Origin of the sequence: Actinomycetospora atypica, assembly GCF_042653685.1 — a bacterium.
GTDB lineage: Bacteria > Actinomycetota > Actinomycetes > Mycobacteriales > Pseudonocardiaceae > Actinomycetospora > Actinomycetospora atypica.
The window spans coordinates 1-94,143 of sequence record NZ_JBHSIV010000026.1 but is presented as its reverse complement, the minus strand read 5'-3'; the positions used below and the strand labels follow the sequence as shown (position 1 = coordinate 94,143).

Here is a 94,143-nt window from a genome sequence, read left to right as displayed (position 1 = left end):
CCGGCCGCCTCGCCCGCCGGACGGGCCCCCGCCGCCGCACCCGCCCCCCGGCCGGCTCCCGCGCCGAGCCGGCCCGCGGAGAAGAAGGGCCCCGACCCCCTGGTGAAGGCCTGCGTGAACCTCGTCGGCGGGGTCTGCCTGCAGGTCCCCTAGCCCTGCCGGGAGACGGCTGCGGGCGTCAGGCGCCGGTCAGCGCCGCCACCACCCCGTCGACGGCCACCTCGCGCCGCTCGCCCGACCGGCGGTCGGTCACCTCGACGACCCCGGTCGCGAGCCCGCGGCCCACCGTGATCGAGGTCGGCATGCCGAGGAGCTCGGCGTCGGCGAACTTGACCCCGGGCGAGGCCTTGCGGTCGTCGAGGAGCACCTCGAGGCCCGCCCCGACGAGGTCGGCCGCGATCGTCTCGGCGGCCGCGCGCTGGGCGTCGTCCTTGCCGGCGATGACGATGTGCACGTCGTAGGGCGCCACCTCGCGCGGCCACACCAGGCCCTTGGCGTCGGCGTGCTGCTCGGTGATCGCGGCGACCGCGCGGGAGACGCCCACGCCGTAGGAGCCCATGGTGATCGTCGCCGGCTTGCCGTCGGAGCCGAGCGCGGTCAGCCCCAGCGCCTCGGCGTACTTGCGGCCGAGCTGGAAGATGTGGCCCATCTCGATGCCGCGGGCGGCGACGAGGGGGCCGGCGCCGTCGGGCGAGGGGTCGCCGGCGCGGACCTCGGCGGCCTCGATGGTGCCGTCGGGGGTGAAGTCGCGGCCCACGACCAGGTCGAAGACGTGGCGGCCGGGCTCGTCGGCCCCCGTGACCCAGGCGGTCCCGGTGACCACGCGCGGGTCGACGAGGTAGCGGACGCCGTTCTTCTGCAGCCCGACCGGCCCGATGTAGCCCTTGGTGAGGAACGGGTTGCGGGTGAAGTCGGCGTCGTCGAGCAGCGCGACCTCGGCCGGCGCGACCGACGCCTCGAGGCGCTTCATGTCGACCTCGCGGTCGCCGGGCACACCGACGCCGAGCAGCTCCCACTCGGCGGCACCGGGCAGGCGGGTCTTGAGCATGACGTTCTTGAGCGTGTCGGCCGCCGTGTAGTCGCGGTCGGGCGCGACGTCGCGGGCGACCGCGACGAGCGAGTCGATCGTCGGGGTGTCGGGGGTGTCGTGGACGACGGCCTCGGGCAGGCCGTCGAGCGACCGGGGCTCGGGGGCGGGCGTCGTCACGGCCTCGACGTTCGCGGCGTAGCCCGACTCCAGGCACCGCACGTAGGTGTCCTCGCCGGCCGCGCAGGGCGCAAGGAACTCCTCCGACGCCGAGCCGCCCATGGCGCCCGACACCGCCGACACGATCTGGATCTCCAGCCCGAGCCGCTCGAAGATCTTCTGGTACGCCACCCGGTGCGCCGCGTAGGACTCCGCGAGGCCCTCGTCGGTGAGGTCGAAGGAGTAGGAGTCCTTCATGACGAACTCGCGCCCGCGCAGGATGCCCGCGCGCGGCCGCTCCTCGTCGCGGTACTTCGTCTGGATCTGGTAGAGCGTCGTCGGGAAGTCCCGGTACGACGACGTCTCCCCCTTCACCATGAGCGTGAACAGTTCCTCGTGCGTGGGGCCGAGGAGGTAGTCGGCCTGCTTGCGGTCCTTGAGCCGGAACAGCGTGTCGCCGTACTCGGTCCAGCGGCCGGTGATCTCGTAGGGCTCGCGGGGCAGCAGCGCCGGGAAGTGGACCTCCTGCGCGCCGATCGCGTCCATCTCCTCGCGGACGATCGCCTCGACCCGGCGGAGCACCTTCATCCCCAGCGGCAGCCAGGAGTAGATGCCGGGGGCGACCCGGCGGACGTACCCGGCGCGCACGAGCAGCTTGTGGCTGATCACCTCGGCGTCGGCCGGGTCCTCACGCAGGGTGCGCAGGAACAGCTCGGACATGCGGGTGACGCCTCGTGCCATGTCCCGAGCGTAGCGACGGGGCGCGACCAGGATTCCGAGTAGTCCTCCGCAGCCGCACATCGCCCGACGTCGACCAGACTGCTCGTCATGCTGCGCCGGGTCCTGGTGGTCGTCGGGTTCCTGACGACGGCGGTGGGGGCGTTCCTCGACCGCCGCGGTCTCGGCTCCTGGACCCTCGAACGCCGCCTCGACGCCTGGACGGTCGGCGTGATCGTCCTCGCCGCCCTCGCCGGTCTGCTGGCGCTCGCCGGGAGACGGAGCGGAGCGGAGCTCGACCCGGGTCGTGCCGGCTCGAGGCGGGTCCGGGTCGCCGGGACGGCCCTGGGCACGCTCGCGCTGGTCGGCGTGGTCGCGGTGCTCGTCGTCGCGGTCGGCACCGGGCTGCCGGGCCCGTCGCTCGCGGTGCTGACGGTGGGGTCGGGGCTCCTCGCCCTCGTCGGCGTCGTGGGCGGGTTCGTGGACGGGCCGGCGCGGGCCGCGCGCCCCCTCGTCGTCGGGCTGACCGCGGTCGGCGCCGCGCTGCTCGTCGTGGGGGCGTGCGGGGTGGCGGTCCGGCTCGTCGTCCAGGCCCCCGTGCAGGCGTGGAGCGCGGTCCCCGCCTCCGCCGTCGTCGTGCCGGCCCCCGTACCGACGCGGCCCACCGGGGTCGCCTGGACGTGGACCGCCCTGGACGGGGTGCGCGACGTGCAGGCCGCCGGCCCGGGGGTGGTCGTCGCGGACGACTCCGGGGTGACCGCCCTCGACGGCCCCACCGGCGAGCCGCGCTGGGGCTTCCACCGCGACGGGGCGGCGCTGCAGGCGATGGCGGTGAGCCCCGACGGCCGCTCCGTCGTCCTCGCGCACGGCTCCACCGGCTACGGCGACGACGAGGCCGGCCTGGCCACCGTCCTGGACGCCGCGACCGGGGCCCGCCTCGCCGAGTTCGCGTTCGACGACCCCGGCCGGGCGCTGGTCCTCACCGACCGCATCGTCGTGGACCCGCGGCCGATCCCCGGCCCGGACGACGACCCGCGCACCGAGTACACCGCCCTCGACCTGCGGACCGGCGAGGAGCGGTGGCGCTGGGTCTCCCCCGCGGGCTGCCTGCAGTTCGCGCTGTACGCCACGAGCACCCGCACGACGATCCCCGTCGCGGCCGGGTGCGGGGACCGGGTGATCGTCACGGGGCTCGACGAGGAGTCGGGCCGGGAACGGTGGCGCACCGACGCCGGGCCCGGCGAGGGGTCGACCACGGTCGCGCTGCGGGCCACGGCCGACGGCACCGCGGTCGTGGCCCTCGGCACGCGCCCCTTCCCGCTGATCGACACCACCGACGGCTCCGTGCGCACCCGGATCACGGGCGGCTACCCGCAGCTCGACGAGGGTGAGCCGCGGCTCGGCGAGGACGGCGTGGAGGGATCCGACCGCCGGCTCGACGGGACACCGCTGCCGCCCGCCCCGTGCGCGGAGCCCACCACCGTCGTCGTCGGGTCGGTCATCGCCGTGTGCCGCGGCGAGGGCGGGTCCTCGGCCACCGTGGACGGCGGTCCCCCGATCCTGCTCGCGCGGATCAGTACCGGCGGGCCCGCGCTCGAGGCGCTCGACGCGGGGGTCCGGGTGGTCCCGGCGCCCGGGGCGGTCGTCGTCGCAGGGACCAGCCAGGCGGCCCCGGTGGTCCAGGGCCTGACGTGAGGACGACGGTGCTCGCGGTCGTCGTCGCGATCGCCCTCGTCGGGTGCTGCGGCCCGGCGGTGGTCTCGACGACCGCCGGTCCGGCGGTGCCCGCGCCGGTGCCGGTGCGGCCGGCCGCGGTGGCGTGGCGCTGGACGAGTCCCGCGGCGCTGCACGAGGTCGCGCGAGCCGGCGCCGGCGTGGTGGTCGCGGGCGACGACGGTGTCGTCGCGCTCGACGGGGTGTCCGGCACCGAGCGGTGGCGTTACTCCCGGCCCGGCACGCGACTCACGGCGCTGCAGGTCACGCCCGGCGGCGCCACGGTGGTGCTCGGGTACGACGACGAGGCGCTGACCGTGCTCGACGCGATCACCGGGACGCCCCGCTGGGACGACCCGGCCGACCCCGCGACGCTGCTCGTCACCGACGACGTCCTCGTCCTGGCCCGCGCCGACGGCGTCGGGGTGGAGCAGGAGGCCCGCGACCTCACCTCCGGCGAGGTGCTGTGGACCCGTGGGACCACGCCCGGCTGCGAGCAGCGCACCCTGGCCCCGCAGCGGTCGGTGGGCGCCGTGCCGGTGGCCGAGTGGTGCGCCGGGCGCACCGTGCTGCGGGGGCGCGACAGCCGGACCGGCCGGGACCGCTGGACCGTCGACGCCGGCCCCGCCGAGGCCTCCGCGGGCTCGGCGCTGTCCTCGTCGTCCGACGGGTCGCTCGTCGCGGTGTCGGGTCCCCGGCCGCGGCTGCTCGTCGACCCCCGCGACGGCACGGTGCGGGCCCGGGTGCCCCGGACGGCCGGGTCCCCGCTGCTCGGGGAGGGTCTGCCGCGGGTCGAGCAGCTGCAACGGATCGTGCCCGCCGTCGAGGCGCTCGACCTCGCCACCGGCTCCCCCGTCACCGTCCCGCCCGCGCCCTGCGAGGGGCCGGCCGTGCTCGTGCTGCCGGGGTCGGTCGTGCAGGCCTGCTCCGAGGAGTTTGCCGACGTCGCGACCGTCGACGGCGGTCCCCCGATCGACCTGGGAGTGCTCGCCCCCGACGACGGGGTCCCCCTCGGTCGCCCGGAGCGCGCGCCCGACGACCCGGTGCTCGTCCCCGCCCCGGGCGCGATCGTCGTCGCGAACCGGTCGGGCAGCACCGTCGTCGTCGGGCTGCGCTGAGTCCCTACTGGTAGGTGATGAGGTCCGGCGCCGGCTGGAGGGTGAGCGCCTGCTCCGGGGTCAGCGTGGGCGTGTCCTCGTCGATGAACAGCTTGAACCCCAGGTGCAGCTGCTGGGGGCGCTGGAGCTGCTGGTACTTGCCGATCTTGTTCGCCGGGGCGCCGAAGCCGTCGATGTGCTGGACCACGGCGAGCTGCGGCGGCGTCGCGAGCCGCTCCGGGTTCGAGATCATGTCCGGCGTGAACTGGTGCAGGACGAACAGCTTCTGCGGCAGGTTGTCCCGGGTCACCATGTCGGCGAGCCAGGTCGAGACCTGGTTGACCTCGTCGGCGCTGACGGTGCCGATCACCTTGCCCGGCACCTCCCCCGGACCCATCCGCCACTCGGGGTCGAGCGCGAGGCCGACGTCGGGCTCGCGGAGCAGGTTCTCCCAGGGCTTCACGGCCGTCATGAAGTCGGCCCGACCGGGCTGGATGTCGATGATCATGACCTGCTGCTTGGCGCGGGCCGCCTCGAGGTACTGACGGGCCTCGCCCTCGTCGATGTCGGAGTGGTACGTGCCGTCGGGCCCCGGGGTGCTGTTGGCGATCCCGACGATCAGCTCCATCGCCGGCAGCACCGTCTTGCCCGGCGAGGCGAACGGGGCCGCCGCCTGCTCGAGCTTGTTCGCCGCGTCCGCCGGTGATCCCTCCCCCAGGATGCCGAGCGCGTCGGTGCCCGCGGTGCCGTAGTAGGCGACGACGCGGTGCTGGGGGAAGAAGGTCGTGCCGCCGCGCGGGAGCTGCGGGGGCGGCGGAGGCGAGGGCGGCGCCGCCGCCGGCGCCGGGACCGTGACGGCCGGCTCGGACGACGCCGCACCCTGCGGCTCGGGGCCGTTGTTGGCGTGGTCGGTGATCAGCGCGACGAGCCCGAGGAACGCCGCCAGCACCAGCGCGGCCAGCACGAACGCGAAGAGCACCCGACGACGACGCCTGCGGTCGCGCGCCGACGCCGTCTGCGGCGGGGCCTTCGCCGGCTCCTCGACCGGGGGGATCACGTCGGTGCGCTCGGCCGACGTCCCGGCGGCACCGCTCGCCGGCGCGACCTGGTCGGGGTCGGTCGGCGCCTCCTGCGGTGCGGCCGTCGGCGCGGCGAGCCCGGAGGCGGCACCCGCCCCGGCCCCGGGGCGCTCCGTAGTGGAGGGGCGGTCGGTCGTGGCCGAGCTGTCGGCCGACCGGTAGCGGCCCGGCGCCTCGGACGTCCGTCCGCTCGCCGCCGCGGCACCCGCCACGGCAGCTCCGCCGACCGCACCCGCAGCCGCGGCCTTGCCCCAGCCGCCCGGCTTCTTCCCGGGCGTCGGCTTCTCGGGGCCCTTCGCCGGCCCCTCGGTGGGGGCCGGTGCGGCGGGCTTGCGGTCGCCCTTCGTCGGGGCTGCCGGTGCGGCGGTCGACGAGTGAGCGGTGGCCGCGAGATCCCTCGTGGAGGCCTCAGACGACGGGCGCGCCGACGTGTCGGGGCGTTCCGTCTGCTTCGACGAGCCGGACGCCCCCGCGACCGCCGCCGCGGCGCCTCCGGCCGCCGCCGCTCCGGCGACCTTCCCGCCGGTGCCGCTCGTGCGGTCGCGCTCGGGGGTGGTGTCGGTCCGTCCGGCGGTGCCGGTGCCGGTGCCGGTGACGTCGGTCGGGCCATCCGCCGGGGCGGCAGTGGTGGTGCCGGATCCGTGTCCATCGGACACGGTGGCGGCGGAGCTCTTCGGACCGGTGACGTCGGTCGGCCGGTCCGCCGGGGCGACGCTCCCGGCGGAACCCTTCGCACCGGTGACGTCGGTGGGCCGGTCCGCGGGGGCGACGGCCGCTGCGGCGGCTCCGGCCGCAGCCGCTCCGGCGACCTTCCCGCCGGTGCCGCTCGTCCGGTCGCGCTCGGGGGTGGTGGTGTCGCCGCGTCCGGCGGTGCCGGTGACGTCAGTCGACCGGTCCGCGGGCGCGGCAGCGGTGTCGGAACCGTGTCCATCGGACACGGTTGCGGTGGAGCTCTTCGCACCGGTGACGTCGGTCGGCCGGTCCGCGGGCGCGACGGCTGCGGCGGAGCCCTTCGCACCGGTGACGTCGGTCGGCCGGTCCGCGGGCGCGACGGCTGCGGTGGAGCTCGTCGCGCCGGTGGCGTCGGTGGGCCGGCCGGTCGGGGCGACGGCCGCGTCGGAACCGGGTCGCGACGACTCGGTCGCGTCCGTGGTCCGGTCGCGGTCCGCGGGGGCGGTCGTGGCGGAGGCCTGGGGCGCCGACGGCGCGTCCGGACCGGGTCGCGGTGACGCGGTCCCGGTGGAGCCCTTCGGACCGGACGACGAGGAGGCCCGGCCGTCCTGGATGGGCGCGGGGGCAGCGCTCGGAGCGCGCCGCGGCGACCCGGTCGCGGTGGACCCGGTGGTGGCGGTGGGGTTCTCGGGAGCGGCGGAGGACTTGCGGCGGGAGCGCGCGGTGAGGGCGCCGACCGCACCGGCGGCGGCACCGAGCACCGCGGCGACCGGGCCGCGGCGGGACCGCTCGTCGGGGCGCTCCTCGGAAGAGCGCTCCTCGGAAGGGCGCTCCTCGGAGGGGTGCTCCCCGGCGGTGCTCTCCGGGGCGGCGTGCTCCTGGGCGGGGCGCTCGTCGGGGACCCGCTCGATGACCTCGGTGCCGCCCTGGTCGTCCCGGTCGACCGTGGCCGCGGTGCGGACGGTGTCGGGCTCGGACGGGGTGCTGCGGGCGGCCGGGGTCGACTCGTCCGGTCGGCGGGGCGCCGGGGGCGAGACGGGAGGGGTCGTCGCGGCGGGCACGGTGTCGGGGTCGCGCGGAGGGCGGGGAGCCGTCGGGCCCGTCGTCGCGCCACCCGCGCCGGCGTCGAAGCCGGGGGTGCGCCACGGGGGCGTGCGGGGGGAGGTGTCGGGCGTGGTGCGCTCCGGAGCCGGGGGCCCGGTGGCCGCGTCGGGGGCTGCGGGCCGGGAGCTCGCGTTCGGCGGGACGGGAGGCGAGGACCTCCGCCACGGGGCCGAGGGCGTCCGACCGGGGAGCGGTGAGGCCGGCGGGGTACGGCGCCGTGGGGTGGGCGAGCCCGGGCCCCGACCGCCGGAGGGGCCTCGCGGCGCCTCTTTCTCGACCGGCCCGGTCGTCGCGGCCGGGGCAGCCGTCGTCGGCTCGGTGGTGCGGGAGGACGCGTCGATCGAGTCGGTCCTCCGCGTCGACGGGTCCGCCTGGATCGACTCGGTCGTCCGGGACGACGCGTCCGGCGACAGCGACTCGGTCTTCCGGGATGACGCGTCGGCCCCGATCGACTCCGTGGTCCGGGTCGACGCGTCCGCCTGGAGCGACTCGGTCGTCGCGGCCGTTCCACCAGCCGCGGCGTCCGTGCCGGACCCTCGCCGGTCCTCGTCGGGAAGGCTCGCCTCGTTCTCGGGCGACTCCCGCGGAGCGGGTGGCTCCGGTGGCTTCAGCGTCACCTCGTCGGGACCGCCCCAGCGCATCACGCCCTCCTCGCTGTCCCCGGCGCACGCCGCGCACCCGACGCCACACCGTAGGCAGCTGGGCGCCGATCTTCAGCACATCCGCCCCGCGTGTCACAGACGTATCACCTGTTACCGAGGCTTCCCGGGGTGTCAGGGGTGGGTCCTACGGTGATCGCGTGGACACGCTCGCGGTGTGCGTCGCTGGCGCGACGGGATGGACGGGTCGGGCGGTGGCGCAGGGCGCCCTGCGCTCCCCCGACGTGCGGCTGCGGTCGGCGGTGAGCCGCCGCGCGGCGGGCGGCGACCTCGGGGAGTCCTGGGGTGGCGCGCGGGTCGACGTCCCGGTGTTCGCGCAGGTGGCGGACGCCCTGGACGGCGTCGACGTGCTGATCGACTACACCGCGCCCGACGCGGTGCTCGACAACGTGCTGGCCGCGGTCGAGCGGGGGGTGCACGTCGTCGTCGGCACCTCGGGGCTCTCGGCCGAGCAGTACGCCCGGATCGACGAGCGCGCCCGGGAGCGCGGGGTCGGGGTGATCGCCTCCGGGAACTTCTCGATCACGGCGGCCCTGCTGCAGGCGGCGGCCCTGCTCGCGGCGCGCCACCTGCCGCAGTGGGAGATCGTCGACTACGCGGGCGCCGGGAAGCCCGACGCGCCGAGCGGGACGGCGCGGGAGCTGGCGGAACGCCTCGGGGAGGTCAGGACGCCGACGCCGGCCATCGACACCGTCGGCGTGGCGGGCGCCCGTGGCGCGGAGATCGGCGGCGCGCAAACCCACAGCGTGCGGCTCCCCGGCTACACCCTCGCCGTCGAGGCGATCTTCGGGCTGCCGGGGGAACGGCTGTCGCTGCGTCACGAGGCCGGGGAGAGCGCCGAGCCCTACGTCGCCGGGACCCTGATGGCCGCGCGGCTGGCGCCGGGGCGGGTCGGGGTGACCCGCGGGCTCGACACGCTCCTGCTCGAGCCCTGACCGCGGATCAGGTCAGGCCGAGCACCGAGAGGACGGTCCGGGCGGCCTCCCCGCCCTCGTCCTCGGCGAGCGCGAGGGCGGTCGGGACGTCGAGGTCGTCGAGCAGCGCGGCCATGACGGCCTCGGCGGCGGCCTCCCCGCCCACCTGGCGCCCGGCGGCGGCGTAGAGGCGGGTGATGCGGTCGGCGGCGGCGTCGAGGTCGCCGGGGCGGACGTCCCAGGCGTCGGCCCAGGGCCGGTCGAGCACCAGCAGCCGGACCGCGGCCGCCGGGTGGGTCTCGAGCAGGTCCGAGACCAGCAGGAGGTTGCCCGCGGACTTGGCCATCTTCTCGCCGTCGATGCGCACCGTGCCCACGTGCAGGCGCGCCCGGGCGAACGGGCCCACCCCGGTCACGGCCTCGGCCATCGCGGCCATGCAGGTGTGGTGCGGGTGGCGCAGGTCGGCCCCGCCGACGTGGAGGTCGACCGCCGGGCCGAGCACCGTCAGCGCCATGGCGGCGCACTCCGCGTGCCAGCCGGGCCGGCCGTCGCCCCAGGGGCTCGGCCAGGCGGCCTCGCCGGGGGTGGCGGGGCGCCAGACGGTCGGGTCGAGCGGGTCCTCCGCGCGCACGGACACCGGGACCGTGGAGGCATCGTCGGGAACCTCGTCGCCGGTGAGGCCGACCGCGGAGGCGCGGAGCAGCACCTCCCCCTCGCGCTCGTAGGCGACGCCGCGCTCGAGCAGGCCGGCGGCGAGCCGGACCACGTCCTCGACGTGGTTGTGCGCCCGCGGCTGGTGCGCCGGGGGCCGCACGTTCAGCGCCGCCATGTCGCGGTCGAAGCGGAACTGCCCCACCGCGGCGAAGCTGTCGAACCGGCTGCCCGCGCGCTCGGCCGCGGCGTCGAGGACGTCGTCGACGTCGGTCACGTTGCGGCACACCTCGACCTCGACGCCCGTGCGGCGCAGCACGCGGGTCGCCACGTCGGCCCAGACGAAGGTGGCGGCGTGGCCCAGGTGGGTCGTGTCGTACGGGGTGATCCCGCAGACGTAGGCGCGGGCGCGCCCGAGGAGCGGCAACTTGTGCCCGGCGAGGGCGAGGCTGGGGGTCACCCCCACATCCTGCCCGCCGGGAGACGGAGCGGGGCTCGACCACCCGGCCCGTCTACCGCCTCGTCCCCTTCGAGGCCCGACGCCACTGGATCATGCGCCCGAGCCCCGGGATCGCGAGGAGCAGCACCCCGGCGATCGCGGAGAACAGCATCCAGATGCCGAGGGGAAGCTCGGCCTGCAGACCGAGGAACTGCACCCGGGCCGGGTCGAGGTTCTGCAGGATGAAGATCAGCAGGAAGATCAGGACGACCGCACCGAGGATCAGCCCGATCCAGGCCCCGCCGATGCGGGTGCGCCCGGGCGTCCGCTTCGGGCCGGTCGAGGTGCGGGTGGGCGCCGCGGCCGCGGTGCCGCCGGGCATCCGGTCGGTGTCGCGCTCCGCCGGGCCCACGGTGGGCTGCGCCCTGGTGGGGCCGTCGGCGGGCGAGGGCGCCGAGAGGTCGGGCGTCGTGGCCCGGCTCGACGACGGCGCGGCGTCCTTCTCGGTCATGCCGGACATCCTGCCGTGTGGGCCACGCCCTCGTGAGCACTTCGGGGGCCTATGACCCCTCGAAGTGCTCACGGGGGCTGCGCCCACATGGCATCATGTCAGTCACTGACATGAAGGAGATCCGATGGCGGACACGGTGTGGGTCCTGGGCTCGAGCGGCCGGACCGGTCGGGGGATCGCGAGGGCGCTGCACGCCCGGGGCGTCCCGCTCGTGCTGGCCGGGCGGTCGGCCGCCCGGCTCGCCGGCCTCGCCGCCGAGCTCGACGCGGAGGTCCGCGAGGGCCCGCTCGAGGAGATCCTCGGGGCGCTGGGGCGGGCGGCCCCGGGCGTCGTCGTGAACACCGTGGGTCCCTTCACGACGACGGCTCCTGCCGTGGCCCGGGCGTGCCCGCCCGGGACGCACTACGTCGACGTGGCCAACGAGCTGTCGGCGTTCGAGTCCCTGCTCGCGCTCGACGCCGTGGTCGCGCGGGAGCGGCGGACGGTCGTCACGGGCGCGGGCTTCGGCGTGGTCGCCGGCGAGGGCGTGGTCCTCGACCTCGTGGCCGATCGCCCGGCCCCGGAGCGGGTGCGGGTGGCCGTGCTGCCGTCGGTCGCGGCGGAGGAGGGCACGGTCGGGGCGGCGCTGGCCGGGACGATCGTCGGGCAGCTGCCCGAGGGCGGGCGGACGGTGCGCGACGGGCGGATGGTGCGCAGCGCCCCGGTCGGCGCGACGGAGGTGCTCACCACCCCCGACGGCGACGAGGTCCCGACCACCGCCGCCCCCTTCGGCGAGCTCCTCGCGGCGTGGCGGGCGAGCGGGGCGCGGGAGGTGGTCGCGGCCTCGAGCCTGGCGCCCTCGGGACTCGTGGTGCGGCTGGTGACCCCGGTGGCCGGGGTCCTGCTGCGTGTCCCGGGAGCCACGACGCTCGCGACGTCCGCGCTGGCGAGGGTCCCGATGCGCGCGGCCGAGCGACCCCGGCCGCACTCCTGGGCGCACGCGCGGGCGACGTGGGCCGACGGGTCGACCGACGAGCGGTGGCTGCGCCTCGGCGACGCCATGGACGTCACGGTCGCGGCGGCCGCCGGCACGACGATGCGGCTCCTCGGCAGCACGGGCCGACCGGGGGCGTTCCTCCCGGGCGCGTTGTTCGGCACCGGCCTCGCGCTCGAGGCCGGCGGGGTGTGGGCGTAGCCCTCGTGAGCAGTTCGCGGGCCTAAAGCCCCCCGAAGTGCTCACGAGGCGCAGCCACCGCCACCGTCACCATCCGGCCCCGCTGCTTCTCGACGACGAGGTGCGCCGGCCCGCCGGCCTCCCGTGCGGCCAGGATCGCCGCGGCCTCGGCGACGCTCCCGGTCCCGGTGAGTCGCCGGACGACCGCCGAGGGGTTCGGGACCTCCACCGCGTCGAGCTCGACGACGGTGTAGGTCCGCAGCACCCGCCCGGCGGCCAGCGCCAGCACCGCGGGCTCCCCCGCGCGCCGGTCGATCGTGGCGACGACGTCGAACCCGACGTCGCCGAGCGCGTCGACGGCGTCGCGCAGGTACTCGACCGGGGTGCCGGGCTCCACCCCGACGCCCAGCACGATCACCCCGGGGGCCCGCTCAGTCCCGCGACGAATCGGCGCACCGCCCCGGGCCGGCCGGCGGGGTGGGTGTGCAGGTAGGACGCGTGGACGCGGTGCTCGACGAACCCCTCGGTCACCTCGTCCCAGCGCCAGGCGGGCGTCGACCCCGCCCCGGGGGTGGTGACGGTGCGGTGGAACTCGTGGCCCGTCACGGTCTCCCCCGCCTCGGCGATCGGCGAGTCGGTCAGCGCGGTCGCGGTCCGGTAGCCCAGGGTCAGGCGCGGGCCCATCGCGGCCTCGGCGTCGAGCACCCCGCACATCGGGACGCCGTCGAGGGAGCGGCCGAGGTAGAGCAGCCCCCCGCACTCCGCGTGCACTGCCCCGCCCGCCGCCGCGAACGCGTGCACCGCCGTGCGCAGCGCGACGTTCGCCGAGAGGTCCTCGAGGTGCTCCTCCGGGAAGCCCCCGGGCAGCACCAGGCCCGCCGTCCGCTCCGGGAGCGCCTCGTCGCGCAGCGGGTCCACCACGACGACCTCCCCGCCGGCCGCCGCCAGCAGCTCGGCGTGCTCCGGGTAGCCGAACGTGAACGCCGGTCCCCCGGCGATCGCCACGACACGGCGGGCGCGCCGGTCGGTGGGCCCGATCTCGACGACGGGGTCCCAAGGTTGCACCGGGGTCGCGGGCGCCGAACGAGCCAGGCGCTCGACCGCGTCGAGGTCGACGTGCTGGAGCACCAGCGCGGTCATCGCGTCGACCGCGGACCGGGCGGCGTCCCCGTGCTCGGCGGCGGTGACCAGGCCGAGGTGGCGCGAGGGCACGGCCAGCTCGGCGCGCCGGGGCACGACGCCCAGCACCGGCATCCCGACCTCGGCGCAGGCGGCGCGCAGCGCGTCGGCGTGGCGCTCGGTCCCGACCCGGTTGAGGATCACGCCCGCCGGTGCCACCGACGGGTCGAACGTGCGGAAGCCGTGGAGCAGCGCGGCGATCGAGCGGTGCTGGCCGCGGGCGTCGACGACGAGGACCACGGGCGCCTCGAGCAGCCGGGCGACGTGGGCGGTGGAGCCGTCGTCGTCGCGCCGCCCGTGGGCGCCGGCGAGCCGGCCGTCGAACAGGCCCATGACCCCCTCGACCACCGCGAGCTCCGCGCCGCGGGCCCCGTGCGCGACGAGCCCGGGCAGCCGCTCGGCCCCGCAGAGCACCGGGTCGAGGTTGCGGCCGGGCCGCCCGGAGGCGAGGGCGTGGTAGCCGGGGTCGACGTAGTCGGGCCCGATCTTGAACGGCGCCGGCGTGGTGCCGCGCGTCGCGAGGGCGCCGAGGAGGCCGGTCGTGATCGTGGTCTTCCCGCTGCCCGACGACGGCGCCGCGATCACCAGCCGCGGGGGCAGCAGCTCCGTCATCGGGTCGGGCTCCGCAGGCTCCGTCTCCCGGTCACCACTCGATCCCCTTCTGACCCTTCTGCCCCGCGTCCATCGGGTGCTTGATCTTGGTCATCTCGGTGACGAGGTCGGCCGCCTCGACGAGCGCGGGCGGCGCGTCACGGCCGGTGATCACGACGTGCTGGAACCCGGGCCGGTCGTTGAGCACCCCGACGACCTCGTCGACGTCGATCCACCCCCACTTCAGCGGGTAGGTGAACTCGTCGAGGACGTAGAAGTCGTGCGCGCCGGCCTCGAGCCGGCGCCGGATCTCGGCCCAGCCCTCGCGCGCGGCGTCGGCATGGTCGTCTTCCGAGCCGGGCTTGCGCGACCACGACCAGCCCTCGCCCATCTTGTGCCACTCCACCGGCCCGCCCTGGCCGGTCTCGGCGTGCAGCTCGCCGAGGGCCTTGAGCGCGGTCTCCTCGCCGACCCTCCACTTCGCAGACTTCACGAACTGGAACACCGCCACCGAGTTGCCGGCGGTCCACTGGCGCAGCGCCAGCCCGAACGCGGCCGTCGACTTGCCCTTGTTCACCCCGGTGTGCACGACGAGGAGCGGGCGGCGGCGGCGCTGGCGGGTGGTGAGGCCGTCGTCGGGAACGGTGGCGGGGACGCCCTGCGGCATGTGTGCTCCCTTCTCAGGCCGCGGCGCGGGCCACGGCGGCGACGGACTCGCCGGTCAGCTCGTCGAGGGTGACGATCGCGCCGGCGGCGGCCCCGGCGATGCGCCCGGCCAGGCCGAGGCGCACGGGGCCCGACTCGCAGTCGACGACGACCGTGCTCATCGCCGCCCCGCCGCGCCCCGGCCCGGCCTCGCGGGCGAGCCCGCGGGCGGCGTCGAGGGCCTCGTCGAGGGGCTTGCCGGTCCCGGTCGACACGGTCGCGCGGCCGTCGGTGAGCATGATCAGCAGGCCGCGCCGGCGCGGGTCGCGCACCCGCTCCGCCCGGAGCACCCGGCGCGCGGCGCGCAGGCCCTCGGCGAGCGGGGTGCGCCCGCCGGTGCGCAGGTCGGCGAGGCGGGCGTGGGCGGCGTGCACGCTCGTCGTCGGCGGGAGCGCGAGCACGGCGGTGCTGCCGCGGAAGGTCACGACGCCGACCTTGTCGCGCCGCTGGTAGGCGTCGCGCAGCAGCGCGTCGACCGCCCCGGTGACCGCGTTCATCCGCCGGCGCGCCGCCATCGAGCCCGAGGCGTCGACGCAGAACAGGACGAGGTTGCCCTCCCGTCCCTCGCGGTGGGCGTGGCGCAGGTCCTCCGCGGCGGGGCGACCGCGCCGCCCGCTGCGGACCGACGCGATCACAGTGGCCGGCAGGTGCGGCGCCGGGCCGGACTCGGGGGCCTCCGCGACCGCCCGCACGGTCCGGCCCTGCCGACCGCGGGCGCGCGAGCGCCGTCCCGGCACGCCCTCGCCGACGCCGGAGACCTCGAAGCGCCGGCTCTTCAGCCGCACGGGGCTGGGGGCGCCGGCCGGGCGCCCGGCCTCGTCGTCGTCCCCGCTGCTTCCGGCGTCACTGCTTCCCGACGAGGTGTCGGGGCCGGGGGCGTCGTCGGCTCCGGTCGGCGGCTCGGGGGCGGAGCCGGCCCCCTCGGGGGCGGGGCCGGCGTCGTCGCGCGGGGCCCCGGTGCCGGGACCGGCGGCGTTCTCGGGAGCCCGACCCGCCTCGTCGTCGGGACCCTGATCGCTTCCAGAGGGTGGGTCGTCGTCGGGGCCGGACCCACCGGGGCCGGGCGGGTCGTCGTCGGGGCCGTCGTCGTCGGGCTGGTCGTCGTCGAAGTCCTGGACCGCCTGCTCGGCGGCCTGCATCGCCTTCTCCAGCTCGTCCTCGGCGAGGTGCGGCTCGTCGAAGGGGTCGCGGCGGCGGCGGTGCGGCAGCGCGAGGCGGGCGGCGGCGCGGACGTCGTCGGCGTCGACCGAGTCGGCCTCCCGCCAGGCGGCGTGGGCCACGGCGGTGCGGGCGACGACCACGTCGGCGCGCATCCCGTCGACGTCGACCGCCGCGCACACCGCGGAGATGCGGACGAGCTCGCGGTCGGACAGGGCGACGGCGGGCAGGCGGTCGCGCGCGGTGGTGATCCGGGTCCGCAGGGCGTCCTCGTCGGGGCCGAAGCGCTGCTCGAAGGCGGCGGGGTCGGCGTCGTGGGCGAGACGTCGGCGGACCACCTCGGTGCGCTCGCGGACCTCGCGGGAGGCCGACACCCGCACGGTCAGGCCGAAGCGGTCGAGCAGCTGCGGGCGCAGCTCGCCCTCCTCGGGGTTCATCGTCCCCACCAGCAGGAACCGCGCGGGATGGGTGAACGACACCCCGTCGCGCTCGACGTGGGAGCGCCCCGAGGCAGCGGCGTCGAGCAGCAGGTCGACGAGGTGGTCGTGGAGCAGGTTGACCTCGTCGACGTAGAGGACGCCGCGGTGGGCCAGCGCCAGCAGGCCGGGCTGCACCGAGCCGCGGCCGTGGGCGAGCACCTCCTGCAGGTCGAGCGACCCGATGAGACGGTCCTCGGAGGCGCCGACGGGGAGCTCGACGAGGCGGGCGGGGCGGCGCTCGAGCGGGACGTCGGCGCCGAAGGGCCCGTCCGGGCTCTCCTCCCCCGCCTCGACGTCGACGCCGAACCGGTCGCCGGCCCGCACCTCGACCTCGGGGAGCAGGGCCGCGAGGGCCCGGACGATCGTCGACTTCGCGGTCCCCTTCTCCCCCCGGACCAGCACGCCGCCGATGCCCGGGTCGACCGCGGACAGCAGGAGAGCGAGCCGCAGGTCGGGGTGACCGACGACGGCCGTGAAGGGGAACGCCACGGGACGCGACCCTAACCCTCCGACGGAACCGTCATCTGATCAGGCGCTGAGATGTGCGCCTCCGGCGCTCGTGAGCACTAAGTGGGGCTATAGCCCCCCGCTTACTGCTCACGAGGCGACGCCACCCCCCGCGCGCTTGTCGGCCTGGAAGCCTTCCTCGTCCAGCCCGCGGCGCCAGTAGCCCGAGATCGACAGGAGCTCCCGCGGGACCCCGCGCTCGTCGCGCAGGTGGCCGCGGAGGGCCTTCATCGTCGAGGTCTCGCCGTGGACGAACGCCTGCACGCGCCCCGCCGGCCACGCCGCCGCCCGTACCGCGTCGACGAGCGACTCCGGTCGGTGCACCCAGCGCAGGTGCAGCGCGCCGGGGCAGTCCAGGACGATCTCGTCGTCGGGACCTTCGACCTCGACGAACGCGTGCACCGACACCCCGGGGGCGACCCGCTCGCACGCCGCGGCGATCGCGGGCAGCGCGGCCTCGTCGCCGATCATCACGTGCGCGTCGACGTCGGCCGCTGGGGCGTACGCCCCGCCCGGGCCGAGCAGGATCAGCTCGTCGCCCGGCCGCGCGGCCATCGCCCACGGTCCGGCCACCCCGAGGTCCCCGTGCACGACGAAGTCGATGGCCATCTCGCCGGCGACGTGGTCGAGCGAGCGCACCGTGTAGGTCCGGGAGATCGGCCACTGGTCGCGCGGCAGGGTCTCGCGGGCGGCGCCGACGTCGAGCGGCTCGTCGTAGGTGACACCGGGCCGCCGGAAGGCGAGCTTGACGTAGCGGTCGGTGAAGCCGTTGTCCTCGATCCCGGCCAGGCCCGGCCCGCCGAGCACCACCCGCTGGATGTGCGGGGTCAGCCGCTCGCTGCGCAGCACCTCGAGCCGGTGCCCCGGTCCGCCCTTGGCCATCTCGCCCACTCCTCCTCGTCAGGTAAGGCTCACCTTACTTCCCGACGAGGCGTGGAGCGAAGGGCACTCTCGCGCACATAGAAGCAGCGGAAGTGCCGTTCGCTCCGGCAGGCGCCGCCGACGTCAGCGGCCGCGCTCGGCCTCGAGCGCGCGGGGGTGGACGAGCAGGCGGTCGACCCCGGCGCGGCACGCGGCGAGGAACGCCCCGGAGCGGGCGGCCGAGGTCGGGTCGGCGGGGTCGGGACGTCGGCCGAGCGGCTCGCGCGGCGCCCCGACCACCACCGGGACCCACGGCGGCAGCGTCGCGAGCAGGGAGGTCGCCGCCCCCATGTCGACCCCCAGCTCGTCGGCGGGGACGCGGACGTAGCCGAGGGCGTCCCCGGCCTCCACGAGGAGCTCGGCGACCTCGTCGGCGTCGACGGTCGAGGGGACGACGTCGAGGACGATCCCGGCGCGGCTCCCGGCCACGGCGGCGATCGCGTCCCGCGGGGAGGCGACGGGGGTGCCCGGGGTGGGCACGAGCACCGGGCGCACCCGGAACGGCTCGGCCTGGTGGCACAGCACCGCGACCGCGTCCGCGGTGTCGACCGTCGACGACGCCCGCGCGGTGACGAACTGGGCGCCCAGCCGACCGGCGAGGTCGAGGGCGCGGTGGCGCGGGTCGGCGGCGGCCGTGCCGGGCGGGTCGCCGAGGTCGATCCGACCCACGTCGAGGGCGGTGACGCGCGAGACCAGCAGGACGTCGACGAGGGCCGCGAGCAGCGGGGCGCCGGCCCCGTGCTCCCAGGCGCGCTCCGCGGCGTCCTCGCTCGCCACGTGCAGGCCGACCGCGTCGATCCCGCCCGCCCGGGCGGCCAGGACGCAGGCGACCGGGTCGGTGGGATCGAGGACCGAGTGGTGCACGGCGACGCGGTTCACACCCGTCATGATGTACTGCCCGGTGAGTTCTGCGCGAACCGGCCCGAGGAGACGACCGTGACCACCGAGTCCCGACCGCGACAGCGCGACGCCGACCGGACCCGCGCGGAGATCCTGGACGTCGCCACCGGCGAGTTCGCCGCGCGCGGCCTCGCAGGCGCCCGGGTGGACGAGATCGCGGCCCGCACCCGCACCACCAAGCGGATGCTCTACTACTACTTCGGCAGCAAGGACGGCCTCTACCTCGCCGTCCTGGAACGGGCCTACCTCGGCATCCGCTCCCTCGAGCAGCACCTCGAGGTGGACGAGCTGCCTCCCACCGCGGCCCTGCGGGCGCTCTGCGACCTCACCTTCGACCACCACGAGGCGAATCCCGAGTTCATCCGCCTCGTGAGCATCGAGAACATCCACCACGCCGAGCACCTGCGCGCCTCGCCGATCCGCGAGGGACTGTCCGGGCCGGCGCTCGAGGTGCTCGAGGGCATCCTGGCGCGCGGGCGCGACGCCGGGCTGTTCCGCGACGACGTCGACGCACTCGACATCCACCTGCTCATCAGCTCGTTCTGCGTCTTCCGCACGGCCAACCGCCACACCGTCGCCGCCGTGTTCGACCGGGACATGCTCGCGCCCGACCGACGCGACCACTACCGGCGGATGCTCTCCGACCTGGTCGTCGAGTTCCTCACGGCCCACGTCGGGAGATCCTGACCACCGACCAGGCGGTGACCGCCACCACGCTCCTCCTTGACAGCCCGGGCCGCGCTAACTCACTATCTGGTACGTAACCAGACGGTACATAGAGCCTGCCCCGGGAGTCCGACGATGTCCTCCGCCGAAGCCGCTGCCCCCGCAGCCGGCGCCCAGCCCGGCCGGGCGGCGCTCGCCGCCTGGATCGGGAGCGCCCTCGAGTACTACGACTTCTTCATCTACGGCACGGCCGCCGCGCTGGTGTTCAGCAAGGTGTTCTTCCCGTCGTCGAGCCCGACCGCGGGCACCCTGCTCGCCCTCGCGACCTTCGGCGTCGGCTACGTGGCGCGGCCGCTCGGCGCGGTCGTGCTCGGCCACGTCGGCGACCGGGTCGGCCGCAAGCGGGTGCTGATCTTCACGCTGGTCCTCATGGGCACGGCGACCTTCGCGATCGGCTGCCTGCCCGACTACAACACCGCGGGCTCCCTGGCCCCCGCGCTGCTGGTCACGGCGCGGCTGCTGCAGGGCTTCTCCGCCGGGGGCGAGCAGGCCGGCGCCAGCTCGATGACCCTCGAGCACGCCCCCGACCAGCGCCGCGCCTTCTTCTCGAGCTTCACCCTCTCCGGCACCCAGGCCGGCTCGATCCTCGCGACGCTGGTGTTCCTGCCGATCGCGGCGCTGCCCCAGGACGCCCTGCTGAGCTGGGGCTGGCGCGTACCGTTCTGGCTGTCGGTGATCGTCGTGGCCGCCGGCATCATCATCCGCCGCACGCTCTCCGAGACCCCGGTCTTCGAGTCCGAGGTCGCCGAGGGCCGCACCGAGGGCGTCCCGATCGTCGCCCTGTTCCGCGACCACGGCCCCGCCGTCCTCCGCGTCGTGTTCGCCGCGCTCGTCTCCTCGGTGAGCACGCTGGTCAGCGTCTGGGCGCTGTCCTACGCCACCAGCCAGGAGGGCTTCTCCCGGCCGGGCATGCTCTGGGTGAGCATCGCCGCGAACGCCGTCGCCCTGCTCGCGATCCCGTACTTCGCCCGCCGCGCCGACCGCACGGGCCGCAAGCCGGTCTTCATCGCCGGCTGCCTCGCCAGTGCGGTCCTGCTGACCGCGTACCTCTGGTCGATCTCCAGCGGCAACTACGTGCTCGTGTTCGTCACCGGGGTCCTGCTCTCCGGCGTGGTCTACAGCGCCGCGAACGGCGTGTGGCCCGCGTTCTACGGCGAGATGTTCCCGGCCCGCGTCCGCCTCACCGGCATGGCCGTCGGCACCCAGATCGGCTTCGCCGTCGGCGGGTTCGTCCCGACGATCGCCGAGGCCCTGGTGGGCAAGGGGGACGGCGGCTGGGTGCCGGTCGCGATCCTGGGTGCCGGCCTCTGCGTGCTCGCCGCGATCGCGGCCGCCACGGCCCGCGAGACCGCCCACGTCCCGACCGCCGAGCTCGACCGGGTCGCCGACCGCGGCACCACCGCCACCGCGGCCTCGGTCTGATCCGTGGCCCTCCCGCTCGAGACCCCCGTGGGCCCGGTCATCGGCCGGGCCCACGGGGGCGTGCACGTCTGGCGCGGCCTCCCCTACGCCGCACCCCCGGCCCGCCGGTTCGCCCCGGCGGGCCCGCGGCCGTCGTGGTCCGCGCCGTCCGACGCCTCGACCGCCGCCCCGCCGGCGCCCCAGCTCCGCGACGGCACCGTGCTCGGGGACGAGGCCCTCGGCGGGCGCACGCTCGACGTGTACGCCCCGGCCGGTGTGTCCGGGCTGCCGGTGCTGGTCTTCGTGCACGGCGGCGCCTTCGTCGGCGGCGGCCCGGCCGATTACGACGGCACCCACCTCGCCGCCCGCCTCCCCGCGGTCGTCGTGACGGTCTCCTACCGCCTGGGGGCCCTGGGGTTCCTGACGACGAGGGCGTCGGATCCGACGCCGGCCCTCACCGACCTCGTGGCGGCACTCACGTGGGTGTCGGACACGGTGTCCGCGTTCGGCGGCGACCCCGGGCGCGTCACGCTGGCCGGGCAGTCGGCGGGGGCCGCGATGGTGTCGTCGCTGATGACGACACCGGCGGCCCGCGGGCGGTTCCGGGCGGCCGTGATCCTCTCGGGCGGCGGCTGGGTGCGCTCTCCCGACGAGCACGCAGCGGCCGGGGAGGCGTTCACCGCGGCCCTGGACGCCGATCCGGACACCGCGTCCGTCGCCGACCTGCTGGAGGCCGCGACCCAGGTGCCCGCCGACCCGGGGAACCCGCGCGGGGTGCCGTTCCTGCCCGTGGTCGACGGCGACGTGCTGCCGGTGCCGCCCCTGGACGCCGTCCCCGGGGTGCCGCTCTGGCTCCAGACCTGCCGCGACGAGATGGCGGTGTTCCGGCCCGACCTCCCGGCCGTCGAGCAGGCCCGCCGGACCGCGGCGTGGTGGGAGGGCGGGGTGCGCGACCTCGCCGCCGCCCACCCCGGGCCGATGTGGACCGGCCGGTTCGACCACGCCCCCGCGGTCCCGCTCTTCGACGTCCTCGGCGCCACCCACGGCGCGGACAACGCCTGCCTCTGGGCCCACCCGCCCCGGTTCCTCGAGCGCCCGCTGCTCGGCCGGCCCGCCGCGGCGATGTCCGCGGCCGACCGGGCGGTGACCGACGAGCTGCACGACGCCCTCGCCCGGTTCGTGCACGGCCACGAGCTCCCCTGGGCGGCCGGGCCGACGTTCCCCGGGCACGTGTTCGGCCCCTGAGCCACGTCCGACGGACGGCCCGGTCGTCCTGGTCAGCCGCCCGCGTGCCGGGCGCGGCGCTGCGCGGCCATCCGCACCGGGGCGTCGGCCGCGCCGTACCCGCGGTCGTCGCCGGTCCGCTGCACGGCCTCGAGGAACACCCGCCCCCCGAGGACCTCGGTGACCACGTGCCGGTAGCCGCCGTCGGCGTCGACGAGCACCCGGTGCTCGCGCAGGCGGGCCGCCTCGGCCGCGTCGACGACCCCGCGGGCGACGAGGTCGTCGTAGTAGTTGGGACCGACGTCGAGCAGCGCCAACCCGGCCGCGGCGGCCGCCCGGGCCACCGCCTCGACGTCGTCGACCGCGAGCGCCACCGACTGCGGCGCGGGCACCCCGGGCGCCCACCCGCCGCGGCGCACCAGCGACGAGGAGAGCACCACCCGCACCGGATCGGGAGCGTCGTCGGCGAACAGGCGGCTGCGCACCACGCCGAACGGCGCGACGACCTCGGTCGGCTCCGCCACCGGCGCGAGGCCGAGGACGGTGCGGCAGAACAGCTCCGCCTCGGCGACGAGGTCGTAGGGCGGGGTGAGCGCGACGTGGTCGATCCCGCGGACCGGCCCGTCGGCCGGGATCGTGCCGGTCGGGGCGAAGTCGCCCGGCCAGAAGTCGTCGCCGCCGGGCTCGGGGCGCTCCGGACAGCAGAACAGCAGCGTGCCGTCGGGCGCGCGGACCGCCCGCAGCTCGGCCTCGTCGCCCGCGTGCGGCAGCTCCTCGCGGGGCGCGAGCAGGTCGGTCGCCCGCCGCGCGAGACCCTCGGGGTCGGGACTGCGCACGGCCAGGCCGGCGACGGCGGTCCCCGCGCGGTCGTCGGGAAGGCGTTCCCGGACGACGAGGCGCGCGCCTCCGGCCTCCCAGAGCGAGACCGGCTTCCTCCGGTGCTCGCCGGTGCGGGCGAACCCGAACGCGGCCAGCGCGTCCGTGACCTCGCCCGACGTGCCGGGGTCGGTGGCGAGCTCGACGAACGCGGTGCCGCCCAGGCGCGGGCGGGGCGTGCCGGCGAGGTCCTCGGCCAGGCCCAGCAGCGAGCGCCGCGCGTCGACGGCGGCGGGGCGCGGGTCGGCCTGGCGGAAGACGTCGTTGAACACCTCGAGCGACCAGGGGCCGTCGTAGCCCGCGGCGTCGAGGTGGGCGACGAGCGTCGTGAGGTCGAAGTCGCCCTGACCGGGGAAGAGCCGGTGGTGGCGGCTCCAGGGCAGGACGTCCATCGCCAGGTGGGGGGCGTCCGCGAGCTGGAGGAAGAAGATCTTCTCGCCGGGCACGTCGCGGAGCCCGGCCGGGTCGCCGCCCCGGGAGTAGAGGTGGAAGGAGTCCACGCAGAGCCCGAGGGCCGGGTGGTCGGCGCGCTCGACGATCCGCCAGGAGTGGTCCCACGTGTTCACGTGGCGGCCCCAGGCCAGCGCCTCGTAGGCGATGCGCATCCCGCGGTCGGCCGCCCGGTCGGCGACCTGCGCGAGCTGGGCCGCGGCGAGGTCGTCGTCGTCGACGCCGCGGGGATCGACCGCGGAGCACACGAGCGCCGTCGTCGTGCCGAGGCGGGCCATCACGTCGAGGGCGTGGTCGACGCGACGCAGGGCCGCGGCGAAGGCGTCGGGCGGGAGGCCCTCGAGGTCGCGGACCGGCTGGTAGAGGTCGATCGCCAGCCCGAGGTCGGCGCACCGGCGGGCGATCACCTCGGGGGGCTCGGGCGAGCCGAGCAGGTCGGGCACGAAGAGCTCCACCCCGTCGAACCCGGCCGCCGCGGCGGCGTCGAGCTTGTCCTCGAGCAGCCCGGACAGGCAGGCGGTGGCGATCGAGTGCCGGCGGCGCGACACCGCTCAGGCCCCGGCGGTGACGAGGTCGGCGAAGTGGGCGAGCATCCGCCCGGCGTCGGGCTCGACGCCGGTGAAGTGCCGGAAGGCGTCGACGGCCTGGAAGACGGCCATGCCCCCGCCGTCGAGCACCCGGAGTCGGCGGGCGCGGGCGGCGGTGACGAGGGCCGTGGCCAGCGGCCGGTAGACGACGTCGGCGACCCAGAGGTCCCCGCGCAGGGCCTCGGTCGTGACCGGCGAGCCCGGGTGGGCGGCCATCCCCGTCGGCGTGGCGTGGACGAGGCCGTCGACCCCGGCCAGGACCCGGTCGACGTCCGCGAGCGCGACGACGGACGTGCTCGCGCGGCCCGTGTCGCGCACGGCGCCCGCGAGCGCCTCGGCCCGGGCGCGGTCGGCGTCGGCGACGAGGAGCTCGCCGACCCCGAGATCGGTCATGGCGTGCGCGACCGCCGCCCCCGCGCCACCCGCCCCGAGCAGCAGCACCCGGGCGACGGGCGCGTCGGGCAGGCCGCGGCGGAACGAGCGGGCGAAGCCCGACCGGTCGGTGTTGTGCCCCACCGCGCCGTGCGGGGTGAACACGACCGTGTTCACGGCGCCGAGTGCGGCCGCGTCGTCGTCGACGTGGTCGAGGTGCGCGAGGACGGTCTGCTTGGCCGGGTGGGTGACGTTGAGCCCGGAGAAGCCGGTGAGGCGCGCGGCATCGAGCACGCGGCCGACGTCGGTCGCCGCGAGGCCCAGGACGTCGAGGTCGAGGCGCCGGTAGAGGTAGCGCATCCCGAGCGCCTCGCCCTCGCGCTCGTGCAGTGCGGGGGTGAGCGAGGGGCCGATGCCGGAGCCGACGAGGCCGACGAGGTGGCTCGCCCGCTCCTCGCGGTCGCGCGCGCCGGGCAGGGCGTCGGGCAGCGTCAGGGTCACCGAGGGCCTCCGAGGTCGGTCCCGGCTGATGTACGAACCGGTGAGTTCAGAGTAACAGGGAACGTGCGTGACCGAGGGCGGACCGGCCTGCCCGCCGATCCGCCCCCGGTATGCCCCCCGCCCGGTCTGCCCTCCGGTCGGGACACTCGTGCCGCGCGCCCCCGGCTACGCGATCTGGGCCCGGATCACGTCCTCGTTCGCCCCGACCCGCGTGTAGAAGCCCGGCTTGCCCGCCCGCGCGCAGCCGTCGCCGAAGCTCGTGATCCCGATGAGCTTGCCGCCGGCCACCAGCGGCCCGCCCGAGTCGCCCTGGCAGGTGTCGACCCCGCCGGAGTCGAAGCCCGCGCAGGTGAGCAGCTTCGCGTCGAACGACGAGGCCGACTTCTTGCAGTAGGCGTCGTCGCGGATCGGCACGGTGGCGCTCAGCAGGTAGCGCGACGGGGTGCCGTTCTCCGAGGTCGCGCCCCAGCCGTAGATCGTCGCCGCGGTCCCGGTCCCGTAGAGCGCGGTGTCCGACGGCCCGGCGAGCGGCAGCGGCTTCTCGGGCAGGGGCTCGGCCAGCGTCAGCACCGAGACGTCGAGCCCGTCGCCCACGGCCTTGAACGTCGGGCTGACCCAGGTCTTCTGCACGCCGACCGAGTGCCCCGACTTCGCGTCCTTGTCGTCGCGCCCGGCGACCACGAACGTCTCGCGGTCGGGGGCCGAGGCCGTGCAGTGCGCGGCCGTGACGACCTTCGTCGGGGTGACCAGCGTGCCGCCGCAGAACTGGAAGCCCGACGAGTCGGTGAGGTAGACGACCCACGGCGCCGCGGCGGTGCTCGCCCGGGTCCCCCCGACGATGCGGGCCTGCGGCCGCCCGTCGTCCCCGGTGGCACCGCCGGCGCCGTCCCCCGTCCCGTCGCCGGCCTGCGCCCCCGCCTCCACCGTCACGCTCGAGGTCACCGCCTGGCTGCGCCCCCCGAAGGACACCAGCCCGACCGCGACCACCGCGAACACCACCAGCCCGGTCGGCACCAGGACCGCCATCCGGCGCACCCGCCGGGGCCGCGCTCCCCCGGCCGGGCGGCGCGGCGTCGCCTCCACGACCGCCCGGTGCCGTCCGCCGCCGGTCCGCCGAGGCGTCCCCGCGGACGGCCGCGCCTGCCCCGACCCGTGTTCCCGCATCCCGCCTCCGCTCACGTTCTGCCAACCCGCCCTGCCCCCGTAGGGCTGTCCGGCGCACCGCGGCGCGCCCGACGGAGCAGAACCTGACCAGAGAGCACCCGACGACGACAAGCCGTTCGTCGTGAGTTCGCCCCGCCGAGCGACGACGAACGGTCGATTCAGGGCGATAAACGTCAGTACGGGGTGAGTGCGGCGCGGCGAACGGTCTGAGAGCCCGCCCGACGACCGCTCGCCGGTCTCCGATGGCCGGTCACGGAACGTCGTCGAGGCGACGGCAGCGGGTGAACCCCCGGACGGGGCGGCCGGGATCGCTCGCGCTCAATACAGTGGGGTCCGTGCCGCACCACGACCTCGTCATCATCGGCTCCGGATCCGGGAACTCGATCATCGACTCCCGCTTCGACGGCTGGGACGTCGCGATCGTCGAGCACGGGGTGTTCGGCGGGACGTGCCTGAACGTCGGCTGCATCCCGACGAAGATGTACGTCTACGCCTCCGACGTCGCCGAGGCGGTCCGGGAGGCGAGCACCTACGGGGTCGACGCGAGCATCGACAAGGTGCGCTGGACCGACATCGTCCACCGCGTCTTCGGCCGGATCGACCCGATCTCGGCCGGCGGGCTCCGCTACCGCGACTCGCAGTGCTCCAACGTGACCGTCTACCAGGGGCACGCCACCTTCACCGGCGAGCGCGAGCTCTCGATCACGCCGACCGCGGGCGGCGCCGGGGAGATGGTGACCGCCGACCGCGTCGTCATCGCCGCCGGCTCGCGCCCGACGGTCCCGCCGGTCGTCGCCGACTCCGGCGTCCCCTTCCACACCTCCGACGACGTGATGCGGCTCGACGAGCTCCCCCGCCGCCTCACGATCATCGGCGGCGGCTACATCGCCGCGGAGTTCGCGCACGTGTTCGGGTCCCTCGGCAGCGAGGTCACCGTGCTGACCCGCGGGCCCGCGCTCCTGCGCGACCAGGACGAGCTCGTCACCGAGCGGTTCACCCGGCTCGCCGAGGACCGCTTCACCGTGCACCTCAGCGCCGAGCCCACCGCCGCGGAGCAGCGCGCCGACGGCACGATCGTCCTGACCTGCCCCGACGGGTCGATCATCGAGAGCGACGCCCTGCTCGTCGCCACCGGCCGCAGGCCCAACGGCGACCGGCTCGACGTCGAGAAGACGGGCCTCGCCCTGACCGACGACGGGCGCGTCGAGGTCGACGAGTACCAGCGCACCGCGGTCGAGGGCATCTGGGCGCTCGGCGACGTGAGCTCGCCGTTCCAGCTCAAGCACGTCGCGAACCACGAGGCCAAGGTCGTGCAGCACAACGTGCTGCACCCCGACACCCCGCGGGCCACGTCGCACCGGTTCGTGCCCTCGGCGGTGTTCACCCACCCGCAGGTCGCCTCGGTCGGTGCGCGCGAGCAGGACCTGCGTGCGGCCGGGACGCCCTACGTCTCCAAGGTCCAGGCCTACGGCGACGTCGCGTTCGGCTGGGCGATGGAGGACCACACGGGGTTCGCCAAGGTGCTGGCGGCTCCCGACGGCACCCTGCTCGGCGCCCACTTCATGGGACCGCAGGCGTCGTCGCTGATCCAGGTGCTGGTGCAGGCGATGGTGTTCGGGCAGAAGGCCCAGGAGGTCGCCACCGCCCAGTACTGGATCCACCCGGCGCTGCCCGAGCTCATCGAGAACGCCCTGCTGGGACTGCCGCTGTCGCACGAGTGACTTGCCGATCGACACGCAAGCGCCGCGCTAGGGTGCGGCCGTGGAACGGCGGACCCAGCAGGAACGGCGCGAGACCACCGAGCGGGCGCTGCTCACCGCGACCGCCGAGCTCGTCGTGGAGTCGGGCCTGCGCTCGGTGACCCTCGCGGACGTCGGTCGCCGGGCGGGGTACAGCCGCGGCATCGTCACGCACCACTTCGGGTCGAAGCAGGCCCTCGTCGAGGCGCTGGTGGCCGCGAGCCAGACCGGGTTCGTCCCCGACGTCGCCGGGCGCGAGCCGGGTCTCGACCGGCTGCTCGACCTCGTCGAGGGCTACCTGCGGGCCGTCACCGGCGCCGGGGTCCTCAGCCGGGCGTTCCTCGTGCTGTGGGCGGAGTCGGTGGCCTCGGCCGAGCTCGGCCCGGTGTTCCGCGAGCGCGACGCGCTGTTCCGGGCCGATCTCGCCGCCGACGTCGAGGCCGGGCGGGCCGCCGGGGAGGTCCGCCCGGACGCCCGCCCGGAGGTGGTGGCGGCGATCGTCCTGGCGGAGCTGCGCGGCCTGGCCCTGCAGTACCTCGTGTCCCCGACCTCGATCGACCTGGCCGCCACCGGTCTCGTCCTCCGGGCCCAGTGGGACGCCGGTCTGCGCCGGTCCTAGCCGTCCGCGTGCGAGGACGTCGTGTGCTCGCGCAGGGTGTGCAGCGCCTCGATGCGGGTCGCCTTGAGCACGTCCGGCGGGTCGCCCGGGAACCGCTTCACCCACGCGTCGGTCTTGCCGTGGTCGCTCACCGCGAACCACACCGTGCCGGGGGGCTGGTCGTCCTGCGGGTCGGGGCCACCGGCACCGCTCACGGCGACGACGACGTCGGCGCCGAACATCTCGGCGGCCTTCTCGGCCATCGCGCGCACCGCGGGCTCGGCGACCACGGGGCCGTCGGGCACCCCGAGCACACCGTGCTTCGTCGTGCGGTCGTAGGCCACGACGCCACCGCGGAACCACTCGCTCGAGCCCGACGCGGCCGCGAGGTCGCTCGAGACGAGCCCGCCGGTCAGCGACTCGACCACGGCGATCGAGCGTCCGTCCCGGCTGGCGCCCTCCGAGATCTCCTGCGCGAGCTGTTCGGGCTCCGCGTCCACCGGCTGGTCCACCGACTACCTCCAGGTCCTCGGGCGGCCTCGTCGAACGCCCGTCGCGGCGGATGACCGGAGCGACCGAGGTGCGAAACGCTCGTGAGCACTTCGGGGGATCACAGCCCCTCGACGTGGTCACGAGCGCTCCGCGCACCTACTCCGTCCGGCGGAAGCGGCGCACCGCGAGCGCGAGCAGCAACGCGCTGAAGGCGATCGTCAGGACGATCTCGAGCCAGGTGGGGACCAGGAACGAGCCCCAGTGGATGCCGGGATCGAACCGCGCGAGGTCGGCCGGCGAGGCGTCGAGCCGCGCGAACACGACGTGGCGCAGCGGCTCGACCGCGTAGGTCATCGGGTTGAGGTGCGTGAGCACGGTCAGCCAGGTCGGCAGGTTGCCGAGCGGGAACAGCGCGCCGGACAGGAACATCAGCGGCGTGATGATCAGCTGGACCATCGGCATCGCGGTCTGCACCTGGCGCAGGCGGGCCGCGAGCATCAGCCCGAGCGAGCAGATCATGAACGCCATCAGGAAGATCAGCACGAGCAGCTCGAGGAACATCACCGGGTCGTAGGGCACCCCGACGAGGCCCGCGAGCGCCAGCAGGAGCACGCACTGCAGCGTGGCCACGGTCGACCCGCCGACGGCCTTCCCGACGAGGATCGACGTCGTCGACACCGGCGCCACGAGCATCTCGCGCAGGAACCCGAACTCCCGGTCCCAGACGATCGAGATGCCGGAGAACGCCGCGGTGAAGAGCACCGAGATCGCGAGCACACCCGGGAACAGGAACGTCGGCAGCGCGATCCCGCCCCCGCCGCGCCCGAGCAGCGACCCCAGCCCGCTGCCGAGCACGAACAGGAAGAGCAGCGGCTGGGCGAGGGAGGACAGGATCCGCGTCCGGTCCTTGAGGAACCGGATCATCTCCCGCTGCCACACCACCGCGGCCGCGCGGGCCTCCGTCGCGAGCCCGCTCTCCGGGACCCGGACCGCCTCGACCCGCAGATTGGTCTGCGTCATGTCAACGTCCCCTCATCCGCATGGCCATCGGGTGCATCGACGGCCCGCGCGCCTCGGCGTCGCGCAGGGTCGACCCGGTGTGGGCCAGGAACACGTCGTCGAGCGACGGCCGGGTCACCGCCACGGACCGCACGACGACGCCCTCGGCGGTCAGGGCCGCGAACAGGCGCGGCACGAAGCCCGCCCCGTCGGGGACCGACACCGTGACCGCCCCCTCGTGCACGGCCGCCTCCACGCCGAACCCGCGCCGGATCGCGGCGATCGCGGCCTCGTCGTCGTCGGTGGTGACCACCACCCGGTCGGCCCCGACCTGCGCCTTCAGCGCCTCCGGGGTGTCGAGGGCGACGATCCGGCCCTCGTTCATGATCGCGATCCGGTCGCAGTTCTCGGCCTCGTCCATGTAATGCGTGGTGACGAAGACGGTGATCGGCTGGGTCTCGTGCAGGCGCGCCAGGTAGTTCCAGATCGAGGCCCGGGTCTGCGGGTCGAGCCCGATCGTCGGCTCGTCGAGGAAGAGCACCTGCGGGGAGTGCAACAGCCCGCGCGCGATCTCGAGCCGCCGCCGCATCCCCCCGGAGTAGGTGGTCACCGGGTCGGCCCGCCGCTCCCACAGCCCGACCGTGCGCAGGACCTCCTCGCGCCGGGCGGCCGCGGTGCGCCGGTCGACCCCGTAGAGCTCGCCGTGGAAGCGCAGGTTCTGCTCACCCGACATCGGCCCGTCGAGGGTCGGCTCCTGGAACACGAGCCCGATCCGGCGGCGCACGGCCGCCCGGTCGCGCACGACGTCGAGCCCCGCCACGGCCGCGGTCCCGCCGGTGGGCTCGACGAGCGTGCAGAGGATGTTGATCGTGGTCGACTTCCCGGCCCCGTTGGGCCCCAGGAACCCGAACGTCTCTCCCCGGGCCACCTCGAGGTCGATCCCGCGCACGGCCTCGACCTCGCCGTACCGCTTCGTCAGGTTCCGCACCGCTACCGCCGGTTCGTCCACCTCAGCCCCCTAGCCCACGCTGGTGACACCACGCTAGCGAGGCCGACTTCGTATCTGAACGGAACATCGACCCGACCAGTGGCCAATTCGGTACACCGGAGACGGGCCTCAGCCGTCGTACGGAGGGAGGGTTGAACCGACACTTCGGTCTTACCCAGCTCAGGCCTTCGCGGTACCGCCGTCACGGAGGGTGCGCTCGGCCTCGTACTCGGCTCGGTGGAACTTGGCCGGATGAACGACCCGACCGAACTCAGTGCGGTGCTCGCTCGGCGAGCCACACCACTGGCACTCACCGGCGTCGTCGTAACGCAGCTGGGCCAACAGTTCATCGTGCTGCTCCACACGCGGAGGGCGGCGCATTCCTGACGAACGCTGAGGTGCGCGTGGAAGCGGCGGCGTAGCCGGTGTGACAGGGGGAGACACCGGCCGGACGACTTCCGGCCTCGGCTCGGGCGCTCGCTGAGGCTGCGGAAGCACATTCGGCCGCGGTGCGGATTGCGGATCGACGAGGTGAGGTGCCGAGTTCGCGCCTGGTGATCCGTTCGCGGCCCGCACCGCTTCCTCGACGTCGAGTGCGTGCCAGTCGCGGGGATGCACCGGGTGCCCGGTCGCGCCTCGGTGAGACTCGGGGTAGCCACACCACCCGCACCCCCCGACCGCGTCGATCGAAGCACGAGACTCGATCTCCGAGCGGACCTCGGCGGCCTTGGCCGCCGCTGCAGCCTTCGCGGCCTCGGCCCGCTTCTCCTCCTGCTCCGCGTTGTAGCGGGCCAGGAGGCCCCACGCGACGGCGACCACGATGACCGTGACGATCAGCCCGCCAAGCACCGGCGAGGCCTCGAAAGCCTTTCCGATGATTCCAACAAGGATCAGGAAACCAAATACGGTCAGGCAGCCCGAACGACCGTTGTTGGTGTTGTGCTGACTTCGAGTCTGGCTTTGCGACTGACTGACGTTGACATTGACATTGATCGGACCGTGGTGGTCAGCCATCTCGGCAGTCCCGGGGCTCGCGGTGGGTGTCGCGTCCAGGTTCGAACGCCGCCGCCCCAGTGTTACCGGCTACCAGAAGGAGCAAGCTGCGTCCTCCCTTGCCAGTAGGACGTTCTGTCCGAGGTCGGAGCGGTGCTGTGCACCGCAGCCCTAGAGCCCCACCCAGCCGGCCGCCGTGGTCGCGACGTGGTCGAAGTAGGCCTCGCGGTCGACGACCACGTTCTCGTATTGCCCGAACAGCTCGAACCCGACGGTGCCGAACAGCAGCGTCCACGACGTGACAGCGGCGGGGCCGAGGCGAGGGTCGAGGCCCGGCAGGAGCTCCGACACGACGGCGTCGACCACCGGGCCCGGGTCGACGACGTGGGCGGCCTCGATCGCGATGTCGGTCAGCACCACGGCGACCCGGCCCGCCGCCGGCAGGGTGTCCTGCGGCGCGGCGTAGCCGGGGACCGGCGAGCCGTAGATCAGCGCGTACTGCGCGGGGTGCTCGAGCGCCCACCGGCGCACGGCGCGCCAGACCGACACCCACTGCTCGAGCGGGGTCCCGCCGCGGCGGGCCCGCTCGGCCGCCTCCCCCACCGCGTCGTAGGCCTCGATGATCAGGGCGGTGAGCAGGTCGTCGCGGCTCGGGAAGTAGCGGTACACCGCGGACGACACCATGCCCACCTCGCGGGCCACCGCCCGGAGCGACAGCGCCGCCGCACCGACCTCCGCGAGCTGGGCCCGGGCCGCGGCGAGGATCGCCGCGGTCGTCTCGACGCGGGCGCGGTCACGGGCGGTCGGCATGTCCCACAGCCTGACAGAGAGCAGTGCTCTTGACTTCCTCGACCACCTCAGAGAGCATTGCTCTCAACAGAGAGCAGTGCTCACATCGAGGAGTCACCATGACCGCCACGCACTACCAGCGCCCCGGCTTCATCACCCGCCGCATCATGAACCCGGCCGTCGCGCTCTTCACCCGGCTCGGCCTCCCGCTGGCCGGCTCGGCCGTCCTCGGCCACCGCGGTCGCGTGTCCGGCGAGCTGCGCACCACCCCGGTGAACCCCCTGACCCTCGACGGGACCCGCTACCTCGTCGCCGCCCGCGGCCAGACCCAGTGGGTCCGCAACGTCCGGGCCGCCGGGACCGCGCAGCTGACCGTGGGTCGCCGCACCGAGCAGATCGGGGTGCGCGAGGTCACCGGACCCGAGGTCGTCCCGGTGCTCCGGGCCTACCTGAAGGCCTGGGCCTGGGAGGTCGGTGCGTTCTTCGAGGGTGTCGGGGCCGACTCGACCGACGCCGAGCTCGCCGCGATCGCCCCGCGCCACCCCGTCTTCGTGATCACCCGCGCGGCCGACGGTGACCGGCGATAACGTCGGGCCCATGACCGAGCGCGAACACGACGTCGTCCTGTACGGGGCCACCAGCTTCGTCGGGGCGCTGACCGCCGACTACCTCGCCCGCCACGCCCCCACCGGCACGCGGATCGCGCTGGCCGGGCGCTCCCGGGAGAAGCTCGAGCGGACGCGGGCCACGCTGCCGGCCCCGGGCAGCGACTGGCCCCTGATCGTCGCCGACTCCACCGACCGCGCGGCGCTCGACGCGATGGCGGCCTCGACCACGGCGATCGCCACCACCGTCGGGCCGTACGCGAAGTACGGGCTGCCGCTGGCAGAGGCGTGCGCCGCCGCGGGCACCCACTACGCCGACCTCACCGGCGAGGTCACCTTCACCCGCGAGGCGATCGACGCCACCGACGCGGTCGCGCAGGGCACCGGCGCCCGCATCGTCCACTCCTGCGGGTACGACTCGGTGCCCTCCGACCTCGGCGTCCTGCTGCTGCACTCCCGCGTGCAGGCCGACGCGGAGGGCGAGCTCACCGACGTCACCACGGTGGCGCGCGTCCGCGGCGGGGTCTCCGGCGGCACGATCGACTCGATGCGCGGCCTCGCCGACACCGTCAAGGCCGAGCGCTCGACGATGAAGCTGCTGCGCGACCCGTACAGCCTCTCCCCCGACCGCGGGGGCGAGCCCGACACCCGCCAGCCCAGCGACAGCCCGGCCCCGCACCGGCTCGACGGCGGCTGGCTCGACGGCCGGTGGGCGGCCCCGTTCGTCATGGCCTCCTACAACACCCGCATCGTGCGCCGGTCCAACGCGGTCGCCGGCTACTCCTACGGCAAGGGCCTGCGCTACGGCGAGGTCATGGCCACCGGCAGCGGCCCAGTCGGCGCCCTCACCGCCGGGGCGGTCACCGCCGGGCTCGGCGGCATGCTGGCCGGTTTCGCGACGCCGGGCGTGCGCACGCTGCTCGACCGCGTCCTGCCCAAGCCCGGGGAGGGCCCGTCGGCCGAGACCCGCGCGAAGGGCTGGTTCCGCCACGACGTCGACGCGGTCACCACCACCGGCGCCCGCTACACCGCCCGGGTCTCCGGCTCGGGCGACCCGGGCTACGCCGCCACCGCGGTGATGCTCGGCGAGTCGGTCCTCTGCCTCGCCCTCGACGGCGACCGGCTCCCCGAGCGCGCCGGCTCGCTGACGCCGGCCACCGCCATGGGGCCCGCCCTCGTCGAGCGACTCCGCACCGCGGGGCACGTCTACGAGGTGTCGCGGGCGTCCTGACCCGGGCGCATCCGTCCGATCAGGCAGGTCCGAACGGTCCATCGCGCGCGATTGAGCCGCGCACGATCGGGGCACGCTCCTCCCGAGCGGCCGGACGTCCCCGCGGCGTCCGGCCAGTCCCGACACCGGAAGGACGATCGTGAGCGACCAGCTTCAGGTCACCAAGACCGTGGACGCCAGCCCCGAGCAGATGTTCTCCCTGCTCTCGCAGCCGGCGCGGCACACCGAGTTCGACGGCGCCGGCATGCTCCGCGGCGTCGAGCCCGGCAGCGAGAAGGTCACCGGCACGGGCGACGAGTTCATCATGAACATGAACCAGGACGCCCTCGGCGACTACCAGATGAAGAACACGGTCGTCGCCTACGAGGAGAACCGGAAGATCGGCTGGGCGCCCTCGATCCACCCGATCGACGGCTACACCGACAAGCTCGGCGAGACCCAGGCCACCGGGCACACCTACACCTGGGAGCTCGAGCCCGCCGGGTCCGGCACGAAGGTCACGCAGACCTACGACTGGAGCGGCGTGCAGGACGACAACTTCCGCGGCTTCTTCCCGATGCTCACCGAGGACCAGCTCTCGGACTCGATCGACAAGGTCGCGAACGCGGCCAAGTAGGCCCGCGCTCCCGGAGCGAACGGCACTTCCGCTGCTTCTATGCGAGCGAGAGTGCCGTTCGCTCCAGCGTCGCTACGGCGCCCCGGCCGGGGGCACCACCCGCAGCCCCGCGGGCGCACCCCCGGTGATCAGCCCCTCCAGCGCCCCCGTGTCGAGGTTCTGCTCCACGAGGTCGGCGAGCAGGTCGAGCTGCGCCGTCCGCGCGGCCGCGAACGACGTCGTCGTCGAGACCTCGAAGTCCCGGCCGGACAGCGACGCGACCCGCGCCAGCAGTCGTCGTCGGAACCCGTCGTTCTCCAGCAGGCCGTGCCAGTGCGTGCCGAGCACCGTCCCGGCGTCGAGCCCCTCGGGGGTCCCGTCGGCGGTCGTGACCAGCGGCGCGTCGTCGCCCCGGAGCTCCCGCCCGTGGTGGATCTCGTAGCCGACCACCGTCTCCCCCAGCGCCGTGCCCGTGGGGTTGCCGAGGTGCTTGTCGGGGTCGAAGACGACGTCGAACCCCGCCAGCCCCAGCCCGGGATGGCGCCCGGGGGCCGCCTCGGTGCCGTGCGGGTCGTGGATCTCCCGCGCGAGCATCTGGTAGCCGCCACAGATGCCGAGCAACGGTCGCCCGGCCCGCGCGTGGGCGAGCACCGCGTCGGCGATTCCCGACGACCGCAGCCACGCCAGGTCCGAGACGGTCGCCTTCGACCCGGGGAGCACGACGAGGTCGGCGCCGACCAGTTCCCCGGGGGAGGTCACGTAGCGGACGGCGACCCCGGGCTCGCTCGCGAGCGCGTCGACGTCGGTGCCGTTGGAGACCCGCGGCAGCCGGACCACCGCCACCCGGAGCCACTCGCGCCCGAGCGGCGGGCCGGGCCGGCCCACCGCGCCGTCGTGGCCGAGCGAGTCCTCCGCGTCGATCCACAGCGCGTCCGCGAACGGGACCACCCCGAGGGTCGGCCGCCCGGTGAGGCGCTGCAGCTGCGCGAGGCCGGGCGCGAGCAGCGCCGGGTCGCCGCGGAACTTGTTCACGACGAAGCCCGCGACCAGCGCCTGGTCGGCCGGTTCGAGCACCGCGAGGGTGCCGAAGAGGTGCGCGAGGACCCCGCCGCGGTCGATGTCACCGACGACGATCACCGGCAGGTCGCCCGCGCGGGCCAACCCCATGTTCGCGATGTCCGTGGCGCGCAGGTTGATCTCCGCCGGGGACCCCGCGCCCTCGCAGACGACGACGTCGTGCTGCTCGCGCAGCCGCGCCAGGCCCGTCGTCACGACGTCCAGCAGCGCCGGCTTGCGCTCGCGGTAGGACATCGCCGACACGGTGCCGTCGACGCGGCCGTGCACGACCACCTGGCTGGTGCGGTCGCTGCCGGGCTTGAGCAGCACGGGGTTGAACGCGACGCTCGGCGCGAGCCCGCACGCGGCCGCCTGCAGCGCCTGCGCCCGCCCGATCTCGCCGCCGTCGGTGGTGACGACGGAGTTGTTGCTCATGTTCTGGGCCTTGAACGGGGCCACGTCGACCCCACGGCGGGCGAGCCAGCGACAGAGGCCGGCGACGAGGACGCTCTTGCCGGCGTCGCTGGTGGTCCCCGCGACGAGGAGGGCGCCCTGCACGCGGGTGAGCCTAGGAGGTCGGGCGGCGGTGCTCAGCGCGCGCCGCGGGTGGCGAACAGGTGCCGGGCCCACAGGTAGCTGCCCGCGGCGATCACGACGGACCAGGCGACGGCGGCGACCGCGCTGCCGGTGACGTCGGGCGCGTCGGTCAGGAGCCCGCGCAGGGTGTCGATGATCGGGGTGAACGGCTGGTACTCGGCGAACCAGCGCAGCCCCGCGGGCATCGAGCCGGTGGGGACGAAGCCGCTGCCGAGGAAGGGCAGCAGGACCAGGAACAGCGGGGTGTTGCTGGCGGTCTCCACCGACCGGGCGGCGAGTCCGAGCGCGACGGTGAACCAGGTGAGGGCGAGGGTCACGAGCGCCAGCAGCCCGACGACGCCCAGCCACCCGACCGCGTCGGCGGCGCTGCGGAACCCCAGCAGGAGCGCCACGGCCAGGACGACGACGAGCGCGACCGCCGTCTGGATCAGGGCGCCGACCACGTGCCCGGTGAGCACGCTGACCCGCGCGATGGCCATCGTCCGGAAGCGGTCGACGATGCCCTCGGTCATGTCCGTGGCCACGGCGAGCGCCGTGGACAGGGCGACGCTCGCGATCGTCATGAGCAGGATCGCCGGGGTGATGAAGGTGAGGTACTCGGCGCGGCCGCCGCCGGGGCCGGCGAGCCCCGCACCCATGGTGGCGCCGAAGACGTAGACGAACAGCAGCAGGAAGACGATCGGCTGACCGATGAGCATGAGCGTCAGCGAGGGGTAGCGGCGCATGTGCGTGAGCCGGCGCCGCACCATCGTCCGGCAGTCCGTGAGGGCGCGGCGGCGCTGGTGCGGGGACGTGGTCGGGGCGGGTGCGGTCATGGGGTGGACACCTCGTTCGGGCGGTCGGTCGTGGGCGTCGGGCCGGTGAGGGCGAGGAACACGTCGTCGAGGTCGGGGGTGTGCACGGTCAGTTCGTCGGGAGTCGCACCGGCCGCGTCGAGGCGTTCCAGCAGCGCCCGCAGCGCGGGCACGCCGTCGTCGGGGACCTGCAGGGTCAGCGCGTCGTGGTCGGGGACGCCGGCCGGGACGGCGGCGGCCGCCGCGACGAGGTCGGCGTGGTCGGCGAAGCGGACCCGGACGTGGCCACCGGGCACGAGGGTCCGCAGGTGGGCGGGGCTGCCGCGCGCGACGAGGCGGCCGTGGTCGAGGACGGCGACGTCGTCGGCGAGCTCGTCGGCCTCCTCGAGGTACTGCGTGGTGAGGAGGACGGTGACACCGCCGTCGACCAGGTCGCGGACGTCCTGCCACAGGTCCCGGCGGCTGCGGGGGTCCAGGCCGGCCGACGGTTCGTCGAGGAAGATCACCTCGGGCGTGCCGACCAGGGTCATGGCGAGGTCGAGGCGACGGCGCATGCCGCCGGAGTAGGAGCCGGCCGGCTTCCCGGCGGCGTCGACCAGGCCGAACCGGTCGAGCAGCTCCGAGACACGGGCCCGTCCACGGGAGCGCGGCAGGTGGTGCAGGTCGGCCATGAGCCGGAGGTTCTCGGTGCCGGTGAGCAGCCCGTCGACGGCCGAGAACTGGCCGGTGACGCCGATCGCGGCCCGCACGGCGTCGGGGTCGGTGACCGGGTCGTGTCCGGCCACCCGGATGCGGCCGCGGTCGGCGCGGAGCAGCGTGGACAGGATCCGGACCATCGTGGTCTTGCCGGCGCCGTTGGGGCCGAGCAGCGCGAACACGGTGCCGGCCGGGACGTCGAGGTCGACACCGCGCAGCACGGCCTGGTCGCCGTAGGACTTGTGGAGGTCGGAGACGGAGATCGCGGGTGCGGTCGGCATGGCGGGGTTCCTTCCCGGGGGCGGGCAGGCTCGGGTGACGGATCGCCGTGAGCGGCGATCCGTCGGCGGTGGCCGGGTGGGTGGTTCGAGGGCCGCGTGGCTCAGGAGCGGCGGACGACGATGTCGCCGTCGCGGGAGTGGGCGGTGATCGCGACGGTCTCGGCGAAGCCGCCGGGGTCGTCGCGCGGGGTGAGGGCGTTGCTGACCCGCCCGGTGGTGGAGGCGAGCTCGAGCCACGCGGCGCTGTCGGGGGCGACGCCGACCTCGAGGCGACCCGACGTGCTGGTCATCGAGACCTCGCCGCGGGCGACGCGCCCGAGGCGGACGGCGCCGTGGGAGGTGCGGGCGTGCACGTCGTCCTCGGCGACGTCGACCTCCACGTCGCCGTGGGCGCCGGTCAGACGGGCCGGACCGCCGATCTCGTCGGCGCGGATGGCGCCGTGCCTGGTCCGCAGGTCGGCCGCGCCGCCGACGCGGTGCACGCGGACGCCCCCGTGGTCGGCGCCCAGGGCGGCGTCGCCGGTGACCGTGCCGCTCACGCGCACCTGGCCGTAGGTCGCGGCGAGGTCGGCCGTCGCGGCGTCCTCGACGCGGACGTCGCCGTAGCGGCACCGCGCCCGGCACGCGCCCAGCCGGCCCCGGGCCTCGATCCCGCCGTAGATCGTCGTGGCCGTGAGCGCCGAGCCGGCGGGGAGCGCGATCTCCACCTCCAGCGAGCGCCCGGGCGTGGGGACCAGCAGCTTGCGCAGGCCGAGCCGCGGCCCGGTGACGCGCAGCTCGCCGCCGTCGAACTCGACGCGCACGCCGTCGGCCACGTCGCGGTCGGCCGGAGTGCTGCGCACCTCGACCTCGGTGTCGGGACGGTCGGAGGCGATGACGCGCAGCTCGCCGATGGGCAGCTCGACGGTCGCGGTGATGGGGTCGGGGGTGTCGAACGTGGGCACGGGTCATCGCCTCCCCGGGGTCGCGACCCCGTGAGTGGGTGGTGTCGGTCTGGGCGTCGGGCGGGCGCGGCGCTAGCCGAACCAGCCGCCCCGGCGGGCACCGGGCGGGGGACCCGCCGCTGGTGTGGTGCTGCCGGGACGGTCGAGGGCGGCGGTCGCGGCCCTCGACAGCCAGGTGTTGACGCTGAGCCCCTCGCGACCCGCGGCGTCCTCGATGCGGGCCTTCAGACTCTCCGAGGGCCGGAAGTTCACCCGGGCGACCGGCCCGCCGTCGGCCTCCGGTGCCGCCTCGCGCGGCGCGGCGGGGACGTCGGGTCCGGGGCCGGCGGGGGCCGGGGTGACGACGAAGTCGGCGTCCTGCTCCCGCAGGCGCAGGTGGACCGAGCCGGGGCTCAGGTCGAGCGTGATCTCGTCGGCCGCCGCGGCCAGCGCCTCGAGCAGCACCAGCCGCACCGCCGACTCCAGCGGCGTGACCAGCCGCTCCGCGACCTCCCGGACCTCGGTGCCGGCGACCTCGGCGATGGCGGCGAACTGCACCCGGAGCCGCTCGACGTACTCGTCCACCTGCATGGCACCACTGTGGCGCAGGGTGGCGCCATCGTCAAGCATCGTGGCGCCACGATGGCGCCATAGCCCTCCGGGACGGCGTCAGGCTCCGGACGAGGTCCCCGACTTGTCCAGCAGCCCGGTGCGCCGCAGCCACAGGAGGATGATCAGCACCGAGCCGACCAGACCCCCGATCCCGAGGCCGAAGAACGCCCACGCCGAGCCGATGTGGGCGAGCATCCAGTCGAAGTTCTGCCCGAAGAACCCGGTGAGGGCGGTGAGCGGCAGGAACACCGTGGCCACGATCGTCAGCCGTTCCTGCACCTCGTTGGAGTACGTGTCGAGCATGCCCTGCAGGCTCTCGCGGTCGGCCTCGACCTCGTCCAGGGCCTGCGACAGGTGGTCGGAGACGTCGGCCAGGTAGGTCCGGAGGGTGTCGGGGTCGTCGGCGACGGCCACGAGCTGGTCGACGATCCGCGGGAACGCCTGGCGCTGGGCGATCAACGTCCGGCGCACCCCGTTGAGGGTGCGGCGCAGGACCGCCATCCGGTCGCGGTCGCGGGCGCGGGGGTGGTCGAAGATCGTCTCCTCGAAGGCGTCGACCTCCGCGGCGACGACCTCGAGGCCGTCGGTGAGCGAGTCGGTGACCGCGTCGATCACGCGGTACACCAGCTCCGCCCGGCTGCAGCCGGCCCCGCGGTCGAGGCTCCGGCGGACCCGCTCGAGCTGCGCGGGCGGCGTCCGGCTGACGGTCAGCACGTGGCCGGCGAGGACGTGGACGTGGACCTCGACCTGGCGCGGGGTCCCGTCCTCGGCGACGTCCATGCCGAACAAAACCAGGAGCAGCTGGTCGTCGTACCGGTCGACCTTGGGTCGCTGGCCGAACTCGAGGCTGTCCTCGAGCGCGAGCTGGTGCAGGCCGAGGGCCTGGGCGACCGCGGTGAGCTCGGCCTCGTCCGGGTCGCGCAGGTCGATCCAGGCGGGCTCGCCACGGGTCTGCAGCTCGCCCAGCTCGGTCACGTCGATCTCGTCCAGGAGTCGCACGCGCACCTTCTACCGCGTCCGGCCCCGGGCCGCCGCACCCGGGTCCGGTGTCAGGAGGTCCGGGCCGCCCTCCGGCGCGCGCGGTACGCGGCGGCCTTGACCCGGTTCCCGCACTCCTCCATGCCGCACCAGGAACGCCGGGCGCCCCGTGACCGGTCGAGGTAGAGGCGGGTGCAGGCCGCCCGCCCGCACTCCTTGATCGGTGGCGCGTCCGCCGCGCCCAGCAGCACCACCAGCGAGCGGGCGACCTCCCCCAGGGCCGCGTCGACGTCGCCCCGACGCCGCACCCCGGTGGGGGTCAGGGCGATCTCAATGGGCGGCCCGGCCGCGGCCCGGTTGACGATCCCGAGCGCGGCCTCGTCGTACTCCCGGTCCGCGAGCCGGTCGCAGGCCAGCCGGTAGAGCGCCTCGCGCAGCTCGACGGCCCGGGACAGGTCGGCCGGGCCGACCCGCACCGCGTCCTGGACCACACCGGCCTGCACCAGCCAGGACCGCAGCGCGGCCGGGTCGACGAGCAGGTCCACGGGGTCGCTGCGGCGCCACTGCAGCGTCCCCGCCAGATCCAGCGCCGGGTTGCCGCTGACCAGAGCGAAGTCCACGTCACCACCTTGACCGGTGATGCCCCCGCCGTCCAGGATCACCTCCCGGACCGGTGACGGCCTGCGACCCGCAGCCCGCCCGACGAGCACGGCACGGGAGCGGCATGACCAGGTCATCTCCGGAGGTCGACACGATCGTGTTCGACGTCCTCGGCACGCTCGTCGACCTCGACGGCGCCGTCCGGGCGGCCGTCCGGGCCCTGGTGCCCGACGCCGACGACGACCGCGTGGACGACCTGGCGGCGCGGTGGGAGGAGCACGTGGGCGCCGAGCACCGCCGGGTGATCGCCGGCGAGCGCGCCTACGCGACGGCGGACGTCCTCGACCGGGAGGCCGGCCGGCTCGTCGCCGAGCGGGCCGGGGCCACCGACCGGACGGCGGCCGACGAGGTGGAGTCCCCCACGCGGCAGGTCGCGGCGTGGCCCGACTCGGCGGCCGCCCTCGACCGGCTCGCGGCGCGCTACGAGGTCGTCGGGCTGTCCAACGCCGACCTCACGACCCTGCTGCGTCTCGACGCCCGCGCCGGCCTGCGCTGGCACCTGAGCCTCTCCGCGGAGCTGGCGCAGAGCTTCAAGCCCGACCCGCGCGTCTACCGGATGGCCCTCGACCGGATCGGCCGCCCGGCGGAGCGCACGCTCCTGGTCGCGACGCACGCGTGGGATCTGCGGGCGGCCCGCGCCGAGGGCATGCGCACCGCCTACCTCGCCCGCCCGACGGGCGACCCGCCGACGCCGGACGACGCCTTCGACCACCACGTCACCTCGGTCGACGAGCTCCTCGCGGTGCTCCTCGACCGGCCGTCCACGGGAGACCCGGCATGATGATCACCTACTCCTTCACCGCCACGGCCGTCACCGTGCGCCGCTGGTTCGAGGTCGGCACCGACGCGACGTTCGAGACCGGGGCCCGCGTCGAGCTCGCGCTCCGCGAGGCCCTCCCGCACCGCGGCAGCGAGTCCGCCGCGCAGCCCCTCGTCGTCGACCGGACGTTCTGGCGCGCCGACATCTTCGGCCGGCTCGACCGGCCCGGGGCGCCCTACGGCGCCGCGCACTACCACCCGCGCTTCGACGGCGACGAGCCCTCCGAGCGGACCTGGGACCGCCGGCTGACCGAGCACCCGTGGGAGTGGCTCGGCGAGCAGCTGGGCGACCTCGACCGCCGACTGACCGAGGCCGGCCTGTCCGCGGACCTCGCACGGGACGACGCCGAGGCGCTGCGCCACGCCACCGGGCAGATCGTCGCGGCCGCGCAGGCCCTCGGCCCGGAGGTGGGCCTCGACCGCGACGAGACCTTCCGGCTCACCGCGGACGCGTCGCACCGGATCGCGATGATGGTCGAACTCGCGAGGGACCGGCCCGACCTCGACCTCGACTACCTCGCCCCCTGGCTGGAGCGCGACCGCGCGTCGCGCTGACCGCGGCGCCGCCGGCGTTACGAACACGTTACGGTCCGACCCCACCCGGTCCCGTGCGGGACCTCGGGGGCCGAGCTGAACGGAGACGCGCATGTCCTTGCCGGACGACAGGCTGACCGCGGTGTTCGACGAGGTCGTCAGGCGCAACCCCGGGGAGCAGGAGTTCCACCAGGCGGTCAGGGAGGTCCTGGAGAACCTCGGCCCCGTCGTCGACAAGCACGCCGCCTTCGCCGACACCGAGATCATCCGGCGACTCTGCGAACCCGAACGGCAGATCATCTTCCGCGTGCCGTGGGCCGACGACGAGGGGCGACCGCAGCTCAACCGCGGGTTCCGCGTGGAGTTCAACTCGGCGCTGGGCCCGTACAAGGGGGGCCTGCGCTTCCACCCGAGCGTGTACCTGGGCATCGTCAAGTTCCTCGGCTTCGAGCAGATCTTCAAGAACTCGCTGACCGGCCTCCCCATCGGTGGGGCCAAGGGCGGCTCCGACTTCGACCCGAAGGGCCGCTCCGACGCCGAGGTCATGCGGTTCTGCCAGTCGTTCATGACCGAGCTCTACCGCCACCTGGGCGAGTACACCGACGTGCCGGCCGGCGACACCGGGGTCGGCCAGCGGGAGATCGGCTACCTGTTCGGGCAGTACAAGCGCATCACCAACCGGTACGAGTCGGGGGTCCTGACGGGGAAGGGCCTGAACTGGGGCGGGTCCCGGGTGCGAACGGAGGCGACGGGGTACGGCCTCGTGTTCTTCGTCGACGAGATCCTCAAGGCGGCCGACGCCTCGTTCGACGGCATGACGGTGGTGGTCTCCGGGTCGGGCAACGTCGCGGTCCACGCCGTCCAGAAGGTCCATCAGCTCGGCGGCCGCGTGGTCGCCTGCTCCGACTCGAACGGGTTCGTCGTCGACGAGGACGGGATCGACCTCGAGCTGCTCCGGGAGATCAAGGAGGAGCGCCGGGGCCGCATGACCGACTACGCCGAGGCGCGGGGGGACAAGGCGCGCTACGTCGAGGGCGAGTCGATCTGGTCGGTCCCCTGCGACGTGGCCCTGCCGTGCGCGACCCAGAACGAGCTCGACGAGGACGGGGCCCGCCGGCTCGCCGACCACGGCTGCCGCGTCGTCGCCGAGGGCGCCAACATGCCCACGACGCCCGAGGCCATCCGCGTGCTGCGGGACGCCGGCGTCAGCTTCGCGCCGGGCAAGGCGGCCAACGCCGGCGGCGTCGCCACCAGCGCGCTGGAGATGCAGCAGAACGCCTCACGGGACACGTGGACCTTCGAGTACACCGAGGAGCGGCTGGCCGAGATCATGCACTCGGTCCACGACCGCTGTCTCGAGACCGCCGAGGAGTACGGCAGCCCGGGCGACTACGTCGCCGGGGCGAACATCGGCGGCTTCATCCGCGTGGCCGACGCGATGGTCGCCCTCGGCCTGGTCTGAGACCGGGGCTACCTCTCGCGCAGCGACGCGAGCACGCCCGCGAGCCCGAGCAGCCCGACGACGGGGGCGAGCACGGTCCAGGGGGCGCGCTCGAGATAGCCCTGCGAGACCGCGAGCATCGCACCCCACTCCGGCGAGTCGGGCGGCGCGCCGAGCCCGAGGAAGGACAGGGCCGCGAGGGCGAGCGCGACGTGCGGGATGCGCGCCAGGGCGTGCCGGGAGACGGGCCCGACGACGGCGGGGAGCACGTGGCGCCGCGCGATCCGCCGTCGCGAGGCGCCGACGAGCTCCGCGGCCCGCACGTAGCCCGACGCCCGGGCCTCGGCGGCGAGGGTCCGCGCGTGCACCGCGAGCGGCACCCAGCCGACCAGCGCGACGGCGGCGGACGCGCCGAGGAGCCCGGGCCCGGCGACCGCGGCGACGAGCAGCCCGACGAACACCGGCGGGAGCGCGTTGAGCACGTCCGCGGCCCCCGCCCGGGCCGACCGGGCGCCGATGCCGACGGCCAGGCCCACCACCAGGCAGATCGCCGAGATCGCCACCGCGCTGCCGAGGGTCAGCAGGGCACCGTGGGCGAAGCGCGCGAACAGATCCCGGCCGTTCGCGTCGGCACCGAAGGGCAACGACCACGACGGCGGGGCGAGCCGGCGTCCCCCGTCGCCCGCCAGGTCGCGGGGCAGGCCCGCGACGACGAGCGCGACCAGCAGGGCTGCGACCGCCACCGCCGACCGGGGGACGCGCCGCGGGGCGACGACCTCGACGCCGGCCGCGAGCTCGCGCCCGGCGAGGGCGGGACCGAGCAGCGCGCGGTGGACGAGCACCCCGAGCCCGCCGAGCCCGAGGCCGAGCAGCACGAGCAGGGCGACCGCGGCCTGCACCGTCGGGAGGTCCTGGGCGAGCACGGCGTCGAGGGCGGTCGTCCCGATCCCGGGGACGTCGAAGAGCTTCTCGACGGCGACGGCCGCGCCCAGCAGGCCCACCACCAGCAGCGCGATCTGCGGGACCGCCACCGCCACCGCCCGCCGCGCCACGCCCGACACCATCCGGGCCGTGGAGCTCCCCCACGAGCGCCAGCTGCGCACCCAGGCCTCGTCGAGGGTCGCGTCGACCGAGACGGCGAGCACGCGGGCGAGCAGCCCGCCCGCCGGCACCCCGAGCGCCAGGGCGGGCAGGACGAGGTACTGCGGCCCGGCGAAGCCCGAGGAGGGGAGCAGCCGCCACCCCACCGCGACGACCAGCACGAGCACGCTGCCGAGCACGATCTCGGGGAGCGCGGCGAGGATCGCGGCGCCGGCGGGCACGCCGCGGCCGCCGGTGCGGCCCCGGGCCCCCGCGAGCAGGGCCGGCAGCAGCAGGACCGCGGCGACGACCGCGGCCACCAGGGTCGCGGCGACCGAGAGGGTCAGCGACCTGCCGAGCGCCCCCAGGACGTCCGGGGCCACCGGGCCCCGGGTGATCCAGGAGGTCCCCAGGTCGCCGCGCACCAGCCCGCCGAGCCACTGCGCCGCCCCGACCGCCGGGTTCGACGGCAGGTCGAGCTCGCGCCGCAGCGCCTCGAGCGCCGCCGGGTCGGCCTCCCGCTCCGGGTAGAGCGTGCGCAGCACCGAGGCCGCGGGGTCGGAGTCCCACAGCCACGGCAGCGCCGCGACCAGCACCGCGAGGCCGACGACGGCGCCCACGGCGGTGAGCGCGGGCCGGAGCGGGACCCGGGGGCCCCGCCGCGGGCGGCCCGTCGTCAGGACGGCCCCGGTCACGACCGGGCGGTGGTCGCGGTGATCAGGGTCAGCTCGGTCGGGTCCTGCGCGACGCCGGTGACACCGGCCCCCACCCCGAGCCGGGCGCGCTCGGCGATCTGCGGGACGACGGCGTCGGCCGAGAGCACGCGGGCCTCGGCCGCCAGCGCGGCCTGCCGCCGGGCGCCGAGGTCGCTGCTCGTGGCGCCCTGCGCGAGGATCGCGTCGGTGGCCGGGTCGCAGTAGCGCGACCAGTTGTAGCCCCCGGTGCACCCGAAGTCGCTGGCGAGATAGCTCACCGGGTCGCTGGTGTTGAGCTGCTGCGAGCGGCTGACGACCACCGCGTCGAACGCGCCGGTGCCCAGCCGCGGCTCGAGCGCGGAGGTGTCGAGCACGGTGACCTCGACGGTGAACCCGGCGCGGCGCAGGGCGTCCGCGTCGGCCGAGGCGATCTCGGGGAGCTCCGGGCGGTTGGACTGGGTCGCGAGCCGGACGACGGCGCCGGCGGGCGGGGTGGCCGGGGTGTCGGTCCGGGGCGGTCGACCGGCCGCCCAGGGGGTGGCGGGCCCGAACAGCGCGGCGGCGGCGTCGGCCCGGCCCTCGTAGATCGTCCCGGCGACGTCGAGCGGGCGCAGCGCGTCGCGGACGGCGGCGCGGCGACCGGGGTCGGCGAAGACCGGCGAGCGCATGTCGAGGTGCAGCGAGACGCTGCGCGGCAGCGGGACGGCGAGGACCTGCGCGGGCGCGGCGATCGACGCCGCCTGCGAGACCGGGATCGCGTCCGCGACGTCGAGCTCCCCCGCCCGGATGCCGTTGGCCCGGGCGGCGCCGTCGGTGAGGAAGCGCGCGTCGACCCCGGCCGCGGCGACCGGGCCGCCCCAGTAGGTCGGGTTGCGGTCGAACGTCGCGCCGGTCGACCCCTGCACGGCGGTGAGCACGAACGGGCCGGTGCCGGCGCGGGTCGGGGCGGGGCGCACGGGGTCGGCGTAGGCGCGGTCGGCGAGGACGACCAGCTCGGGCGACGCCAGCCTGGCGGGCAGCACCGGGTCGGGCACGGGCGTCGTCACGACGACGGCGTCGGCGCCGTCGGGCACCGCCGTCAGCGGGGTGCCGGACCGCTTGAGCGTGGTCAGCGCCCGCGGGCCGGGCGTGGCCGCGGCGGCGCGGTTGAGGGAGTTCGCGACGGCGGCCGGGGTGAGCGGGGTGCCGTCGTGGAAGGTCACGCCGGAGCGCAGGGTGAACCGCCAGCTCGTCGGGCCGGTCGGCGTCCACGCGGTCGCGAGGACCGGCCGGGGCTCGCCGTCGACGACGGTCGTCAGGGGTTCGGTCGCGCCCAGCCGGGTCGCGAGCACGGCCTCGTTGGCGTCGGGCGTCAGGCCGGCCTTGGGCGCGAAGGAGAGCGCGACGCGGAGCCGTTGGTCGCCGGCGGCCGCGGTCCCTCCCCCGCCGCTGAAGCAGCCGGTGAGCACGAGCAGCGCCGCCAGCAGGACGGGGGCACAGCGCGCGGTGCGAGTCACGCGTCGTTCCTTTCGTGGACGGACCCGAGGGCGGGGACCCGCCGGGCGAGGACCGCGAGCGCCACCGCGCTCACGGCCGGGAGGACCGCGGCGACGGCCCAGGGGACGGCCGGCGGGATCGCCGGGTCGACGAGGGCGCCGAGGACGGTGCCGCCGAGCAGCACGGCCACCCCGCCCGCGGTCGCGAGCACACCGAAGTAGCTGCCGAGCCGCCGCTCCCCCGCGAGCCGCCCGACGGCGTCCTGGGCCTGGGGCATGACCGTCATCTGCCCGAGGGTCAGCAGCACCACGAACAGCGCGGCCGGCACCACGCGCCAGGGCCCGGGGAGGGCCGGGAGGGCGGTCAGGAGGGCGGTCAGCCCGAGGGCGAGGGCGAGGAGGGCGAACCCGGCGGGCAGGGCGCGTCGGGGCCCGACGCGCCGGGTGACCGCGGTGACCGGGAGCTGGCCGAGGATCACCATGACGGCGGCGAGCACGAACATCGCCCCGAGCGCGCCGGTGGCGTCGACCCGGGTCAGCTCGATCGGGAGCAGGAGGTAGAGCTGGTTGTAGGACAGCAGCCACGTCGAGTACGCCGCCGCGAAGGCGAGGAAGGCCCGGTCGCGGGCGACGTCGCGCCAGCCCGCGAACACCGGGTCCGCGGCGTGCGCGCCGGGCTCGCGCGGCATGACCACGACGAAGACGACCAGCACGACGACGAACACGGCCGCCGCGGCCAGCGTGGTCACCGCGAAGTCCACCGCGAGCAGCGCGGACCCGAGGACCGGCCCGACGACGACGCCGATCTGCCCGCACACCGCGAACATGGCGAAGACGTCGGCGCGCGGGAGGGGGGAGCGCCCCGCCTGCCGGGCCAGCTCGGACTCGACGGCCGGGGAGAACAGCGCGGCCGCGAAGCCGACCGCCACCGTGCCCAGGACCAGGAGCGGCAGGCCGTCGGCGAACGCGAGGAGGACGAACCCGGCGATGCGGATCACGAAGCCGGTCACCGCGACCTGCTTGGTGCCGTACCGGTCGGCCAGCGCCCCGCCGACGGCGAAGAGGCCCTGCTGGGAGAAGGTCCGCAGCCCGAGCAGCAGCCCGATCGCGGCCCCGGAATAGCCGAGATCCCGGCCCAGGTGCACCGCGAAGAACGGCAGCACCAGGTAGAAGCCGGTGTTGAAGGCGAGCTGGCCGAGCACGATGAGCCGCATCGGCCCGGGGAGCTCGCCGAGCCGGGAGACGATCGACCACCGGCGCAGGGTGGCGCGCAGGCCGTGGGCCTCGGTGGTGGTCACGCGCGGACCTCCGGCAGCCGCCCGACGGCGCCGAGCAGGTCCCGGGCCGCGGCCGAGCGCGGGCGGGCGAAGACCTCGCCGATCGAGCCGGACTCGGCGACCCGTCCGTGGGCGAGGACGACGACGTCGTCGCAGAGCCGGTCGGCGACGCCGAGGTCGTGGGTCACCAGCAGCACCTGGATCGCCGACCGCTCGACCAGGGTGCGCAGCAGGGCGACCAGCCGGGCGCGGGTCGCGGGGTCGACCGCCGAGAACGGTTCGTCGACGACGAGCACGGACGGGTTCGCGATCAGCGCGCGGGCCAGGGCGAGCCGCTGGCGCTGCCCGCCGGAGAACTGGCCGGGGCGACGGTCGCCCGTCTCGGGGTCGAGCCCGACGGCGGTCATGAGCTCGACCACCCGGGCGTCGTGGTCGACCCCGGCCCAGCCGTCGAGGCACTCCAGCGGTTCGCGCAGGCTCTCGCGCACCGGGCACCGCGGGTCGAGCGAGCCGCCGGCGTCCTGCACGACCACGCCGACCTCGTGGCGCAGCCGTCCCGGCGCAGCGGGGGTGACGGGTTCACCGCGGAACCGCACCGACCCGTCGTCGGGAACCTCGAGGGCGAGCAGCATCCGCAGCAGGGTCGACTTGCCCGACCCGGACTCCCCCACCAGCGCGAGGGACCGTCCGGCCGGCAGGGCGAGGTCGACGCCGTCGAGGGCGACGCGGGTCGCGCGGCGCCAGGGGCGGGTGCCGGGCACGCGGTAGGACCGGTGGAGGCCGACCGCCTCGAGGGTCGCGGTCATGCGGGCAGGGTGCTCGGGACGAGCGACCGGGCGGCGTCCACGAGCGCACGCGTGCACTCGTGCGCGGGGGCGGAGAGCACCTCGCGCACCGGCCCGCGCTCGACGATCCGGCCGTGGTCGATCACCGCGACGTGGTCGCAGACGGCGGTCAGGGCGGTGAGGTCGTGGGTGACCAGCAGCAGGGCGATGCGACGCTCGCGGAGGGACCGGTCGAGCTGGGCGAGGAGGTCGCGGGCGACCGTCGGGTCGAGGGCCGCGGTCGGTTCGTCGGCGACGAGCAGCGCGACGTCGCAGGCCAGGGCGGCCGCGAGGGCGACGCGCTGGCGCTGGCCCCCGGAGAGCTGCGCGGGTCGGCAGCGGGCGGTGCCGTCGGGGAGGCCGACGTCGGCGAGCAGGTCGTCCGCGCGGCGCGCGGCCTCGCGGCGCCCCAGCCCGTGCCGCCGACGCAGCGGCGCCGCGACCTGGCGACCGACCGGGACGAGCGGGTGCAGCGCGGTCGCGGAGTCCTGCGCGACGAGGGTGACCGCGCTCCCGCGGACCCGGCGGTGGACGTCCTCGGTCGCGCCGACGAGCTCGGTGCCACCGAGGAGCACGCTGCCCGTGGCGTGCGCGCCGGGCGGCAGCAGGGCCGCGGTCGCGCTCGCGGTCATCGTCTTGCCCGCCCCGGACGGGCCGATCAGGCCCCACCGCTCCCCCGCGCCCACGACGAGGTCGACGCCGTCGACGGCGACCTGTCCGCCCACGACGACGCGGAGGTCGCGGATCTCCAGCGGCGGCCCGGTCATGAGGGTGACCTTAGTTGGGAACGATGGTCGTTTTGCCGGGTAGGTGATCCTTTGCGCAGCCACTTGTTGTCAGGCGCAGTAATGCGCTAACTGCCTCTAATATGCAAGAGTGCGGACATGACGGTTGCCCTCGAGCGCCCCACCGCGATCCGCCTCTCCCCGACCGTCCAGGTCGCCGGGATCGCCGACCTCCCGGCGATCGAGGCGCACATGCGGGCGATGCTCCCCGAGCTCGGCGGCCACGACCCGGTGCTGCACGCGGACGTCGACGACCTCGCGCGGAGCTACCTGGGGCACCGCGACCGGGTACTGCTGGTGGCCGTCGATCCGGACGGGTCCGTGGCGGGGACGGCGTCCGTGCGCCCCGGCGGCCCGAGGCCGGAGTTCGTCCCGCGGTGGATGGCGGAGCGGTACGCGTCGCGCTCGGTCGGTCAGGTCTGCCGGGTGTGGGTGGCCCCGACCGCTCGTCGTCGGGGCGTCGGGCAGGCGCTGGCGGGGGCGGCGATCCGGTGGGCCACCGAGCGGTTCGACGTCGTCTGCCTGCACACCAACGCCTCGGTGCCCGGGGCGCTGGACTTCTGGCGGGCCTTCCCGGGCGTCGTCGAGGTGCACGACTCCCGCCCCGACCCGTGGTCGACGGTGCACTTCGAGGTGTGCGCTCCGCGCCCGTGAGCACTTTCCGGGGTCATAGCCCCTCGAACTGCTCACGAGCGCGCAGCGCACACCGGCGGGCCAGCGGCTCCCAGCGCGCGTGCTGCACCGTGTCGATCCCGGCCGCCGCGAGCTGCCCGGCCCCGGACGGGGCGTCGACGAACTCCGGCGGCTCACTCCACGCGTAGACCACGCGCGGGATGCCGGCACGGACGATGAGCTCCGCGCACGGGTGCGGGCGCGACCCACGACGACCGCAGGGCTCCAGCGAGCTGTAGAGGGTCGCCGAGCGCAGCCGCGGGTCGTCGCCGATCCGGCGCAGCACCCCTTCCTCGGCGTGGTCGAGCGGGTCGTCGCGCCGGGACCAGCCGCTGCCGAGCACCGTGCCGTCGGCGGCGACCACCACGCACCCGACGCTGAACGCGGTCGCGCTCGGGGGGCAGCGCCCGGCGAGGGTGCAGGCCTCGGCGAGGTGGCGGTCGTCGGGATCGCCGAAGCGGTACCGCAGCAGGACGTCGTCGTCGAGGGTGCGGGTCTCGACGAGGTGGCCGTCGGGCCCGCCGCCGGTGAACCGGGGCCCGTCGCCGACGAGGCGCGGGGCGTGGACGAGCTGGAGCTCGTCGACCACGCCCGCCGTCAGGAAGTCCCGCAGCACGCCGGCGCCGCCCTCGACCATGAGCGTGACGACGCCGCGGCGCCCCAGCTCGTCGAGGACCTCACCCGGGGACCCGGCGAGCACCACCGTCTCCGCGTCGCCGGCCAGCACCCGCGCACCCGGGTCGACCGGCCTCGTCGTCAGGACCACCCGCAGCGGACTGGCGGGCAGGCCCCGGGCCACGCGCTCCGCGCGGCGGTCGGCCGACCGGACGAGCAGGCGCGGGTCGTCGGCGCGCACCGTGCCGGCCCCGACGAGGATCGCGTCGGCCCGCGCGCGCTCCTCGTCGACGCGGTCGAGGTCGGCGGGTCCGCTCAGGATCAGCCGCTCGTCGGAGGCGTCGTCGAGGAACCCGTCGAGCGAGGTCGCGCAGCTCGCGAGGACGTGCGGCCTCACGGCAGCGTCAGGATCTCGCTGCCCGTGTCGGTGACGAGGATCGTGTGCTCGAACTGGGCGGTGCGCGACTTGTCCTTCGTCGTGACCGTCCAGCCGTCGTCCCAGACGTCGTAGTCGATGTCCCCGAGGGTGATCATCGGTTCGATCGTGAACGTCATGCCCGGCTCGAGCATCTCGTGGCGCGAGGGGTCGTCGTAGTGCACCACCACGAGACCCGAGTGGAACGAGCGGCCGATCCCGTGGCCCGTGAAGTCGCGGACCACGCCGTAGCCGAAGCGCTTGGCATAGGCCTCGATGACCCGCCCGACCACGTTCAGCTCACGACCCGGCTTCACGGCCTTGATCGCGCGCATCGTCGCCTCGTGGGTGCGCTCGACGAGGAGGCGGTCCTCCTCGGCGACGTCCCCGGCGAGGAACGTGGCGTTCGTGTCGCCGTGCACGCCGTCGAGGAAGGCGGTGACGTCGATGTTGACGATGTCGCCGTCCTGGATGACGGTCGAGTCGGGGATGCCGTGGCAGATGACCTCGTTGAGCGAGGTGCAGCACGACTTCGGGAAGCCCCGGTAGCCCAGCGTCGAGGGGTAGGCGCCGTGGTCGACGAGGAACTCGTGGACCACGCGGTCGACCTCGTCGGTGGTGGCGCCCGGCTTCACGGCCTCGCCGCCGACCTGCAGCGACTGCGCCGCGACCCTGCTCGCCACGCGCATGCGCTCGATGACGTCGGGGTCCTGGACCCACGGGTCGGTGGAGCGGGAGGGGGCTGGCTTCCCGACGTACTCGGGACGGGGGATCGACGCGGGCACCGGACGCAGCGACGTCTGCTGCCCGGGCCGCAGAGGGGCGCGCACCGGCATGGGCTCCACCCTAGGCCGGGGTCGTGGCCCTCCGCCGCCGCACCGCCATGATCCCGCGCACGACGCCCCGCCAGCCCAGGACCAGCACCGCGAGCGACACGGTCGCGACGATGGCGAAGCTCAGGGGAAGGCGCCCGAGGACGGCGGCTCGCAATGCGAGGCCGACGACCACCGCCCCGAGCCAGACGGCGATGCCCGTCCGCAGAGCGAGTGGATCTCTCCATGACCGGATCAGCAATGCGGCGAGGACGGCCCCGGCGAGGAAGGGAAGGGCGATCCCCACGATCTGACCGAGCGCGAAAGCCGCGCCCTGAGCGTTCTCGTCGTGCGCCCGACGCCCGATCGCGGCGAACACGAGCACGGCCAGCACGTCGACGAGGGCCAGGGCCGGACGGGACTTCACGACGACGAGCCTATGCCGCGGCCCGACGACATGTCGGCGGAGTCATGATCGACTTACATGTGACTCGACCAGGTCAGGACCGAACGGTCCGTCACAGTCCTCGCGATCAACGAGGCCGGGGGCCGTACAGGGTCCGATTGTGACGTCCAGTGTCAGCAAGGCCGCAGTGCTGACAGTCCTAGAAGAGGACCGTCGCGAAGCTCGCCACCTGCTGGAACCCCACCCGCGCGTAGGCCGCCCGTGCCGGGCTGTTGAACGCGTTCACGTAGAGCGACGCGATCCGCCCGGCGCGCACCAGGTGGTCGACGACCGCCGCGGTCCCGGCCTGCCCGAGCCCGCGCCCCCGCCACTCGGGGTGCACCCAGACGCCCTGGATCTGGCCGACCCGGGTCGACAGGGCCCCGACCTCGGCCTTGAACACGACCTCGCCGTTCTCGAAGCGCACGAACGCCCGGCCCGACGAGATCAGCTCGGCGACCCGCGCCCGGTAGCCGGCACCGCCGTCGCCGACCCGCGGGTCGACCCCGACCTCCTCGAGGAACATCGCGATCGCCGCGGGGAGGTAGCGCTCCATGTCGTCGGGGCGGGCCTGCCGGACGGCGGGATCGGGCCTGCACGACGGATTCGAGTCGGTGGCCATCAGCGGCTGGTCGGGCCGCACCTCGCGGGCGGCGCCCCAGTGCTCGGTCAGCTCCTCCCAGAGCGGCAGCACGAGTTCGCGGCGCCCCACCAGCGACGAGCACGTCCGCCGGTGGCGTCGCGCCCGCTCGGCGAAGGACCGGACGGCCGCGCGCTCGCCACGCAGCGGTACGAGGTTCGCCCCGGAGAAGCAGAGCCCGTCGAGTCGTCCGCCGACGCCCCACAGCTCGCCGCCGAGGCGCCACGGCTCCACACCGACGGTCTCGACCCGCGACGCGACCATGCAGGTCGCGACCGGATCAGCGTCGAGCACACCGCGCACCCTCGACCGGTCACGGTCGTCGAGGAGCCGCGCACCGGCGGTACGGAGCACACGCCAAGAGTGCCACACGAGAGGGGTGATGAACCGTGCACGGTCGGTACACCTGGCCGGGGTTGCGTCGCGCGACCATCATCTCGTCGTCATGATCGCCACAGCTGTCGGACATGACCTGAACAGCCCAGCGGTGCACGCTGGGTGCATGACCCAGAACGAGAGCGTGTACGAGGACGCGGACGCCGCCGTCCTCGAGATCCTCGCCCGTCAGACCACCGTCGCGAACCCCCGCCGCACCCGTCGCTGACGGTTCCTCGCCCCCCCCGACCGCTCCCCCACCCACGCCCGCCGCAACGTCGCGGCGGGCGTTCGTCATGTCCGGCCTCCCCCGCGATCGCGCCGTGGGCGGTCGAGCCGGCGGTCGTGGGTCCGGCTGCGCCCGTCGAACCGTCCCGCGTGGCGCGGCCTCAGGACCGCCGACGCAGGCCGTGGATCAGTCGCCTCGTGATCGACGGCTCGGGAGCGGGAGCAGTCGTCCCTGATACGGGCGGCCGGGTAGGTGCAGCGGGAACGGGAGCCGGGGTCCGGTCCGCCGGGTGCCGGACCTCCGGTGGGCGAGGAGAAGGCACGACGCGGACCGGTCGGGGGCGTCCGGCCCCGACCGGGTCGTCGGACCCCGGGTCGACGGTGACCTCGACCTCGACCGGACGCCCGACAGCAGGCAGGTCGGGCGCGACGATCATCGGTGCCGGCATCGGTGCCGGCTCCTCGAAGGTGCCGTCGTCCGGGATCGGGGCGGGCGGCGGCAGGACGACCATGACCGGGGCGAAGGAGCTGCTCCGCTGCGGCCCGGGAGAGGACGAGGCCGAGCGGTTCTCCATCGAGGTCCGCGCGGGCGGCACGACCGTCGGCGTGCCCATCTCGACGGTCGTCGCCGGCTCGGCGATCACCGGGTCCGCGGCGTCCGAGCCGTCGCTCGAGCTCGTCGTGGACGCGGCGGCACCCGACGAGGCGGGAGGGCGACCCGAGGCGGCCGGGGCCCTGGAGGTGAGCGGGACCGATCTCGCGGCACGGGCGATCCGGGCACTCGGATCGGCCTCCGCCGGCGGCGCCGCGACCGGCGTCGCGGGAGCCGGCAACACGGGAGGTGACACCACCGTGGGAGCCGGAGCCGCGCCCTCCACCGGCGACGGGACCTCGTCGTCCGCGGCCGCGGGGGCCACCGGGTGCGCCTCGGCGGCGGTGGTGACGGGAGAGAAGCGACCGCCCGGAGCGCTCAGGCGGGCCAACGCCCACTTCGACCAGTTCAGGTGGCCGCGCGAGCGGTCGACCCGGAGGGCCACCCAGACCGACTCCGGATGGCCGGGACCGGCGAGCACGAGGCACGAGAAGTGGAACGCCGACGCGGTCGTCCAGGCGGCGTCCTCGAGCTGACGCCGGCCTCGGCTGGAGGGGTCCGCCGCCTGGCGGGCTCGTTCGAGCACCGCCCGGGTCGATCCTCCGGGTTCGCCCCACTCGGCGAGGACCCGCTGCCCGGAGGCGTCCACCACCACGACGTGCTCGGCCCCGGGGAGAACGACGAGAGCGTCGAGGTAGCGCTGAGCCGGGCCCGGCTCGGCCTCGGCGGCGTCGGTGGTCGATGTCGCCTGCCCGAGCGCGTCGTCCATGGTTGTCGTCAAGGTGCCTGACTCCCGGTTCGGTGAGGACGCGACTCGCGAAGGGCAGCGGTACCGCCGCCGGGACTATCGCCGCAGGAGGACGCTTCGTTCCAGCACCGTGCCGGTCCTGGAGTGCGCTCGGCCACCCGAGCGTTCACCGACACCCCGCGGCACCGTCCTCCGGGAGCCACGACCACCTGCGTGGCGTCGCACCCGATGGGCACAGGACGTCGCGAGTCACGGCGTCGTCGCCGTCTCCTGCAGTGCGGCGGCGACCCGGTCGACGGCGGGACCGTCGGCCCCGGGGGCGCGGCCGAGCACCACGCGACGGTCCTCGACCGGGCCGCCGCGGACCGGGAGCGCGACGACCCCCGCCGGGAGCGTCCCGACGAGGCCGGCGGGCACCGTCGTGATCCCCTGCCCGCCGGCGACCAGGGCCAGCTTCGCGAGCCAGTCGCGTGCGACGTGCGCGACCCTCGGGCGGTCGTCGAGCCCCGGCCAGACGCCCATGGCGCCGCTGCCCTCGGGCCCCCCGATCCAGGCGCGGCCCCGCAGGTCGTCGACGTCGACGACGGCGAGGTGGGCGAGCGGATCGTCGGCGGGCACCGCGACCCGCAGCGCGCCCTGGGTGAGCACGGTCGTCGCGATCGGCGGCGACTCGGCGTCGGGCGGGCGGTACGGTGGCACCTGCGCGAGCACGGCGAGGTCGATCGTCCCCGACCGCAGCGCCCGCACCAGGGCGCTCGTGTAGCCCTCCCGGGTGACGACGACGATGCCCGGACTCGTCCGGGCCAGCGCCTGCAGCGCCCGGGGCACCAGCACGGCGCCGGCGGTGGCGAACCAGCCCAGGCGCACCACCGCGTGCTCGTCCGGCAGCCCGTCCAGCTCGCGGGTGCCCGCGTCGAGCTGGTCGACCACGGCGGCGGCGCGTCGCGCCACGAGCCGGCCCGCGGCCGTCGGCCGGACCCCGGTCCGGTGCCGCTCCAGCAGCGCCGTCCCGGCGGCGCGTTCCAGCCCGGTGATCTGGCGCGAGACGGCCGACTGGGTGTACCCGAGCGCCGCGGCCGCCGCGGTGAGCGTGCCCCGGTCGACCACCTCGCGGAAGACCCGGAGCGCCGTCAGCGAGGCGGAGTCCAGAGCCATGACGACAGTGCATACCAGGAGTTCCGAACCTGCGTTGGTCGAATGCCTGCGCGGTTCCTAGCGTGAGCGTCATGAGCAGGATCGCCCTCGTCACGGGAGCCACCCAGGGGCTCGGGCTGGCGCTCGTCGCCGGGCTGGCCGCGCGGATGACGCCCGACGACACCGTCTACCTGACCGGCCGCGACCCCGGGAGGGTCCGGGACGCCGTCGCCGCCCTGCCCGCGGGGCGGGCCCACGTCCGCGGCGAGCTCCTCGACGTCGCCGACCCCGAGGCGCCGGAGACGCTCGCGGCCCGGCTCGTCGAGCGCCACGGGGCCGTCGACGTCGTCGTCGGCAACGCCGTCATGCGCGTCGGCCCCGACGACGACCCCCGGGAGATCGTCGGCGACTACTCCGAGATCAACAACTTCGGGACCACCCGGCTGCTGCGCGCCTTCGCGCCGCGCCTGCCGGACGGGGGGCGGCTCCTCGTCGTGGCCAGCTCCCTGGGGACGCTGCACCACCTCGCGCCCGTCCTGCACGAACGCTTCGACCGCGCGACGACGCTCGACGAGGTCGACGCGCAGGTCGCGGCCTGGCGCGACGCGGTCGCCGACGGCAGCGCCCGCGCCGGGGACTGGCCCGGGTTCGTCAACATCCCCTCCAAGATCGGGCAGGTCGCCGCGGTCCGGGCCCTCGCCGCGTCCCGCCGCCACGAGGACGGGCGCCGGGGCGTCCTGCTCGCCGCGGTCTGCCCCGAGATGATCAACACGCCGACGTCCGGGCTGTGGTGGGACGTCAGCGGGGCACCGAGCCCGGACGAGGCCGCGGTCGCGGTGCTCGACCTGGCACTCGGCCCCGTCGACCCGGCCCACTACGGCGAGCTCGTCCGCCACGGTCGGGTCCTGCCGTGGCGACCCTGAGAACCTCGACGGGTGGCCGGGGCCGCGCGCGACGGGCGCGATCGGGGGCGGTCACGAGGACGCCCCGACGGGCCGACCGGTCGCTGGTGCGGCAAGGGGACGGCAAGGCCTGGGCAAGCACCCGGCGGTGGGCTGAGCGCGTCCGAGACACCCGCGACCCGGAGGCATCCATGACCTCGACGACGCACACCCACAGCAGCACGACCCTGCTCCCCGGCGACCCCGGCTGGGAGGCCGCCGTCTCCGGCTTCGACCTCTCCGTGGAGCACCGACCCGACGTCGTGGCCCTGCCCCGCGACGCCGACGAGGTGGCCGAGGTCGTCCGGGCGGCCCGCGCCGACGGCCTCCGCGTCGCGGTGGTCGGCACCGGCCACGGCGCTCCCCCCGGAGGCCCGGGCACCGTGCTGCTGCGCACGGAGGCCCTCGACGAGGTCGTGGTCGACCCCGTCGGGCGCGTCGCCCGCATCGGTGGCGGCGCCCGGTGGCGCGACGTCGTCGAGGCGTGCGCCCCCCACGGCCTGGCCGCCCTGGGAGGCTCGTCCAGTGGGGTGGGCGTCGTCGGCTACCTCCTCGGGGGCGGTTTCGGACCGATGGTCCGCACCTTCGGGGCCGCCGCCGACCGCGTCCTCGCCGTCGAGCTCGTCGACGCGAACGGCACGTCCGTCCGCCTCGATGCGACCCACGGCGCCGACTGGTTCGCCGCGCTGCGCGGCGGCGGGCTCGCCCACGGCGTCATCACCGCGGTGGAGATCGAGCTGGTCGCCGTACGGACCGTGACCGCCGGGGGCCTGTGGTTCGACGCCGCGGATGCAGGCGCTGTCCTCGCCGCATGGCAGGCGTGGACCCGGGATCTACCCGACACCCTCACCACCTCGATCGCGCGGGTGAACCTCCCTCCGGACCCGGCCCTGCCCGAGGTCCTGCGCGGGCGCGCCCTGGTCCACGTCCGGGTCGTGCACGTGGGCGACGCCCTCGACGACGAGGCCCGGCGCGTGGCCGACCCGGAGGCGGCGCAGGCGCTGCTCGCGCCCCTGCGGGCCGCGGCGTGCCCGCTGCTCGACTCCGTCGGGGTCCTCCCGGTGACTGCGCTCGATGCCGTGCACCAGGACCCGACCGGGCCGATGCCGGTGACCGAGGCGGGCATGCTGCTCGACCGGCTCGCCCCCGAGACCGCGGAGGCCCTGCTCCGGGTGGCCGCGCCGCAGCGTGGGCTGCCGCTCGCCCTGGTCGAGGTGCGCCTGCTCGGCGGCGCCCTGGACGCCCCCCGCGGGGACGTGCCCTTCGACGCGGTCCGCGGCCGGCGTTCGGCCGCCGGGATCCACGCGATCGCCGCGCCCGTGCCCGGCCTCCCGCCGGAGGTCGGGACCGCCGCGGTCGACGCGGTGCTCGAGGCCCTGGCCCCCTGGTCCGGCGGCGGGGCGCTGCCGTCCTTCGCCGGGCGCGGGACCGCGTCGTCGGCGCGGATCGCCACGGCGATGGGTCCCGACCTCCTCGCCCGGCTCGCCGCCGTGCAGGCGACGGCGGACCCGGACGACGTCTTCGCCCCGGCCCGGCGCTGGGACCCCGCGGGGTCGGTCCGGTGAGCGCGCTCGTGGCGCTCCCCGCGGCGGACACGTGGTCGGCGTGGCTGGAGCCGGCGTGGGCGCGGCACCAGAACCCCTGGAGCTGGTACGTCCGACCGCTCTTCCTGCTGCCGCTCGCCGCCGCCGCGTGGCGCCGCAGCCCGACCGGCATCGTCGTCACCCTCCTGGCACTGGCGACGAGCATGGCGTGGTTCCCCGCCCCCGACGTCGTCGATCCGCGGATCGCCGAGTTCATCGCCTACGAGCGGGCGTGGTTCGCGTCGGCCTGGGGCCCCGCGGACCTGCTCGGGGTGCTGGTGGTCGTCACGCTGGTCGTCGCCTACTGCGCGGCGTTCTGGCGCCGCTCGCCGCTGCTGGGGGCTGTCCTGCTCGTGGTGATGGCCGGCGGGAAGCTCGCCTGGGGGCTGACCGGGACGCGGGGGGCCGCGGCGATGCTGGCGCCGGCCCTGGTCGGCCTCGTCGTCTGCCTCGCCGGCGTGGGGCTGGCAGCGGCGCTCGGCCGTCGTCAGGAACGCGCCCGGGCCACGGCGTCGGCGAGCAGCGCACCGACCTCGGCGCGCGAGAGCGAGGCACCCAGCTCTCGGTGACGACGCGCGTCCGGGGGTTCGAAGCCGGCCCCCCGGACCGCCGCCGCCTCCGCCGGGCCGTCCCGCGGGTCCATCAGCTCGGGGTCGAAGCCGACCCGCGCGCCGAGCCCGTCGACGGCACCGGCGAGCACCGTCGCCACCTCGCGGTGCCCGACGCGGGCCAGGACCGCCGCGGTGGTGTGGATCAGCACGAGCCAGGACGTGACGTCACCGTCCCGCTCCAGGGGCTCCTGCATCGCGTCCGCCGCAGCGAGCGCGGCGTCGAGGTCGTCCCGGTCGACCGCGGTCTTCATCAGGGCCCACGTGCTCGAGACGGCCGCCCACGCGTATCCACATCGCCGGGCGACCGCCACCGCCTCCTGGAGCAGCGCCGTCGGGTCGCCGAACCCGAGGGCGCGGGACGCCATCCCACCCGCCATCAGGGCCTCGGCGAGGACCCAGTCGACGCGCAGCGCCGAGGCCCGGTCCACGAGGTCCGCCACGGACCGACGGTCACCGGTTCCGCGCAGTGCCGCGACGTGCAAGGCCCACAGCGAGGCGTGGACCACCTCGACGTCCGCGCCGACGGCCTCGGCCGTCGCCGCGGCGGCCCGGAGCTCCGTCTCCGCCGTCGCCCCGTCCCCGGCGAGGTAGGCCAACCGCCCGGACACGGCCCGGACCCGGGCGACGGCGAGGTCGGCCGCCGTCGTCGGCCCGAGCGCGGCCCGACAGGCGCTGCAGCCCTCGGCGACCGCGCCGGATCGGTACCAGAACCAGCCGAGTTCGCCGGCCAGGGCGAGGGCCGGCTCGCGGTCGTCGCGGGTCAGGGCGTGTCGCAGCGCCGACCGGTGCTCGGGCCGGTCGCAACGCAGCCGTGCGAGGGCCTCCCCCGCGTCGGGTCCGCGCAACCGCCGGGCGGTGGACCTCGTCCGGTCGAGGACGTGGTGCAGGTGGCGCTCCCGGGCACCGAGCAGCTCCCGGGGGTCGGCGATCTCCAGGGCGTGGGCCTTGACGGTGGCGAGCATCCGCAGCCGCGTGCCGGAAGTATCGCGCCGGACGCCGAGGAGGGACCGGCGCACGAGTGCGGCCGTCGTGTCGAGGACGGTGGCGGGCGACTCGTCGCCGACCGCGGACGCCTCCTCGAGGGTGAAGGGGCCCGCGATCACGGCGAGTCGGACGAGCAGGTCGCGACCGTGGTCGTCGAGGTCGCGGAGGCTCCAGGCGATCGCCCCGGACAGGCCCCGCTGGTGCGCAGGAGCGGTCGCGGGACCGCCGCCCAGCACAGCCAGGTCGGGCACCTCGTCCTGCGGCTCCGCCTCCCCCTCGCGACCGAGCCGCCGCCGCAGCTCGTCCGGGGAGAGCATCCGCAGCCGCGAGGCCGCGAGCTCGAGGGCGAGCGGGAGTCCGTCGACCAGGTCGCACACCCGGCGCACCCCGAGGAGCTCGTCCTCCTGCGGGACCCACCCGGGCCGGACCGCGCGGGCGCGGCGCAGGAACAGCGCGACGGCGTCGTCGCCGTCGAGGGGGGCGAGCTCGCGGACGACCTCGCCGGGGACCTCGAGGACGGTGCGGCTCGTCGCCAGGACCCGGACGCCCGCGCACCGGCGGACCAGGGCCCGCACGAGGCGGGCGGTCTCGTCGACGACGTGCTCGGCGTTGTCGAGGGCCAGGAGGAGGTCGGTGCGGGCGGCGAGCACGGCGGCGAGACCCTCGGCGTCCTGCACGGCACCGGCGAGGCCGAGCGCCGAGGCGACGGTGGGCACCACCCAGGCCGGGTCCTCGACCTCGCCGAGCTCGACCCACACCGTCTCCCCGCTGCGCGCGGCCCGCGCCACCTCGGCCGCGACCGCGGTCTTCCCGACGCCGCCGGGTCCGGTGACGGTGACCGTCCGCGCCTCGCGCAGCGCCGCCAGGCACCCCGCGACCTCCGCGGCGCGCCCGACGAGTCCGGCCGCCTCCCCGAGCGGCACCGACATCGCACGAGGGGCCACCCCGGGGGGCTCGGGCCGGGCCTCGTCCTGGCGCAGCTCCTGACGGAGGACCGCACCTTCGAGGGCGACCAGCCGCGGACCGGGGTCGATGCCGAGCTCCTCGGCGAGACGTTCCCGCACCGTCCGCAGGGCCGCGAGCGCGTCCGCCTGCCGGTCGTCGCGCGCCAGGGCGGTGACGAGGAGCTCCCACCCGTGCTCGCGGAGCGGGTGCTCCTCGACGTGGGCCCACCCGCGGGCGGCGGCGTCCCCGGCCCGCCCGACGTCGACGAGAGCGCCCAGGAGTTCCTCGGACGCGGCCGTCCGCAGCTCGCCGAGCCGGACCGCCTCGGGACGGACCACCGCCATGTCGTCCGCGTCGGAGTAGGCCGGTCCGCGCCAGAGGGCCAGGGCGGCCTCCAGGAGGTCGACGGCCTCCTCCGCCCGGCCGGCGCACCGGGCGGCCCGTCCGCGCCGGACGAGATCCGCGAACCGGTCGGCGTCCAGCGCGCCCGGGGACAGCAGGAGGACGTAGCCGGTGCCCCGGCGGACGAGCACGCCGGACCCGGCCCCGGCCGGGCGGTCCGGCTCGAGGGCGGCGCGCAGCCGGGAGACGACGGCGTGCATCGTCGTGACCGTCGGGGCGCGGCCGTCGGCCCAGGCCTGCGCGAGCAGCGTCTCCGCGCCCACGGGAGCGGGCGACGCCGCCGCGAGGGCCGCGAGCACGCGGCGCGGCTGTCGGCCGCGCAGCGCCACGGACCGGCCGTCCACGCCGGCCTCGATCGACCCGAGCACGTCGATCGCGAGCCCCGGGGGCCGGTTCATGGTCGTGCCGCCACCGCGTCGTCCTGGCTCCGTCCGGAGCGGCGATCCTGCCCCGGACCGCGCTCCGTCGGGTAGGCCCGACGGTGGGTGACGACGACGGCGAGCACCGTCAGGAGGACCTGCGCGACGAAGCCGCCCTGCTGGGCGACCGCGTCCGGCGCCCCCATCCCCTCCAGGTGGTGCTGGTGGAAGACGAGGTGCGGCACGGTGTGGACGAGGAACGCACCCGCCGCGAGGGTCACCGTGCCGCGGGTCGGGCGCACCAGGGCGGCGACGAGGACCACGCCCAGGGCGAGGCCGAGCGCGCCGACGTCGCGCACGAGGTGCTCGTTGTAGGGCGGCAGGGAGGCCACCCACGCCCGCCCACCGCCCGGGAAATCGGCGAAGAACGAGGCCGGGGCGAGCAGGGCCCAGGTCCCGACGAGGAGCTGGGTCACCGCGGGCACGGCCAGGCACGCCCGGACGACGGCCCTCACGACTGCCGACCCGCAGGATGCAGGCACATGAGTGCCTCCTCGAAGCCCACGTGTCCGTCGGCGTGCTGCGGGGCGAGGTGGTGGCCGTCCCGGAAGGCCCGGGCGAGCGCCCCCGGTACCCGGACCGGGACCACGGTCCGGCGCCTGCCCGTGACCCGCAGCCAGGTCCGGGCGAGATCGTCCATCGGGAGGACGTCCGGGCCGCCCAGGTCGGGCACGCGGCCGGCGGGTCCGGAGGCGACGAGGGCCACGAGGCGCTCCGCGACGTCGGCGGGCGCCACCGGTTGGAAGGAGGTCCCGCCGAGCACCGGCAGGAGCCCGGTGCGGGCGAGACGGGTGAAGAGCCCGTCGAGCAGCTCCGGGAACTGTGTCGCCCGCACGACCGTCCACGGCAGACCGGAGGCCTCGAGGAGCCGCTCCGAACGGACCTTCTCACGGTAGTAGGCGAGCGGGATCCGGTCGACGCCCACGATCGAGACGAGGATCAGGTGGGTCCCGGGTCCGGCGGCCCCCACGAGCCGGCCGAGCGCGGCGGCGTCCCCCCGGCGAGCGGAGGCGAGGTGGACGATCGTGTCGGCGCCGCGGCACGCTTCCGCCAGGCCGACGCCGGTGGACAGGTCGGCCGCCACGCGGTCGGGCCCCGGGCGGCGGGACATGGCGCGGACCGCGGGCAGGCGTGGCACCAGGACACGACCCAGGGTTCCGGTCGCGCCGGTGACGAGCACGGTCACGGCGACTCCTGCGGACGGGAAGGGGGACGGGGACCTCGGCGCGCGGGCGTCCGCCCGTCGGCGCTCGGCCTGCCCCTCGGCGGACGGGGCCCTCCGATGCCCGTCAGGAGATCCACGGTGGCACCACCGGGTCCCGCCCGGGACCACTCGCGATCGCGCCACCCCGCCCCGCCACGATGGCGACGAGGCCGGTCGGGCCGGCGACGATCTGACGGGTGGTCCCGGCGTCGAGGACGGCGGTGTCCCCGACGCCGAGCGCCCACTCCTCGTCGCCCACGACCACGCGGCCCGACCCCTCGACCACGGTCCAGACCTGCTCGGCGTCCATGTCGTGCACCGGACCCCGCGCGTCGGCGGCCATCTCGACCTGCCAGAGGGCCTGGTCGCTGCCGCCCTGGGTGGGTGAGGCGAAGGTGGTCATCACGGCGTTGGGGGTCTCGGTCCTCCGGGCGTCCTGGTGGTGGATCACGGTCACGGCGACCTCCTGGGATATGGTAAACCGGGTTGTCCATACAGTAAACGAGGTTGACCGTCATGCCAAGTGACCCAGCGGGGCCCATGACCGGCGGAGAGCTCGCCCTGCGGCTCATCGGCGGCTTCCGCTCCCTGATCGACGATCTGCACGCCGAGCTGGCACGGCTCGGCCACCCCGAGGTCCGGCCTGTCCACGGGTTCGCGCTGCAGGCGATCGGACCGCAGGGGACCTCGGCGAGCGAGCTCGCCGGGCGACTGGGCGTCTCCAAGCAGGCAGCGGGCAAGACGGTCGACGCGTTGGTCTCGCTCGACTACGCCGCGCGGGAGCCCGACCCCGCCGATGCGCGACGCAAGGCCGTCGTTCCCACCGCCCGCGGCCGGGAGGTCCTCCGCCTCTCGGCCGAGATCCTCGAACGGCTGCGTGCGCAACGGGCCGAGCGGGTCGGCGACCCCACGATGCGGGAGTTCGAGAAGGCGCTCCGGCTCCTGACGGCCGAGACCGCGGCCCCGCTCGACACCGCGGGCTGGCTCGACACCTGACGTTCCGGGTCCCGAGGTCACACCGGCACCAGCCGCCGCCGGGTCCGTTCCGGGTCGGCCCGGTACCAGGCGAGCGTCGCCGCGATGCCGTCGTCCCAGCCGGTGGCGGTGGTCGGGAAGGCGGCGCGGAAGTCGGCGTCGTCGACCAGGAACGGCTGCTCGAACTGGTAGAGCAGCTCGGCGCCCTCCCGGGCGACGGGAGACACGAGGCGCAGCGCCGCCACCAGGGGCGGGGTGATCCGACCGCACCGCACCGGACGGCCCGCGGCGGCGGCGAGGCGCCCGACGAACTCCCGCCCCGTGCTCGGCGGCGGCACCGGCGTGTGCCACACGCGGCCCGTCGCGGACGCGGGGGCGAGGGCCAGGTCGACCAGGGCGGCCCCGACGTCCGGGGCGTAGCCCGCCGTCATCGGCAGGTCCGGGTCGCCCGGCCACCGGGCGGTGCCACCCCGGGACGCGGCCGCGAACAGGGTCGCGCCGAGCAACGACTCCACGCCCGGGCCCCACAGCTCGGGAGCCCGCCCGATCACGGTCTCGACCTCGCCCCGCGCGTGGGCCGCGAGCACCATCTCGGCCAGCCACGCCCGCAGCACCCCCTTCTCCGACACGGGGCGGGCCGGCGTGTCCTCCCGCATCGGGCCGTCGACCCGCCCGTACATCCAGGTGTCGTCGGCGAACACGAGGCGGGCGCCGGCCTTCCCGGCCGCGGCGAGCAGGACGCGGGTGGCCTCGGGGAAGGCCGACCGCCAGGTGGCGAACGGCGGGTTCACGCAGTGGTGGACCGCGACCGCCCCGTCGCACACCCGGGACATCGCGACCGGGTCGGTGGCGTCCGCCGCGACGTTCTCGGCGCCCGGCACGCCCGGGTCGCGTCGCGAGACCGCGCGGACGGGCAGGCCTCGGCGGGCCAGGTCCGCGCACACCGCGCGCCCGATCCCACCGCTCGCGCCGACGACGACGTGGACGCTCATCGGACCGCTCCCGCCGGGAGGGCCACCCGCTCGGCGGCGAGGAGCCGGCCGAGGGCGGCGGGAGCGGCATCGTCGGGAAGGGCGGCGAGGAGGGCGTCGCGCAGCGCGACCGCGACGAGGGAGCGCCACCCGGCGACCTGGCCGGCGCGGCGGGACCGGCGGGCCAGCAGCCGGGCGGTCGGTGCGCGGCGCGCCTCGTAGCGGGCGAGCCCGCTCCCGTCGGCTCCGGCTTCCTCGGCGAGCACCACGGCATCGAGGAACGCCTGGCTCGCGCCCTGACCGAGGTTCGGGGTCATCGCGTGCGCGGCGTCACCGAGCAGCGCGACCCGCCCGTGGTGCCACGAGGGCAGCGGCGCCAGGTCCGCGAGCGGGTGGATCGCGACGTCCCCGGCCGCGTCGAGCACCGCCGGGATCGGCCGGTGCCAGGCGGCGAAGCGGGTCCGCAGCCACGCGAGCGCGGGTTCGGGGTCCGCGAGCGCCTGTGACGGCACGTCGCCGGTCCGGACGACCGCCCACAGGTAGGTCCGCCCGCCCGGCAGCGGGGCGAGCCCGACGAGGTCGCCGTGCCCCCAGGTCTCGCCGCCCGACCCGAGGTCGTGGTCGGCGACCAGGCGGAACGCGGTCCGGCCCGTGGGCCGCGGCACCGCCGGCGGCCGGAGCGCGCCCCGCACCGTGCTGCGCAGGCCGTCCGCGGCGACGACCAGGTCGGCGGTCCAGGTGCGGCCGCGGACGTCGTGCACGACGGCCGGGGTGGCGTCGTCCCCGGGCTCGACGGCCCGGACCGCGGCGTCCGTCTCGACGGTGGGGGCGGCCGCGGCCAGCCGCCCGTGCAGGACCGGCCGGTCGAGCACGACGATGCCGTCGCCGAGCCGGCGGCGCAGCGTCGCCGCGTCGGTGCGGGTGAGCCATCGGCCGCGCGCGTCCCGGATGCCGCCGTCGCCCTCGACGGTGCCCTCCGCCCGCACCGCCGCGCCGAGCCCGAGCTCGTCGAGGGCGGCCAGCCCGTTGGGCCACAACGCGATCCCGGCCCCGACCTCGCCCGGTTCGGCCCGGCGCTCGAGGACCGTGACCTCCCACCCCCGCCGCTCCAGCGCGATCGCCGCCGCCAGCCCGCCGAGTCCCGCTCCCACCACGATCGCCCGTCCCATGACCCCTACCGTCCTCTACACCTGTAGTGGATCGGTACTCTACGGCTGTAGAGGACGCCGGGGAAGGGGGAGGCCGTGGAGCGCCGTGACCTGCTCGCCGACGCCGCGATCGACGTGATCGCGACCGCGGGGACCCGGGGGCTGACCCACCGCGCGGTCGACGCGGCGGCGGGCCTGCCCGAGGGGACGAGCTCCTACTACTTCCGCACCCGCGCCGCGCTGCTGCAGGCGTGCGTCGACCGGCTGGCGACCGACGTCGTCGACCGGACCGCCGCGGCACCCGGGCCCGAGGCCCCGGTGGCCACCCTCGTCGACCGGGCGTGCGCGCACCTCGAGCGCGTCGTCGGGCCCGACCGACCCCGCCTGCTGGCCCGCCTGGAGCTCTCGCTGGAGTCGACCCGGCGCCCCGAGCTGGAGGCGGCCCTGGTGGCGGCCGGCGCCCGGGTGCGGGCAGCCGTCGCCGGGTCGCTGGCGCGCCTGGGGGTCGCCGACCCGGAATCCGCCGCCGTCGACCTGGTCGCCTGCCTCGACGGGCTGGCGTTCGACCAGGTGGCGGGCGCGGGGCGGACGGCACGCGACGAGGCGGGCCGGCGCCGGGCCGTCACCGCGGTCGTGTCCGCGTTCACCAGGACGTCGCCCCCGACCCGCCGGCGTGCCTAGACCAGCTCGGGGCGCACCCACTCCTCACCGAGCACGTGGTGGGCGAGGAACGCGAACACCGTCGAGTACCAGAGCTTCGCGTCGCCCGGCTTGAGCACCCAGTGGTTCTCGTCGGGGAAGTACAGGAACTGCGACTCGACCCCGTGGCGCTGCAGGTCGTACCAGAGCCGCAGGCCCTCGCCGATCGGCACGCGGTAATCCTTGTCGCCGTGGATCACGAGCATCGGCGTCGTGATCGACGAGGCCCAGCGGTGCGGGGAGTGCTCGTCGTACCGGTCGCGGTCGTCGATCGGGTCGCCCCACTGGCGCGTCCAGTGGTACGAGCCGTCGGTGGTCCCGACGAAGCCGTCGAGGTGCCAGATGCTCGCGTGCGTGACGATCGCGGCGAAGCGGTCGGTGTGCCCGGCGATCCAGTTGGCCATGTAGCCGCCGAACGAGCCGCCCATGGCGGCCACCCGGGTCTCGTCGACGTCGGAGCGCTCGAGCGTCGCGTCGGTGATCGTCATGAGGTCGGTGTAGGGCAGCCCGCCCCAGGCCCCGGTCGAGACGTCCATGAACTCCTGGCCGTAGCCGGTCGAGAGCCGGGGGTCGGGCAGCAGGACCGCGTAGCCGCGCGCCGTGGCCACCCACGGGTTCCACCGCCAGGTCCAGGCGTTCCAGCTGGCGAAGGGGCCGCCGTGCACCCACAGCAGCAGCGGCGCGGGCCCCTCGCCGGCGGGCAGCGCCAGCCACGCCCGCAGCGGCGTCCCGTCCTCCGCGGTCGCGGTGACCTCGGTGAGCGTGCCCGGGAGGTCGTCGATCTCGGTCGGCCCGCGCAGCACGGCCGGGTCCTGGTCGGGCGCGTAGGGGTCGAGGCGCACCGGGGTCGGCGGCGAGTCGGGCGCCGAGCGCAGCGCGTAGAGCGCGCCGCCCTCGGGGCTCGGGACGACGTCGGTGTAGGCCCCGGACCGCGTCAGCCGCAGGACCTCGCCCGTCGTGATCGCCACGCGGAACACCGGGCCGTGCCCCTGCTCGTCGGCGGTGACGAGGACGAGGTCGGGGTCGGCGGCGCCGGTGACCGAGGTGATCGTCAGGCGCCCCTCCCCCAGGACGGTGACGACGTCGCCGCCCGCGACCGGGCGGGCCATCAGCGTGTGGGCGGGCGCGGCGCCGGGGCGGGCGTGCCGCTCCCGGATCCAGAGCAGCCAGCGCCCGTCGGGGGTGATCGTCGGGCGCTCGTGGTCGACGCCGGGCTCGTCCGCGACGACCTCGGTGCCGTCCGGTCCCCGCAGCTCCAGCCGCACCCGCACCGCCGCCGGGTCCTCGGGGTCGCGGACGTCGACCGCGACGGCGAGCGTGGTGCCGTCGGGGCTGATGGCGTGCTCGCGCAGCCGCTGGCCGAGCTCGGCGGGGTCGTGCACGACGACCGCCGCGGCCAGCCGGTCGGCGGCCAGCGGGTCGTGCACCCGGATCTGCGGGCGGCCGGGCCCGAGATCGTGGTCCCAGAACCGCACCGGGTAGCGCTCGTGCAGCCGGGCCGACACCCCCGCCTTCTTCCGCGCCGCCCGCAGCGCGCCCGCGGCATCGTCGGGAAGGTCCTCACCGTCTCCGGACGCGGAGCGCAGCGGAGCCGGACCATCGACGTCCGGCTTCTCCGGCGCCGGACCGACCGGCACCGTCGTCATCACCACGACGTCCCCCGAGTCGCGTGCCACCTGGAACGCGGCGACGCCGTCGCCGGCGGTCAGGACCTGCCGCGACTCGCCGCCGTGGCGGGGCAGCACCCACAGGGCGGCGGGCTCGCCCTCACCCTCGGTGGCGCCCGGGTCGGGGCGCGCCGAGGTGAAGTACAGGTCGCCGTCGGGCGCGAACGCCGCGGCGGACTCCCCGCTGGACGAGCGCGTCAGCCGCCGGGCCGGGGCCTCCCCCGTCGGGTCGACGTCCCAGATCGAGGTGACGTACTTCGTGGCGTCCGGGGACAGCTCGGACACCGTGGTCACGAGCCGCGACCCGTCCGGCGAGAGCGCGAGGCCGGCCTGGCGGCGGGCGGAGACGAAGGCGTCGAGGTCGTCGAAGGTGCCCATGTGCACATCGTGCCCGTGAGCACTGATCCGTGCCTGGACACGGATCAGTGCTCACAGGTGCTCACCCCACCGTGACCGTCGGCGCCCCGCCCGCGACGCCGCCGGCGAGCTCCTCGGCGGAGCCGGCCTCCTCGGCGAGGCGCATGGCCTCCTCGATGAGGGTCTCGACGATCTGCGCCTCGGGCACGGTCTTGATGACCTCGCCCTTGACGAAGATCTGGCCCTTGCCGTTGCCGGAGGCCACGCCGAGGTCGGCGTCGCGCGCCTCGCCCGGCCCGTTCACCACGCAGCCCATGACGGCCACGCGCAGCGGGACCTCCATGCCCTCGAGCCCGGCGGTCACCTCGTCGGCGAGCTTGTAGACGTCGACCTGCGCGCGCCCGCACGAGGGGCACGACACGATCTCGAGCTTGCGCGGGCGCAGGTTGAGCGACTCGAGGATCGACAGGCCCACCCGCACCTCCTCGATGGGCGGCGCGGACAGCGAGACGCGGATGGTGTCGCCGATGCCGCGGGAGAGCAGCGCGCCGAAGGCGGTCGCCGACTTGATCGTCCCCTGGAAGATGGGGCCGGCCTCGGTGACGCCGAGGTGCAGCGGGTAGTCGCACTGCTCGGCGAGGAGCTCGTAGGCGCGGACCATCGTCACGACGTCGTGGTGCTTGACCGAGATCTTGATGTCGTGGAAGTCGTGCTCGGCGAACAGCGACGCCTCCCACAGCGCCGACTCGACGAGCGCCTCGGGCGTCGCCTTGCCGTACTTGGCCATGATCGACGGCTCGAGCGAGCCGGCGTTGACGCCGATGCGGATCGGGGTGCCCGAGTCCTTCGCGGCGCGCGCGATCTCGCCGACCTTGTCGTCGAACTTCTTGATGTTGCCCGGGTTCACGCGCACCGCGGCACAGCCGGCGTCGATCGCGGCGAACACGTACTTCGGCTGGAAGTGGATGTCCGCGATCACCGGGATGTTGGACTTCCGCGCGATCGCGGGCAGCGCCTCGGCGTCGTCGGCCGAGGGCACGGCCACGCGCACGATGTCGCAGCCCGCCGCGGTGAGCTCGGCGATCTGCTGGAGGGTGGCGTTGACGTCGGACGTCAGCGTGGTCGTCATCGACTGCACCGAGACCGGGTGGTCGCTGCCGACCCCGACCCCGCCGACGTCGAGCTGACGGGTCTTGCGCCGCGGTGCCAGCACCGCGGGAGCCTCCGGCATGCCCAGGTCGATCGTCATGACACCAGTCTGCCCGAGCCGTCCCGACGATGCCGCCACCGGCGGCGTGAGCCGCGGCTCGTCGGGAAGGGCCCGTGGAGCAGGGGCTTCGTCAGAGGTTCAGCTTGATGGGGTTGACGATGTCGGCGAGGATCACGAGCCCGCCGTAGAGCATGATCACGATCGCGAAGCCGTAGGCGATCGGCATCAGCTTGGCCATGTCGACCGGCCCGGGGTCGGGGCGGCCCCGCAGCCGGGCGATCCGCTTCTTCGCCCCCTCCCACAGCGCCGGGAGGATGTGCCCGCCGTCGAGCGGCAGGATCGGCAGCAGGTTGAGCAGGAACAGCGACACGTTCACCGCGGCGAGCAGCTGCAGCATCGTCGCGATCTCGGAGGCGACCGCGTTGTTCGAGGCCAGCACCTCGCCGCCGAGGACCGACACGCCGACCACGCTGACGGGCCCGTTGACGTCGCGCTGCTCACCGAGGAACACCGCGCCGAACAGGGCGGGGACCTTCGAGGGCAGCGCGAGGATGCTCGTCACGGCCCGCTGCGCCATCTCGCCGACGTAGCCGGCCACCTGCTCCGGGGTCTGGCGCGTCACCGGCTGGATCGGGCTCAGGCCGAGGAACGAGCCGGAGACGTAGCGCGGCTCGCCCGAGGTGCGCGCGGCGTCGAGGTCGAGCAGCTGGGTCTCGATGAGCTGCGGGTAGAGCGTGAGGGTCCGCGCGGCCCCGTTCGGCTCCGGCCGTTCGACGACCACCGGCACGGTCCCCGACGAGGCGCGGATCGCGAGCTGCATGTCCTCCCACGAGTCGTAGGAGCGGCCGTCGAAGCTGACGATGCGGTCGCCGGCCTGGAAGCCGGCCTGGGCCGCCGGGGTCGGCGGCGCGCCGGGCGGGCAGTCGGTGGTGGTCGTCGCCTGCGAGGCGGGGACGACGCACTTGCTCACCGACTGCACGACGGGCTGGGCGGTGGGGATGCCGAAGCCCACGAGCACGATCAGGAACAGCACCGCGGCGAGGATCAGGTTCATGAACGGCCCGGCGAACATCACGACGATGCGCTGCCACGGCTTGCGGGTCCAGAACTGCCGGTCCTCGTCCCCGGGCCGGAAGTCCTTGACCGAGTCGGCGCGGACGTCGTCGATCAGGCCCTGGAACGGCCCCGAGCGCCGGCTGCGCCCGATGCGCTGGCCCGGCGCGGGCGGGATCATCCCGATCATGCGGATGTAGCCGCCCAGCGGCACGGCCTTGATCCCGAAGGAGGTCTCGCCGCGCTGCCGCGAGAAGATCGTCGGCCCGAAGCCCACCATGAACTCGGGCACGCGGACGCCGAACCGGCGCGCGGCGAGGAAGTGGCCGAGCTCGTGCCAGGCGATGGAGAACATCAGACCCAGCGCGAAGAGCACGATCCCGAGGACGAGCATCACGAGGCGTCACGGTAACGAGGGCCCCGGTGACGTCGCCGTAGGGCCCTCTCCGCTCCCCCGTCCGTGGACGTGCGGGTCACACCGCCGAGCGGTCCAGCAGCTCCCCGGCCCGGGTGCGCGCCCACTGCTCGGCCGCGTGGACGTCGGCGACGTCGCGCGGGTCCCCCGACCACTCGGTGGCCGACGACAGCACCTCCGCGACGGTGTCGACGATCCCCAGCCACGTCCCGCGCCCGGCGAGGAACCCGTGCACGGCCTCCTCGTTGGCCGCGTTCAGCACCGCCGGCAGGCAGCCGCCCGCCGAGCCCGCCGCCCGGGCCAGGTCGACCGCCGGGAAGGCCGTCGCGTCGAGCGGCTCGAACGTCCACGCCTGCGCGGCCGAGAAGGTCTCGCGCGTCGACGCGCCGGGCAGCCGCTCGGGGAAGGCCAGCGCCAGGCCGATCGGCAGGTGCATGTCGGGCGGGCTCGCCTGGGCGATCGTCGCGCCGTCGGTGAACGTGACCATCGAGTGGACCATCGACTGCGGGTGGACCACCACGTCGATGCGGTCGTAGGGCACCGCGAAGAGCAGGTGGGCCTCGATGAGCTCGAGTCCCTTGTTGACCAGGGTCGACGAGTTGAGGGTGACCACCGGGCCCATGGCCCAGGTGGGGTGGGCCAGCGCGTCGTCGAGCGTGACCTCCGCGAGCTCGGCGCGCGAGCGGCCGCGGAACGGGCCGCCGCTCGCCGTCAGGACGATGCGGTCGACCTCCCCCGCGGTGCCCGAGCGCAGGCACTGCGCGATCGCCGAGTGCTCGGAGTCGACCGGGAGGATCTGGCCGGGGGTCGCGGCGCGGGTCACCAGTGGCCCGCCCGCCACCAGCGACTCCTTGTTGGCGAGCGCGAGCGTCGCGCCGACGCGCAGGGCGGCCAGCGTCGGGGCGAGCCCGCGCGAGCCGTCGACGGCGTTGAGCACCACGTCGCCGCGCCCGGCCGAGCCCGCGAGGTCGGTCATGGCGCCGTCGCCGACCAGCACCTCGGCCGACGCGCCGGCGGCGCGCAGCGCCTCCTCGACCGCCGCCCGGGCACCGGGCTCGGCCACGGCGATCGTCGGGACCCGGAACTCCGCGGCCTGGGCGGCCAGCAGTTCCGGACGACCGCCGCCGGCGGCGAGGCCGGTGACGGTGAACCGGTCGGGGTGGGCGCGCACGAGGTCGAGCGCCTGCGTGCCGATCGATCCCGTGGAGCCGAGGACGACGACCCGGCGGCTGGTGCTCATCACCGCCCATCCTGGCGGGTCGCGGGCGGCGCGGCAGTGACCCGTCCCCCACGGATCGCCGGGACGGCCGCCGACCGATAGGTTGACGGCCAGGACCGATTCGACCAGGAGGACCCGTGGCGAGCACGACCCCGGCCCGTCAGGCGCACGGCGAGGTGGCGAAGGGCGACGCCCACAAGGCCGTCGTCGTCAACGGCGTGTCCTCCGACGACGAGCCCTCGGTCGCCTGGGGCTGGCACGGCCACTACCCGAAGGTCGCCCGGCTCGCCGGCTTCCTCGTCGCCGCCGTCTGCCTGATCATGCTCTGGGGCAACCACGTGGGCCGCCAGGAGGACATCTGGCTGGTGATCACTGCCGTCGCGTTCTTCTCGCTGTCGCTCGGCTCGATCATCCGCGCCCGTACCTCGTGGCGCCGCTGACGCCTCCCGGCCCCCGGGCCGTCGTCAGGACGGCCGCCCGCGCTGGCTGTCGGCGTAGGCCCGTCGCCGCAGGGCGTTGACCGCGCCCGTGGGCTCGATCCCGCCTGCGTGGTGGAACGGGGTGTAGCGCACGCGCTCCCCCGGGCCGTCGGGCACCGGGCCGGTCAGCTCGACGTCGGCCACCGGGGCCCACCCGCCGAACGGCTCGGCCACGAGCAGCGTGAGGCCCAGCCGGCCGGCGTCGACCGCCTCCGACACCTCCTGCAGGCGCTCGAGGCGCGGGCCGGAGTGCACCGGGACCGCCCCGAGGACGACCGTGGTGGTCCCGACGCCGAAGGTCGTGATGGACGAGTAGTGCGTGCCGCCGTAGTCGCGCGCGGGCAGCAGCGCGTGGCGGGCGACCGGGGCGGGCGCCGAGGAGATCAGCAGGAGGTCCTGCGGCCCCTCGGCGAGGTCCAGGCGCAGGGCCAGGCCCAGGAGGTCGGGCAGCGGCTCGGGCAGGCCGGCGCCGCGCGAGAGGCGGACCGTGCCCTCGTGGACCCCCGCCCGGCCGAGCACCGTCCCGACGAGCCGGGGGTCGCCCGCGCACCGCACGCGCGCGGTGAAGGACCGGCCCCGCGGGTGGAACACGCGGGCGCGGCGCAGGAAGGAGCCGAGCCCGAACGCGGGCCCGGCCACCCGCCCGGCCGTGGCGTCGACCATCCGGTCGACCTCGGGGGACGGCATCGTCAGCGGACCAGCAGGGCCCGCCCGCGGCGGACGGCGCGACCGACCGAGAGCGGGACGAACCGGGCGAGCACCCGGACGAGCTGGGTGTAGCCCGGCGTCGGCCCGTGGTAGAAGGCGAGGCCGCGCGGGCCGTCCACCATGCGGCCGTCGCGCACGTCGTAGCGCGCCTGGTGCCACGGGCAGACGAGGCAGCCGTCGGCGTCGATGTGCCCGTCGGAGAGGTCGGCCAGGTTGTGGCGGCAGCGCCGGCCCACGGCGAACGGCTCGCCCCGGCTGACGCCGACCGCGTACGGGCCGACCCGGCGCACCTCGCCGGGCGCCGGTTCCGCGATCTCGGTCCAGCCGCCGGTGTCCTCCGCGTTGGTCATGGAACGAGCTACCCGTTCGCCCGGATCGGCGAACGGGTAGCTCGCCGTATGGATGAAGGTCTGACCGTCGCCGTCACCGGCCCCACCGGGACGCTCGGCCGCAGCGTGCTCCCGCTGCTCGCCGGGGACCGCCGCGTGGTGCGGGTCGTCGGCGTCTCGCGCGGGGGTGCCCCCGACGACCACGCGCCCCAGGACGGGGTGGAGTACCGCCGCGGCGACGTGCAGGACCCGCCGGCGCTGCGCGAGGCGTTCGCCGGCGCCGACGTCGTGGTCCACCTCGCCTCGACGATCATCGGGACCCGGGACGCGACGCGGCACCACGCGATCAACGTCGAGGGCAGCGTCAACGTCTTCCGCGAGGCCGTCGCCGCCGGGGCCCGCCGGTTCGTGCACGTCTCGTCCCTGGCGGCCTACGGGTTCCGCCCCGACAACCCGATCGGGATGGACGAGGACCAGCCCCTGCGGCCCACCGACCGCTTCTTCTACGCCCGCGAGAAGGCCGAGACCGAGGAGCGCCTGGCCGCCGAGGCGGCGCAGCACCCCGAGGTGGAGGTCTACGTCCTGCGGCCGTCGGGCGTCGCCGGCCCGCACGCGATCGGGGCGAAGGCGGTCCTGCCCGGGCCGCTCGAGCCGATCGGGCGGGCGCTGGGCGCGATCGCGCTGCGCCGCGGCCGGCTCCGCGTGCCCGTGCCGCTCCCGGTGCCGGCGCTGCGCCTCCAGCTCGTCCACCACGACGACGTCGGCGACGCGCTGGTGCGGTGCATCGTCGGCGCCGGCCCGCCCGGGGCCTACAACATCGCCGCGGCCGACGTGCTGACGCTCGTCGACCTCGCCCGGGAGGCCGGGGCGCTGGCCCTGCCCCTGCCCGAGGGCGCCCTCGAGTGGCCCGCCCGCGCGGTGTCGGCGCTGCCGCTGCCCCCGGCGCTGCAGTGGGTGCAGGCCGGGACCGTGCCCGCCGTCATGGACACCACCCGGGCCCAGGAGCGTCTCGGGTGGCAGCCGCGGTACTCCGGCCTCGGGGCCTGGCGGGCGACGCTGAACCGCTGACGCCCGCCGGGCCGCCCTATGCGGGCGAGCGCGGGATGTCGTCCTCGACGGCCTTGACGCCCTGCCGGGCGGCCACGAGGACGGCGTCCCACGTCGGGGAGAACGGCGGGGCGTAGGAGAGGTCCATGAACGTCATCTCCTCGACGCCCATGTGGTTCCAGATCGCGGTGGCGAACACGTCGATCCGCTTGCCGGAGTTCGCCCGGCCCACGATCTGCGCCCCGAGCAGGCGCCCGGAACGCTGCTCGACGATCAGCTTCACCGTCATCATCTCGGCACCCGGGAAGTAGCCCGCGACGTTCGTCGACTCGATCGTCGTCGTGACGTAGCCGAAGCCGGCCGCGCGGGCCTCGGACTCCCCCAGCCCCGTCCGGCCGATCTCCAGCGAGCAGACCTTGGAGATGGCGGTGCCGAGGACGCCCGGGAAGGCCCCGTAGCCGCCGGAGAGGTTCGTGCCGATGATCCGGCCGTGCTTGTTGGCGTGGGTGCCGAGCGCGATCGCGACGCCCTGGCCGGAGAGCCGGTGGTGCACCTCGACGCAGTCGCCGCCGGCCCAGACGTTCTCGTGGCCGACGCAGCGCATGCGGACGTCGGTGACGTAGCCGCCCGACTGCCCGACCTGCAGCCCGGCGTCCTTCCCGAGCTCCACGTTCGGCTTCACGCCGAGTCCCAGCACGACGATGTCGGCCGCGATCGCGCCGTCCGCGGTGCGCACCGAGGCGACCCGGCCGTCCTCGCCGGTGTCGAAGCCCTCGACCGCGGTCCCGGTCAGCACCGTGATGCCCATGTCCTCCATGGCGGTGCGCACGAGGGCGCCCATGTCGGGGTCGATCTGGGTGAACGGCTCGGGCGCCTGGTCGAGGATCGTGACCTCGAGCCCGCGCGACAGCATCGCCTCGGCCATCTCGACGCCGATGTAGCCCGCCCCGACGACGACCGCGCGGCGCGCGGAGGAGCCGTCGAGGTCCTTGACGATCTGCTCGCCCTGCTCCAGGGACTGCACGCCGTGGATGCCCTCGGCGTCGACCCCGTCGAGCGGCGGGACCACCGGCACGGCGCCGGTCGCGAGGACCAGGTCGTCGTAGCCGAGCTCGCCGTCCTCGCCGTCACCGTCGACCGCCCGAAAGGACACGACCTGCCGCTCGAGGTCGATCGCGGTGGCCTCGGTGCGCATCCGCACGTCGATGCCGGCCTCGCGGTGCTCCTCGGGCGAGCGAGCGATGAGCTCGTCGCGCTCGGCGACGTCCCCCGCGATCCAGTACGGGATCCCGCAGGCGGAGTAGGAGGTGTAGTGCCCGCGCTCCAGGACGACGACCTCGAGCTCGCCGTCGCTGTGACGGAGGGCGGTGCTGGCGGCGCTCATCCCGGTGGCGTCGCCCCCGATCACGACGATCCGGCGCGTCATGTGTGGACCCTTTCGATAGCGTGCCCTGGTGGCGGAAGCGGCCGAGATCGAGGTGGACGGCCACGTCGTCCGCCTGACCAACCCGGGCAGGGTGTACTTCTCCGCGCGGGGCGAAACGAAACTGGACCTCGCGCACTACTACCTCGCCGTCGGCGACGGGATCGTCACCGCGCTGCGCGACCGGCCGTGCATGATGCACCGCTTCCCCACCGGCACCGACGGCGACAAGGTGCACCAGAAGCGCCTGCCCAAGGGCGCGCCCGACTGGGTGCCCACGGTGCGGGTGCACTTCCCCCGCTACAACCGCACCGCCGACGAGCTGTGCGTCTCCTCGATCGCCGACGTCGTGTGGGCCGTGCAGATGTCGACCGTCGAGTTCCACCCCTGGAACTCGCGCAGGGCCGACGTCGAGTCCCCCGACGAGTGGCGCATCGACCTCGACCCCATGCCGGGCGTCGACTTCTCGACGGTCCGCCGGGTCGCCGGGGTGGTGCACGAGGTGCTCGACGAGCTCGGCGCGGTCGGCTTCCCGAAGACCTCCGGGGGCAGGGGGCTGCACGTCTACGTGCGCATCCGCCCCGAGCACTCGTTCGGCGAGGTCCGCCGCGCCGCCTGGGCCTTCGCGCGCGAGGTCGAACGGCGCGCGCCGTCGCTGGTCACCACCGCGTGGTGGCGCAAGGACCGCGAGCCGGACACGGTGTTCGTCGACTACAACCAGAACACCCGCGACCACACCATCGCCAGCGCCTACTCGGTGCGCGGGACGCCGCTCGCGATCGTCTCGGCGCCCGTGACCTGGGACGAGATCCCCGACGCCGAGCCGGGCGACTTCACCATCGCGACGATGCCCGCGCGCTACGCCGCGCTGGGCGACCTGCACGCGGGCATCGACGAGGCCGTGTTCGACATCGCCCCGCTGCTGGAGTGGGCCGACCGCGACGACGCCGTCGAGCCGGAGGCCCCGGAGGTCTGACCGCCGACGACGGTCCCGGGCGCCCCCCGCGCGCCCGGGTCCCGCCCCGCGGCGGTCGGGTCAGCCCTGGGCGCCGGGGAGGCCGCCGCCGAGACCGGGGAGACCGGCCGTGAGGGTCTCGGCGGTGGGCAGCGAGCCGGTGAGCAGGTCCGCGAAGGCCGTCGGGTCGGTCAGGTCACCGAGGTCGCCGAGGTCGGACGGCGACGGGATGGCGTCGAGGCCCTCGGTGAGGCCGGGGAGGTCGGAGACGTCCACCGGGAGCTGGTCGAGGCCGGGCAGCGGCACCCCGGCGAGGGTCGTCGCGACCGCCGCGGCGGCGTTGCCGGCGTCCAGGCCTGCCTGGCCCCCGGCGAGACCGGCGGCGGTCCCGGCCGCCGCGGCCGCCTGGGCGGCGCTCACGGCGCCGTCGACGCCGGGCACGGACGGGGCGGCGGACGCGAGGCCGGCGGTGGACGCGAGGCCCGCACCCAGCACGACCGCACTGACGACGGCACGACGGAACAGCGACACGGGGGACTCCCTGGGCACGACGTGACCCGGCTACGCAGTGCGACCGGGAGTGACGCTGCGTCCAACGCCGGGTTGTGGAACTTGGTACGGCTCCGGACGACCGATCCTCTGTTCGGGTGAGGCCCGGGGGTGTCCTCCCCCGGGCACGACGACGGGCCCGGCCCCGCTCCACGAGGAGCGGGACCGGGCCCGGCGTGCGGTGGGACGTCAGAGGAGGTCGGCGTCCACCAGGTCGTTGTCGCTGCCCGAGTCGCTGCCCGAGTCGCTGTCGTCGCCGGAGGCGATGTCGACGTCGGCGACGTCGTTGTCGTCGCCCGAGCTGGAGCCCGAGTCGTCGCCGTCCAGCACGTCGACGTCGGCGACGTCGTTGTCGTCGCCCGAGCTGGAGCCCGAGTCGTCGTCGCCCAGCACGTCGGCGTCCACGACGTCGTTGTCGTCGCCCGAGGCGCTGCCCGAGTCGTCGTCGCCGAGCACGTCGGCGTCGACCACGTCGTTGTCGTCACCCGAGCTGGAGCCCGAGTCGTCGTCGCCCAGCACGTCGGCGTCGACCACGTCGCTGTCGTCGCCCGAGGCGCTGCCCGAGTCGTCGTCACCGAGCACGTCGGCGTCCACGACGTCGTTGTCGTCGCCCGAGCTGGAGCCCCCGCCGGCGTTCAGCAGGTCGGCGTCCACGAGGTCGTCGTCGGACCCCCCGGCGTCGCCCCCGCCGCTGTTGAGGACGTCGGCGTCGACGAGGTCGTTGTCCGAGCCCCCGGCGTCGCCCCCGCCGTTGTTCAGGATGTCGGCGTCCACGAGGTCGCTGTCGGACCCCGAGGCGTCGCCCGAATCGGGGCTGAGCACGTCGACGTCGAGCAGGTCGCCGTCGCTGCCGACCCCGACCCCGAGGACCGGCCCGAGGTCGATGGGCAGGTCGCCCGGCAGGCCGGGGAGGCCGCCGCCGGTGTCGCCGCCGGTGTCGCCACCGGTGTCGCCGGGCAGGCCGCCGCCGGTGTCGCCGGGCAGGCCGCCGCCGGTGTCGCCGGGCAGACCACCGCCGGTGTCGCCGGGCAGGTCACCACCGGTGTCGCCACCCGTGCCGCCGGTGTCACCGGGCAGGTCACCGCCCGTGCCGCCACCGGTGCCGCCGGTGTCGCCGGGCAGGTCACCGCCCGTGCCGCCACCCGTGCCCGGGAACGGACCGAACGGGAAGTCGTCGCTGTCGATCCAGTCGAAGATGTCGCCGATGGTCGGCGCGGTGCCGGTGCCGGTGCCACCCGTGCCGGTCCCGCCGCCGGAGCCGGTGCCGCCGGTGCCCGGCAGGCTCGGGAAGCTCGGGAAGCCGCCCAGACCACCGCTGCGGTAGAAGTCGCGCAGGGCCTCGGCGTAGACGCGAGCGGCGTTCGCCTGCTGCTGCGCCTGGGCCCGGGCCTGGTCGATGGCGTCCTGCACGGAGCTCGCGAAGTCGGCCGCGGAGAGGCCGGCGGCGGGGATGGTGACGGTGCCGGCGCCCGTGGTCGACGTGTTCGTGACCGTCGTGGTGTTGCCGTTGGTGATGGTGCCGCCCAACAGCGCGACGTTGTTGCCGCTCAGGACACGGTTGCCGTTCCCGATGTTGCTCGTGTTGCTGGCGGTGATCGTGATGTCCCCGCCGGTCGTGTCCCCGAGTCCACCGCCGACCGTGGTGTTGCTGGCGGTGATCGTGTTGACCGAGTCCGCGGATGCGATGCCGGTGCCCGTTCCCAGGCCCGTGACGACGATCGCGGCGGCCGCGGCCGCGCGGCGTGCTGCGTTCATTCTTTTCGACTCCTTGGATCGCTGCGTTGCGACTCCCCGCAGTCGCGTCGTGACACAGAGCTAATCCCCGATCGGCCCAACGACACCACCCGATGGCGAACCGGACGATCCGTGTGGGTGACACATCGAGTGCAAACGGCGTTCAGGAATGCGTTGACATCTCGTCCGGGTCACGCCCACAACGCGACGAAATCGCGAGCGGAAAGGTGTCGGCAACGAGCAGTCGGTGACGGAACGCGTTCGGTCGAGCCGTCCGCGGGCGGATCCGCCGGTCATCCGCGGGGCCCTGTCGCGGGAGATCGGGGCTGCGGGGCGGCCCTGTCGCTGTGTTTCAGCCCGACAGGAGGCCGGGCCGAGGCAGGTGCCCGCGACGGGACGGCCTCAGGCGTCGTCGGGCTGGACCACGGACGGGAAATGCAGCCATTGCGGGGTCGGGGCGATGTCACCGGCCGGGCTGATCCCGCCGGCCGACCTGCCGAGAGGCGCACTGGGCAGGCTCGGGACGTTCGGCGGCTGCCTGACGTGCCGGTCGCACCGACGCCACCGTGCCGCCGACGACCGAGAGGTACGTCAGGCAGGCTCGGACCGGCTCGGGGCCGTCTGACGTGCCGGTCGGCCGACGACGAAGCTCGACGAGCCCCTCTCTATCCCTTGCGACCTGGTTCCGTCGTCCGACGTCGGCCTCGCGCCGCCGGCTGCCCCGTCGCCGGAACCAGCCAGACGCAGCGATTCGGTCGCTGTGACTCGGATCGGACCCGGAGCAGGGGTGTCAGCGATGGCACTCCGCTGACGCCGTACGTCCGCGGTGGCACATCGCTGACATCCGGGGCTCGGTCCCCATCGAGTGGGCGCTGCCGGCTGTCCGGACGACCGTGAGCGCCCACTCGGTCGGTCGCCCGACGGCGAGTGGGCGCTCAGGGCTCCGCCGACGACCCTCAGCGCCCACTCGAGGTCGAGCGGGGCCACGGCGAGTTCGGCACGAGCACCCGCACCTGCTCGGCCAGGGGCGCCGACACGACGAGCAGGGAGCCCGAGGGGCGAGGCCGGGGCAGGAGTCCGCGCCGGGATGGTCCAGACATGCGTCGGGCCCGACCCGACGCTCGTCAGAGCGTCGGGTCGGGCCCGTGGGTACTGCGGGTCAGATCGGGGTGACCGGGTCGGTCAGCCCGAGGGAACCGGTGACCGCGTCGAGCAGGGCACCGACGTTGAGGAACAGGGCGCTCCCCGCTCCCGGGGTCTGGCCGACGCCCTCGATGCCCGCGAAGTTGAGCACCGAGGTCAGCAGGCCCTGCAGGTCGAGCCCGCCGAGGTCCAGACCGTCGAGGATCGCCCCGAGGTCGCCGACGGGGATCGTCGGGACGGGACCGCCGCCACCGGGGACGGGACCGCCGCCACCCGGGAGGCCACCATCACCGGGGAGGCCACCGTCCCCGGGGAGCCCGCCACCGGGGAGACCGCCACCCGGAAGACCGCCGCCCGGGAGACCGCCGCCGGGGATGGTGCCGAGACCCGGGATGTTGAACGGGAAGTCCGGGTCGTCGAGCAGGTCGCCGAGGTCGGGGAAACCGGGGAGGGTCGGGATCCCGGTGCCGGTGCCCGGGAAGGTCGGCAGCCCGCCGTTCCCGAACAGCGCGCTCACCGCGTCGGCGTACGCCCGGGCAGCGTCGGCCTGGGCCCGGACCTGGTCGAGGGTGCCGCGGATCGAGGCACCGAGGTCGGCCGCCGAGGCGCCGGCGGGGATCGTCACGACGCCCGCGGTGCCGATCGGCCCGATGGGTCCGGTGGGCCCGGTCGGCCCGGTCGGCCCGGTCGGCCCGGTGGTTCCGGTGGTGGTGGTCGAGGTGATCGTCGTGGTGTCGCCGTTGACGATCGTCCCGCCGATCGCGACGTTGTTGCCGCTCAGGACGCGGTTGCCGTTGCCGATGTTGCTGGTGTTCGACGAGCGGATCGTGATGTCGCCGCCGGTGGTGTCGCCGAGGCCGCCACCCCGGGTGACGCTGGTGGCGGTGATGCGGTTCGAGGAGCCGCCGGAGCTCGACGTCACCCGGCTGCTCGACGAGCTGGAGCTCGAGCTCTCCCGCGAGGAGGAGCTCTGGCGGTCGTCCGAGGAGTCGGACGAGCTGCGCGAGGACTCGTCGTTCCCCGAGTCGGAGGAGTCCTGCGAGTCGGAGGAGGACGAGGAGGAGTCCTGCGACGAGGAGGAGGACGTGGTCGACTCGGAGGACGAGGAGGAGCTCTCGTCGGCGGAGGCGATGCCTGCCGAGACGGTCAGGCCCGTCGCCACGATGGCGGTGGCAACCGCGGCACGGCGGACGATGTGCATGTGTCTGCTCCTGGGAATCTCTGTCTGGTTACGCACCGCATCTGCGGTGTGACAGAGGGTTGATCGCCGCCTCGCCCCGCAATGCGACACCCGGGGACCAGGCATGAGCCGATCGGGTGATGAACGCCGAAAACAGGCGTTCGTCAATGGTGTCGCATCACGGCGGGATGACGACGGGAGCACGGCCCCGACACCCGGTCGGGCCCGTCCGGCTCAGAAGCGGGTGCCGTTCCAGGGCACGCTCGGGGCGGCGAGCAGCCGCGCCAGCCGGCCCGCCGCCCCGGCCGACCGCTCCTCCATCCGGCCCGCCCGGGTGAGCACGCGGGGGTCCACCCCGCCCAGCACCACCGAGCCGAGGGCCTCGACCGGCAGGACGACGTCGGGCTCCGCCGTGGTCGCCTCCACCCCGGGGGCGAGGAGGTCGTGGGCGTCGAGGCGCCAGCGGCCGCGGGCCAGGCCCTGGGGGTCGGTCACCTCGAGGACGACGGCGTCCTGCACGGGGTAGCGGCGGGCGGTGAGCAGCGCGGGGACGTCGAGGACGCGCAGCCAGAGCATGGAGCGCTCCGCGGTGACCGATACGGCGCGGTGGTCGGTGAACAGCCAGGGCAGCGGCTCGTCGGTCGAGGCGTCGGCCCAGGTCACGGTGCCGACGAGGTCCTGCGAGCACAGGTGGCGCCACAGCTCGGTGTACGCGGTCGGCGTCGCGGCCTGCAGGTCGACGACGGCGGTGGTCGCCGCCCCGGTGGCGTACCAGCCCTCCTCGAGGCGGTGCACCACGTAGCCGCCGGGCCGGCCCTCGTCGTCGCGCCAGACGACCACCTGGCGGTGCCGGTCGGGCTCCAGGCCGTTCCACGGAGCGGCCCCCACGACGACCTGCTGCCAGACCGCCGGCACCCGGTCCATCGCGCCGGCGTGGCGTCGGCGGGCCCGGTCGTGCACCGGGCGGGCGAGGGCGATCGCCGCGTCGGGCCGCTCGACCACCTCGAGGGTGCCGCGCGGCTCGGGGTCGCGGAACCGGGCGCGCGCGGTGTCGACCGACAGGGCGGCCGTGTGGGTGGCCAGGCCGAAGCCGTAGCGCTCGTAGAGCGAGCCCTGGGTGGAGGTGAGCACCGCGGCCGGGGAGCCCGCGCGGGCCGCCGCCGTCAGGTCCTCGACGAGCACGCGGCCCAGCAAGCCGCGGCGGCGGTGGGTGGAGCGGACCCCGATGCCGGTGATCGCGTCGGCCGTCACCTCGCCGCCGGGCACGCTGAGGCGCACGTCCCAGGACCGCAGCGTGGCCAGGGGCGCGGGGTCGGGGTCGGCGTAGACCCCGCGCAGCCGCATGCCCTCGAACGCCGCGCCGACGCGCGCCAACTGCTCGGGCTCGAGGCGCGGGCCGAGGAAGGCGGCGAGCATCGTCCGGGTCCAGGCGACCGTCCCGGCGTCAGCCGAGCCCCCGGTGACCCGGGGCGCGAACGACCGGACCTCCGGGATGCTCACCACCGCGCGATCATCCCCCGGTGGCGGCCAGCTGTCCGCACGCCGCCGAGATCTCCCGACCCCGGGTGTCGCGGACGGTGCAGGCGACCCCGCCGTTGCGCACGCGGCGCACGAACTCGGCCTGCACCGGCGGCGGGCTCGCGTCCCACTTCGACCCCGGGGTGGGGTTCAGCGGGATGAGGTTGACGTGCACGAGCCGCCCGAGGTGGTGCGAGGCGAGCTTGGCGAGCATGTCGGCCCGCCAGCCCTGGTCGTTCACGTCGCGGATGAGGGCGTACTCGATCGACACCCGGCGTCCGGTGACGTCGGCGTAGTGCCGCGCCGCCTCGAGGACCTCGCGGACCGGCCAGCGGGTGTTGACCGGGACGAGGGTGTCGCGCAGCCCGTCGTCGGGGGTGTGCAGGCTGACCGCGAGGGTGACCTGCAGGCCCTCGTCGGCGAGGCGGTGGATCGCGGGCACGAGCCCGACGGTGGACACCGTCACCGAGCGCTGGGAGATCCCGAGGCCATCCGGCGCGGGGTCGCAGATGCGGTGCACGGCGTCGATCACGCGGCGGTAGTTCGCGAGCGGCTCCCCCATGCCCATGAACACCACGTTGGACAGCCGCGCGGGCACGCCCGAGCCGAGCTCCCCGTCCCGCGCCGACGCCGCCGCCGAGCGGACCTGCTCGACGATCTCCGCGGTCGACATGTTCCGCTGCAGCCCGCCCTGGCCGGTGGCGCAGAACGGACACGCCATCCCGCAGCCGGCCTGGCTGGAGATGCAGACGGTGGCGCGGTCGGAGTAGCCCATGAGGACGCTCTCGACGAGCGCGCCGTCGGCGGCCCGCCACAGCGTCTTGCGGGTGGCGCCGCCGTCGCCGTCGACCACCGACGCCGGGGTGAACAGCGGAGGGAAGAGCGCCGCCGCGGTGTCGCGGGCCGCGGCGGGCAGGTCGGTCATGGCGGCCGGGTCGGCCTCCAGACGGGCGAAGTACTGCCGCGCGATCTGGTCTGCGCGGAACCCGGGCAGGCCGAGCTCGGTCACCGCGGCCTTGCGGTCGTCGGGCGCGATGTCGGCGAAGTGCCGCGGCGGGCGCGTGCGGCGGGACCCGGTGCCCGTCATCGACAGGACGGGCAGGCCGGGCTTCTCGGGGTCGGTCACCGGAACCGGTCCCGCAGCGTCTCGAGCATCCCGATGCGGTCGGCGGCGGAGAGCAGCAGCAGGAGTCCGCTGACCAGCCCGAGCAGGCCCTGCGAGACGAAGCCCGACGCCTCCTGGGTGCTGATGAGCACGGCCAGGACGCCGAGCGCCGCGAGCGCGATGCCCAGCCACTGCGTGGGGCGCTGGCCGGTCGACCGCGCGAGGGCGAGGAAGGCCCCGCCGGTCGCCACGGCCGCGACCCCGGGTCCGACCTCGGACCACCCGATCAGCCCGAGCAGCACCGAGGCCACGACGATCGCACCGGCCGTGATCGCGGCGAGGCGCAGCAGGTCGGCCGAGCGGGGGCCGTCGAACGGGTGCGAGCCGCGGCGCCGGTTCTCGACGAAGATCACGACGACGAGGGCGATCCCGACGGCCAGCAGCAGCGTGCCCGCGCCGTCGGCCCCGAGGCCGAGCGTGCCGACGGTGAGCCAGGCGATCCCGACGAGGCTCTCGACGACCACCGGGTCGATCCGGACGGATCGCCCGGAGGGCGCGCGGCCCCCGGAGGAGCGGCCACGGGACGGACCCGGGGGCGGGGCGGAGCCACGGGGCGGGCCGGACGGGCCGCGCCACCCCGGGCCGGGACCGCCGCCACCGCGGTAGGGGTCACCGGGTCGGGAGCCGGGTTGCGGGAACGACACGCCCTCCATTGTGCGCCACCCGCCGGGGCGGGCGGCCCGGCGGGGACGTCAGCCCGAGAGGCGCCCGGTGGCGTGCAGCACGTGGCGGCGCACGTGGATCCGGTACGCCACGGGCAGGGAGAGCCCCGGCGTCCCGTCGACGGCCCGGTCGGCGACGGGTCCGGTGAACTCGATGTGGAGCACCGCGGACATGGTCGCACGGTCGGGGAAGCGCCAGAGGGTGTCGACCCGGTGGGTGGAGAACCCGCGCTCGGTGAAGAAGCGCTCCGCGGCCCGCGGGTCGTAGCCCGGGGCGGAGGCGCGCATCCAGGAGCCGTAGGAGTGCCGGGTGGCGTCGAGGTCGACGATCACCAGGGCGCCGCCGGGGCGCAGCACCCGCTCGGCCTCGGCGAGGCCCGGCTCGCAGCCCGGGCCGAAGAAGTAGGCGGTGCGGGCGTGGACGACGTCGGCCGAGGAGTCGGGCAGCGGGAGCGCCGCGGCGCTGCCGGGCAGCACGGTCACCGACGGCTCGTCGGCGCAGCGCCGCCGGGCCCGCGCCACCAGCGGCGGGTGCGGCTCGACCCCCACGACCGACGCGGCGGTCGTTGCGAAGCGGGGCAGGTGGTAGCCGTCGCCGCAGCCGACGTCGACGACGTCGCCGGTGAGCCCGACGACCGAGGTGAGCGCCTCCCACAGCGCGCCCGTGGCGTCCTGGGCGGCGTTCTCGGCCTCGTAAACGTCGGGCCAGCGCCAGATGTTGGGGCTCTCGGCCACCCCGGGGAAGAGCACGGCCGGTCAGCTCGCGTAGGGGACCATGACGAGCAGCAGCAGCCACGCGACCGGCGCGGAGGTCACCAGGGAGTCGAGCCGCTCCATGAGTCCGCCGTGGCCGGGGATGGTCTGGCCCATGTCCTTGATCCCGAGGTCGCGCTTGACCAGCGACTCGACGAGGTCGCCGATCACGGCGGTGACCACGAGCACCGGGCCGAGGATCAGGCCGTACCACCACGGGGCGTCGAGCAGCAGCGCCAGGCACAGCGACGCCCCGGTGGCCCCGAGCACCATCGACCCGGCGAGGCCCTCCCAGGACTTCTTCGGGCTCACCTTGGGCGCCATCGGGTGCCGGCCGAAGAGCACGCCGGCCGCGTAGCCGCCGGTGTCGGAGCAGATGACGATGATGAGGAAGGTCAGGACGCGGCCCGTGCCGTCGGCCGGGACCACGAGCATCGCGCCGAAGGCCATGCACAGCGGGATCCAGACGAGCACGAGCATCGAGGCGCCGACGTCGCGCACGAAGCCGGCCGCGCCGAGCCGCATGCGCCACACGAAGCAGCCCAGGACGGTGACCAGCAGCGACCCGAGGATGCCCTCGGTGCCGAACGGCCAGGAGAGCCAGATCATCGCCTGGCCGCCGATGAGCACCGGGACCCGCGAGAGGCGGATGCCCGCGGCGCGGTTCAGCGCCCCGAAGACCTCCCACGTGCCGACCGCGGCGGACACGGCCACGATCGCGATCCAGCCCTGCCGCACGGTGAGCAGCGCGACGAGGATGACCGCGCCCATCCCGAGCCCCACGCCGATCGCGAGGGGCAGGTTGCGGCCCGCCCGCGAGGGTCTCCCCCCGGTACGGCCCGCCGAGCCGTCCGGAGAGGACGCCGATGCCGCAGCCACGTCCTCCGCCACCCGCCGACCTCCCCGGATCCCCTGCTCAGACCGCGAGCAGCTCGGCTTCCTTCGCCTTCACCATGTCGTCGATCTTCGCGACGTAGGTGGACGTGGTGCTCTCGAGGTCCTTCTCGGCGCGGGACACCTCGTCCTCGCCGGCCTCGCCGTCCTTCGCGATGCGCTGGAGCTCGGTCATCGCGCTCCGGCGGACGCTGCGGATCGACACGCGCGCGTCCTCGCCCTTGCTGCGGGCGACCTTGACCATCTCGCGGCGCCGCTCCTCGGAGAGCTCCGGGAAGACGACCCGGATGATCATGCCGTCGTTCGACGGGTTCACCCCGAGGTCGGAGTCGCGGATCGCGCGCTCCATCACGCCGAGCGAGCTGGCGTCGTAGGGCTTGATCACCGCCATGCGGGCCTCCGACACCGTCACGGACGCCAGCTGGGGCAGCGGGGTCCAGGAGCCGTAGTACTCGACGTTGATGCGGTTGAACATCGCCGGGCTCGCCCGCCCGGTGCGCACGCCCTGCAGGTCCTCACGGGCGGCGATGACGGACTTCTCCATCTTCTCCTCGGCGTCGAGGAGCGTCTCGTCGATCATCGGGTTCCCCTCTCAGCCGGTCGGCGTGTGGACGAGCGTGCCGATCCTCTCACCACGGACGGCACGCGCGATGTTGCCCTCGACGAGGAGGTTGAACACCATGATGGGCAGCTGGTTGTCCATGCACAGACTGAACGCGGTGGCGTCGGCCACCTTGAGGCCCTTCTCCAGGACCTCGCGGTGCGTGATCTCGGCGAACATCGTGGCGGTGGGGTCGACCTTCGGGTCGGCCGTGAACACGCCGTCGACGCCCTTGGCCAGCAGCACGATCTCGGCCTCGATCTCGAGGGCCCGCTGCGCCGCGGTGGTGTCGGTGGAGAAGTAGGGCATGCCGACGCCCGCCCCGAAGATGACCACGCGGCCCTTCTCCAGGTGCCGCATCGCCCGGCGCGGGATGTAGGACTCGGCGACCTGGCCCATCGTGATGGCGGTCTGCACGCGGGTGTCGATGTGGTGCTCGCGCTCGAGGAAGTCCTGCAGCGCGAGGCAGTTCATCACCGTGCCGAGCATGCCCATGTAGTCGCTGCGCTGGCGCTGCATCCCGGCCCGGGAGAGCTCCTCGCCGCGGAAGAAGTTGCCGCCGCCGATGACGACGGCGATCTGCACGCCGGTGCTCACGACGTCGGCGATCTGGCGGGCCACGGTCCGGACGACCGTCGGGTCGACCCCGACGCCACCGCCCCCGAACATCTCGCCGCCGAGCTTGAGCAGCACCCGCCGCGCGGGGCCGGGCGACCAGCCCGCGGCCGCCTGCGCCGACGTGTCCGTCACCTGGCCGGTCACTCGCGTCCGCTCCCCTCGTGCAGTGGGTCCCCGTGCCGAGCCGGGCCGGGCCCGCGGTGACACCGCGGGCCCGGCCGGGGACGGATCAGGGCTGGCCGACCTCGAAGCGGGCGAAGGTGCGGACGTCGACGCCCGCGTCCTTCAGCACCGCGCCGACCGACTTCTTGTCGACCGACACCGAGTCCTGCTCGAGCAGGACGGTGTCCTTGTAGTAGCCGTTGAGCCGACCCTCGACGATGCGGTCGATGATCTTCTCGGGCTTGCCCTCCTCGCGCGCGGTGGCCTCGGCGACGCGACGCTCGCTCTCGAGGACGTCCGCCGGCACCTCCTCGCGCGTGGTGTAGAGCGGGCGGGCCGCCGCGACCTGCATGGCGGCGCTGCGGGCGGCCTCCTCGTCGTCGCCGGTGTAGGCGACGAGCACGCCGATCGCCGGCGGCAGGTCCGAGGACCGGCGGTGCAGGTAGGTGGTGGTGGGGCCGTCGAGCGTGGCCACGCGACGCAGCTCGAGCTTCTCGCCGATGCGGGCGGAGAGCGCCTGCACGGCGTCGTCGACGGTGCCGTCGGCGAGCTTCGCGGCCTTCAGCGCCTCGACGTCGGAGACCTTCTCGGCGATCGCGACGTCGAGGATGTCCTCGCCGAGCTGGATGAAGTCCGCGTTCTTCGCGACGAAGTCCGTCTCCGAGTTCAGCTCGATCATCGAGCCGTCGCGGGCCGCGACGATGCCGTTGGCCGTCGCCCGGCCGGCACGCTTGCCGACGTCCTTGGCGCCCTTGATGCGGAGGGCCTCGATGGCCTTGTCGAAGTCGCCCGAGTTCTCCTCGAGCGCCTTCTTGCAGTCCATCATCCCGGAGCCGGTGGCGTCGCGGAGCTTCTTCACGTCGGCGGCGGTGTAGTTCGCCATCGTGTTCCTGTCCCTCGGGTGTGGGTGGGTGATCCCCGGGGGCGGGCGGGCCGGGTGGGCCCGCCCGTCCCCGGGAGGGGATCAGCTGGTGGATGCCTCGCCGCTGGGCGAGCCGGCGGCCGGGGCCGCGTCGATCGCGGCGTCGCTCGAGCCGGTGCCGTCGGAGTCGGCCACGCCCGCGACGCGCTCCGGACGGCCCTCCTCGCCGGTCGGCTGGACCTCGTCGCCCGCGGCGGACGCCACGGCCTCGGCCTCGGGGCTCGCCACGGGGGCGTCCCCGCCGGCCTCGGGCGAGTCGACGGCGGTGCTGGTGGGCACCGTCTCCGGCGCGGAGGCGCCGTCACCACCGACGGGCGCGAAGTCGCGCTCGGCCGCGGCGTCCGCGGCCGGCTCGGCCTCGTTGCCGCTCTGGCGCTGGTTGCGGACCTGGAAGCCCTCGCGGCACGCCTCGGCGACGACCTTGGTCAGCAGCGCGGCCGACCGGATGGCGTCGTCGTTGCCCGGGATCGGGTAGTCGACCTCGTCGGGGTCGCAGTTGGTGTCGAGGATCGCGACGACCGGGATGTTCAGCTTGCGCGCCTCGCCGACGGCGATGTGCTCCTTCTTGGTGTCCACGATCCAGACCGCGCTCGGGACGCGGGCCATGTCGCGGATACCGCCGAGGGTGCGGTCGAGCTTCTCGTGCTCCCGGGAGAGCATGAGGATCTCCTTCTTGGTGCGACCCTCGAAGCCCCCGGCCTGCTCCATCGCCTCGAGCTCCTTGAGGCGGGTCAGACGCTTGTGCACCGTCTGGAAGTTCGTGAGCATGCCGCCCAGCCAGCGCTGGTTGACGAACGGCATCCCGACCCGGGTCGCCTGCTCGTCGATGGCCTCCTGCGCCTGCTTCTTCGTCCCGATGAACAGGACCGTGCCGCCGTGGGCGACGGTCTGCTTGACGAACTCGTAGGCGCGGTCGACGTAGGACAGCGTCTGCTGCAGGTCGATGATGTAGATGCCGTTGCGCTCGGTGAAGATGAAGCGACGCATCTTGGGGTTCCAGCGGCGGGTCTGGTGTCCGAAGTGGACACCGGAGTCCAGCAGCTGTCGCATGGTGACGACGGCCATGTGGTCGTACAACCTCTGTCTCGTGTGCGGTTGAGCCGCGCCGGTCCGGGTGGTCCGGCGCCCTGGTGCCCCGGCCGCGACCGAATCCCTCGGGAGGGACCGCTCGGTGCGCGGGGTGATGGCACGGACGCGGCGGAGCGGATCCACCGCGTGCTGGCTCGTCGGGGCACGCGAAGTCGACCCACCGGTGGCAGGCCGCTGACGTGCAGTCTACGCGGAGGCCTCACACGCCCCGTGACCGGTCGACGTCCGCCGGGAGCCGATCGGGCGTCCCGTGCGTCCGAGTCCCCGTGAGGACCCTGCTGACCTTCCTGACGACCGCCGCGCTCCTCCTGGGTGCCCCGGTCGCGCACGCCGCCCCGCCCGAGCTGCCCGCGATCCCGGTCGGGGTGTTCGGGTGGCCCCTCGGCGGCATGCCGACCGGCGCGCCCGCCTCCGGGGCGGGCACCGTGGCGCGCCGCTTCACGCCCCCGCCCACCCCCTACGGCCGCGGACACCGGGGCGCCGACCTCGTGGCGGCCCCGGGGGCACCCGTCACCGCGGCCGGCCCGGGCGTCGTCGTGCAGGCGGGGCCGCTGGCGGGCCGCGGCGTGGTGTCGGTCGTGCATGCCGGCGCGCTGCGCACCACCTACGAGCCGGTGGCGGCCGTCGTCGCGCCCGGGGCCGTCGTCGCGCGGGGCACCGTGCTCGGCACCCTCGACGCCGGGCACGCGGGCTGCCCCGCGGCGGCGTGCCTGCACTGGGGGCTGCGCTGGGCCCGGGACGCGGCGCCGGCGCGGGAGCGCTACCTCGACCCGCTGCTGCTGGTCGGCCTCGGGCGCACCCGCCTGTGGCCGGTGGTCCGGTGACGGGCCCCGGCCCCCGTGGAGCGAACGGCACTCCCGCTGCCTCTATGCGCGCGAGAGTGCCGTTCGCTCCACCGGGGGCGGCTCAGTCGGCGTGCGACTCCGCGAGGCGCGCGCGCAGCCGCAGCACGGCGCGGGTGTGCAGCTGGCAGACCCGCGACTCGGTGACCCCGAGGACCTTGCCGATCTCGGCGAGCGTCAGGTTCTCGAAGTAGTAGAGCCCGACGATCGTCCGGTCGCGCTCGGCGAGGCCGCCGATCGCGTCGGCGAGCAGCCGGCGGGTCTCGCTCGACTCCATCGCCGCGACCGGGTCCTCGGCGTCGGCGTCGGGGAGCGAGTCGGCCAGCGACGGCGCGCCCGACCCACCACCCGCCGCGTGCGAGCGGCCCGCGGCCACCAGCTCGTCCAGCGCGGCGACGCTCGTCATCGCGATCTGGCCGTAGGTGGCCCGCAGCTCGGGGGTGCCCATGCCGAGCTCGTCGGCGATCTCGGAGTCGCTGCACGTCCGCTGCTCGCGGCTCTCGCGGCGCTCGATCGCCCGCTCGATCTCGCGGGCCCGGGAGCGCACCGAGCGCGGCACCCAGTCCTGGGAGCGCAGCTCGTCGAGGATCGCGCCGCGGATGCGCTGCATCGCGTAGACCTCGAACTTGCGCCCGCGGTCGGGCTCGAAGCGCTCGATCGCGTCGACGAGGCCGAAGATGCCGCACTGGACGAGGTCGGCGACGTCGACGTGGCTCGGCAGCCCGGTCCCGACCCGACCCGCCACGTACTTCACCAGCGGCGCGTAGTGCAGGACCAGCCGGTCGCGCACCACCTTGTCGTGCGGGGCGTCGGCGTAGTCGGCCCACATCTCGGCGATGCCCGCCTCGACGAGCGCCTCCTCGTCGGGCGGGGCGACCCCGCCGTCGGAGACGGAGCGGATGGTGGTCGGCCTGGTGCGCACCGCGGCTCCCCGCGACGGGCGGGGCGCCGTGAAGACGGCACCGCCGTCGCCGGGCAGCGCGCGGGCGGCGGTCCCCACCGTGAGGGTGGGCGACCGGGACGGCTCAGGCTCGGGGATGCGCGGCGTCATGAACGGCCCTCAGACGGTCGGCGGTCACGTGGGTGTACAGCTGGGTCGTCGCCGGAGAGGCGTGCCCCAGCAGTTCCTGGACGCTTCTCAGGTCCGCTCCCCCTTCGAGCAGGTGGGTCGCCGCCGAGTGGCGCAACCCGTGCGGTGCGATGTCGGGTGCGCCGGGGACCGAGCGCGCCGCGTCGTGGACGACGGCGCGGGCGATCCGCGGGTCGAGGCGCCCACCGCGGGCGCCCAGCAGGAGGGCGGGCGGTGAACCCGCGACCGCGAGGTGGGGCCGGCCCCCGGTGCGCCACGCGTCGAGCGCGGCCGCCGCCGGGGCGCCGTAGACGACCGTGCGCTCCTTGGCGCCCTTGCCCAGCACCCGCAGGGTGCGGCGGTGGTCGTCGACGTCGTCGACGTCGAGACCGCAGAGCTCGGAGACGCGGATGCCGGTCGCGTAGAGCAGTTCGAGCAGCAGGTGGTCGCGCAGGGCGACCGGGTCGAGCTCGGCGGCGCCGAGGGCGGCGTTGTCGAGGGCCGCGGCGGCCTGGTCGGCGCGCAGCACCGCGGGCAGCGTCCGGTGGGCCCGCGGCGAGGCGAGGCGGGCGCCCACGTCGGTCGCGGTGCGGGCGGTGCGGGCGGCCCAGGCGGTGAAGGCGCGCACGG

90 protein-coding genes are annotated in these 94,143 nt (G+C 75.4%); 27 read left to right on the top strand and 63 right to left on the bottom strand.

The genetic code is table 11. The features are described from left to right. Window positions 1-178: 178 nt before the first annotated feature. Window positions 179-1,927: a proline--tRNA ligase gene (locus ACFPBZ_RS21390; RefSeq protein ID WP_378038132.1), complete on the bottom strand. Its 1,749-nt coding sequence runs from the start codon at window positions 1,925-1,927 to the stop codon at window positions 179-181. Between the two features lie 87 nt (window positions 1,928-2,014). Between ACFPBZ_RS21390 and ACFPBZ_RS21385 the strand changes: the two genes are divergently transcribed. Beyond that, window positions 2,015-3,598, top strand: a complete 1,584-nt coding sequence (locus tag ACFPBZ_RS21385) for an outer membrane protein assembly factor BamB family protein (protein WP_378038131.1) — start codon at window positions 2,015-2,017, stop codon at window positions 3,596-3,598. Continuing rightward, window positions 3,595-4,734: an outer membrane protein assembly factor BamB family protein gene (locus ACFPBZ_RS21380; RefSeq protein WP_378038130.1), complete on the top strand. Its 1,140-nt coding sequence runs from the start codon at window positions 3,595-3,597 to the stop codon at window positions 4,732-4,734. Before ACFPBZ_RS21385 ends, ACFPBZ_RS21380 begins: the two co-directional genes overlap by 4 nt. A gap of 4 nt (window positions 4,735-4,738) precedes the next feature. On the opposite strand, the gene ACFPBZ_RS21375 is transcribed toward ACFPBZ_RS21380, so the two are convergent. Then, the gene (locus tag ACFPBZ_RS21375; protein WP_378038129.1) at window positions 4,739-7,525 is read right to left on the bottom strand and encodes a hypothetical protein; all 2,787 of its coding nucleotides are present in this window, start codon (window positions 7,523-7,525) and stop codon (window positions 4,739-4,741) included. 842 nt (window positions 7,526-8,367) lie between these two features. Between ACFPBZ_RS21375 and dapB the strand changes: the two genes are divergently transcribed. Next, entirely contained in the window at window positions 8,368-9,162 is a 795-nt protein-coding gene (gene dapB, locus ACFPBZ_RS21370) for a 4-hydroxy-tetrahydrodipicolinate reductase (protein ID WP_378038128.1), read from the top strand. Between the two features lie 7 nt (window positions 9,163-9,169). On the opposite strand, the gene ACFPBZ_RS21365 is transcribed toward dapB, so the two are convergent. Then, window positions 9,170-10,252: a cysteine--tRNA ligase gene (locus ACFPBZ_RS21365; RefSeq protein WP_378038127.1), complete on the bottom strand. Its 1,083-nt coding sequence runs from the start codon at window positions 10,250-10,252 to the stop codon at window positions 9,170-9,172. Between the two features lie 52 nt (window positions 10,253-10,304). Then, window positions 10,305-10,742, bottom strand: a complete 438-nt coding sequence (locus tag ACFPBZ_RS21360) for a LapA family protein (protein WP_378038126.1) — start codon at window positions 10,740-10,742, stop codon at window positions 10,305-10,307. Between the two features lie 124 nt (window positions 10,743-10,866). Here ACFPBZ_RS21360 and ACFPBZ_RS21355 point away from each other — a divergent pair, with 124 nt between their 5' ends. Beyond that, on the top strand, window positions 10,867-11,916 hold the full coding sequence (locus ACFPBZ_RS21355) for a saccharopine dehydrogenase NADP-binding domain-containing protein (RefSeq protein ID WP_378038125.1): 1,050 nt from the start codon (window positions 10,867-10,869) through the stop codon (window positions 11,914-11,916). 22 nt (window positions 11,917-11,938) lie between these two features. On the opposite strand, the gene ACFPBZ_RS21350 is transcribed toward ACFPBZ_RS21355, so the two are convergent. The 6 genes from ACFPBZ_RS21350 to ACFPBZ_RS21325 all read right to left on the bottom strand — a co-directional run bounded on the left by ACFPBZ_RS21350 (window position 11,939) and on the right by ACFPBZ_RS21325 (window position 18,314). Further along, complete coding sequence (locus ACFPBZ_RS21350; protein WP_378038124.1) at window positions 11,939-12,313, bottom strand: cobalamin biosynthesis protein; 375 nt, start codon at window positions 12,311-12,313, stop codon at window positions 11,939-11,941. Continuing rightward, entirely contained in the window at window positions 12,310-13,686 is a 1,377-nt protein-coding gene (locus tag ACFPBZ_RS21345) for a cobyrinate a,c-diamide synthase (protein WP_378038123.1), read from the bottom strand. The genes ACFPBZ_RS21350 and ACFPBZ_RS21345 overlap by 4 nt, the downstream gene beginning before the upstream one ends. Window positions 13,687-13,717: 31 nt before the next feature. Continuing rightward, on the bottom strand, window positions 13,718-14,332 hold the full coding sequence (cobO, locus tag ACFPBZ_RS21340) for a cob(I)yrinic acid a,c-diamide adenosyltransferase (RefSeq protein ID WP_378038122.1): 615 nt from the start codon (window positions 14,330-14,332) through the stop codon (window positions 13,718-13,720). A 13-nt stretch (window positions 14,333-14,345) separates the two neighbouring features. Beyond that, window positions 14,346-16,496, bottom strand: coding sequence for a VWA domain-containing protein (locus ACFPBZ_RS21335; RefSeq protein WP_378038121.1), 2,151 nt, complete (start codon window positions 16,494-16,496; stop codon window positions 14,346-14,348). Window positions 16,497-16,604: 108 nt separating this feature from the next. Continuing rightward, a complete protein-coding gene (locus tag ACFPBZ_RS21330; RefSeq protein WP_378038120.1) occupies window positions 16,605-17,396 on the bottom strand; it encodes a siderophore-interacting protein in 792 nt (263 codons plus the stop codon). A 123-nt stretch (window positions 17,397-17,519) separates the two neighbouring features. Then, window positions 17,520-18,314, bottom strand: coding sequence for a hypothetical protein (locus ACFPBZ_RS21325; protein ID WP_378038119.1), 795 nt, complete (start codon window positions 18,312-18,314; stop codon window positions 17,520-17,522). A 57-nt stretch (window positions 18,315-18,371) separates the two neighbouring features. Here ACFPBZ_RS21325 and ACFPBZ_RS21320 point away from each other — a divergent pair, with 57 nt between their 5' ends. From ACFPBZ_RS21320 to ACFPBZ_RS21310, 3 genes are all read left to right on the top strand, one after another. Next, complete coding sequence (locus tag ACFPBZ_RS21320) at window positions 18,372-19,022, top strand: TetR/AcrR family transcriptional regulator (RefSeq protein ID WP_378038118.1); 651 nt, start codon at window positions 18,372-18,374, stop codon at window positions 19,020-19,022. A 114-nt stretch (window positions 19,023-19,136) separates the two neighbouring features. Further along, window positions 19,137-20,483: an MFS transporter gene (locus ACFPBZ_RS21315; protein WP_378038117.1), complete on the top strand. Its 1,347-nt coding sequence runs from the start codon at window positions 19,137-19,139 to the stop codon at window positions 20,481-20,483. 3 nt (window positions 20,484-20,486) lie between these two features. Next, window positions 20,487-21,707 (top strand): carboxylesterase family protein, encoded by a 1,221-nt coding sequence (locus ACFPBZ_RS21310; RefSeq protein ID WP_378038116.1) that lies wholly within the window; start codon window positions 20,487-20,489, stop codon window positions 21,705-21,707. A gap of 32 nt (window positions 21,708-21,739) precedes the next feature. On the opposite strand, the gene ACFPBZ_RS21305 is transcribed toward ACFPBZ_RS21310, so the two are convergent. From ACFPBZ_RS21305 to ACFPBZ_RS21295, 3 genes are all read right to left on the bottom strand, one after another. Further along, entirely contained in the window at window positions 21,740-23,560 is a 1,821-nt protein-coding gene (locus ACFPBZ_RS21305; RefSeq protein WP_378038115.1) for a sugar phosphate isomerase/epimerase and 4-hydroxyphenylpyruvate domain-containing protein, read from the bottom strand. A gap of 3 nt (window positions 23,561-23,563) precedes the next feature. Next, window positions 23,564-24,472 carry a shikimate dehydrogenase gene (locus ACFPBZ_RS21300; protein ID WP_378038114.1) on the bottom strand — a complete coding sequence of 303 codons (909 nt, stop codon included), beginning with the start codon at window positions 24,470-24,472 and terminating at the stop codon, window positions 23,564-23,566. 165 nt (window positions 24,473-24,637) lie between these two features. After that, the gene (locus ACFPBZ_RS21295; RefSeq protein ID WP_378038113.1) at window positions 24,638-25,555 is read right to left on the bottom strand and encodes a S1 family peptidase; all 918 of its coding nucleotides are present in this window, start codon (window positions 25,553-25,555) and stop codon (window positions 24,638-24,640) included. Between the two features lie 416 nt (window positions 25,556-25,971). Here ACFPBZ_RS21295 and ACFPBZ_RS21290 point away from each other — a divergent pair, with 416 nt between their 5' ends. Beyond that, window positions 25,972-27,357 (top strand): mycothione reductase, encoded by a 1,386-nt coding sequence (locus ACFPBZ_RS21290; RefSeq protein WP_378038112.1) that lies wholly within the window; start codon window positions 25,972-25,974, stop codon window positions 27,355-27,357. A 40-nt stretch (window positions 27,358-27,397) separates the two neighbouring features. After that, a complete protein-coding gene (locus tag ACFPBZ_RS21285; protein WP_378038111.1) occupies window positions 27,398-27,994 on the top strand; it encodes a TetR/AcrR family transcriptional regulator in 597 nt (198 codons plus the stop codon). Here ACFPBZ_RS21285 and ACFPBZ_RS21280 read toward each other — a convergent pair. From ACFPBZ_RS21280 to ACFPBZ_RS21260, 5 genes are all read right to left on the bottom strand, one after another. Then, window positions 27,991-28,485 (bottom strand): CinA family protein, encoded by a 495-nt coding sequence (locus tag ACFPBZ_RS21280; RefSeq protein ID WP_378038110.1) that lies wholly within the window; start codon window positions 28,483-28,485, stop codon window positions 27,991-27,993. The genes ACFPBZ_RS21285 and ACFPBZ_RS21280 overlap by 4 nt on opposite strands. 136 nt (window positions 28,486-28,621) lie before the next feature. Next, on the bottom strand, window positions 28,622-29,485 hold the full coding sequence (locus tag ACFPBZ_RS21275) for an ABC transporter permease (protein ID WP_378038109.1): 864 nt from the start codon (window positions 29,483-29,485) through the stop codon (window positions 28,622-28,624). Window position 29,486: 1 nt separating this feature from the next. Further along, complete coding sequence (locus ACFPBZ_RS21270) at window positions 29,487-30,452, bottom strand: ATP-binding cassette domain-containing protein (protein ID WP_378038108.1); 966 nt, start codon at window positions 30,450-30,452, stop codon at window positions 29,487-29,489. 180 nt (window positions 30,453-30,632) lie between these two features. Beyond that, complete coding sequence (locus ACFPBZ_RS21265) at window positions 30,633-31,466, bottom strand: hypothetical protein (protein WP_378038107.1); 834 nt, start codon at window positions 31,464-31,466, stop codon at window positions 30,633-30,635. Window positions 31,467-31,616: 150 nt separating this feature from the next. Continuing rightward, complete coding sequence (locus ACFPBZ_RS21260; RefSeq protein WP_378038106.1) at window positions 31,617-32,255, bottom strand: TetR/AcrR family transcriptional regulator; 639 nt, start codon at window positions 32,253-32,255, stop codon at window positions 31,617-31,619. A 98-nt stretch (window positions 32,256-32,353) separates the two neighbouring features. Here ACFPBZ_RS21260 and ACFPBZ_RS21255 point away from each other — a divergent pair, with 98 nt between their 5' ends. From ACFPBZ_RS21255 to ACFPBZ_RS21245, 3 genes are all read left to right on the top strand, one after another. Further along, window positions 32,354-32,821 carry a nitroreductase family deazaflavin-dependent oxidoreductase gene (locus ACFPBZ_RS21255; RefSeq protein WP_378038105.1) on the top strand — a complete coding sequence of 156 codons (468 nt, stop codon included), beginning with the start codon at window positions 32,354-32,356 and terminating at the stop codon, window positions 32,819-32,821. 10 nt (window positions 32,822-32,831) lie between these two features. Next, a complete protein-coding gene (locus ACFPBZ_RS21250; protein WP_378038104.1) occupies window positions 32,832-34,070 on the top strand; it encodes a saccharopine dehydrogenase family protein in 1,239 nt (412 codons plus the stop codon). A gap of 139 nt (window positions 34,071-34,209) precedes the next feature. Further along, window positions 34,210-34,686, top strand: coding sequence for an SRPBCC family protein (locus tag ACFPBZ_RS21245; protein ID WP_378038103.1), 477 nt, complete (start codon window positions 34,210-34,212; stop codon window positions 34,684-34,686). Window positions 34,687-34,758: 72 nt separating this feature from the next. On the opposite strand, the gene ACFPBZ_RS21240 is transcribed toward ACFPBZ_RS21245, so the two are convergent. The 7 genes from ACFPBZ_RS21240 to ACFPBZ_RS21210 form a co-directional block, all read right to left on the bottom strand. Continuing rightward, window positions 34,759-36,279, bottom strand: a complete 1,521-nt coding sequence (locus tag ACFPBZ_RS21240; protein ID WP_378038102.1) for a cobyric acid synthase — start codon at window positions 36,277-36,279, stop codon at window positions 34,759-34,761. A gap of 32 nt (window positions 36,280-36,311) precedes the next feature. Further along, window positions 36,312-37,133: an ABC transporter permease gene (locus tag ACFPBZ_RS21235; RefSeq protein WP_378038101.1), complete on the bottom strand. Its 822-nt coding sequence runs from the start codon at window positions 37,131-37,133 to the stop codon at window positions 36,312-36,314. After that, the gene (locus ACFPBZ_RS21230) at window positions 37,130-38,089 is read right to left on the bottom strand and encodes an ATP-binding cassette domain-containing protein (protein WP_378038100.1); all 960 of its coding nucleotides are present in this window, start codon (window positions 38,087-38,089) and stop codon (window positions 37,130-37,132) included. Before ACFPBZ_RS21230 ends, ACFPBZ_RS21235 begins: the two co-directional genes overlap by 4 nt. 101 nt (window positions 38,090-38,190) lie before the next feature. After that, window positions 38,191-39,033, bottom strand: coding sequence for a DUF4097 family beta strand repeat-containing protein (locus ACFPBZ_RS21225; protein ID WP_378038099.1), 843 nt, complete (start codon window positions 39,031-39,033; stop codon window positions 38,191-38,193). Between the two features lie 72 nt (window positions 39,034-39,105). Beyond that, on the bottom strand, window positions 39,106-39,603 hold the full coding sequence (locus ACFPBZ_RS21220; RefSeq protein WP_378038098.1) for a hypothetical protein: 498 nt from the start codon (window positions 39,601-39,603) through the stop codon (window positions 39,106-39,108). A 78-nt stretch (window positions 39,604-39,681) separates the two neighbouring features. Further along, on the bottom strand, window positions 39,682-40,623 hold the full coding sequence (locus ACFPBZ_RS21215) for a magnesium transporter CorA family protein (RefSeq protein WP_378038097.1): 942 nt from the start codon (window positions 40,621-40,623) through the stop codon (window positions 39,682-39,684). A gap of 50 nt (window positions 40,624-40,673) precedes the next feature. Beyond that, window positions 40,674-41,222, bottom strand: a complete 549-nt coding sequence (locus tag ACFPBZ_RS21210; RefSeq protein WP_378038096.1) for a CGNR zinc finger domain-containing protein — start codon at window positions 41,220-41,222, stop codon at window positions 40,674-40,676. Between the two features lie 104 nt (window positions 41,223-41,326). On the opposite strand from ACFPBZ_RS21210, the gene ACFPBZ_RS21205 reads away from it, so the two are divergent. From ACFPBZ_RS21205 to gdhA, 3 genes are all read left to right on the top strand, one after another. After that, window positions 41,327-42,043 carry a haloacid dehalogenase type II gene (locus ACFPBZ_RS21205; protein ID WP_378038095.1) on the top strand — a complete coding sequence of 239 codons (717 nt, stop codon included), beginning with the start codon at window positions 41,327-41,329 and terminating at the stop codon, window positions 42,041-42,043. Then, window positions 42,040-42,636, top strand: a complete 597-nt coding sequence (locus ACFPBZ_RS21200) for a hypothetical protein (RefSeq protein WP_378038094.1) — start codon at window positions 42,040-42,042, stop codon at window positions 42,634-42,636. Before ACFPBZ_RS21205 ends, ACFPBZ_RS21200 begins: the two co-directional genes overlap by 4 nt. 91 nt (window positions 42,637-42,727) lie before the next feature. After that, complete coding sequence (gene gdhA / locus ACFPBZ_RS21195) at window positions 42,728-44,077, top strand: NADP-specific glutamate dehydrogenase (RefSeq protein WP_378038093.1); 1,350 nt, start codon at window positions 42,728-42,730, stop codon at window positions 44,075-44,077. Between the two features lie 8 nt (window positions 44,078-44,085). On the opposite strand, the gene ACFPBZ_RS21190 is transcribed toward gdhA, so the two are convergent. Genes ACFPBZ_RS21190 through ACFPBZ_RS21170 form a run of 5 tightly spaced genes read right to left on the bottom strand, consistent with a single transcriptional unit; the run spans window position 44,086 to window position 50,174 of the window. Continuing rightward, window positions 44,086-45,831: an ABC transporter permease subunit gene (locus ACFPBZ_RS21190; RefSeq protein WP_378038092.1), complete on the bottom strand. Its 1,746-nt coding sequence runs from the start codon at window positions 45,829-45,831 to the stop codon at window positions 44,086-44,088. Then, window positions 45,828-47,327 (bottom strand): ABC transporter substrate-binding protein, encoded by a 1,500-nt coding sequence (locus ACFPBZ_RS21185; protein ID WP_378038091.1) that lies wholly within the window; start codon window positions 47,325-47,327, stop codon window positions 45,828-45,830. The genes ACFPBZ_RS21190 and ACFPBZ_RS21185 overlap by 4 nt, the downstream gene beginning before the upstream one ends. Beyond that, window positions 47,324-48,604 (bottom strand): MFS transporter, encoded by a 1,281-nt coding sequence (locus tag ACFPBZ_RS21180; protein ID WP_378038090.1) that lies wholly within the window; start codon window positions 48,602-48,604, stop codon window positions 47,324-47,326. The genes ACFPBZ_RS21185 and ACFPBZ_RS21180 overlap by 4 nt, the downstream gene beginning before the upstream one ends. Continuing rightward, window positions 48,601-49,389 carry an ABC transporter ATP-binding protein gene (locus ACFPBZ_RS21175; RefSeq protein ID WP_378038089.1) on the bottom strand — a complete coding sequence of 263 codons (789 nt, stop codon included), beginning with the start codon at window positions 49,387-49,389 and terminating at the stop codon, window positions 48,601-48,603. The genes ACFPBZ_RS21180 and ACFPBZ_RS21175 overlap by 4 nt, the downstream gene beginning before the upstream one ends. Beyond that, window positions 49,386-50,174 (bottom strand): ATP-binding cassette domain-containing protein, encoded by a 789-nt coding sequence (locus ACFPBZ_RS21170; protein WP_378038088.1) that lies wholly within the window; start codon window positions 50,172-50,174, stop codon window positions 49,386-49,388. Before ACFPBZ_RS21170 ends, ACFPBZ_RS21175 begins: the two co-directional genes overlap by 4 nt. 117 nt (window positions 50,175-50,291) lie before the next feature. On the opposite strand from ACFPBZ_RS21170, the gene ACFPBZ_RS21165 reads away from it, so the two are divergent. Beyond that, window positions 50,292-50,846 carry a GNAT family N-acetyltransferase gene (locus ACFPBZ_RS21165; protein ID WP_378038087.1) on the top strand — a complete coding sequence of 185 codons (555 nt, stop codon included), beginning with the start codon at window positions 50,292-50,294 and terminating at the stop codon, window positions 50,844-50,846. A gap of 13 nt (window positions 50,847-50,859) precedes the next feature. Here the strand turns inward: ACFPBZ_RS21165 and ACFPBZ_RS21160 are convergent, their stop codons facing one another. The 4 genes from ACFPBZ_RS21160 to ACFPBZ_RS21145 all read right to left on the bottom strand — a co-directional run bounded on the left by ACFPBZ_RS21160 (window position 50,860) and on the right by ACFPBZ_RS21145 (window position 54,145). Further along, the gene (locus tag ACFPBZ_RS21160; RefSeq protein WP_378038086.1) at window positions 50,860-51,876 is read right to left on the bottom strand and encodes a dihydrofolate reductase family protein; all 1,017 of its coding nucleotides are present in this window, start codon (window positions 51,874-51,876) and stop codon (window positions 50,860-50,862) included. Then, entirely contained in the window at window positions 51,873-52,730 is an 858-nt protein-coding gene (gene map / locus ACFPBZ_RS21155; RefSeq protein ID WP_378038085.1) for a type I methionyl aminopeptidase, read from the bottom strand. Before map ends, ACFPBZ_RS21160 begins: the two co-directional genes overlap by 4 nt. Window positions 52,731-52,740: 10 nt before the next feature. Further along, window positions 52,741-53,133 carry a DUF3054 domain-containing protein gene (locus ACFPBZ_RS21150; RefSeq protein WP_378038084.1) on the bottom strand — a complete coding sequence of 131 codons (393 nt, stop codon included), beginning with the start codon at window positions 53,131-53,133 and terminating at the stop codon, window positions 52,741-52,743. A 178-nt stretch (window positions 53,134-53,311) separates the two neighbouring features. Further along, a complete protein-coding gene (locus tag ACFPBZ_RS21145; RefSeq protein WP_378038083.1) occupies window positions 53,312-54,145 on the bottom strand; it encodes a GNAT family N-acetyltransferase in 834 nt (277 codons plus the stop codon). 759 nt (window positions 54,146-54,904) lie between these two features. Between ACFPBZ_RS21145 and ACFPBZ_RS21140 the strand changes: the two genes are divergently transcribed. Continuing rightward, window positions 54,905-55,522, top strand: coding sequence for a hypothetical protein (locus tag ACFPBZ_RS21140; RefSeq protein ID WP_378038082.1), 618 nt, complete (start codon window positions 54,905-54,907; stop codon window positions 55,520-55,522). A 461-nt stretch (window positions 55,523-55,983) separates the two neighbouring features. Here the strand turns inward: ACFPBZ_RS21140 and ACFPBZ_RS21135 are convergent, their stop codons facing one another. Further along, on the bottom strand, window positions 55,984-56,889 hold the full coding sequence (locus ACFPBZ_RS21135) for a LysR family transcriptional regulator (protein ID WP_378038081.1): 906 nt from the start codon (window positions 56,887-56,889) through the stop codon (window positions 55,984-55,986). Between the two features lie 71 nt (window positions 56,890-56,960). Between ACFPBZ_RS21135 and ACFPBZ_RS21130 the strand changes: the two genes are divergently transcribed. The 3 genes from ACFPBZ_RS21130 to ACFPBZ_RS21120 all read left to right on the top strand — a co-directional run bounded on the left by ACFPBZ_RS21130 (window position 56,961) and on the right by ACFPBZ_RS21120 (window position 59,961). Further along, window positions 56,961-57,791, top strand: a complete 831-nt coding sequence (locus ACFPBZ_RS21130; protein ID WP_378038080.1) for an SDR family NAD(P)-dependent oxidoreductase — start codon at window positions 56,961-56,963, stop codon at window positions 57,789-57,791. A 170-nt stretch (window positions 57,792-57,961) separates the two neighbouring features. Continuing rightward, window positions 57,962-59,374, top strand: a complete 1,413-nt coding sequence (locus ACFPBZ_RS21125; protein WP_378038079.1) for an FAD-binding oxidoreductase — start codon at window positions 57,962-57,964, stop codon at window positions 59,372-59,374. Beyond that, on the top strand, window positions 59,371-59,961 hold the full coding sequence (locus ACFPBZ_RS21120) for a hypothetical protein (protein ID WP_378038078.1): 591 nt from the start codon (window positions 59,371-59,373) through the stop codon (window positions 59,959-59,961). The genes ACFPBZ_RS21125 and ACFPBZ_RS21120 overlap by 4 nt, the downstream gene beginning before the upstream one ends. Here the strand turns inward: ACFPBZ_RS21120 and ACFPBZ_RS21115 are convergent. The 4 genes from ACFPBZ_RS21115 to ACFPBZ_RS21100 form a co-directional block, all read right to left on the bottom strand. After that, on the bottom strand, window positions 59,880-62,732 hold the full coding sequence (locus tag ACFPBZ_RS21115; protein ID WP_378038077.1) for an ATP-binding protein: 2,853 nt from the start codon (window positions 62,730-62,732) through the stop codon (window positions 59,880-59,882). The genes ACFPBZ_RS21120 and ACFPBZ_RS21115 overlap by 82 nt on opposite strands. Beyond that, on the bottom strand, window positions 62,729-63,208 hold the full coding sequence (locus ACFPBZ_RS21110; protein WP_378038076.1) for a hypothetical protein: 480 nt from the start codon (window positions 63,206-63,208) through the stop codon (window positions 62,729-62,731). Before ACFPBZ_RS21110 ends, ACFPBZ_RS21115 begins: the two co-directional genes overlap by 4 nt. Further along, window positions 63,205-63,939 carry an SDR family oxidoreductase gene (locus ACFPBZ_RS21105; protein WP_378038075.1) on the bottom strand — a complete coding sequence of 245 codons (735 nt, stop codon included), beginning with the start codon at window positions 63,937-63,939 and terminating at the stop codon, window positions 63,205-63,207. The genes ACFPBZ_RS21110 and ACFPBZ_RS21105 overlap by 4 nt, the downstream gene beginning before the upstream one ends. Before the next feature lie 103 nt (window positions 63,940-64,042). Next, the gene (locus tag ACFPBZ_RS21100) at window positions 64,043-64,414 is read right to left on the bottom strand and encodes a cupin domain-containing protein (RefSeq protein ID WP_378038074.1); all 372 of its coding nucleotides are present in this window, start codon (window positions 64,412-64,414) and stop codon (window positions 64,043-64,045) included. 83 nt (window positions 64,415-64,497) lie between these two features. On the opposite strand from ACFPBZ_RS21100, the gene ACFPBZ_RS21095 reads away from it, so the two are divergent. Beyond that, window positions 64,498-64,953, top strand: coding sequence for a MarR family winged helix-turn-helix transcriptional regulator (locus ACFPBZ_RS21095; RefSeq protein WP_378038073.1), 456 nt, complete (start codon window positions 64,498-64,500; stop codon window positions 64,951-64,953). A gap of 17 nt (window positions 64,954-64,970) precedes the next feature. Here the strand turns inward: ACFPBZ_RS21095 and ACFPBZ_RS21090 are convergent, their stop codons facing one another. Both ACFPBZ_RS21090 and ACFPBZ_RS21085 read right to left on the bottom strand, forming a co-directional pair. Further along, entirely contained in the window at window positions 64,971-65,924 is a 954-nt protein-coding gene (locus tag ACFPBZ_RS21090) for an NAD-dependent epimerase/dehydratase family protein (RefSeq protein ID WP_378038072.1), read from the bottom strand. Continuing rightward, entirely contained in the window at window positions 65,921-67,072 is a 1,152-nt protein-coding gene (locus tag ACFPBZ_RS21085; RefSeq protein WP_378038071.1) for an FAD-dependent oxidoreductase, read from the bottom strand. The genes ACFPBZ_RS21090 and ACFPBZ_RS21085 overlap by 4 nt, the downstream gene beginning before the upstream one ends. Before the next feature lie 75 nt (window positions 67,073-67,147). On the opposite strand from ACFPBZ_RS21085, the gene ACFPBZ_RS21080 reads away from it, so the two are divergent. After that, entirely contained in the window at window positions 67,148-67,732 is a 585-nt protein-coding gene (locus tag ACFPBZ_RS21080) for a TetR/AcrR family transcriptional regulator (protein ID WP_378038070.1), read from the top strand. Here the strand turns inward: ACFPBZ_RS21080 and ACFPBZ_RS21075 are convergent. The 4 genes from ACFPBZ_RS21075 to dxr form a co-directional block, all read right to left on the bottom strand. Then, complete coding sequence (locus ACFPBZ_RS21075) at window positions 67,729-69,795, bottom strand: prolyl oligopeptidase family serine peptidase (protein ID WP_378038069.1); 2,067 nt, start codon at window positions 69,793-69,795, stop codon at window positions 67,729-67,731. The two genes, ACFPBZ_RS21080 and ACFPBZ_RS21075, sit on opposite strands and share 4 nt — an antisense overlap. 61 nt (window positions 69,796-69,856) lie before the next feature. Then, window positions 69,857-71,023 (bottom strand): flavodoxin-dependent (E)-4-hydroxy-3-methylbut-2-enyl-diphosphate synthase, encoded by a 1,167-nt coding sequence (gene ispG / locus ACFPBZ_RS21070; RefSeq protein WP_378038068.1) that lies wholly within the window; start codon window positions 71,021-71,023, stop codon window positions 69,857-69,859. 91 nt (window positions 71,024-71,114) lie between these two features. Further along, complete coding sequence (locus ACFPBZ_RS21065; protein WP_378038136.1) at window positions 71,115-72,431, bottom strand: M50 family metallopeptidase; 1,317 nt, start codon at window positions 72,429-72,431, stop codon at window positions 71,115-71,117. A 79-nt stretch (window positions 72,432-72,510) separates the two neighbouring features. Then, a complete protein-coding gene (dxr, locus tag ACFPBZ_RS21060; RefSeq protein WP_378038067.1) occupies window positions 72,511-73,692 on the bottom strand; it encodes a 1-deoxy-D-xylulose-5-phosphate reductoisomerase in 1,182 nt (393 codons plus the stop codon). Window positions 73,693-73,808: 116 nt separating this feature from the next. Here dxr and ACFPBZ_RS21055 point away from each other — a divergent pair, with 116 nt between their 5' ends. Beyond that, the gene (locus ACFPBZ_RS21055; RefSeq protein ID WP_378038066.1) at window positions 73,809-74,111 is read left to right on the top strand and encodes a DUF2631 domain-containing protein; all 303 of its coding nucleotides are present in this window, start codon (window positions 73,809-73,811) and stop codon (window positions 74,109-74,111) included. Window positions 74,112-74,135: 24 nt separating this feature from the next. Here ACFPBZ_RS21055 and ACFPBZ_RS21050 read toward each other — a convergent pair whose 3' ends face one another. Both ACFPBZ_RS21050 and ACFPBZ_RS21045 read right to left on the bottom strand, forming a co-directional pair. Then, window positions 74,136-74,837, bottom strand: a complete 702-nt coding sequence (locus ACFPBZ_RS21050) for a hypothetical protein (protein WP_378038065.1) — start codon at window positions 74,835-74,837, stop codon at window positions 74,136-74,138. A gap of 2 nt (window positions 74,838-74,839) precedes the next feature. After that, entirely contained in the window at window positions 74,840-75,208 is a 369-nt protein-coding gene (locus ACFPBZ_RS21045) for a Rieske (2Fe-2S) protein (protein WP_378038064.1), read from the bottom strand. Between the two features lie 48 nt (window positions 75,209-75,256). Between ACFPBZ_RS21045 and ACFPBZ_RS21040 the strand changes: the two genes are divergently transcribed. Continuing rightward, window positions 75,257-76,255 carry an NAD-dependent epimerase/dehydratase family protein gene (locus ACFPBZ_RS21040; protein ID WP_378038063.1) on the top strand — a complete coding sequence of 333 codons (999 nt, stop codon included), beginning with the start codon at window positions 75,257-75,259 and terminating at the stop codon, window positions 76,253-76,255. Window positions 76,256-76,271: 16 nt separating this feature from the next. On the opposite strand, the gene ACFPBZ_RS21035 is transcribed toward ACFPBZ_RS21040, so the two are convergent. Beyond that, window positions 76,272-77,660, bottom strand: coding sequence for an FAD-dependent oxidoreductase (locus ACFPBZ_RS21035; RefSeq protein WP_378038062.1), 1,389 nt, complete (start codon window positions 77,658-77,660; stop codon window positions 76,272-76,274). A gap of 25 nt (window positions 77,661-77,685) precedes the next feature. Here ACFPBZ_RS21035 and ligD point away from each other — a divergent pair, with 25 nt between their 5' ends. Continuing rightward, window positions 77,686-78,633 carry a non-homologous end-joining DNA ligase gene (gene ligD, locus ACFPBZ_RS21030; RefSeq protein WP_378038135.1) on the top strand — a complete coding sequence of 316 codons (948 nt, stop codon included), beginning with the start codon at window positions 77,686-77,688 and terminating at the stop codon, window positions 78,631-78,633. Between the two features lie 60 nt (window positions 78,634-78,693). Here the strand turns inward: ligD and ACFPBZ_RS21025 are convergent, their stop codons facing one another. From ACFPBZ_RS21025 to ACFPBZ_RS21010, 4 genes are all read right to left on the bottom strand, one after another. Further along, entirely contained in the window at window positions 78,694-79,143 is a 450-nt protein-coding gene (locus tag ACFPBZ_RS21025; RefSeq protein ID WP_378038061.1) for a hypothetical protein, read from the bottom strand. 207 nt (window positions 79,144-79,350) lie between these two features. Then, entirely contained in the window at window positions 79,351-80,916 is a 1,566-nt protein-coding gene (locus ACFPBZ_RS21020) for a hypothetical protein (protein ID WP_378038060.1), read from the bottom strand. Between the two features lie 935 nt (window positions 80,917-81,851). Then, entirely contained in the window at window positions 81,852-81,995 is a 144-nt protein-coding gene (locus tag ACFPBZ_RS21015) for a hypothetical protein (RefSeq protein WP_378038059.1), read from the bottom strand. 59 nt (window positions 81,996-82,054) lie between these two features. After that, complete coding sequence (locus ACFPBZ_RS21010) at window positions 82,055-82,960, bottom strand: hypothetical protein (RefSeq protein ID WP_378038058.1); 906 nt, start codon at window positions 82,958-82,960, stop codon at window positions 82,055-82,057. Between ACFPBZ_RS21010 and ACFPBZ_RS21005 the strand changes: the two genes are divergently transcribed. Then, the gene (locus ACFPBZ_RS21005) at window positions 82,923-83,291 is read left to right on the top strand and encodes a hypothetical protein (RefSeq protein ID WP_378038057.1); all 369 of its coding nucleotides are present in this window, start codon (window positions 82,923-82,925) and stop codon (window positions 83,289-83,291) included. The two genes, ACFPBZ_RS21010 and ACFPBZ_RS21005, sit on opposite strands and share 38 nt — an antisense overlap. Window positions 83,292-83,452: 161 nt before the next feature. Here ACFPBZ_RS21005 and ACFPBZ_RS21000 read toward each other — a convergent pair whose 3' ends face one another. From ACFPBZ_RS21000 to rpsB, 9 genes are all read right to left on the bottom strand, one after another. Continuing rightward, window positions 83,453-84,721 carry a GNAT family N-acetyltransferase gene (locus ACFPBZ_RS21000; protein ID WP_378038056.1) on the bottom strand — a complete coding sequence of 423 codons (1,269 nt, stop codon included), beginning with the start codon at window positions 84,719-84,721 and terminating at the stop codon, window positions 83,453-83,455. A 7-nt stretch (window positions 84,722-84,728) separates the two neighbouring features. Continuing rightward, a complete protein-coding gene (rlmN, locus tag ACFPBZ_RS20995) occupies window positions 84,729-85,823 on the bottom strand; it encodes a dual-specificity RNA methyltransferase RlmN (protein ID WP_378038134.1) in 1,095 nt (364 codons plus the stop codon). A gap of 35 nt (window positions 85,824-85,858) precedes the next feature. Continuing rightward, window positions 85,859-86,365, bottom strand: a complete 507-nt coding sequence (locus tag ACFPBZ_RS20990; RefSeq protein ID WP_378038055.1) for a hypothetical protein — start codon at window positions 86,363-86,365, stop codon at window positions 85,859-85,861. 228 nt (window positions 86,366-86,593) lie between these two features. Further along, the gene (locus ACFPBZ_RS20985) at window positions 86,594-87,313 is read right to left on the bottom strand and encodes a class I SAM-dependent methyltransferase (RefSeq protein WP_378038054.1); all 720 of its coding nucleotides are present in this window, start codon (window positions 87,311-87,313) and stop codon (window positions 86,594-86,596) included. A 6-nt stretch (window positions 87,314-87,319) separates the two neighbouring features. Continuing rightward, complete coding sequence (locus ACFPBZ_RS20980; protein WP_378038053.1) at window positions 87,320-88,195, bottom strand: phosphatidate cytidylyltransferase; 876 nt, start codon at window positions 88,193-88,195, stop codon at window positions 87,320-87,322. Window positions 88,196-88,232: 37 nt separating this feature from the next. Continuing rightward, window positions 88,233-88,790, bottom strand: a complete 558-nt coding sequence (gene frr / locus ACFPBZ_RS20975; RefSeq protein ID WP_378038052.1) for a ribosome recycling factor — start codon at window positions 88,788-88,790, stop codon at window positions 88,233-88,235. A gap of 12 nt (window positions 88,791-88,802) precedes the next feature. Beyond that, entirely contained in the window at window positions 88,803-89,561 is a 759-nt protein-coding gene (pyrH, locus tag ACFPBZ_RS20970; RefSeq protein WP_378038133.1) for a UMP kinase, read from the bottom strand. A gap of 97 nt (window positions 89,562-89,658) precedes the next feature. Continuing rightward, window positions 89,659-90,474: a translation elongation factor Ts gene (tsf, locus tag ACFPBZ_RS20965; RefSeq protein ID WP_378038051.1), complete on the bottom strand. Its 816-nt coding sequence runs from the start codon at window positions 90,472-90,474 to the stop codon at window positions 89,659-89,661. Between the two features lie 81 nt (window positions 90,475-90,555). Further along, window positions 90,556-91,578: a 30S ribosomal protein S2 gene (gene rpsB / locus ACFPBZ_RS20960; protein WP_378038050.1), complete on the bottom strand. Its 1,023-nt coding sequence runs from the start codon at window positions 91,576-91,578 to the stop codon at window positions 90,556-90,558. A 290-nt stretch (window positions 91,579-91,868) separates the two neighbouring features. Here rpsB and ACFPBZ_RS20955 point away from each other — a divergent pair, with 290 nt between their 5' ends. Beyond that, window positions 91,869-92,426 carry a peptidoglycan DD-metalloendopeptidase family protein gene (locus tag ACFPBZ_RS20955; protein WP_378038049.1) on the top strand — a complete coding sequence of 186 codons (558 nt, stop codon included), beginning with the start codon at window positions 91,869-91,871 and terminating at the stop codon, window positions 92,424-92,426. Between the two features lie 82 nt (window positions 92,427-92,508). On the opposite strand, the gene ACFPBZ_RS20950 is transcribed toward ACFPBZ_RS20955, so the two are convergent. Both ACFPBZ_RS20950 and ACFPBZ_RS20945 read right to left on the bottom strand, forming a co-directional pair. Further along, complete coding sequence (locus ACFPBZ_RS20950) at window positions 92,509-93,495, bottom strand: FliA/WhiG family RNA polymerase sigma factor (RefSeq protein WP_378038048.1); 987 nt, start codon at window positions 93,493-93,495, stop codon at window positions 92,509-92,511. Next, on the bottom strand, window positions 93,470-94,143 hold a 674-nt coding region (locus ACFPBZ_RS20945; RefSeq protein WP_378038047.1), incomplete at its 5' end, for a tyrosine-type recombinase/integrase. The genes ACFPBZ_RS20945 and ACFPBZ_RS20950, both read right to left, overlap by 26 nt.

Coding starts and splice junctions, on each gene's coding strand:
- ACFPBZ_RS21330 (WP_378038120.1), bottom strand. CDS start 17,396: ATGGCCAAGGGCGGACCGGGGCACCGGCTCGAGGTGCTGCGCAGCGAG.
- gdhA (WP_378038093.1), top strand. CDS start 42,728: ATGTCCTTGCCGGACGACAGGCTGACCGCGGTGTTCGACGAGGTCGTC.
- ACFPBZ_RS21085 (WP_378038071.1), bottom strand. CDS start 67,072: ATGGGACGGGCGATCGTGGTGGGAGCGGGACTCGGCGGGCTGGCGGCG.
- rlmN (WP_378038134.1), bottom strand. CDS start 85,823: ATGACGGGCACCGGGTCCCGCCGCACGCGCCCGCCGCGGCACTTCGCC.
- ACFPBZ_RS21165 (WP_378038087.1), top strand. CDS start 50,292: ATGACGGTTGCCCTCGAGCGCCCCACCGCGATCCGCCTCTCCCCGACC.
- ACFPBZ_RS21260 (WP_378038106.1), bottom strand. CDS start 32,255: ATGCCGACCGCCCGTGACCGCGCCCGCGTCGAGACGACCGCGGCGATC.
- ACFPBZ_RS21255 (WP_378038105.1), top strand. CDS start 32,354: ATGACCGCCACGCACTACCAGCGCCCCGGCTTCATCACCCGCCGCATC.
- ACFPBZ_RS21175 (WP_378038089.1), bottom strand. CDS start 49,389: ATGACCGCGACCCTCGAGGCGGTCGGCCTCCACCGGTCCTACCGCGTG.
- ACFPBZ_RS21250 (WP_378038104.1), top strand. CDS start 32,832: ATGACCGAGCGCGAACACGACGTCGTCCTGTACGGGGCCACCAGCTTC.
- ACFPBZ_RS21075 (WP_378038069.1), bottom strand. CDS start 69,795: ATGGGCACCTTCGACGACCTCGACGCCTTCGTCTCCGCCCGCCGCCAG.
- ACFPBZ_RS21065 (WP_378038136.1), bottom strand. CDS start 72,431: ATGCTCGTCCTCGGGATCGTGCTCTTCGCGCTGGGTCTGATGTTCTCC.
- ACFPBZ_RS21035 (WP_378038062.1), bottom strand. CDS start 77,660: ATGACGCGCCGGATCGTCGTGATCGGGGGCGACGCCACCGGGATGAGC.
- ACFPBZ_RS21345 (WP_378038123.1), bottom strand. CDS start 13,686: ATGACGGAGCTGCTGCCCCCGCGGCTGGTGATCGCGGCGCCGTCGTCG.
- ACFPBZ_RS21315 (WP_378038117.1), top strand. CDS start 19,137: ATGTCCTCCGCCGAAGCCGCTGCCCCCGCAGCCGGCGCCCAGCCCGGC.
- ACFPBZ_RS21235 (WP_378038101.1), bottom strand. CDS start 37,133: ATGACCGCACCCGCCCCGACCACGTCCCCGCACCAGCGCCGCCGCGCC.
- ACFPBZ_RS21015 (WP_378038059.1), bottom strand. CDS start 81,995: ATGTCTGGACCATCCCGGCGCGGACTCCTGCCCCGGCCTCGCCCCTCG.
- ACFPBZ_RS21135 (WP_378038081.1), bottom strand. CDS start 56,889: ATGGCTCTGGACTCCGCCTCGCTGACGGCGCTCCGGGTCTTCCGCGAG.
- ACFPBZ_RS21355 (WP_378038125.1), top strand. CDS start 10,867: ATGGCGGACACGGTGTGGGTCCTGGGCTCGAGCGGCCGGACCGGTCGG.
- ACFPBZ_RS21220 (WP_378038098.1), bottom strand. CDS start 39,603: ATGCAGGTGGACGAGTACGTCGAGCGGCTCCGGGTGCAGTTCGCCGCC.
- tsf (WP_378038051.1), bottom strand. CDS start 90,474: ATGGCGAACTACACCGCCGCCGACGTGAAGAAGCTCCGCGACGCCACC.
- ACFPBZ_RS21265 (WP_378038107.1), bottom strand. CDS start 31,466: ATGGCTGACCACCACGGTCCGATCAATGTCAATGTCAACGTCAGTCAG.
- ACFPBZ_RS21140 (WP_378038082.1), top strand. CDS start 54,905: ATGACCGGGGCGAAGGAGCTGCTCCGCTGCGGCCCGGGAGAGGACGAG.
- rpsB (WP_378038050.1), bottom strand. CDS start 91,578: ATGGCCGTCGTCACCATGCGACAGCTGCTGGACTCCGGTGTCCACTTC.
- ACFPBZ_RS21040 (WP_378038063.1), top strand. CDS start 75,257: ATGGATGAAGGTCTGACCGTCGCCGTCACCGGCCCCACCGGGACGCTC.
- ACFPBZ_RS21115 (WP_378038077.1), bottom strand. CDS start 62,732: ATGAACCGGCCCCCGGGGCTCGCGATCGACGTGCTCGGGTCGATCGAG.
- ispG (WP_378038068.1), bottom strand. CDS start 71,023: ATGACGATCGACCTGGGCATGCCGGAGGCTCCCGCGGTGCTGGCACCG.
- ACFPBZ_RS20950 (WP_378038048.1), bottom strand. CDS start 93,495: ATGACGCCGCGCATCCCCGAGCCTGAGCCGTCCCGGTCGCCCACCCTC.
- ACFPBZ_RS21205 (WP_378038095.1), top strand. CDS start 41,327: ATGACCAGGTCATCTCCGGAGGTCGACACGATCGTGTTCGACGTCCTC.
- ACFPBZ_RS21050 (WP_378038065.1), bottom strand. CDS start 74,837: ATGCCGTCCCCCGAGGTCGACCGGATGGTCGACGCCACGGCCGGGCGG.
- ACFPBZ_RS21045 (WP_378038064.1), bottom strand. CDS start 75,208: ATGACCAACGCGGAGGACACCGGCGGCTGGACCGAGATCGCGGAACCG.
- ACFPBZ_RS21095 (WP_378038073.1), top strand. CDS start 64,498: ATGACCGGCGGAGAGCTCGCCCTGCGGCTCATCGGCGGCTTCCGCTCC.
- ACFPBZ_RS21275 (WP_378038109.1), bottom strand. CDS start 29,485: ATGACGCAGACCAATCTGCGGGTCGAGGCGGTCCGGGTCCCGGAGAGC.
- ACFPBZ_RS21230 (WP_378038100.1), bottom strand. CDS start 38,089: ATGCCGACCGCACCCGCGATCTCCGTCTCCGACCTCCACAAGTCCTAC.
- ACFPBZ_RS21200 (WP_378038094.1), top strand. CDS start 42,040: ATGATGATCACCTACTCCTTCACCGCCACGGCCGTCACCGTGCGCCGC.
- cobO (WP_378038122.1), bottom strand. CDS start 14,332: ATGCCGCAGGGCGTCCCCGCCACCGTTCCCGACGACGGCCTCACCACC.
- ACFPBZ_RS21170 (WP_378038088.1), bottom strand. CDS start 50,174: ATGACCGGGCCGCCGCTGGAGATCCGCGACCTCCGCGTCGTCGTGGGC.
- ACFPBZ_RS21360 (WP_378038126.1), bottom strand. CDS start 10,742: ATGACCGAGAAGGACGCCGCGCCGTCGTCGAGCCGGGCCACGACGCCC.
- ACFPBZ_RS21385 (WP_378038131.1), top strand. CDS start 2,015: ATGCTGCGCCGGGTCCTGGTGGTCGTCGGGTTCCTGACGACGGCGGTG.
- dxr (WP_378038067.1), bottom strand. CDS start 73,692: ATGAGCACCAGCCGCCGGGTCGTCGTCCTCGGCTCCACGGGATCGATC.
- ACFPBZ_RS21090 (WP_378038072.1), bottom strand. CDS start 65,924: ATGAGCGTCCACGTCGTCGTCGGCGCGAGCGGTGGGATCGGGCGCGCG.
- ACFPBZ_RS21020 (WP_378038060.1), bottom strand. CDS start 80,916: ATGAACGCAGCACGCCGCGCGGCCGCGGCCGCCGCGATCGTCGTCACG.
- map (WP_378038085.1), bottom strand. CDS start 52,730: ATGCCGGTGCGCGCCCCTCTGCGGCCCGGGCAGCAGACGTCGCTGCGT.
- ACFPBZ_RS21390 (WP_378038132.1), bottom strand. CDS start 1,927: ATGGCACGAGGCGTCACCCGCATGTCCGAGCTGTTCCTGCGCACCCTG.
- ACFPBZ_RS21130 (WP_378038080.1), top strand. CDS start 56,961: ATGAGCAGGATCGCCCTCGTCACGGGAGCCACCCAGGGGCTCGGGCTG.
- ACFPBZ_RS21125 (WP_378038079.1), top strand. CDS start 57,962: ATGACCTCGACGACGCACACCCACAGCAGCACGACCCTGCTCCCCGGC.
- frr (WP_378038052.1), bottom strand. CDS start 88,790: ATGATCGACGAGACGCTCCTCGACGCCGAGGAGAAGATGGAGAAGTCC.